The organism is Micromonospora sp. WMMD812 (genome assembly GCF_027497215.1).
Taxonomy (GTDB): Bacteria; Actinomycetota; Actinomycetes; order Mycobacteriales; family Micromonosporaceae; genus Micromonospora.
The window spans coordinates 3,788,679-3,902,792 of the sequence record NZ_CP114904.1 but is presented as its reverse complement, the minus strand read 5'-3'; the positions used below and the strand labels follow the sequence as shown (position 1 = coordinate 3,902,792).

General features: G+C 72.9%; 104 protein-coding genes and 1 pseudogene (2 of these 105 running past the window's edge). 57 read left to right on the top strand and 48 right to left on the bottom strand.

What is annotated here, in order from left to right:
- The 3 genes from O7603_RS17845 to O7603_RS17835 form a co-directional block, all read left to right on the top strand.
- Positions 1-457, top strand: the 3' portion of a protein-coding gene (locus tag O7603_RS17845; RefSeq protein WP_281570941.1) for an inositol monophosphatase family protein. It extends 374 nt beyond the left edge of the window; only the last 457 of its 831 coding nucleotides appear in the window; the start codon falls outside the window, past its left edge; its stop codon occupies positions 455-457.
- 75 nt (positions 458-532) lie between these two features.
- Positions 533-1,441, top strand: a complete 909-nt coding sequence (gene cysD / locus O7603_RS17840; protein WP_281570940.1) for a sulfate adenylyltransferase subunit CysD — start codon at positions 533-535, stop codon at positions 1,439-1,441.
- Positions 1,441-2,769, top strand: a complete 1,329-nt coding sequence (locus O7603_RS17835; RefSeq protein WP_281570939.1) for a GTP-binding protein — start codon at positions 1,441-1,443, stop codon at positions 2,767-2,769. The genes cysD and O7603_RS17835 overlap by 1 nt, the downstream gene beginning before the upstream one ends.
- Before the next feature lie 10 nt (positions 2,770-2,779).
- Here the strand turns inward: O7603_RS17835 and O7603_RS17830 are convergent, their stop codons facing one another.
- The 3 genes from O7603_RS17830 to galE all read right to left on the bottom strand — a co-directional run bounded on the left by O7603_RS17830 (position 2,780) and on the right by galE (position 6,129).
- Complete coding sequence (locus tag O7603_RS17830; protein ID WP_281570938.1) at positions 2,780-3,910, bottom strand: tetratricopeptide repeat protein; 1,131 nt, start codon at positions 3,908-3,910, stop codon at positions 2,780-2,782.
- A gap of 135 nt (positions 3,911-4,045) precedes the next feature.
- Positions 4,046-5,203 carry a galactokinase gene (galK, locus tag O7603_RS17825; RefSeq protein WP_281570937.1) on the bottom strand — a complete coding sequence of 386 codons (1,158 nt, stop codon included), beginning with the start codon at positions 5,201-5,203 and terminating at the stop codon, positions 4,046-4,048.
- Positions 5,200-6,129, bottom strand: coding sequence for a UDP-glucose 4-epimerase GalE (gene galE, locus O7603_RS17820; protein WP_281576725.1), 930 nt, complete (start codon positions 6,127-6,129; stop codon positions 5,200-5,202). Before galE ends, galK begins: the two co-directional genes overlap by 4 nt.
- A gap of 270 nt (positions 6,130-6,399) precedes the next feature.
- On the opposite strand from galE, the gene O7603_RS17815 reads away from it, so the two are divergent.
- From O7603_RS17815 to O7603_RS17785, 7 genes are all read left to right on the top strand, one after another.
- Complete coding sequence (locus O7603_RS17815; RefSeq protein WP_281570936.1) at positions 6,400-7,425, top strand: hemolysin family protein; 1,026 nt, start codon at positions 6,400-6,402, stop codon at positions 7,423-7,425.
- A gap of 33 nt (positions 7,426-7,458) precedes the next feature.
- Complete coding sequence (trpS, locus tag O7603_RS17810) at positions 7,459-8,484, top strand: tryptophan--tRNA ligase (protein ID WP_281570935.1); 1,026 nt, start codon at positions 7,459-7,461, stop codon at positions 8,482-8,484.
- 59 nt (positions 8,485-8,543) lie between these two features.
- Complete coding sequence (locus tag O7603_RS17805) at positions 8,544-9,095, top strand: 2'-5' RNA ligase family protein (RefSeq protein WP_281570934.1); 552 nt, start codon at positions 8,544-8,546, stop codon at positions 9,093-9,095.
- 66 nt (positions 9,096-9,161) lie between these two features.
- The gene (locus O7603_RS17800) at positions 9,162-10,085 is read left to right on the top strand and encodes a YhjD/YihY/BrkB family envelope integrity protein (protein ID WP_281570933.1); all 924 of its coding nucleotides are present in this window, start codon (positions 9,162-9,164) and stop codon (positions 10,083-10,085) included.
- A 16-nt stretch (positions 10,086-10,101) separates the two neighbouring features.
- Complete coding sequence (locus O7603_RS17795; RefSeq protein ID WP_281570932.1) at positions 10,102-10,470, top strand: GntR family transcriptional regulator; 369 nt, start codon at positions 10,102-10,104, stop codon at positions 10,468-10,470.
- Positions 10,471-10,502: 32 nt separating this feature from the next.
- Entirely contained in the window at positions 10,503-11,138 is a 636-nt protein-coding gene (locus O7603_RS17790) for an activator of HSP90 ATPase (RefSeq protein WP_281570931.1), read from the top strand.
- Positions 11,139-11,246: 108 nt separating this feature from the next.
- Entirely contained in the window at positions 11,247-11,690 is a 444-nt protein-coding gene (locus O7603_RS17785; protein ID WP_281570930.1) for a hypothetical protein, read from the top strand.
- A 3-nt stretch (positions 11,691-11,693) separates the two neighbouring features.
- Here O7603_RS17785 and O7603_RS17780 read toward each other — a convergent pair whose 3' ends face one another.
- The 3 genes from O7603_RS17780 to O7603_RS17770 all read right to left on the bottom strand — a co-directional run bounded on the left by O7603_RS17780 (position 11,694) and on the right by O7603_RS17770 (position 15,260).
- Positions 11,694-12,080: a VOC family protein gene (locus tag O7603_RS17780; RefSeq protein ID WP_281570929.1), complete on the bottom strand. Its 387-nt coding sequence runs from the start codon at positions 12,078-12,080 to the stop codon at positions 11,694-11,696.
- A 305-nt stretch (positions 12,081-12,385) separates the two neighbouring features.
- The gene (locus tag O7603_RS17775; RefSeq protein WP_281570928.1) at positions 12,386-14,020 is read right to left on the bottom strand and encodes a glycoside hydrolase family 13 protein; all 1,635 of its coding nucleotides are present in this window, start codon (positions 14,018-14,020) and stop codon (positions 12,386-12,388) included.
- Between the two features lie 151 nt (positions 14,021-14,171).
- On the bottom strand, positions 14,172-15,260 hold the full coding sequence (locus O7603_RS17770) for a LacI family DNA-binding transcriptional regulator (RefSeq protein WP_281570927.1): 1,089 nt from the start codon (positions 15,258-15,260) through the stop codon (positions 14,172-14,174).
- A gap of 197 nt (positions 15,261-15,457) precedes the next feature.
- Between O7603_RS17770 and O7603_RS17765 the strand changes: the two genes are divergently transcribed.
- From O7603_RS17765 to O7603_RS17750, 4 genes are all read left to right on the top strand, one after another.
- On the top strand, positions 15,458-16,705 hold the full coding sequence (locus O7603_RS17765; protein ID WP_281570926.1) for a maltose ABC transporter substrate-binding protein: 1,248 nt from the start codon (positions 15,458-15,460) through the stop codon (positions 16,703-16,705).
- Positions 16,705-18,339: an ABC transporter permease subunit gene (locus O7603_RS17760; RefSeq protein WP_281570925.1), complete on the top strand. Its 1,635-nt coding sequence runs from the start codon at positions 16,705-16,707 to the stop codon at positions 18,337-18,339. The genes O7603_RS17765 and O7603_RS17760 overlap by 1 nt, the downstream gene beginning before the upstream one ends.
- A 113-nt stretch (positions 18,340-18,452) precedes the next feature.
- Positions 18,453-19,265 (top strand): sugar ABC transporter permease, encoded by an 813-nt coding sequence (locus O7603_RS17755; protein ID WP_281576724.1) that lies wholly within the window; start codon positions 18,453-18,455, stop codon positions 19,263-19,265.
- Positions 19,266-19,335: 70 nt separating this feature from the next.
- Positions 19,336-21,198, top strand: coding sequence for a glycoside hydrolase family 13 protein (locus O7603_RS17750; protein WP_281570924.1), 1,863 nt, complete (start codon positions 19,336-19,338; stop codon positions 21,196-21,198).
- 73 nt (positions 21,199-21,271) lie between these two features.
- Here O7603_RS17750 and O7603_RS17745 read toward each other — a convergent pair whose 3' ends face one another.
- Positions 21,272-21,877, bottom strand: a complete 606-nt coding sequence (locus tag O7603_RS17745; protein WP_281570923.1) for a TetR/AcrR family transcriptional regulator — start codon at positions 21,875-21,877, stop codon at positions 21,272-21,274.
- A 97-nt stretch (positions 21,878-21,974) separates the two neighbouring features.
- Between O7603_RS17745 and O7603_RS17740 the strand changes: the two genes are divergently transcribed.
- The 9 genes from O7603_RS17740 (at position 21,975) to O7603_RS17700 (ending at position 32,188) form a co-directional block, all read left to right on the top strand.
- Positions 21,975-22,994 (top strand): hypothetical protein, encoded by a 1,020-nt coding sequence (locus tag O7603_RS17740; protein ID WP_281570922.1) that lies wholly within the window; start codon positions 21,975-21,977, stop codon positions 22,992-22,994.
- A gap of 68 nt (positions 22,995-23,062) precedes the next feature.
- Complete coding sequence (locus tag O7603_RS17735) at positions 23,063-23,404, top strand: hypothetical protein (RefSeq protein ID WP_281570921.1); 342 nt, start codon at positions 23,063-23,065, stop codon at positions 23,402-23,404.
- 276 nt (positions 23,405-23,680) lie between these two features.
- Positions 23,681-24,748, top strand: coding sequence for a BMP family ABC transporter substrate-binding protein (locus tag O7603_RS17730; RefSeq protein ID WP_281576723.1), 1,068 nt, complete (start codon positions 23,681-23,683; stop codon positions 24,746-24,748).
- A gap of 197 nt (positions 24,749-24,945) precedes the next feature.
- Positions 24,946-26,538, top strand: a complete 1,593-nt coding sequence (locus O7603_RS17725) for an ABC transporter ATP-binding protein (RefSeq protein WP_281576722.1) — start codon at positions 24,946-24,948, stop codon at positions 26,536-26,538.
- Entirely contained in the window at positions 26,535-27,911 is a 1,377-nt protein-coding gene (locus O7603_RS17720; RefSeq protein WP_281570920.1) for an ABC transporter permease, read from the top strand. The genes O7603_RS17725 and O7603_RS17720 overlap by 4 nt, the downstream gene beginning before the upstream one ends.
- Positions 27,912-27,914: 3 nt before the next feature.
- Positions 27,915-29,195, top strand: coding sequence for an ABC transporter permease (locus tag O7603_RS17715; protein ID WP_281570919.1), 1,281 nt, complete (start codon positions 27,915-27,917; stop codon positions 29,193-29,195).
- Positions 29,196-29,211: 16 nt separating this feature from the next.
- Positions 29,212-29,919, top strand: a complete 708-nt coding sequence (locus O7603_RS17710; RefSeq protein WP_281570918.1) for a cytidine deaminase — start codon at positions 29,212-29,214, stop codon at positions 29,917-29,919.
- Positions 29,920-30,123: 204 nt separating this feature from the next.
- A complete protein-coding gene (locus O7603_RS17705; RefSeq protein ID WP_281570917.1) occupies positions 30,124-31,404 on the top strand; it encodes a thymidine phosphorylase in 1,281 nt (426 codons plus the stop codon).
- Positions 31,405-31,507: 103 nt separating this feature from the next.
- Positions 31,508-32,188 carry a DUF4272 domain-containing protein gene (locus O7603_RS17700; protein ID WP_281570916.1) on the top strand — a complete coding sequence of 227 codons (681 nt, stop codon included), beginning with the start codon at positions 31,508-31,510 and terminating at the stop codon, positions 32,186-32,188.
- A 29-nt stretch (positions 32,189-32,217) separates the two neighbouring features.
- Here the strand turns inward: O7603_RS17700 and O7603_RS17695 are convergent, their stop codons facing one another.
- Both O7603_RS17695 and O7603_RS17690 read right to left on the bottom strand, forming a co-directional pair.
- The gene (locus O7603_RS17695) at positions 32,218-33,123 is read right to left on the bottom strand and encodes a putative RNA methyltransferase (RefSeq protein ID WP_281570915.1); all 906 of its coding nucleotides are present in this window, start codon (positions 33,121-33,123) and stop codon (positions 32,218-32,220) included.
- Positions 33,069-33,974 (bottom strand): sensor domain-containing protein, encoded by a 906-nt coding sequence (locus O7603_RS17690; RefSeq protein WP_281570914.1) that lies wholly within the window; start codon positions 33,972-33,974, stop codon positions 33,069-33,071. The genes O7603_RS17695 and O7603_RS17690 overlap by 55 nt, the downstream gene beginning before the upstream one ends.
- Positions 33,975-34,205: 231 nt before the next feature.
- Between O7603_RS17690 and O7603_RS17685 the strand changes: the two genes are divergently transcribed.
- Positions 34,206-35,288, top strand: a complete 1,083-nt coding sequence (locus tag O7603_RS17685) for an adenosine deaminase (protein ID WP_281570913.1) — start codon at positions 34,206-34,208, stop codon at positions 35,286-35,288.
- On the opposite strand, the gene O7603_RS17680 is transcribed toward O7603_RS17685, so the two are convergent.
- The gene (locus O7603_RS17680; RefSeq protein WP_281570912.1) at positions 35,264-35,584 is read right to left on the bottom strand and encodes a hypothetical protein; all 321 of its coding nucleotides are present in this window, start codon (positions 35,582-35,584) and stop codon (positions 35,264-35,266) included. The two genes, O7603_RS17685 and O7603_RS17680, sit on opposite strands and share 25 nt — an antisense overlap.
- A gap of 502 nt (positions 35,585-36,086) precedes the next feature.
- On the opposite strand from O7603_RS17680, the gene O7603_RS17675 reads away from it, so the two are divergent.
- The 4 genes from O7603_RS17675 to O7603_RS17660 all read left to right on the top strand — a co-directional run bounded on the left by O7603_RS17675 (position 36,087) and on the right by O7603_RS17660 (position 41,344).
- On the top strand, positions 36,087-39,878 hold the full coding sequence (locus O7603_RS17675; RefSeq protein WP_281570911.1) for a nitrate- and nitrite sensing domain-containing protein: 3,792 nt from the start codon (positions 36,087-36,089) through the stop codon (positions 39,876-39,878).
- Positions 39,875-40,279 carry a roadblock/LC7 domain-containing protein gene (locus tag O7603_RS17670; protein ID WP_007455462.1) on the top strand — a complete coding sequence of 135 codons (405 nt, stop codon included), beginning with the start codon at positions 39,875-39,877 and terminating at the stop codon, positions 40,277-40,279. The genes O7603_RS17675 and O7603_RS17670 overlap by 4 nt, the downstream gene beginning before the upstream one ends.
- Positions 40,280-40,371: 92 nt before the next feature.
- Positions 40,372-40,749, top strand: coding sequence for a DUF742 domain-containing protein (locus O7603_RS17665; protein ID WP_091592434.1), 378 nt, complete (start codon positions 40,372-40,374; stop codon positions 40,747-40,749).
- Between the two features lies 1 nt (position 40,750).
- A complete protein-coding gene (locus O7603_RS17660) occupies positions 40,751-41,344 on the top strand; it encodes an ATP/GTP-binding protein (protein ID WP_281570910.1) in 594 nt (197 codons plus the stop codon).
- 246 nt (positions 41,345-41,590) lie between these two features.
- Here O7603_RS17660 and O7603_RS17655 read toward each other — a convergent pair whose 3' ends face one another.
- Entirely contained in the window at positions 41,591-43,987 is a 2,397-nt protein-coding gene (locus tag O7603_RS17655; protein WP_281576721.1) for a transposase, read from the bottom strand.
- 41 nt (positions 43,988-44,028) lie between these two features.
- Positions 44,029-44,958, bottom strand: coding sequence for a DNA primase (locus tag O7603_RS17650; RefSeq protein WP_281570909.1), 930 nt, complete (start codon positions 44,956-44,958; stop codon positions 44,029-44,031).
- A 116-nt stretch (positions 44,959-45,074) separates the two neighbouring features.
- Between O7603_RS17650 and O7603_RS17645 the strand changes: the two genes are divergently transcribed.
- Positions 45,075-45,413, top strand: coding sequence for a helix-turn-helix transcriptional regulator (locus O7603_RS17645; RefSeq protein WP_281570908.1), 339 nt, complete (start codon positions 45,075-45,077; stop codon positions 45,411-45,413).
- Positions 45,414-45,429: 16 nt separating this feature from the next.
- Here O7603_RS17645 and O7603_RS17640 read toward each other — a convergent pair whose 3' ends face one another.
- From O7603_RS17640 to deoC, 10 genes are all read right to left on the bottom strand, one after another.
- Positions 45,430-46,134, bottom strand: coding sequence for a permease prefix domain 1-containing protein (locus tag O7603_RS17640; RefSeq protein ID WP_281570907.1), 705 nt, complete (start codon positions 46,132-46,134; stop codon positions 45,430-45,432).
- Positions 46,135-46,202: 68 nt separating this feature from the next.
- On the bottom strand, positions 46,203-48,080 hold the full coding sequence (cydC, locus tag O7603_RS17635) for a thiol reductant ABC exporter subunit CydC (protein ID WP_281570906.1): 1,878 nt from the start codon (positions 48,078-48,080) through the stop codon (positions 46,203-46,205).
- Positions 48,077-49,756 carry a thiol reductant ABC exporter subunit CydD gene (gene cydD, locus O7603_RS17630; RefSeq protein ID WP_281570905.1) on the bottom strand — a complete coding sequence of 560 codons (1,680 nt, stop codon included), beginning with the start codon at positions 49,754-49,756 and terminating at the stop codon, positions 48,077-48,079. The genes cydC and cydD overlap by 4 nt, the downstream gene beginning before the upstream one ends.
- Entirely contained in the window at positions 49,753-50,760 is a 1,008-nt protein-coding gene (locus tag O7603_RS17625) for a cytochrome d ubiquinol oxidase subunit II (protein ID WP_281570904.1), read from the bottom strand. The genes cydD and O7603_RS17625 overlap by 4 nt, the downstream gene beginning before the upstream one ends.
- Positions 50,761-50,771: 11 nt before the next feature.
- Entirely contained in the window at positions 50,772-52,022 is a 1,251-nt protein-coding gene (locus tag O7603_RS17620) for a cytochrome ubiquinol oxidase subunit I (protein ID WP_281570903.1), read from the bottom strand.
- Between the two features lie 149 nt (positions 52,023-52,171).
- A complete protein-coding gene (locus O7603_RS17615; protein WP_281570902.1) occupies positions 52,172-53,077 on the bottom strand; it encodes a M56 family metallopeptidase in 906 nt (301 codons plus the stop codon).
- Between the two features lie 10 nt (positions 53,078-53,087).
- Positions 53,088-53,561, bottom strand: a complete 474-nt coding sequence (locus tag O7603_RS17610; RefSeq protein WP_281570901.1) for a BlaI/MecI/CopY family transcriptional regulator — start codon at positions 53,559-53,561, stop codon at positions 53,088-53,090.
- A 232-nt stretch (positions 53,562-53,793) separates the two neighbouring features.
- Positions 53,794-54,633: an aldehyde dehydrogenase family protein gene (locus O7603_RS17605; RefSeq protein ID WP_281570900.1), complete on the bottom strand. Its 840-nt coding sequence runs from the start codon at positions 54,631-54,633 to the stop codon at positions 53,794-53,796.
- Entirely contained in the window at positions 54,626-56,056 is a 1,431-nt protein-coding gene (locus tag O7603_RS17600) for an aldehyde dehydrogenase family protein (RefSeq protein ID WP_281570899.1), read from the bottom strand. Before O7603_RS17600 ends, O7603_RS17605 begins: the two co-directional genes overlap by 8 nt.
- A gap of 5 nt (positions 56,057-56,061) precedes the next feature.
- Positions 56,062-57,021, bottom strand: coding sequence for a deoxyribose-phosphate aldolase (gene deoC, locus O7603_RS17595; protein ID WP_281570898.1), 960 nt, complete (start codon positions 57,019-57,021; stop codon positions 56,062-56,064).
- 146 nt (positions 57,022-57,167) lie between these two features.
- On the opposite strand from deoC, the gene upp reads away from it, so the two are divergent.
- Together upp and O7603_RS17585 are read left to right on the top strand one after the other, a co-directional pair.
- Entirely contained in the window at positions 57,168-57,800 is a 633-nt protein-coding gene (gene upp, locus O7603_RS17590) for a uracil phosphoribosyltransferase (protein ID WP_281570897.1), read from the top strand.
- 190 nt (positions 57,801-57,990) lie between these two features.
- Entirely contained in the window at positions 57,991-58,668 is a 678-nt protein-coding gene (locus tag O7603_RS17585; RefSeq protein WP_281570896.1) for a GPP34 family phosphoprotein, read from the top strand.
- Positions 58,669-58,772: 104 nt separating this feature from the next.
- Here O7603_RS17585 and O7603_RS17580 read toward each other — a convergent pair whose 3' ends face one another.
- Both O7603_RS17580 and O7603_RS17575 read right to left on the bottom strand, forming a co-directional pair.
- Complete coding sequence (locus O7603_RS17580; RefSeq protein ID WP_281570895.1) at positions 58,773-60,437, bottom strand: phospho-sugar mutase; 1,665 nt, start codon at positions 60,435-60,437, stop codon at positions 58,773-58,775.
- Between the two features lie 48 nt (positions 60,438-60,485).
- A complete protein-coding gene (locus tag O7603_RS17575; protein WP_281570894.1) occupies positions 60,486-62,507 on the bottom strand; it encodes a serine/threonine-protein kinase in 2,022 nt (673 codons plus the stop codon).
- A gap of 205 nt (positions 62,508-62,712) precedes the next feature.
- Between O7603_RS17575 and O7603_RS17570 the strand changes: the two genes are divergently transcribed.
- Entirely contained in the window at positions 62,713-64,296 is a 1,584-nt protein-coding gene (locus tag O7603_RS17570; RefSeq protein WP_281570893.1) for a methylmalonyl-CoA mutase family protein, read from the top strand.
- Positions 64,297-64,938: 642 nt separating this feature from the next.
- On the top strand, positions 64,939-66,198 hold the full coding sequence (locus O7603_RS17565; protein ID WP_281570892.1) for an amidohydrolase: 1,260 nt from the start codon (positions 64,939-64,941) through the stop codon (positions 66,196-66,198).
- On the opposite strand, the gene O7603_RS17560 is transcribed toward O7603_RS17565, so the two are convergent.
- Positions 66,155-67,123: a DUF4349 domain-containing protein gene (locus O7603_RS17560; RefSeq protein WP_281570891.1), complete on the bottom strand. Its 969-nt coding sequence runs from the start codon at positions 67,121-67,123 to the stop codon at positions 66,155-66,157. The two genes, O7603_RS17565 and O7603_RS17560, sit on opposite strands and share 44 nt — an antisense overlap.
- Positions 67,124-67,237: 114 nt before the next feature.
- Between O7603_RS17560 and O7603_RS17555 the strand changes: the two genes are divergently transcribed.
- The 4 genes from O7603_RS17555 (at position 67,238) to O7603_RS17540 (ending at position 70,798) form a co-directional block, all read left to right on the top strand.
- On the top strand, positions 67,238-67,864 hold the full coding sequence (locus O7603_RS17555; RefSeq protein WP_281570890.1) for an MBL fold metallo-hydrolase: 627 nt from the start codon (positions 67,238-67,240) through the stop codon (positions 67,862-67,864).
- Between the two features lie 4 nt (positions 67,865-67,868).
- Positions 67,869-68,855 (top strand): hypothetical protein, encoded by a 987-nt coding sequence (locus tag O7603_RS17550; RefSeq protein WP_281570889.1) that lies wholly within the window; start codon positions 67,869-67,871, stop codon positions 68,853-68,855.
- A gap of 64 nt (positions 68,856-68,919) precedes the next feature.
- Positions 68,920-69,681 (top strand): hypothetical protein, encoded by a 762-nt coding sequence (locus tag O7603_RS17545; RefSeq protein ID WP_281570888.1) that lies wholly within the window; start codon positions 68,920-68,922, stop codon positions 69,679-69,681.
- Between the two features lie 133 nt (positions 69,682-69,814).
- On the top strand, positions 69,815-70,798 hold the full coding sequence (locus tag O7603_RS17540) for a GNAT family N-acetyltransferase (RefSeq protein WP_281570887.1): 984 nt from the start codon (positions 69,815-69,817) through the stop codon (positions 70,796-70,798).
- 72 nt (positions 70,799-70,870) lie between these two features.
- Here the strand turns inward: O7603_RS17540 and O7603_RS17535 are convergent, their stop codons facing one another.
- Entirely contained in the window at positions 70,871-71,326 is a 456-nt protein-coding gene (locus O7603_RS17535) for a gamma-glutamylcyclotransferase (RefSeq protein WP_281570886.1), read from the bottom strand.
- A 106-nt stretch (positions 71,327-71,432) separates the two neighbouring features.
- Here O7603_RS17535 and O7603_RS17530 point away from each other — a divergent pair, with 106 nt between their 5' ends.
- Positions 71,433-72,836, top strand: a complete 1,404-nt coding sequence (locus tag O7603_RS17530; RefSeq protein ID WP_281570885.1) for an NAD(P)H-quinone dehydrogenase — start codon at positions 71,433-71,435, stop codon at positions 72,834-72,836.
- Here the strand turns inward: O7603_RS17530 and O7603_RS17525 are convergent.
- On the bottom strand, positions 72,814-73,551 hold the full coding sequence (locus tag O7603_RS17525) for a DUF998 domain-containing protein (RefSeq protein ID WP_281570884.1): 738 nt from the start codon (positions 73,549-73,551) through the stop codon (positions 72,814-72,816). The two genes, O7603_RS17530 and O7603_RS17525, sit on opposite strands and share 23 nt — an antisense overlap.
- Before the next feature lie 163 nt (positions 73,552-73,714).
- Positions 73,715-74,359 (bottom strand): DedA family protein, encoded by a 645-nt coding sequence (locus O7603_RS17520; protein WP_281570883.1) that lies wholly within the window; start codon positions 74,357-74,359, stop codon positions 73,715-73,717.
- 496 nt (positions 74,360-74,855) lie between these two features.
- On the opposite strand from O7603_RS17520, the gene thrS reads away from it, so the two are divergent.
- Complete coding sequence (thrS, locus tag O7603_RS17515) at positions 74,856-76,133, top strand: threonine--tRNA ligase (RefSeq protein WP_281570882.1); 1,278 nt, start codon at positions 74,856-74,858, stop codon at positions 76,131-76,133.
- A gap of 29 nt (positions 76,134-76,162) precedes the next feature.
- Here thrS and O7603_RS17510 read toward each other — a convergent pair whose 3' ends face one another.
- The 4 genes from O7603_RS17510 to O7603_RS17495 are packed head-to-tail and all read right to left on the bottom strand — an operon-like array spanning position 76,163 to position 80,902.
- Entirely contained in the window at positions 76,163-78,223 is a 2,061-nt protein-coding gene (locus O7603_RS17510; RefSeq protein WP_281570881.1) for an ABC transporter ATP-binding protein, read from the bottom strand.
- A complete protein-coding gene (locus O7603_RS17505; protein WP_281570880.1) occupies positions 78,220-79,953 on the bottom strand; it encodes an ABC transporter ATP-binding protein in 1,734 nt (577 codons plus the stop codon). Before O7603_RS17505 ends, O7603_RS17510 begins: the two co-directional genes overlap by 4 nt.
- Positions 79,947-80,429, bottom strand: a complete 483-nt coding sequence (locus O7603_RS17500) for a MarR family transcriptional regulator (RefSeq protein WP_281570879.1) — start codon at positions 80,427-80,429, stop codon at positions 79,947-79,949. The genes O7603_RS17505 and O7603_RS17500 overlap by 7 nt, the downstream gene beginning before the upstream one ends.
- A 26-nt stretch (positions 80,430-80,455) precedes the next feature.
- Complete coding sequence (locus O7603_RS17495) at positions 80,456-80,902, bottom strand: DoxX family membrane protein (RefSeq protein ID WP_281570878.1); 447 nt, start codon at positions 80,900-80,902, stop codon at positions 80,456-80,458.
- 82 nt (positions 80,903-80,984) lie between these two features.
- Between O7603_RS17495 and O7603_RS17490 the strand changes: the two genes are divergently transcribed.
- The gene (locus tag O7603_RS17490) at positions 80,985-81,548 is read left to right on the top strand and encodes a TetR/AcrR family transcriptional regulator (protein ID WP_281570877.1); all 564 of its coding nucleotides are present in this window, start codon (positions 80,985-80,987) and stop codon (positions 81,546-81,548) included.
- Between the two features lie 46 nt (positions 81,549-81,594).
- Here the strand turns inward: O7603_RS17490 and O7603_RS17485 are convergent, their stop codons facing one another.
- Both O7603_RS17485 and O7603_RS17480 read right to left on the bottom strand, forming a co-directional pair.
- Positions 81,595-83,034 carry a GuaB1 family IMP dehydrogenase-related protein gene (locus tag O7603_RS17485; RefSeq protein ID WP_281570876.1) on the bottom strand — a complete coding sequence of 480 codons (1,440 nt, stop codon included), beginning with the start codon at positions 83,032-83,034 and terminating at the stop codon, positions 81,595-81,597.
- Positions 83,035-83,103: 69 nt separating this feature from the next.
- Positions 83,104-83,700 (bottom strand): LysE/ArgO family amino acid transporter, encoded by a 597-nt coding sequence (locus O7603_RS17480; protein ID WP_281570875.1) that lies wholly within the window; start codon positions 83,698-83,700, stop codon positions 83,104-83,106.
- Positions 83,701-83,768: 68 nt separating this feature from the next.
- On the opposite strand from O7603_RS17480, the gene O7603_RS17475 reads away from it, so the two are divergent.
- Positions 83,769-84,665: a LysR family transcriptional regulator ArgP gene (locus O7603_RS17475; RefSeq protein ID WP_281570874.1), complete on the top strand. Its 897-nt coding sequence runs from the start codon at positions 83,769-83,771 to the stop codon at positions 84,663-84,665.
- 10 nt (positions 84,666-84,675) lie between these two features.
- Here O7603_RS17475 and O7603_RS17470 read toward each other — a convergent pair whose 3' ends face one another.
- Positions 84,676-86,427 carry a biotin carboxylase N-terminal domain-containing protein gene (locus O7603_RS17470; RefSeq protein ID WP_281570873.1) on the bottom strand — a complete coding sequence of 584 codons (1,752 nt, stop codon included), beginning with the start codon at positions 86,425-86,427 and terminating at the stop codon, positions 84,676-84,678.
- Positions 86,428-86,574: 147 nt separating this feature from the next.
- On the opposite strand from O7603_RS17470, the gene O7603_RS17465 reads away from it, so the two are divergent.
- From O7603_RS17465 to O7603_RS17450, 4 genes are all read left to right on the top strand, one after another.
- Positions 86,575-87,186, top strand: a complete 612-nt coding sequence (locus O7603_RS17465) for a PadR family transcriptional regulator (RefSeq protein WP_281576720.1) — start codon at positions 86,575-86,577, stop codon at positions 87,184-87,186.
- A gap of 126 nt (positions 87,187-87,312) precedes the next feature.
- Positions 87,313-88,272 carry an ATP-binding cassette domain-containing protein gene (locus tag O7603_RS17460; RefSeq protein ID WP_281570872.1) on the top strand — a complete coding sequence of 320 codons (960 nt, stop codon included), beginning with the start codon at positions 87,313-87,315 and terminating at the stop codon, positions 88,270-88,272.
- A 15-nt stretch (positions 88,273-88,287) separates the two neighbouring features.
- Positions 88,288-89,043: an ABC transporter permease gene (locus O7603_RS17455; RefSeq protein WP_281570871.1), complete on the top strand. Its 756-nt coding sequence runs from the start codon at positions 88,288-88,290 to the stop codon at positions 89,041-89,043.
- 60 nt (positions 89,044-89,103) lie between these two features.
- Entirely contained in the window at positions 89,104-90,555 is a 1,452-nt protein-coding gene (locus O7603_RS17450; RefSeq protein ID WP_281570870.1) for an MFS transporter, read from the top strand.
- A 223-nt stretch (positions 90,556-90,778) separates the two neighbouring features.
- On the opposite strand, the gene O7603_RS17445 is transcribed toward O7603_RS17450, so the two are convergent.
- The 6 genes and pseudogenes from O7603_RS17445 to O7603_RS17420 form a co-directional block, all read right to left on the bottom strand.
- Positions 90,779-91,432 (bottom strand): O-methyltransferase, encoded by a 654-nt coding sequence (locus tag O7603_RS17445; RefSeq protein WP_281570869.1) that lies wholly within the window; start codon positions 91,430-91,432, stop codon positions 90,779-90,781.
- 9 nt (positions 91,433-91,441) lie between these two features.
- Positions 91,442-92,098, bottom strand: a complete 657-nt coding sequence (locus O7603_RS17440) for a nucleoside triphosphate pyrophosphatase (protein WP_281570868.1) — start codon at positions 92,096-92,098, stop codon at positions 91,442-91,444.
- Positions 92,099-92,246: 148 nt separating this feature from the next.
- Positions 92,247-92,873, bottom strand: a pseudogene (locus tag O7603_RS17435) (S8 family serine peptidase); the annotation flags it as partial.
- 117 nt (positions 92,874-92,990) lie between these two features.
- Positions 92,991-94,385: a hypothetical protein gene (locus O7603_RS17430; RefSeq protein WP_281570867.1), complete on the bottom strand. Its 1,395-nt coding sequence runs from the start codon at positions 94,383-94,385 to the stop codon at positions 92,991-92,993.
- The gene (locus O7603_RS17425; RefSeq protein WP_281570866.1) at positions 94,382-94,837 is read right to left on the bottom strand and encodes a hypothetical protein; all 456 of its coding nucleotides are present in this window, start codon (positions 94,835-94,837) and stop codon (positions 94,382-94,384) included. Before O7603_RS17425 ends, O7603_RS17430 begins: the two co-directional genes overlap by 4 nt.
- Before the next feature lie 144 nt (positions 94,838-94,981).
- Positions 94,982-95,194, bottom strand: a complete 213-nt coding sequence (locus O7603_RS17420) for an acyl-CoA carboxylase subunit epsilon (protein ID WP_281570865.1) — start codon at positions 95,192-95,194, stop codon at positions 94,982-94,984.
- Positions 95,195-95,286: 92 nt separating this feature from the next.
- On the opposite strand from O7603_RS17420, the gene O7603_RS17415 reads away from it, so the two are divergent.
- Positions 95,287-97,329, top strand: a complete 2,043-nt coding sequence (locus O7603_RS17415) for a serine/threonine protein kinase (protein ID WP_281570864.1) — start codon at positions 95,287-95,289, stop codon at positions 97,327-97,329.
- A 166-nt stretch (positions 97,330-97,495) separates the two neighbouring features.
- Positions 97,496-97,738, top strand: coding sequence for a hypothetical protein (locus tag O7603_RS17410; protein WP_281570863.1), 243 nt, complete (start codon positions 97,496-97,498; stop codon positions 97,736-97,738).
- Between the two features lie 133 nt (positions 97,739-97,871).
- Here O7603_RS17410 and O7603_RS17405 read toward each other — a convergent pair whose 3' ends face one another.
- Complete coding sequence (locus tag O7603_RS17405; RefSeq protein ID WP_281570862.1) at positions 97,872-98,627, bottom strand: GH25 family lysozyme; 756 nt, start codon at positions 98,625-98,627, stop codon at positions 97,872-97,874.
- A 211-nt stretch (positions 98,628-98,838) separates the two neighbouring features.
- Here O7603_RS17405 and O7603_RS17400 point away from each other — a divergent pair, with 211 nt between their 5' ends.
- From O7603_RS17400 to O7603_RS17385, 4 genes are all read left to right on the top strand, one after another.
- Positions 98,839-99,582, top strand: coding sequence for a M50 family metallopeptidase (locus O7603_RS17400; protein ID WP_281570861.1), 744 nt, complete (start codon positions 98,839-98,841; stop codon positions 99,580-99,582).
- Between the two features lie 109 nt (positions 99,583-99,691).
- The gene (locus O7603_RS17395; protein WP_281570860.1) at positions 99,692-100,675 is read left to right on the top strand and encodes a 2-dehydropantoate 2-reductase N-terminal domain-containing protein; all 984 of its coding nucleotides are present in this window, start codon (positions 99,692-99,694) and stop codon (positions 100,673-100,675) included.
- A 63-nt stretch (positions 100,676-100,738) separates the two neighbouring features.
- Positions 100,739-101,239: a SigE family RNA polymerase sigma factor gene (locus O7603_RS17390; RefSeq protein ID WP_281570859.1), complete on the top strand. Its 501-nt coding sequence runs from the start codon at positions 100,739-100,741 to the stop codon at positions 101,237-101,239.
- Complete coding sequence (locus tag O7603_RS17385) at positions 101,232-102,092, top strand: hypothetical protein (RefSeq protein WP_281570858.1); 861 nt, start codon at positions 101,232-101,234, stop codon at positions 102,090-102,092. The genes O7603_RS17390 and O7603_RS17385 overlap by 8 nt, the downstream gene beginning before the upstream one ends.
- A gap of 135 nt (positions 102,093-102,227) precedes the next feature.
- Here O7603_RS17385 and O7603_RS17380 read toward each other — a convergent pair whose 3' ends face one another.
- Positions 102,228-103,811, bottom strand: coding sequence for an acyl-CoA carboxylase subunit beta (locus O7603_RS17380; protein ID WP_281570857.1), 1,584 nt, complete (start codon positions 103,809-103,811; stop codon positions 102,228-102,230).
- 115 nt (positions 103,812-103,926) lie between these two features.
- On the opposite strand from O7603_RS17380, the gene O7603_RS17375 reads away from it, so the two are divergent.
- Both O7603_RS17375 and O7603_RS17370 read left to right on the top strand, forming a co-directional pair.
- Entirely contained in the window at positions 103,927-104,802 is an 876-nt protein-coding gene (locus O7603_RS17375; RefSeq protein WP_281570856.1) for a biotin--[acetyl-CoA-carboxylase] ligase, read from the top strand.
- Between the two features lie 321 nt (positions 104,803-105,123).
- Positions 105,124-105,696, top strand: coding sequence for a PH domain-containing protein (locus O7603_RS17370; RefSeq protein ID WP_281570855.1), 573 nt, complete (start codon positions 105,124-105,126; stop codon positions 105,694-105,696).
- A gap of 137 nt (positions 105,697-105,833) precedes the next feature.
- On the opposite strand, the gene O7603_RS17365 is transcribed toward O7603_RS17370, so the two are convergent.
- The gene (locus tag O7603_RS17365; protein ID WP_281570854.1) at positions 105,834-106,556 is read right to left on the bottom strand and encodes a GtrA family protein; all 723 of its coding nucleotides are present in this window, start codon (positions 106,554-106,556) and stop codon (positions 105,834-105,836) included.
- Positions 106,557-106,619: 63 nt separating this feature from the next.
- Positions 106,620-107,156 (bottom strand): GtrA family protein, encoded by a 537-nt coding sequence (locus O7603_RS17360; protein ID WP_348651080.1) that lies wholly within the window; start codon positions 107,154-107,156, stop codon positions 106,620-106,622.
- Between the two features lie 451 nt (positions 107,157-107,607).
- Between O7603_RS17360 and O7603_RS17355 the strand changes: the two genes are divergently transcribed.
- The 4 genes from O7603_RS17355 (at position 107,608) to O7603_RS17340 (ending at position 112,506) form a co-directional block, all read left to right on the top strand.
- On the top strand, positions 107,608-109,452 hold the full coding sequence (locus O7603_RS17355; protein WP_281570852.1) for a phosphoenolpyruvate carboxykinase (GTP): 1,845 nt from the start codon (positions 107,608-107,610) through the stop codon (positions 109,450-109,452).
- 37 nt (positions 109,453-109,489) lie between these two features.
- Positions 109,490-110,347 carry a hypothetical protein gene (locus O7603_RS17350; RefSeq protein WP_281570851.1) on the top strand — a complete coding sequence of 286 codons (858 nt, stop codon included), beginning with the start codon at positions 109,490-109,492 and terminating at the stop codon, positions 110,345-110,347.
- A gap of 214 nt (positions 110,348-110,561) precedes the next feature.
- Positions 110,562-111,704, top strand: coding sequence for a geranylgeranyl reductase family protein (locus O7603_RS17345; protein WP_281570850.1), 1,143 nt, complete (start codon positions 110,562-110,564; stop codon positions 111,702-111,704).
- A 31-nt stretch (positions 111,705-111,735) separates the two neighbouring features.
- Entirely contained in the window at positions 111,736-112,506 is a 771-nt protein-coding gene (locus tag O7603_RS17340; protein WP_281570849.1) for an isoprenyl transferase, read from the top strand.
- 22 nt (positions 112,507-112,528) lie between these two features.
- On the opposite strand, the gene otsB is transcribed toward O7603_RS17340, so the two are convergent.
- From otsB to O7603_RS17325, 3 genes are all read right to left on the bottom strand, one after another.
- The gene (gene otsB, locus O7603_RS17335; protein WP_281570848.1) at positions 112,529-113,353 is read right to left on the bottom strand and encodes a trehalose-phosphatase; all 825 of its coding nucleotides are present in this window, start codon (positions 113,351-113,353) and stop codon (positions 112,529-112,531) included.
- A 71-nt stretch (positions 113,354-113,424) separates the two neighbouring features.
- On the bottom strand, positions 113,425-113,778 hold the full coding sequence (locus tag O7603_RS17330; RefSeq protein WP_281570847.1) for a hypothetical protein: 354 nt from the start codon (positions 113,776-113,778) through the stop codon (positions 113,425-113,427).
- Between the two features lie 162 nt (positions 113,779-113,940).
- Positions 113,941-114,114, bottom strand: the end of a protein-coding gene (locus tag O7603_RS17325; protein WP_281570846.1) for an XRE family transcriptional regulator. 270 nt of this gene lie beyond the right edge of the window; only the last 174 of its 444 coding nucleotides appear in the window; its start codon lies beyond the right edge, outside the window; it ends in the stop codon at positions 113,941-113,943.

Here is a 114,114-nt window from a genome sequence, read left to right as displayed (position 1 = left end):
CCCGCACGGGTTGGTCGCGGGGGCGGTGGGGCTGCCCGCGCAGCACCGGGTGCTCGCCACGGACTATCCGCCGGCGTATCCGCCGATGACGTTGGAGGCGGCCATGGCCGGTGGGCGGATCATCCGGCTCGCGGCGAGTAGGAGCCGGCCGCCGGTGTTCCTCACTGACCTGGCCGAGGACGTGGGGGCGCATCTGGTGCCGATGGGCTCGGCCGGCGCGAAGATCGCCGCGGTGGTGACCGGTGAGGTGGACGCGTACATCCACGCGGGTGGGCAGTACGAGTGGGATTCGGCGGCGCCGGTGGCTGTGGCGACGGCCACCGGGCTGCACGCTTCCCGGATCGACGGTTCTGCGCTGAAATACAACGAAGCGGATCCACGGCTGCCCGACCTGCTGGTCTGTCGCAAGGATCTCGCCCCCCGGTTGCTTGCGGCGTTGCAGAGACATTCCGGGTAGCCTGATCGCACGTTCTTGATATCTCCGACCGGGAAGGTCTGGAAATCGGATGCGCACGCGAATCGAGCCCGGGTCATGACCGCGCCCGCCTACCAGGTTTCGCACCTCGACGCCCTGGAAGCGGAGAGCATCTTCGTGATGCGCGAGGTGGTCGCCGAGATGGAGCGGCCGGTGCTGCTCTTCTCGGGTGGCAAGGACTCGATCGTGATGCTCCGGCTGGCCCAGAAGGCGTTCGCCCCGGCCAACATCCCCTTCCCGGTGATGCACGTCGACACCGGTCACAACTTCGCCGAGGTTCTGGAGTACCGCGACCAGCGGGTCGCCGAGCTGGGGTTGCAGTTGGTGGTGGCGAGCGTGCCGGAGGCCCTGGCCGCCGGGCTGGTGCGCGAGTCGGCCGACGGGATGCGCAACCGGATCCAGACCCCGGTGCTGCTCGACGCGGTGGAGAAGCACCGTTTCGACGCGCTCTTCGGCGGGGCCCGCCGCGACGAGGAGAAGGCCCGGGCCAAGGAGCGGGTGTTCAGCTTCCGTGACGAGTTCGGCCAGTGGGACCCGAAGAACCAGCGTCCGGAGCTGTGGGCGCTCTACAACGGGCGGCACCACCCGGGCGAGTCGATCCGGGTCTTCCCGCTGTCCAACTGGACCGAGCTGGACGTCTGGCACTACATCGCCCGGGAGCGGATCGCGCTGCCGTCGATCTACTACGCCCACGAGCGTGAGGTGATCGAGCGCGAAGGGATGCTGTACGCGGTCAACGAGTTCTTCCGCCCCCGGGCGGGTGAGGAGCGGTTCAAGGCGCGGGTGCGCTATCGCACGGTGGGCGACGCCTCGTGCACCGCCGCCGTGCGCTCCGACGCGGACACGGTGGAGAAGGTCATCGAGGAGGTCGCGGCGACCCGGATCACCGAGCGCGGGGCCACCCGTGGTGACGACCGGGTCAGCGAGGCCGCGATGGAGGACCGCAAGCGGGAGGGCTACTTCTGATGAGCGTCGAGACCGCCGCGCCGGCCGGCGCGGACGCCCGGGCCGCGTCCGGGGCCGGGCCGGAGCCCCGGCGGATGGACCTGCTGCGGTTCGCCACCGCGGGCAGTGTGGACGATGGCAAGTCGACGCTGATCGGCCGGCTGCTCTACGACACGAAGTCGCTGTTCACCGACCAGTTGGCCGCGGTGGAGGCGGTCAGTGCGGCACGCGGTGACGAGTACACCAACCTGGCGCTGCTCACCGACGGCCTGCGGGCGGAGCGGGAGCAGGGCATCACGATCGACGTGGCGTACCGCTACTTCGCCACGCCGCGGCGGAAGTTCATCATCGCGGACACCCCGGGGCACATCCAGTACACGCGGAACATGGTCACCGGCGCCTCGACCGCCGACCTGGCGCTGATCCTGGTGGACGCCCGCAAGGGCCTCGTCGAGCAGTCCCGTCGGCACGCGTTCCTCTGCTCGCTGTTGCGGGTGCCGCACCTGGTGCTCTGCGTCAACAAGATGGACCTGGTCGACTACTCCCAGGAGGTGTTCGAGCGGATCGCGGACGAGTTCACCGCGTTCGCCGCGAAGCTCGAGGTGCCCGACCTGACGGTGGTGCCGGTCTCCGCGCTGAAGGGCGACAACATCGTCGGCCGGTCGGAGAACATGCCCTGGTACGAGGGGTCGTCGTTGCTGCACCACCTGGAGCGGGTGCACATCGCCTCGGACCGCAACCTGGTCGACGTGCGCTTCCCGGTGCAGTACGTGATCCGTCCGCAGTCGACCACGGTCACCGACTATCGCGGCTACGCCGGTCAGGTGGCCTCGGGTGTGCTGAAGCCGGGCGACGAGGTGATGGTGCTGCCGTCGGGGTTCACCAGCCGGATCGCCGCGGTGGAGACCGCCGACGGGCCGGTCGCGGAGGCGTTCCCGCCGATGTCGGTGACGGTACGGCTGGCCGACGAGATCGACATCTCCCGGGGCGACCTGATCTGCCGGCCGAACAACGCTCCGGCGGTGGCCCAGGACATCGAGGCGATGGTCTGCTGGATGGACGAGACCCGCCCGTTGCAGGTCGGCGGCAAGTACGCGATCAAGCACACCACCCGGTCGGCCCGGGCGATCGTGCGCGGCCTGAACTACCGGCTGGACATCAACTCGCTGCACCGCGACGAGTCGGCGGGGGAGCTGCGGCTCAACGAGATCGGCCGGGTGCGGCTGCGCACGACGATCCCGCTGCTGGCCGACGAGTACCGCCGCAACCGCACCACCGGTGGCTTCGTCATCATCGACGAGACCACCAACCGCACGGTCGCCGCCGGGATGATCATCGAAGCGTCGTGACGCCTCTCGATCAGCGGGGCGGGGCGGGCGCGGAGGTGGTGGCGCGGGCGGCCAGGCGGGTCCAGATCGCGTAGCCGAGCCGGCGGATCGTCGGGGCGGCGCGGCGCTTCAGCTGCCGCCACAGCCGGACGGCCAGGATCACGGCGCCCGGGAGCAGCAGCAGGGCGCCCACCGCGCCGGCGGGGCTGTCCGTGCGGGGGGCCAGCCCGCCGCAGACCAGCCCGGCGGCCGTGACCAGGGTAAGCAGCTGGCACACCACCGCCGAGGTCGCGTTCAGGTGCCGGCGCAGCTGCCAGCGCACCGCCGTCGGCTGCCGTCGCCAGGACCGCAGCGCCCACGCCGCCGCGGCCACCAGGACGAGCAGCGCCGCGACCAGCCGTACGGGTCGACCCGTGCCCCCGACCGCCGCGAACAGCACCCAGTGGGCGACGGCCGCCAGCGCGACCACGTCGAACAGCCGCCAGCACAGGGCGAGGGAGACCGCGGCGAGCGACTCGCTGCTCCACCCGGCCTGCGGGTCGGCCGCCAGCGCGTCGCTGAACCCGCGCGCGGCGCGGCCGGCCCGGTCCTGCCCGGCGTCGAGCAGCGCGAGCTGGCTCAGCGCCGGCTCGTACGTCGGGTCGAGTGCCAGCGCCTGCCGGCAGGCGGCCCGGGCGGCCCGGAGCCGACCCATCCGCGCGTGCAGGCGGGCGTCGAGCAGGTGGACGTCCGGCACCTGCGGGGCGAGCTCCAGGGCGGTGTCGGCGTGCCGGCGGGCAGCCACCACCCGGTTGGGGTTGCCGAGGGCCAGGAGCGCCTCGGCCAGCAGCCCGTGCGCCTCCCAGGTGCGGGGCGCGCGTTCCAGGGCCTGCTGGGCGGCGGCGGCCGCGTGCGCGGGGTGCCCGGCCGCGAGCAGGATCCGGGCCTTCTCGACGAGCAGGTGCTGCTGGGCGGCGGCGAACCCCAGCGCACGGTCCACCAGCCGCATCGCCTCGGCGAGCTGGCCCAGTATCCGGTGGCAGCGGGCCAGCTGGAGCAGCACACCGGCGTGCTCCGGTTGGTCGGCGAGCAGGTCGCGGAGCAGCTTCGCCGCCTCGGCGTGCCGCCTCACCCGCATCAGCGCCACCGCCCGCTCCTGGGCGGCGATCCCGGCGTCGCTCATGTGGCCTCCCCCCGGTCCGATGTGATCCCGGTCGGCGGCCACCCTACCGACCGTCGCGTTCGGACCGTGCGCCCCGGGGCGGCGGGTGCGGCCACCACACGGCCCGCCCGCACCGCGTGGTGGCGGCGACGACGGTCAGTCGAGGCGGGTGGCGCCGGGGGCGGGGAGCACGGTGACGTGGGTGGGGGCCTGGAAACCCCGCTCGGCGTACGCGGCGGTGACCGCGTCCGCCACCGTGTCGGCCGCGTCCGCCTCGACGAGGGCGAGGACGCAGCCGCCGAAGCCGCCGCCGGTCATCCGGGCACCGAGCGCGCCCGCGGCGAGCGCCGCCTCGACCGCGGTGTCGATCTCCGGGACGGTGATCTCGAAGTCGTCGCGCATCGAGGCGTGCGACGCGGTCAGCAGCGGGCCGATCTCGCGGACCCGTCCGGCACGCAGCAGCGCCACCGTGTCGAGCACCCGCTGGTCCTCGGTCACCACATGGCGGACCCGGCGTCGCGTCTCGTCGTCGTCGAGTCGGGCGAGCGCGGTGTCGAGCTGGTCCACGCCGATGTCGCGCAGCGCCGGCACGCCGAGGCGCTCGGACGCGGCCTCGCAGGACTTGCGGCGGGCGGCGTACTCGCCGTCGGCGTGCCGGTGCGGTGCCCGACTGTCGACGACCAGCACGGCGAGCCCGGCGGCGTTCAGGTCGAACGGGATGTGCTCGACCTCCTCGGTGCGGCAGTCGAGGAAGAGCGCGTGCCCGTCCCGGCAGCGGATCGCCGCCGACTGGTCCATGATCCCGGTCGGCGCGCCGACGTAGGCGTTCTCGGCCCGCTGGGCGAGCCGGGGCTGCCGCGCTGCCGGCAGGTCCAGCCCACCGAGGTCGACCAGGGCGGTGAGCACCGCCGCCTCGATCGCGGCGGAGGAGGAGAGCCCGGCGCCGAGCGGCACGTCCGAGGCGATCGCGAGCCGGGCGCCGGGCACGTCGTGGCCGGCCTCGCGCAGCGCCCAGACCACGCCGGCGACGTACGCGCCCCAGCCGGTGACCCGGCCCGGCTCGTCGACGTCGTCGGCGCCGAAGCTGATCGTCTCGCCGGACAGCTCGGACCAGACCGTCCAGCGGGCGCCGTCCTGCCGGTCGGCGGCGGCCACCGCGCGCAGCGGCAGCGCGAAGGGCAGCACGAAGCCGTCGTTGTAGTCGGTGTGCTCACCGATCAGGTTGACCCGGCCGGGCGCCGCCCAGCGGCCGGCGGGTGGCGCGCCGTACTCGCGCTGGAAACCGGCGGCGGCGCGGTCGGCGACGTCGGTCACGCCTGCTCCAGGATGTGCGTGCGGTAGAAGGCCCAGGCGTCGCCGACCATGTCGTGCAGGGTCGGCTTCCGCGGCACCCAGCCCAACTCCTCGCGGGCCAGCCGGGAGGAGGCGACCAGCTCGGCCGGGTCGCCCTCGCGGCGGGGCGCGACCTCGACCGGCAGCGGGTGGCCGGTGACCTCCCGGACCACGTCGACGACCTGCCGGTTGGTGAACCCGTTGCCGTTGCCGAGGTTGTAGATCCGGTGCTGGCCCGGCGTGGCGGCGTCCAGCGCGAGCAGGTGGGCCCGGGCCAGGTCGGCGACGTGGATGTAGTCGCGGACGCAGGTGCCGTCGACGGTCGGGTAGTCGTCGCCGAAGAGCTGGAGCTTCTCCCGCCGGCCGGCGGCGACCTCCAGCGCGATCGGGATGAGGTGGGTCTCCGGGTCGTGCCGTTCGCCGAGGGCGACGTCGCCGTCGAGGTGTGCGCCGGCCACGTTGAAGTAGCGCAGGGAGACGGCGGCCAGATTGTGGGCGATCGCCTCGGAGGTGAGTGCCATGTCGACGGCGAGCTTGGTCGCGCCGTACGTGTTGGTCGGCGCCTTGACTGCGGTCTCCGGGATGGGCAGCTCGGTGGGGTTGCCGTAGACGGCGGCGGTGGAGGAGAAGACGAGGCGGGGGACCCCGGCGGCGCGGACCGCGTCGAGCAGCGCGAGCGTGCCGACCGTGTTGGTGTGCCAGTAGAGCTCCGGCTTGACCATCGACTCGCCGGCGGCGATGAGGGCGGCGAAATGCAGCACGCCGTCGAACCCGGCCTCGCGGGTGACCACCCGGGCGGCGTCGTGGACGGGCGCGTCGACGTGGGTGGCGTCCGGGGCGAGGGCCTCGCGGTGACCGGTGCGCAGGTCATCGAGGACGACCACCTCGTGGCCGGCGTCGAGCAGCATGCGGGTCACCACGCTGCCGATGAACCCGGCGCCGCCGGTGACGAGCAGTTTCACGTCGTTGCCTCCTGCCTGGCCGGCCCGGGACGCGGCCCTTCGGTGATCACCCTACGGTGGGGGCCGGGACGCGGCCCCGCCCGCTGTCTCCTGATTCCATCATAAACTCTCATGATTCAACAGAGTTGAACACTGAGCGGCGGGGCCACGGAAACGGCGAGGGCACTCCGGCGGAAGCCCCGGTGGCGGGAGTCCCCGGTGTCTACCATCTCTGGCATGCGGGAAGCGGGCGGTCCCGAGCACCGCCGACGCGCACGGCGGCGACCCCGCCGCGAACCGGGTCGGGCCGCCCGGGTCGTCGCCCGGGTGGTGGTCCGGGCCGCGGACGCCGCCACCCGCCTGGTCACCGACCTGCTCGGCGCGAGCCCGGCCGCCGGTCGGGAACGGATCAGCGAGGGCGAGCTGCGCGACCTGGTCGCGGCGAACACCCTGCTGCACCCGGACGAGCGGCGGATCATCGACGAGGTGCTGGTGGCCGGCGCGAGCCTGGTCCGCGAGGTGATGATGCCCCGCACCGAGGTGGTCTTCCTCCCCGCCGGGCTGCCCATCGTCGAGGCGGCCCGACTGGTCCGGGCCGAGCCGCACACCCGGTACCCGGTCACCGACGGCACCCACGACGACGTGGTCGGCTTCGTCCACCTGCACGACGTGCTGCTCCGCCCGGACGACGACCGGTGCACCACGGTCGGAGAGCTGACCCGCGAGGTCAAGCGGCTGCCCGGCAGCAAGCGGGTGCTGCCGGCGCTGACCGAGATGCGCCGGGAGGGGCACCACCTGGCGGTGGTGGTCGACGAGTACGGCGGCACCGCCGGCATCGTCACCCTCGAGGACCTGATCGAGGAGCTGCTCGGGGAGATCCACGACGTGCGCGCCGGCGCGCCCGGCCCGGCGCGCGCCGGACTGCCCGCCGTGGTCGACGGCCGGCTCAACCTGGCCGACTTCGCCGAGCGCACCGGAGTGCCGCTGCCCGCCGGGCCGTACGAGACGGTCGGCGGGTTCGTGATGGCGGCGCTGGGCCGGCTGCCGGTGGTCGGTGACGAGGTGGCGGTGGATCCCGGGCCGGCCGACGCCGGCGCCCCGGAACCGGACGACGCGTCGGGTGGCTGGATGCTGCGGGTCATGGCGCTGGAGGGGCGCCGGGTGGCCCGACTCGCCGTCTCCGTCGTCCGCCTGCCCGAGCAGCGGCGCGAGGTCACGGCGCCGACGGCGGCGGGCGGCGGCCGACCCGCCGGCCCGTCATGACGCGCCCCCGGGCTTGCTGACAGAATTGCCGGCATGTCCGACGTACCCGCCCGCCCACGCGTCTTCTCCGGCATCCAGCCGACGGCCGACTCGTTCCACCTCGGCAACTACCTGGGCGCGGTACGGCACTGGGTGGCGCTGCAGGAGACGCACGACGCGTTCTACTGCGTGGTCGACCTGCACGCGATCACCGCCGGGCACGACCCGGCGCTGCTGCGGCAGCGGTCCCGGGTGGCCGCCGCCCAGCTCTACGCGGTGGGCATCGACCCGGAGCGCAGCACCCTCTTCATCCAGTCGCAGGTGCCCGAGCACTCGCAGCTGGCCTGGGTGCTCGGCTGCATCACCGGGTTCGGCGAGGCCAGCCGGATGACCCAGTTCAAGGACAAGTCGCAGAAGCAGGGCAGCGACCGCTCCAGCGTCGGCCTCTTCACGTACCCGATCCTCCAGGCCGCCGACATCCTGCTCTACCAGGCCCACGCGGTGCCGGTCGGCGAGGACCAGCGGCAGCACCTGGAACTCTCCCGCGACCTGGCCCAGCGGTTCAACTCGCTGTTCGGCAAGACCTTCACCGTGCCCGCGCCGCACATCGTGAAGGACACCGCGAAGATCACCGACCTGCAGGAACCGACCGCGAAGATGTCGAAGTCGTCCTCGTCGCCGGCCGGCATCATCGACCTGCTGGAGGACCCGGCCCGTTCGGCCAAGAAGATCCGCTCCGCGGTCACCGACACCGGCCGGGACATCGTCTTCGACGCCGAGGGCAAGCCGGGCATCTCCAACCTGCTGACCATCCACTCCGCGCTCAGCGGCCGCGGCATCGACGAGCTGGTCGCCGCGTACGCCGGCAAGGGCTACGGCGACCTGAAGAAGGACCTGGCCGAGGTGGTGGCCGAGTTCGTCCGCCCGATCCAGGAACGCACCCGCGCCTACCTCGACGACCCGGCCCAGCTGGACAAGCTGCTCGCCGCCGGGGCGGAGAAGGCCCGCGCGGTGGCCGCGCCGACGCTGCGCGAGGCGTACGAGCGGGTCGGGTTCTTCCCGCCGGTGCGCGGCGAGTAGCGCCGCGGCGCGACGCGGTACGGGTGGACGGGCCGGTGGCCGGAGAGGTGGCGCGCAGCGTGGTTCGCAGGGACGGGGCGCTGCTGGGGGAGGACTGTCTCCAGATCGGCGTCGCGGTGGACATCCCCGAACCCTGGGGCTCCGAGCTCACGCGGCGGCGCGCGGAGGCCGGTGACCCACAGGCGGCGGACATCCCGGCGCACGTGACGCTGCTCGGGCCGACCGAGATCCCGGTGCAGACCCTGCCCGCCGTCGAGCGGCACCTGGCCGCCGTCGCCGCCGCCCACCTGCCGTTCACCCTGCACCTGCGGGGCACCGGGACGTTCCGGCCGGTGACCCAGGTGGTCTTCGTGGCGGTGGCCGCCGGGATCAGCGAGTGCGAGCTGCTCGCCGCCGCGATCAGCGCCGCGCCGGAACTGCACCGGGAGGCGCGTTTCCCGTACCACCCGCACGTGACGGTGGCGCAGGACGTCGCGCCGGAGGCACTGGACAAGGCGTACGAGGACCTGGCCGACTTCTCGGCGATGTTCGAGGTGGCGGCGTTCACCCTCTTCTCGCACAGCGGCCAGCCGCGCTGGCAGCCGCGCCGGGACTTCCGGCTCGGCGGCTGACCGGCCCGCGAGGCGCGCCCACCGATGGTTCCCCCACGGTGGGCCGACATCGGCGAGGATGACGGCGTGAACGTGATCGGCCGGGTCGAGGCGGCCATCGACCGCTGGGCGAGCGCCGGCCGCCGCCGGTCGCCCCTGTTCGACCACGTCTGGCGGGCCGGAGCGCTCTACGCCGAGGTGCTCGGCGGCCGGCTGGCCGCGGCGATCGCCTACTACGGGTTCTTCGCGGTGTTCGCGCTCGCGCTGGTCGCGTACGCCATCTTCGGCGCCATCCTGGAGGACAACGACGAGGTCAGCCGGGCTGCGGCGGAGTTCCTCCGGGACAATCTGCCGTTCCTGAATCCGGTGCAGATCGCCGAGAGCAGCGGCACGGTCGGCGTGGTCGGCCTGATCATTCTGACCTTCACCGGGATCGGCTGGATCGAGGCGATCCGTTCCTCGCAGCGGCTGATGTACGGGCTGAACCAGCAGCCGGGCAACCTGGTGATCCGCCGGCTGGTCGACATCGGCGTGATGGTCCTCGTCTTCGTGCTGCTCGGCCTCTCGGTGGCCGCCGTCGACGCACTGGAGTCGCTGCTGCGCTTCCTGCTGCGCAGCACCGGTTCGGTCGGCCTGACCACGCTCAGCGCGATCCTCAGCGTGCTGGTCAACGCGGTGCTCGCCACGCTGCTGCTGGTCGCGGTGCCCCGGCTGCGGATGAGCCGGTCGCGGCTGCGTCCGGTGGTCTGGCTGGTAGCGCTCGGCATCACCCTGCTCAACACGGTCGGCCGCTACTACGTGGTCCGGGCCGAGCGGAGCCCGGCGTACACCGTGGTGGCCGGCGCGGTGGGGCTGCTGCTCTACCTGTACCTGCTCAACCAGCTGGTGCTGTTCGGCGCGGCGCTCGCCGCGACCAGCTCCCGCGGCCGGGTGGTCGACCTGGCCGCGGGCCCGCCACCGGTCGACATCGACGAGGACACCGGTCCCGGCACCCCTGGCGGTGCCGGTTGAGTGAGGGGAGCAGGACGTGCTGATCTCGGTCGACCCGGGGTCGTCCGTGCCACCGTACGAGCAGGTGCGTGCCCAGCTCGCCGAGATGGTCGGGGACGGTCGGCTGCCGACGGGCGCCCGGCTGCCCACCGTCCGGCAGCTCGCCACCGACCTCAACCTGGCCGCGAACACGGTGGCCCGGGCCTACCGGGAGCTGGAGTCGGCCGGGCTGCTCGAGACCCGCGGCCGGCACGGCACTTTCGTCGCACCCGGCCGGGACGATGCGATGGACCGGTTGCAACGGGTGGCCGCGGACTACGCCGCCCAGGCCCGCCGCCTCGGCGTGCCGCCCGCGGCGGCGCTCGCCGTGGTCCGCGCCGCCCTGGACGCGTCCCGAGCGGGTTGACACCAGACGTCCGCACGACGAGGGGAGCACCGATGATCGAACCGGAGACGCTGACGGTCGAGGTCGCCGTGGCGGCGCCGATCGGGCGGGTCTGGTCGGCGTTGACCGAGCCCGGCGAGATCCGCCAGTGGTTCGGCTGGGAATACGACGGCCTGGCCGACGAGATCCGGGAGATCTTCGTCGAGCACGTCGAGCGGTTCCCGCCGGTCCGGCTGGCGATGGCGGACGGGTCCGAGCTGGTGCTCGCCGCCGACGGCGAGCGGACGCTGCTGCGGGTGGTCGTGCCCGGTGACGGCGACGGCGGCTTCAACCCGATCCTGGAGGGTTGGCGCGCCTTCACCGAGCAGCTGCGCTTCCTGCTCGAACGGCGGCCGGCGGGGCCGCGGCACACCGTCTACCTGACCGGCGCGGCCACCGGCGCCCAGCTGCTCGCCGCGCTGCCGCCGGTGGGTGAGGGGGAGCTGTGGCACGACAGCCGCTACCTGCGGATGGTGGTCGATCGCGGGGGCCGGCTGCTGACCGCCCTGGCCGAGCAGCCCCTGGCCGGCGACGAGGTGGCCCCGGTCAGCCTGACCGTCGCCAGCTACGGCCCGGACGACGCCGCGGCGGCCCACCTCCGTGACGAGTGGTCCACCCGATGGCACGCCGCCCTCCCACCCGCCCCCTGACCGTGCGGGTCGCTCAGCAGGGTTCGTGACCACCGACGGGAGCGGGAGGTGGACATGGATCGCGCGAATGACGCCCGGGTCTCCGGTGCGACGGACCATGATGGGCCGGTGGGCGCACTCGTGACGTTGGACCTGCCGAGCGACTCGCCGATGCTCGGCCTGCCGTGGATCATCACGTTCGGCCCGCTCGGCGACGACGACGAGTGGGAGCCGGTGGTCTGCGGCCCCTACGAGCGTCCGCACGCCTTGGCCCTGGCCGAGGCGGTCGTGGCCGAGGAGCAGCTGATGGCGGTGGTCGAGCCGTTGCTGCCGGCGCTCTCCGCGGAGGAGATCCGCAGCGAGATCGCCGCCGCGCAGATCGCGGCCGAGGACGAGCTGGCGCAGGTCGACCAGGCCGACCTCTACGGCGACTTCGAGGACACCATCGACGAGGAGCTGGACGCGGCGGCGGACGAGGCCGGCCGGGGTGAGCCGACCGTGCCGCCGACCGAGGCCGAGCTGCGCGACGGGTTCCGCCGGATCGCGGAGATCCTGACCGCCAAGGGCACGTGACGCTCAGGCCGCCTCGGGGAGCACACGCCGGGCCGGCGGGTGGTGCAGGAGGCAGAACTCGTTGCCCTCCGGGTCGGCGAGCACCACAAACCCCTCGTCACCGGTCTGCCCGACGTCGGCCGGCCGGGCGCCGAGGCCGATCAGCCGCCGCACCTCCGCCGCCGGGTCGCCGTCACTGACCAGGTCGAGGTGCAGCCGGTTCTTGCCCCGCTTCGGGGTGCCCGAGCCCTGCAACCACACGGTGGGGCCGGTCCCCTCCGGCGGCGGATAGAGCTTCGCGCTGCCGTCGCCGCCCTGCTCGACGGTGTAGCCGAGCGCCGCGGACCAGAACGCCACCATCAGGTCGACGTCCTCGACGTCGAGGGTGTACTGCGCCACCCGGGCCACCATGCGCCACCTCCACCACGACTGATCCTGTCGCGGTACCCCGGTGGGACGGCGTCGACACGTCCACCGACCGGCCACTGTGGCGTCCGGCCCGGAAGCGTCCGCGCCCGGCCGGGACGGAAACGCTCAGCGCCGGGGCCGCACGGACGCCGGGGCCGGACGGACGCCGGGCCGGACGGACGCCGGCGCCCCACGGCGTAGACCGTGAGGCGCCGGCGCCACCTCACCCCCCACCACAAGGGGCCGGTGCCCAGTCGCCCGTCGGCGCGGGGCACAACGGACGACCAGGTCGCAGAGGGGTTACCCGCTCAGCGGCGTTCGAACCAGGCGGCGGCGTCAACCGGCAGCAGGTGACCCGCGCCCTGCCCGGTGAGTGGGGCGCTGGCGACGACGGGCTCGCCGTACCCGGCGACCAGGGCCGGGCTGCCACTGAGGTTGACCACGCAGGTCAGCACGGCGTCGCCCGCGGCGCGGGCGAAGGCCAGCACGCCCGGCTCCGTCTCCAGCCAGGTCACCCCGCCGGCGTCGGCGGACAACGCCGGGTGCTCGCGCCGGATCCGCAGCGCGTCGCGGTACAGCTCCAGGGTCGAGCCGGGCACGCCGGTCTGGGCCGCGACCGAGAGGGCACGCCAGGTCGCCGGGGCGGGCAGCCAGCTCAGCTCGCTGCCGGCCGGGCCGAAGCCGTACGGGGCCAGCTCGCCGCTCCACGGGATCGGGACCCGGCAGCCGTCCCGGCTCTCGCCGGTGCGCAGGAACGCCGGGTCCTGACGCAGTTCGTCCGGCAGGTCCAGCACCTCCGGCAGGCCCAGCTCCTCGCCCTGGTAGAGGTACGCGCAGCCGGGCAGGGCGAGCATCAGCAGGGTCGCGGCGCGGGACCGGCGCAGCCCCTCCAGCCCGTCGCCGTAGCGGGTGACGTGCCGCTGCTTGTCGTGGTTCGAGAGCACCCAGGTGGTCGGCGCGCCGACGATGGTCGACTCGGCCAGCGCGGTGTCGATCACCTTGCGGAACGAGTCCGCCGACCACGTGGCGTCGAGGAAGTCGAAGCTGAAGGCCTGATGCAGCTCGTCCGGGCCGATGTAGCGGGCCAGCCGCTGGGGCGTCTCGGCCCACGCCTCGGCCACCGCCATGCGGCCGCCGGGGTAGCTGTCCAGGATCGGCCGCCAGGCGCGGTAGATGTCGTGCACCTCGTCCTGGTCGAAGTAGGGGAGGCGGCCCTTGCCGAGCAGTTCGACCTGGCGCCGGCCGGTGGTGAGCGTGCCGAACCCGACGTCCGGCAGCCCCTCGGCCTTGATCATGCCGTGCGCCACGTCGATCCGGAACCCGTCCACGCCCCGGCCCAGCCAGAAGCGCAGGATGTCCTCGAACTCGGCGCGGACCTCGGGGTGCCGCCAGTTCAGGTCCGGCTGGGCCGGGTCGAACAGGTGCAGGTACCACTGGCCGTCCGGCACCCGGGTCCAGGCGGGGCCGCCGAAGATGCTCTCCCAGTCGTTCGGCGGCAGGTCGCCGTGCGCGCCCCGCCCCTCGGCGAAGAGGTAGCGGGCCCGCTCCTTCGAGCCGGGCGCGGCGGCGAGCGCGGCGACGAACCAGGGGTGGGCGCTGGAGGTGTGGTTGGGCACCAGGTCGACGATGATCCGCAGCCCCAGGTCGTGGGCGTCGGCGATCATCGCGTCGAAGTCGGCCAGGGTGCCGAACATCGGGTCGACGTCGCGGTAGTCGGCCACGTCGTACCCGCCGTCCACCATCGGAGAGGTGTAGAAGGGGGTCAGCCAGAGCGCGTCCACCCCGAGATCACGCAGGTACGGCAGGCGCTCCCGGACGCCGCGTAGGTCACCGATGCCGTCGCCGTTCGCGTCGGCGAAGCTGCGGACGTAGACCTGGTACACGACCGCGGAGCGCCACCAGTCGTGGTCGGCGGTCGGCGGGGTCGGGTGGGTGGCGGTCATCGGTGGCGTTCCCCGTTCTCGGGCACGGTCGGGCGGCACCCGGCGTGACACGGGCGGACACGCTGGGTGTCTGAGCAGAATGCCGGCCGGTTGCTGCAAGAGTCAAGCAGTCCTTGCGCAAGGAATGCTCGCGATGGTGAACGGCGGCAGGTCAGGCGGGCACCGCGAGCGCGGGCGGCGTCGGGCGCCGCCCGGGCGACCCGCCGGGCCCCGGGCGACCCGGCGCCGCCGGGGCGACCGCGGTGGAGCCCCGGACCACCAGCTCGGGCCGGAACAGGTACTCCGAGTGCGGCGCGGCGTGCCCGTTGATCTCGTCGACCAGGGCCCGGACGGCGGCCACCGCCATGGCGATGACCGGCTGGCGCATGGTGGTCAGCGGCGGGTCGGTGAAGGCCATCAGCGGGGAGTCGTCGTAGCCGACCACGGAGAGGTCGGCGGGGACGGAGAGGCCGCGCTGCCGGGCCGCCCGGACCGCGCCAAGGGCCATCAGGTCCGAGCCGCACACCACGCCGGTGACGCCCCGGTCCAGCAGCCGACCAGCGGCGGCCTCGCCACCCTCGACGCCGAACAGGGTGAGCTCGGCGAGTTCGTCCAGGTCGGATCCGGCCTGTCCGGTCAGCCGGGTCATCGCGTTGCGCCAGCCGGCGACCTTGCGCCGGACCGGCACGAACCGGTCCGGGCCGGTGATCAGGCCGATCCGGCGGTGCCCGAGGGCGACCAGGTGGGCGACCGCGAGCTCGGCTGCCTCACCGTCGTCGCACGAGACGAAGGGCGCCGCCACGTCCGGCACGTAGCCGTTGATCATCACGATCGGCAGCGGCCGGGCGATCAGCGCACGGTAGCGGTCGTGGTTGGCCGCGGTGTCGGCGTGCAGGCCGGAGACGAAGACGATCCCGGAGACCTGCCGGTCCAGCAGCATCTCCACGTACTCGTCCTCGGTGACCCCGCCGGCCGTCTGGGTGCAGAGCACCGGGGTGAACCCGCTCTGCGCCAGAGTCGACTCGATGACCTGGGCGAAGGCGGGGAAGATCGGGTTGTCCAGCTCCGGCACCACCAGGCCCACGAGTCCGGCGCTGCGCTTGCGCAGCCGGGCCGGGCGCTCGTAGCCGAGCACGTCGAGGGCGGTGAGGACGGCCTGCCGGGTCTCCGGGGCCACACCGGGGCGGTCGTTGAGCACCCGCGACACCGTGGCCTCGCTGACTTCGGCCTGTTGGGCGATGTCGGACAGTCGAGCGCGCATGGCGGCACTTTAGCCCAAGGGCAAGTTCTTGCGTACAGCTCTGCAAGCCCTTCCATTCTCTGAAACCCCTTGCTAACGTCCCCGCAACACACGAGAGCTGCGGCGCACCTCCGTGCGCCGGTTGGCAAGAACTTCCAGAGGTTCCCCCTGGCGGGCGCCCGTCCCCCGGCGGACCCGCCATGACGACAGGAGTACCGATGCGCATCCGTACCGCGGGTGTGGTCGCCGTCTTCGCCCTGGCGCTCGCCGCCTCCGGCTGCGGCGGTGGCAGCGACGATCCGGCCACGAAGGAATCCCCCAAGGCCGCCGGTGGCAAGCTGGTGATCTGGGCCGACGACAAGCGGACCGCGGCCCTCAAGCCGTTCGCCGAGAAGTTCGGCCAGGAGAACGGCGTCACCGTCGAGGTGCAGGCCGTCTCCAAGGACCTGCAGACCAACTTCGTGACCGCGTCGCAGCAGGGCAGCGGCCCGGACGTGGTGGTCGGGGCGCACGACTGGATCGGCAACCTGGTGCAGAACGGCGCCATCGACCCGGTGCAGCTCGCCGCCGAGCAGAAGAGCGCGTTCAACGAGACCGCGGTCAAGGCGGTCACCTTCAACGGGCAGCTCTACGGCGTGCCGTACGCCATGGAGAACCTCGCGCTGATCCGCAACACCGAGCTGGCCCCCGAGGCGCCGAAGACCATCGAGGAGCTGGTCGCCACCGGCAAGAAGCTCAAGGCGGACAAGAAGGCGAGCGAGATCCTCTGCCTCCAGTCCGGCCAGAACGGCGACGCGTACCACGTCTACCCGCTCTACACCTCGGCCGGCGGCTACCTCTTCGGCACCGCCGCCAACGGCGACTACGACCCGAAGGACCTGGGCGTCGGCAAGCCGGAGTCGATCGAGGCGTTCAAGAAGATCGGCGCGCTCGGCGAGAAGGGTGAGGGCGCGTTGAAGCGCTCGATCACCGCCGAGAACTCGATCGCCACCTTCACCGGCAAGAAGTGCGCGTTCCTGGTGTCCGGCCCGTGGGCCATCGCGGACGCCAAGAAGGCCAACATCACGTACGACATCTCCCCGGTCCCCGGCTTCGCCGGCGGCAAGGAGGCCCAGCCGTTCGTCGGTGTCCAGGCGTTCTACGTCGCGTCGAAGGGCAGCAACAAGGCGCTGGCCCAGGAGTTCGTGGCCAACTACGTGACCAAGCCGGACCTCGCGGTGGCGCTCTACCAGGCCGAGCCCCGGCCGCCGGCGCTGACCGCGGCGCTGGACCAGGTCAAGGGCACCGACCCGGACCTGGCCAAGTTCACCGAGGCCGGCAAGAACGGGCAGGTGCTCCCGGCGATCCCCGCGATGGCCGCGATCTGGGACCCGTTCGGCAAGGCGGAGGCCGCCGTCATCGGCGGCGCCGACCCGGCCACGACGATCACCGCGGCCGGCAAGACGATCGCTGGTCAGATCAAGTAATGAACGTCCCGCCGTCCGGCCCGGGGTCTGCCACGCAGGCCCCGGGCCGGGAGCCCGTCGGCTCCCGGCCCGCGGGGCGCACCGCGCGTCAGCACGCGCCGATCACCGCGACCGGCCTCGCGGTCAAGGTGGTCCTGCTCGGCCTGGTGGCCGGGATCGCGATCTGGGCGGCCTTCCCGCTCATCGAGGCGGAGAAGTGGGTCGGGCTGGCCCTGCTGGCGGCCACCACCGCCGGGCTGTTCTACCTCTATCTCACCCGCCGGCACGTCCCGGCGAAGTACCTGGTCCCCGGCACGCTGTTCCTGATCGCCTTCCAGGTCTTCCCGGTGCTCTACACAGCGAGCACCGCCTTCACCAACTTCGGCGACGGACACCGGGGCAGCAAGGACGACGCGGTCGTCGCCATCCAGACCGCCTCGGTGAAGCAGGTGCCCGGCTCCACCGAGTACGCGCTCTCCATCGCCACCACCGGCGATCCCGCCACCGGCCGACTGGTCTTCCTGGTCACCGAGCCGGCGACCGGCACCGTCTCCGCCGGCGACGCTTCCGGGCTGCGCCAGCTCGACGCCGGCTCGGTCACCGTCGCCCCCGGCGGCAAGGTGACCGCGGCGGACGGCTACACCGTGCTCAACATCGGCCAGGCCAGCCTCCGCAGCCAGGAGATCACCGACCTGGTGGTGCCCACCGCCGGTGGCGCCATCCGGTCCACCGGTCTCTCCCGCGCCTACGAGGGCACGGCGGTCCGGGCGTACGACGCCGGGTGCGACTGCGTCCGGGACAGCGAGACCGGCCGGACCTGGACCGCCGACGAGGAGGCGGGCTCGTTCGTCGCCGCCGACGGCGAGCGGCTCGCCCAAGGCTGGAAGGTCGACGTCGGGTTCGCGAACTTCACCCGGGTGCTGACCGACCCGAACATCTCCGGGCCGTTCTTCGGCACGCTGGTCTGGAACTTCGCCTTCGCGATCGGCTCGACCGGGTTCACCTTCCTGCTCGGCATGGGCATCGCGCTGGCGCTGCACTCGCCCCGGATGCGCGGCACCAACCTCTACCGGGTGCTGCTGATCCTCCCGTACGCCATGCCGTCGTTCGCGATGCTGCTGGTCTGGCGGGACATGTTCAACACCGACTTCGGCCTGATCAACAACCTGTTCGGGCTCGGTGTGGACTGGTTCGGCCAGGACTGGTCGGCCCGGGCGGCGGTGCTGCTGGTGCAGCTCTGGCTCGGCTACCCGTACATGTTCCTGGTGACCACCGGCGCGCTCCAGGCCATCCCGTCCGAGCTGACTGAGGCGACCTCCGTCGACGGCGCGTCGCCCTGGCAGTCGTTCCGCGCGGTCACGCTGCCGCTGCTGCTGGTCGCGCTCTCGCCGCTGCTGATCGCGTCGTTCGCGTACAACTTCAACAACATCAACGCGATCTGGTTCACCACCGAGGGCGGGCCGTTCCCGGCGGACAACCCGCGCAACGGCGCGACCGACCTGCTGATCACCTACACCTACCGGCTGGCCTTCGGCGCGCAGGGCGCGGAGTTCGGCACGGCGGCCACCGTCTCGATCTTCATCTTCGCGATCGTCGCGACGGTCTCGGCGATCAGCTTCCGACGCACCCGCAAGCAGGAGGAGGTGTACGCGTGACCACCCTCAGCGGCGTCCGGGCCGCGGGCGACACCGCCGGCACGCCGGTCGCCAACCGCAACGCCCGTGGCGGACGGGGAACCCGCTGGCTCCGCCAGGTCGGTTGGCGGCACCTGGTCGGGGTGCTGGCCGTGGCGTTCAGCCTCTTCCCGATCCTGTTCGTGCTCTCGGCCGCGCTCAACCCACTCGGCACGCTCTCCTCCACCAGCCTGCTGCCCACCGAAGGGGTGTCGTTCGAGAACTTCGGCAACCTCTTCTCGCAGTTCGCCTTCGCCCGCTGGTTCCTCAACAGCCTGCTCATCGCCGGCCTGGCCGCCGCCGTGTCGATCTTCCTGTCCGCGTTGGCCGCGTACGCGTTCTCCCGCATGCGGTTCGCCGGGCGCCGGATCGGGCTGCTCACGCTGCTGTTGATCCAGATGTTCCCGCAGTTCCTGGCCGTCGTGGCGATCTTCCTGATCTTCACGACGGTCACCGACCTGTGGCCGGCCATCGGGTTCAACACGCCCTGGGGCCTGTTCCTGCTCTACATGGGCGGCGCGCTCGGCGTGAACACCTGGCTCATGAAGGGCTTCTTCGACACCCTGCCGCGGGAGCTGGACGAATCGGCCACCATGGACGGCGCCAGCCACGCCCAGGTCTTCTTCCGGATCATGCTGCCGCTGGTGGCACCGATCCTGGCGGTGACCGCGCTGCTCTCCTTCATCGGCACGATCAACGAGTTCATGCTCGCCAACGTGTTCCTCACCGACACCGAGTCGAAGACGCTCGCGGTCGGCATGTGGGGCATGGTCGCCGGCGAGCGGAACAACCACTTCGGGATGTTCGCCGCGGGCACCCTGCTCACCGCGATCCCCACCGTGCTGGTCTTCCAACTCCTGCAGCGCTACATCGTCTCGGGCCTCACCTCCGGAGCGGTCAAGGGATGAATCGGAGGGGTGGCCGCTCGCCGTCGCGGGCGAGGCGAGTGGTGCCACTCCGCACGCGAAAGGGCTCCCCATGACTCTCCATGCGCACCACGACGGATCCGCCTTGTACGTCCCCGAGCAGGCGCCCTCGCTCGGGGACACCGTCGACGTGTTCGTCCGCGTGCCGACCGGCGCCGACGTCGGGCAGGTGCACGTGCGCACCACCGGCGACGGCGAGCCCCGGTTCACCGAGGCGGTCGTGGACCGGGTCGACGGTGCCGAGGTCTGGTGGCGGGCCCCGGTCGAGGTCCGCAACCCGGTCAGCAACTACCGGTTCCTGCTCACCGGGCGCCACGGCTACCGCTGGCTGAACGCCACCGGGCCGGTCGACCACGACGTGCCGGATCACGGCGACTTCAAACTGGTCAGCCACGCCCCGCCACCGGCCTGGGCCCGGGACGCGGTGATCTACCAGATCTTCCCGGACCGGTTCGCCCGCTCGGCGGCGGCGGACGACCGGGCGCTGCCGGACTGGGCCGTCCCGTGCGACTGGGACACCCCGGTGATCGGGCGCGGCCCGCAGACGCCCCACCAGTTCTACGGCGGCGACCTGGACGGGATCACCGAGCGGCTGAACCACCTGGACCGGCTCGGGGTGAACACCGTCTACCTGACGCCGATCTTCCCGGCCCGCTCCAACCACCGGTACGACGCGGCCAGCTTCGACACCGTCGACCCGCTGCTCGGCGGGGATGCCGCGCTGGCCCGGCTCGCCGACGCGGTGCACGCCCGTGGCTGGCGGCTGCTGGGCGACATCACCAGCAACCACACCGGGGACGCGCACCGGTGGTTCACCGCGGCGGCCTCGGACGTGCACGCGCCGGAGCGGGAGCTGTACTACTTCGACGAGGTGACCGGCTGCGACAACTCCAGCTCGCCGCGTCTGACGCCGCGCCGCGACCTGAAGCCGTCGTACGAGTCCTGGAACGGGGTCACGTCGCTGCCGAAGCTGAACTGGGGCAGCGCCGAGCTGCGCCGTCGCTTCGCCACCGCCCCCGACTCACTGCTGCGTCGCTGGCTGCGCGAGCCGTACGGGTTGGACGGGTGGCGGGTGGACGTGGCCAACATGACCGGCCGGCGCGGCGCGGACGCGTACACGCACGAGGTGGCGGCGCTGCTGCGGGCCGTGGTCGCCGAGACCCGGGCCGACGGCCTGCTGATGGCCGAGCACGGCCACGACCACACCGGCGACCTGGACCGCGGGGGCTGGCACGGGACCATGAACTACGTCGGCTTCACCGATCCGGTCTGGTCCTGGCTGCGGCACGGCGAGCAGCCGGTGCCGAACTTCCTGGGCACGCCGGGCGGGGTCCGCCGCCGGGACGCCGCGTCGATGCTGGCCACCCTGGACGCCTACCGCTCGCTGGTCTCGTGGCGGTCGTACACCCACTCGTGGCAGCTGCTCGGCTCGCACGACTCGGCCCGGATCCGGACCGTCGTGGGGGACGCCGCCCGCCAGGAGGTGGCCGCCGGCCTGCTCGCCACCATGCCCGGCACTCCGATGATCTTCGCTGGGGACGAGCTCGGCCTCACCGGCACCAACGGCGAGGGGTCCCGGACGCCGATGCCGTGGCACCGCCCGGAGAGCTGGGACCAGGGGACCTTCGCCGCGTACCGGGCACTGGTCGCGTTGCGGCGCGACGAGCCCGCGCTGCGCCACGGCGGGCTGCGCTGGGTGCACCACGACCCGGACACCCTGGTCTTCCTGCGTGAGTCGCCGGCCGGCGACGTGCTCGTCCTGGCCCGCCGGTCGGCCGCCCGACCGGTCCGGCTGGCCGGGCTCCGGCCGGCGGAGAACGTGTACGGCGGCGCGCCGGCGCTGCGGCCGGACGCCGACGGCGCGGTCACGCTGCTCGGCGACGGACCCACCTTCCAGGTCTGGCGGCTGAGCTGACCACGGGCCCGCGCGCCTGCTGGCCGGTGCGAACACGCGCCTGCCGGCCGGTGCGGACGACCGGCGCCGGCGGTCAGACCGGCCGCGGGGTCGCGCGGAGCAGGGCGGCCACCCCGGTCAGGTAGGTCGCGCGGTCCGGGACGCCGGTCAGCAGGCGCTGGATGAACCAGCCCGGGACCAGGCCGAACAGCGCCGCTCCGGTGGCCTCCGGGTCGGCGTCGGCGGGCAGATCGCCGGACCGCTGGGCCCGCCGGACCAGGCCCGTGAAGTGCTCGCGGAAGCCGGCGTACGTCTCGGCGACGAAGGCGGCCAGCGCCGGGTCGCGCTGTGCCTCCCCCCAGACCTGGATCGCGATGCGCAGCGCGCCGTCGTCGGCGAGCTGGGTCTCGACGTACGCCAGCACCCGGTCTAGCACCGCCAGCAGCGGCACCGGCGGGTCCTGCCGGGTCAGCTCGGTGAGCACCCGGCCCGCGCCGCCGATCGCCTGCTCGGCGATCGCGTTGATCAGGTCGGTCTTGCTCGGGAAGTAGCGGTAGACCGCGCCCACCGAGAGCCCGGCCTCGGCGATCACGTCCTGCATCGACGTCCGATGGAAGCCCTCCCGCAGGAAGCACCGGCGGGCGGCCTCGACGATCTGCTGGCGGCGGGCGGCGCGGTGTTCCTCGGAGACTCGTGGCACGCCCCACATTCTAAAGCGAACGTTCGTTCTTGACAGGCGGGGTGGGTCGGCTCAGTCTTGTTTTCAAGAGAACGAGCGTTCGTTTTAGGAGCCCGCGATGTCCGCGACACCCGTCCGCCACCGCCCGCCGATGCAGCTCGCCCTCCTGGTCGCCGTCCTCGCGGTAGCGGCGCAGGCGCTGCTCGTACCCCTCTTCGCCGCTCCGGCTGTCCACCTGGCCCCGCGCGACCTGCCGATCGCGGTCGCCGGGCCCGCGCCCGCCGCCGCCGAGCTGGCCGGCCGGCTCGCGGCGGCCCGGCCCGGCGCGTTCGCGGTGACCACGCTCCCCGACGCCGCGGCGGCCGACCGGGCGCTGCGCGACCGCGACGTGTACGCGGCGTTCGTCGCCGGCCCGGGCGGCGTCGCCCTGCACACCGCACCGGCCGCCAGCCCGACGGTGGCCGCCCTGCTCGGCGAGGCCGCCGCGCAGCTCTCCCCGGGACGGCCGGTCCCGGTGGTGGCCGTGGTCCCCGCCGACCCGGACGACCCCCGGGGCGGCGGGTTCGCCGCCGGCTTCCTGCCGTTCGCGATGACCAGCCTGCTGGCCGGAACGCTGCTGGCCCTGCTGGTGCGGGGGCGGATCGCCCGGCTGGCCGGGCTGCTGGCGTACGCGGTGCTCGCCGGGGTCGCCGGCGCCGTCGTGCTGCACGACTGGCTCGGCGTGATCGGCGGTAACCGGTTGGCGGAGGCGGCAGCGGTCGGACTCTTCGCGCTGGCCGCGGCCGCCGTCGTGGCCGGGCTGGGCGCGCTGCTCGGCCGCCCGGGGATCGGGCTCGGCGCGCTGCTGGTCTTCCTGGTGGGCAACCCGCTGTCGGCCGTCGCCGCCGCTCCCGAGCTGCTGCCCCAGCCGTGGGGCGCGCTCGGGCAGTGGCTGCCGGTCGGCGCGGGCGGCACCGCCCTGCGGTCGGTCGCCTTCTTCGACGGCGCGGGGGCGGGCCACGCCCTCGCGGTCCTGAGCGGCTACGCCGTGGCCGGGCTGGTGCTGGTCCTGCTCGCGCGCCGAGCGGCGGCGGAGGGGCCCGCGCCGGTCGCCGACGATCCGGTCGCCGCCGAGCGCTCCGCGGTGTCCCCGCGCTGAGCGGTCGCCGGGACGCCACGCCCGACCCCTCTACTACAAAGTGTCGTTGATAGGGGAGGATGGTGCGCGTGGAAGCTCTGAGGCTGATCCTTCTCTACGTCCATCTGATCGGGTTCGCGATGCTCCTGGGTGGCGCAATCGCCCAGTACGTCAGCGGCCGGCTGCGCATCAACGCGGCCATGCTCTGGGGGGCGGTGATCCAGCTGCTGACCGGCATCGGACTCGCCGCGCCGCTGCGCGACGGGGACGAGCCGGCGCCGGCGAAGCTTGTTACCAAGGGGGTTATCGCGCTGCTGATCTTCGTAATGGTCTTCTTCTCCCGGAAGCGGGACGCGGTGAACCGGGGGCACTTCCTCGCGATCATCGGGTTGACGCTGGTCAACGCGGCGGTGGCGGTCTTCTGGCGGTAACGTCGGAACTGCGGAGAACAGCCGTGGAAACGGACGTTCCCGACGGCGGCACGCGCCTCTACCGGCACGAAGAGTGATTTGCCCCACCCAAGGGTTACGTCGGGGTAACAGGCGTTCAACAGTCGTGCACGATTGTCGGCCGGTGGGTGGGCGCGGGCGTACGCTCCCGTCCGTAACGTGGGACGCCGGCGGCACAGCGCAGGCCGGCTCAAGGGCTGCCACCGCACAAAGCGCGGTGTGCAATGGGAAGGAGACGTCTTGCGCTCGGTGCGTGGGATGCGGATCGCCTCGATCGTGGCGGCGGGTGGGCTCGTGCTGAGCGCCGCCGCGTGTGGCGAGGCGCCGGATGAGAACAACGGCGCCGGTGACGGTGGCAAGAAGTTCAGCGCCTGCATGGTGACCGACGTCGGCGGCATCGACGACAAGTCGTTCAACACCTCGGCGTGGAAGGGCCTCAAGGAGGCCAAGGCCGCGAACAGCAACATCGACATCAAGTACGTCGCGTCCAAGGCCGAGGCGGACTACGAGCCGAACCTGACGCAGTACGTCAACCAGAAGTGCGACTTCATCCTCGCGGTCGGCGGCCTCATGGCCAACGCGACCTCGAAGATCGCCAAGGCGAACCCGAACCAGCAGTTCGGGATCGTCGACGCCAACCCGGGTGACGCCAACGTCTACCCGATGCAGTTCGACACCGCCCAGGCCGCGTTCCAGGCCGGCTACCTGGCCGCCGGGATGAGCAAGAGCGGCAAGGTCGGCACCTACGGCGGTCTGCCGATCCCGCCGGTGACCATCTTCATGGACGGCTTCGTCGACGGCGTGGCGTACTACAACCAGGCCAAGGGCAAGAACGTCCAGGCGCTGGGCTGGGACAAGGCGACCCAGAAGGGTTCCTTCACCAACGACTTCGCCAAGCAGGACGAGGGCAAGAAGGTCTCCGACACCCTGGTCGCCCAGGGCGCGGACATCATCATGCCGGTCGCCGGCGGCTCCGGCCTCGGCACCACCGCGGCCGCCAAGGCCTCGGGCGGCAAGTACAACACCATCTGGGTGGACGTCGACGGCTGCGAGAGCACCCCGGACTGCTCGGCGATCCTGACCACCGTGGTCAAGAACATCCCGGACGCCGTCAAGGAGGCCGTGCTGAAGGCCGCCGGTGGCGAGAAGCTGCAGTCCAGCCCGGGCTTCGTCGGCACGCTGGCCAACAACGGCGTCTCGATCGCCCCGTACCACGACTTCGACAGCAAGGTTCCGGCCGAGCTGAAGGCCGAGGTCGACAAGATCAAGGCGGACATCTCCGCCGGCACCATCACCGTCACCTCGAAGGCTCAGCCGACCAAGTGACGACCGGCCGGCCCCACCGGTGAGATCATCGGGGGGCCGGCGGGCAACAGGTACGACCGATCCGGCCGCTCCGGCCCGGTGGGGCAGCACCCCGTCGGGCCGGAGCGGCCGATCGCGCGCCACGGCGACCGGCCGGGCCTGCGGTCGGGACGACCGGCAGCTACGCTGCACCATCGCTCGCACTCCAGGAGGTTGCGCTGAGACTCGAACTGCGCGGCATCACCAAGCGGTTCGGTGAACTGGTCGCCAACGACCACATCGACCTGACGGTGGAGCCTGGAGAGATCCACGCCCTGCTCGGCGAGAACGGCGCGGGCAAGTCGACCCTGATGAACGTGCTCTACGGGCTCTATCAGCCCGACGAGGGCGAGATCCTGGTCGACGGCAAGGCGCTGAAGCTGCGGGGCCCGTCCGACGCGATCGCCGCCGGGATCGGCATGGTGCACCAGCACTTCATGCTGGTGCCGGTCTTCACGGTGGCCGAGAACATCATGCTCGGTGCCGAGCAGGTCCGAGGCGGCATCGCCGGATTCCTGGACCGCCGGCGCGCACGCCGCGAGGTCACCGAGGTCTCCGAGCGGTACAACCTGCGGGTCGACCCGGACGCGGTGGTCGAGGACCTGCCGGTCGGTGTCCAGCAGCGGGTGGAGATCGTCAAGGCGCTGACCCGCGACGTCGACCTGCTCATCCTGGACGAGCCGACCGCGGTGCTCACCCCACAGGAGACCGAGGAACTGCTCGCCGTCATGCGGTCGCTCAAGGCCGCCGGCAAGTCGATCGTCTTCATCACCCACAAGCTCGGCGAGGTCAAGGCCATCGCCGACCGGATCACCGTCATCCGGCGCGGGAAGACCGTCGGCACCGCCTCCCCCGAGGCCAGCCGCGACGAGCTGGCCGCGCTGATGGTGGGACGCAGCGTCCGGCTCACCGTGGAGAAGGCTCCCGCCAAGCCCGACCGTCCGGTGCTCGAGGTCGCCGGGCTGGTCGTCGACGACGACCGGCAGATCCGCGCGGTCGACGGCGTCGACCTGACCGTGCACGCCGGCGAGGTGCTCGGCGTGGCGGGCGTGCAGGGCAACGGTCAGACCGAGCTGATCGAGGCGGTCATGGGCCTGCGCCCGGTGCTCGCCGGTTCGGTCACCCTCGACGGCGACCAGATCGACGGTTGGTCGACCAAGAAGGTGCTCCGGGCCGGCGTCGGCTACGTGCCGGAGGACCGCAGCGTCGACGGGTTGGTCAAGGAGTTCAGCGTCGCCGAGAACCTGGTGCTGGACATCTACGACCGGCCACCGTTCGGCAAGGGACTCGCGCTCAAGCCGGACGCCATCGCCGCCTCGGCGAAGGAGCGGATCGCGCAGTTCGACGTCCGCACCTCGTCGGCCGACGCGCCGGTGGGCACCCTCTCCGGCGGTAACCAGCAGAAGGTGATCGTGGCCCGGGAGCTGTCCCGGCCGCTGAAGCTCTTCATCGCCGCCCAGCCGACCCGCGGCGTGGACGTCGGGTCGATCGAGTTCATCCACAGCCGGGTCATCCACGAGCGCGACATCGGCACCGCCGTCCTGGTCGTCTCCAGCGAACTGGACGAGGTGATCGGGTTGGCCGACCGGATCGCGGTCATGTACCGCGGCCGGATCATCGGCATCGTGGGCCCGGACACCCCCCGCGAGGAGATCGGCCTGCTGATGGCCGGCATCAGCCCGGAGGCGGCGGCCGAGCAGGCCGGCCGTACGACGGCGACGGAGGGTGGTACACCGGACGCCGAGGGCCCTGGCAGCGAGGAAGAGGCATGAGCGACAACCCGCAGTCGGGCTCCCCGGACAAGGACCCGGCGACCGAGGCGCAGGCGGCGCACGACGCGCTCGGGAACACCGAGCGGGCCGAGCCGGCGACCACCCCGCAGGCCGAGCCGGCCACCCGGCCCCAGGGCGGCGCCCCGGAGGCCAAGCCCACGCTGGGCCGGCTGTTCCTGGACAACCTCTGGGCGGCGAACACCTTCACGGTCACCCTGCTGTCGCTGGTGCTCGCGATCGTGGTCGGCGGGATCCTGATGATCATCTCGGATCCGGACGTCCTGTCCACCTACTCGTACATCACCGCCCGCCCGCGCGACGCCCTCGACTCCAGCTGGACCCTGGTCAGCGAGGCGTACGCGAACCTGTTCAAGGGCGCGGTCTTCGACCCGGAGACATTCTCCGGCTGGCTGAACGGCAACAACGGCTGGGAGGCGGTGCTCGCGCCGATCTCCGAGACGCTCACCTACACCGCGCCGCTGGTCTTCACCGGCCTGTCGGTGGCGCTGGCCTTCCGCGGCGGCCTGTTCAACATCGGCGCCCAGGGACAGGCCACCATCGGCGTGATCCTGGCCGCCCTCGCCGGCTTCCTGCTGCCGCTCCCGCCCGGCCTGCACCTGCTCGTCGCGGTGCTCGCCGGCGCGCTCGGCGGCGCGATCTGGGGCTTCGTGCCCGGCATCCTCAAGGCGCGTACCGGCGCCCACGAGGTGATCATCACGATCATGCTCAACTACGTCGCCACGTACTTCCTGACCTGGCTCATCGTGCAGAACGGCGTGCAGGACCCGACCCGTACCGACGCGATCAGCAAGGCCGTGGACTCCTCGGCCCAGCTGCCCCGGCTACTCGGCGACAACCTCCGGGTGCACGCCGGCATCCTGCTCGCCGTGCTGGCCACCTGGGCGGTGGCGTGGCTGCTCAACCGCTCCACCCTCGGCTTCGAGCTGCGGGCCGTGGGCGCCAACCCGGACGCCGCCCGCACCGCCGGCATCAGCGTCACCCGGACGTTCGTCCTGATCATGGTGTTCGCCGGGATCCTGGCCGGCCTGGGTGGCTCGAACATGGTGCTCGGCTCGACCGCCAGCGCGCTCACGCCGCTGGTGGTGGCGCAGATCGGCTTCGACGGAATCCTGGTCGCGCTGCTCGGCCGCCTGAAGCCGTGGGGTGTCGCGATCGCCGCGCTGCTCTTCGGCGCGCTCCAGGCCGGCGGCAACCGGATGCAGTCGTACTCCGGGATCTCGCTGGAGCTGGTCACCGTGCTCCAGGCGCTGATCGTCATCTTCATCGCCGCGCCGGCCCTGGTGAAGGCGATCTTCCAGCTCCGGGCCGCACGGGCCGCCCGGTTGCAGACGAGCCTGGCGAAGGGCTGGTAACTCATGTCCACCATGGCTGTCCCCGACGTCGCGGTCGCCCCGGTCGACGAGGGCTTCTGGACCCGCAGCCGCAAGGCCGGCCTCGTGCTGCTGGCGCTCGGCCTGCTGGCCACGGTGCTGTTCGGCGCGCTCGCCACCGACCAGCAGGCCCGTTTCACGCTCAGCGAGGACGCCGCCGGCGCCGCCCTGGAGATCAACGGCACGGTCGGCGCGATCCTCTTCGGGGCGATCGCGGCCGCCGCCGGCGCGGCGCTGCTCGCCGGGCTGCCGAAGCGCTGGTTCCTCACCGTGCTCGGCGTCGGGCTGGTCGGCTTCGTGCTCTCGTTCCTCTGCTGGCAGGTCTCCGCGGCCCCGACCGGGCAAAACTTCATGCCGCTGGTCAACATCATCCGGGGCACGTTCATCCTGGCCCTGCCGCTGATCTTCGGCGCGCTCGCGGGCGTCCTCTGTGAACGGTCCGGTGTGGTCAACGTGGCCATCGAGGGGCAGCTGCTGATGGGCGCGTTCAGCGGCGCACTCTTCGGCAGCATCTCCGGCAGCGTCTGGGTCGGCCTGGTCGCCGCGGCGATCGGCGGCGCGGTCATCTCGCTGCTGCTGGCCGTCTTCTCCATCCGCTACCTGGTCGACCAGACCGTCATGGGGATCGTGCTGAACCTGCTCGCGGTGGGCGTCACCGGCTTCCTCTACGAGCGGCTGATGCAGACCGACGCGGAGAAGTACAACAGCGCGCCGCGGTTCAGCAACTGGGAAATCCCGCTGCTCAAGGACATCCCGGTGCTCGGGCCGGCGCTGTTCCGGGGGAACATTTTCCTCTACCTCGGCCTGCTCCTGGTGCTGGTGATCCATCTCGGGCTGTTCCGCACCCGGTGGGGTCTGCGGACTCGCTCGGTCGGTGAGCACCCGATCGCCGCCGACACCCTCGGCGTCCGGGTGCTCGGGCTGCGCTACCGCAACGTGCTGCTGGCCGGAGTCGTCGCGGGCATCGGTGGCGCCTCCTACACGCTGGCGCTCTACTCGTTCACCAAGAACATGATCGGCGGCAAGGGCTTCATCGCGCTGGCCGCGCTGATCTTCGGCCGGTGGAACCCGACGGGTGCGCTGCTCGCCGCGCTCTTCTTCGGCTTCGCCGACCAGCTCGCCACGTACCTCGGCGCCATCAACAGTGTGATCCCCAGCCAGTTCCTGGCCATGCTGCCCTACCTGGCGACCATTCTCGCGGTGGCCGGCCTGGTCGGTAGGGTCCGGGCACCGGCCGCGGACGGCAAGCCGTACATCAAGGGCTGACCCGGGGGAGCACCACATGGAGATCGACTGGACCCGCCTGCGGGCCGCCGCCACCGAGGTGATGCGGCACGCGTACGCCCCCTACTCGAAGTTTCCGGTCGGCGCGGCCGCGCTGGTCGACGACGGCCGGGTGGTGGTCGGCTGCAACGTGGAGAACGCCGCGTATGGCGTGGTGCTCTGCGCGGAGTGCGGCGTGGTTTCCTCGCTGCACGCCACCGGCGGTGGCCGGCTGGTCGCGCTCTCCTGCGTCGACGCGACCGGTGAGCCGCTGATGCCCTGCGGCCGGTGCCGTCAGCTGCTCTGGGAGAACGGCGGCCCGGAGTGCCTGATCGAGACCAAGGGCCGCCCCCTGCGGATGGCCGAGCTGCTGCCGCACGCGTTCGGCGTGGAGGACCTGGACGCCGTGGTCGGCGAGACCCCACTGCCGGTGGTGCCGGAGCGGCTGGCCGCCTGGCGGGGGCGCGGCACCGTCTTCGTGCATCCGGACCTCTCCGCCGGCCAGCAGGTCTGGACGGCGTACTGGGAACGGTCCGCCGGGGACGACGCGGACGCCGAGACCGGTGTGCTGGAGGAGGGGCCGAGCTGGGACGACCCGGCGGAGGCGATCACCTGGGGACTGGCCCGGACGCCCCGGGTGGTCGTGGTCGACGCGTCGGGCACCATCTTCTGGGCCGGCGAGGGTGAGCCACCGATGGAGATCCCGGTTCGCTGGTCCGGCTCTTGAGGACGGCTGAGCTTCCGAGTGGCTGGGCTTCAGGCCGGGGGCCGACCGCGCCCGGCTCCGGGCGGTCAGGCTTGATCCCTCCGCCGGGCGGTCGGCCCCGGCCGTTCCGGGCGGGGACCGCGGGTCGGTCACGGTCGGCGGGAGTCAGGTGTTGGGCGCGGTCCGAGAGCAGCTGTTGCCATACGACGAGGAAATGATCTTCTGATGAGTTCTTTTACCGCGGTTGACGTCATTCGGACCAAGCGGGACGGCGGCGTGCTGTCGGACGCGCAGATCGACTGGGTGGTGGACGCGTACACCCGGGGGGCGGTCGCCGACGAGCAGATGTCGGCGCTGGCCATGGCGATCCTGCTGAACGGCATGACCGGTCCGGAGATCGCCCGGTGGACCGCCGCGATGATCGCCAGCGGCGAGCGGCTGGACCTGTCGGCTGTCGACCGGCCGACGGTCGACAAGCACTCCACCGGCGGGGTCGGTGACAAGATCACGTTGCCGCTCACGCCGCTGGTGGCCGCCTGCGGCGCCGCCGTGCCGCAGCTGAGCGGTCGCGGTCTCGGGCACACCGGGGGCACGCTGGACAAGCTCGAGTCGATCCCCGGCTGGCGGGCCGCGCTCAGCAACGACGAGTTCATCGGCCAACTCCGCGATGTCGGCGCGGTGATCTGCGCCGCCGGCACCGGCCTCGCCCCCGCCGACCGCAAGCTGTACGCGCTGCGCGACGTGACCGGCACCGTCGAGGCGATCCCGCTGATCGCCAGCTCGATCATGAGCAAGAAGATCGCCGAGGGCACCGGGGCGCTGGTGCTCGACGTGAAGGTCGGCTCGGGCGCGTTCATGAAGTCCGTCGAGCACGCCCGGGAGCTGGCCCGCACCATGGTCGAGCTGGGCGGGGCGCACGGTGTGCGGACGGTCGCCCTGCTCACCGACATGTCCACCCCGCTCGGCCGGGCCATCGGCAACGGGGTGGAGGTCACCGAGTCGGTCGAGGTGCTGGCCGGCGGCGGCCCCGCCGACGTGGTCGAGCTGACCCTCGCCCTGGCCCGCGAGATGCTCGACGCGGCCGGCCTTCCGGACGCCGACCCGGAGGCGGCGCTCCGCGACGGCCGGGCGATGGACAGCTGGCGCGCGATGATCCGCGCCCAGGGCGGCGACCCGGACGCGCCGATGCCGACCGCCGCCGAGGTCGAGGTGGTGACCGCGCCGGTCGACGGCTTCGTGGAGTCGATCGACGCGTACGCGATGGGGGTGGCCGCCTGGCGGCTCGGCGCCGGTCGGGCCCGCAAGGAGGACCCGGTCAGCGTTCCGGCCGGGGTGCTGCTGCACAAGCGACCGGGTGACCCGGTGCGGGCCGGCGAGCCCCTCTACGAGCTGCGTGCCGAGCAGGCCGACCGGCTGCCGGCGGCGCTGGCCGAGGCCGCGAGCGCGGTAAGCGTCTCGTCGACCGCCCCGGCCACCCCTCCGCTGGTGATCGAGCGGATCGGCTGATCCGGTGCGGGCGGGGCGGCGTGGTGCCCGTCACCTCGGGCGGCTATCCTCCCTGGCCAGGGGGGACAACCGGCGCTGAGCCGTCGTGAGCAAGGGAATCGCCGTGACCGTACCTGCCCCCGACCCACGTGAGGTGCGTGAGGCGAGCCTGGACGAGCTGTCCCGGCTGGGCCTGCCGCTGCCGCCGCCGCAGTTCCCGCTGGTCTGGGAGCCTGGCGACCAGATCGAGTTGCGTCCCAGGACGGAGATCGAGGCACGGATCGCCGTGCTGCACCTCATCCTGGCGCGCTGCTTCGGGATGCCGCCGCAGGCCGCGATGAGCTGGCTGCTCACCTCACACCTCGTCGACATGGTGACCCCACCGGAGTGGCAGTTCGTCACCGGCAGCAAGGGCGACCACCGCTCCTTCGTGCTGCACCACGACGCGCTCTTCTCGCTCGCCTGGGTGCTCGGCCTGACCAAGGTGCTCGACCCGACGCTGCCCGTCGACGAGCGGCTGGTGGAGCGGATGCCGCACATCGCCAGCGGGGAGACCTTCGGCCAGTGGCGGTCCCGGATCCTCGCCGCGCCGCAGCACCCCGCCGACGCGGCCGCCCTGCTCGACCTGCACTACTGCCTCGACTGGGCGTACCTGGAGACGGAGCGGCACGGCCACATTCCGCCCGGCCTGGTCGACGCGAACGCGATCGGCCAGCGGCGGTGGGCGCTGGAGTGGGCGGTGATCCTGCGCGGGCCGTACCACGACGAGCCCCCCGGCTGGGAAGAGGTCGACCTCTCGACCTGAGCCACGGACCCGGCCGCGCCGGCCGGCGCTCAGCGCGGGCTGGGCCGCCAGACGGCGAGCCGGACCGCCGCCGTGACCCGGACCGGCTCGGCCAGCGCGGCGATGCGGGTCGCCAGCCCGGCCGGGTCTGTGTGCCAGGCGCTCGGACCCATGCCGACCAGCGTGGCCACCTCCGGCCCGGTGAGCGCCAGCTGGCGCCGGTGCACCGCGACGTCCGCCCGGGTGAAGTACGCGCCCAGGCTGCCGGCCACGCGGTCCTCCTTGGCCGGATCGACCCGGAGCAGCCCGAGCGGGCCGACCAGCTCGGCGAGGTGGTCCTCGGCGGGGGTGACCACGAGCAGCGCGCCGGCCGGCTGCAGCACCCGGTGGAACTCCGGGCCGTTGCGCGGCGCGAAGACGTTCAGCAGCAGGTCCGCCGCGCCGTCGGCGAGCGGCAGCCGCTGCCAGGTGTCGGCCAGCGCCGCCGCCGCCCGCGGGTGGGCCCGGGCGGCCCGGCGCAGCGCCGGCTTCGACACGTCCAGCGCCAGACCGGCGGCGTCCGGCAGCGCCGCCAGCACCGCGGCGAGGTGCCGGCCCGTCCCGGCTCCGGCGTCCACCACCAGGGGGTACGCCCCGCCGAGCGGCGCACCCACGGCCACCGCGCCGGCGAGCGGTGCGCCGACCGGCGGCGTCACGGTCGCCGCCACGTCGGCCAGCGCGTCCGAGATCAGGTCGTAGTGCCCGGCGGCCAGGAAGTCGGCCCGTGCGGCCACCATCTCGGCGGTGTCGCCGACGTGCGGCGCGCGGCCGGCGAGCAGGTTGACGTAGCCCTGGCGGGCCACGTCGAAGCTGTGCCGGCGCGGGCAGCGCAGCGCGAGAGCCGTGCCGGCGCTCGCCTCGGTCAGCGGCTCGCCACAGACCGGGCAGCGCAGCCGGTCGAGGATGCGGGCGTCCATGTCAGGCGTCCAGACAGGTCAGCACCGCGGGTCGCGCGGTGGTCGGCACGGTCGATGCGGGTCGGGCCCGGGTCGAGAAGTGGCAGCGTGCCCTCGACGACAACCGTCCGTACCGCCGCCCCATCCGCACCACCGTAGGCCACGGCGCGAGCCGGCCGGTCCGTACCCGCCCGCGCGCGGCCAGGCTCGAGCGGGTGCCCGTCCGTTGCGCGGGCGTCGCGGCCGAGCAGCGCCCGGGTCAACCGGTCGTCCAGCCGGACCAGCCCGCGGGGCAGCACGCACGCGCTCGCCGCGAGTGGCAGCGCGGCGAGGGCGACCAGCCAGGCCGTCCCGGGAGTGGCGATCGGGATGCCGAGGTACGCGCCGACCAGGCCGGGCCGGATCCCGTGCAGCGCCGGCTGGGCGAGCCCCGGCAGCGCGACGAGCCAGCACGCGGCGGGCAGCAGCAACCCGGCCACCGTGAGCGGGAGGTAGGTGAGCTGGAAGACGAGGTCCCGGTAGGTCGCCGGGTCGGCCAGCCGGACCGGCAACCGGGCCAGGAGCAGACCGGTCGCGGGTCGGTACGGCGAGGGCACCGGGTCGCCCGGCACCCGGCGGCGTTGCCGGTCCAGCACCTCCCGGGACCGGGCCAGCGCCCGGTCGAGCAGCGGCAGGCCGATGCCGACCACGCTCAGCGCGGCGGCGGCGAGGGTGGCGACGGCGAGCAGCAGGCCGGTGGACGCGACCGGCACCCCGGCCGCCAGGTGCCCGAGGTCCCGTGCCGCCTGGACCGCGATGCTCGCCGGCTCGTCGTCCCCACCGGCGTCGGCCGGGCCGGGCCGCCGGTGCCCCCTCGCCACCGTGGTCTCCATGGCCGCCTCCGCCTCGTCACCCCGTCACCTCGACGGTAGGCGGATCACGGTGGCGCTTCGATGGTGCGCACACGACGGTTGATGGTGGTGCTGGCACCACCTCCGCGGGGTGGCCGGGCCTCGGCGGAGAGGCGGTCGACGATCCGATGGGTGATGACAGGGAGCGGGTGTACGGGTGGCGCCGGTGACGTCCCCGGCGCGGTGTCGGCGCTCGCTGACTAGGGTCTGAGCATGGTCGCGACTATCCGGTACGAGGACATCGTCAAGGTCCCGAAGGCGCTGCTGCACGATCACCTGGACGGTGGCCTGCGGCCGGCGACGATCGTCGAGCTCGCCGCGGCGGTGGGGCACGAGCTGCCGACGACGGATCCCGACGCGCTCGGGCGCTGGTTCGTCGAGGCGGCCGACTCGGGTTCCCTGGAGCGTTACCTGGAGACGTTCGCGCACACCGTCGCCGTGATGCAGACCGCGCCCGCGCTGCGCCGGGTCGCCGCGGAGTGCGCGCTCGACCTGGCCGCCGACGGGGTGGTCTACGCCGAGGTGCGGTTCGCCCCGGAGCAGCACCTGGAGCAGGACCTGAGCCTCGACGAGGTGGTCGAGGCGGTGCTCGCCGGGTTCGCCGAGGGCAGTGCCCTGGCCGCCGCGGCCGGCGCTCCGATCCGGGTCGGCACGCTGCTCACCGCGATGCGGCACGCCGCGCGTTCCCAGGAGATCGCCGAGCTGGCCGTCCGGCACCGGGACGCGGGCGTGGTCGGCTTCGACATCGCCGGCGCGGAGGCGGGCTTCCCGCCGACCCGGCATTTGGACGCCTTCGAGTACCTGCAGCGGGAGAACTTCCACTTCACCATTCACGCCGGCGAGGCCTTCGGGCTCCCGTCGATCTGGCAGGCGATCCAGTGGTGTGGCGCGGACCGGCTCGGCCACGGGGTGCGGATCGTGGACGACATCACGACCGGGCCCGAGCCGGTGCTCGGCCGGCTGGCCGCGTACGTGCGGGACAAGCGGATCCCGCTGGAGCTCTGCCCGTCGTCGAACGTGCAGACCGGCGCCGCCTCGTCGATCGCCGACCACCCGATCGGGCTGCTGCGGGACCTGCGCTTCCGGGTGACGGTGAACACCGACAACCGGCTGATGAGCGGCACGTCCATGTCCCGGGAGATGGCGCTCCTGGTGGACGCGTTCGGCTACGGCTGGGCCGAGCTGCGATGGCTCACGATCAACGCGATGAAGAGCGCCTTCATCCCGTTCGACGAGCGGCTGCGGATCATCGACGAGGTGATCAAGCCGGCCTACGCCGAGCTGTTGCTCGACTGATCGGTGTGGTGCGGGTGGCCGGCGAGCAGGCCGGCCACCCGGCGCAGCACCTCCCGACCCCGGGCCGCCTCCGCGCCCAGCCCGGTCTGTCGGCGCAGCACCGTCGGCTCGGCGCGGAGCAGCATGAGCCCGCGCCGGACCAGCACCCGCGGCCCCTTGCGCTGCTCGGACAGGTCGCGGGCGAGCCGGCGGACGAAGGTCGCACCGCGCGGCCGGCGCAGGGCGTACGCCCCGGCGAGCAGCCCTCGTCGCCGGCACTCCGCGACGATCTCGGCGGCGAAGATCCCTTCGGCCACAAAAAGTGGCGAACCGGCTATGTCAAATGGCCGGGTGGACACCCGGCGGTCCGCGCCCATCGCATAAACCGGCACTTCGGCCCGACCCTCGCGAGCCAGCCGCGCAATGGTTTCGACGGCCGACTCCGCGTCCCAGGACAGGGGTGATTCCCAGTCGACCTGGCCGTTTCGTCGCGGCAACGTAGGGTCATCACCGTCCTTGTAGAAGTCGTCCAGACAGAGCACCGGAAGACCGGTTCGCTCCGCTATATACGACTTTCCGGAGCCGGACGGGCCGGCGAGCAGGACGACACGGTGCGGATGATTCATTACTTTTAGTGACTCCGGCCAGACGGACTGCTATCAAATCGCATCAACATCTCATCACACCATCGGCGGTGACCAACCTGGGCTTTCTCTTTGAGGAGCGGCGTGATGGAATCTCGGGGGTCCGACCCGCCGGGTCGGTCGCTGGGCGTTGCCCGGGGCAACGCGCGGAAGCTGTAATCGCGAGGGCGGTGACGTGAGCAAACGGCCAATGACGGCGGGCTCCTTCCTGTCGCGGCTGCGCCGGCCGGCCAGCCGGCTCCGGGACATGCCGATCTGGTCCAAGCTCGGTCTCATCATGATCGTGCCGACCATTGCCACGGTCGTGGTGGGCACCAGCGGTCTGGTGAGCCACCTGGAGACGCTCAACAATGCCAACCGGGCCGGCAACCTGGCCAACCTCTCCGGCTATGCGGGTGATCTGATCGACACCCTGCAGGACGAGCGGACGACGGCCGTGCTGTTGCTCAGCGCGCAGGAGGTGCAGACCAGAGCGCAGTACCAGGAGGCGTACCGGCGGGTCAACTCCCGGGTTGACCAGTCGAAGGCCCCCTATCTCCAGCAGCGGGCGGACCTTGAAGACCTGCCGGACAGCATGGAGACGCTGCTCGACAAGATCGACGCCAGCCTGACCGACCTGCCCGGCTTCCGCAGCCAGGTCTACAACGGCAAGCCGCGGCCGACGGACGCGACACAGTCGTACGAGGGTCTGATCAGCGACCTGCTCGCCATCCGCGACTCGTCCACCCAGCTCGCCGGCGACAACGACCTGAGCGACCGGATGCGCGCCGCGGCCGCGGTGGCCCGGGAGAAGGAGTTCCTCTCCCTGCGCCGGGTCGTCGTGCACCGGGCGCTGGCGCAGAAGCAGCTCACCCCGGCCCTGCGCACCGAGTACATCGCCAGCGGCACCGGCCAGGACCAGGCTGTGCAGAGCTTCAAGGCGGTGGCCAACGACGAAGAGGCCCGCTTCCACGACCAGACTGTCGCCGGCGGCGACCGCCGTGAGGCCGAGACCTACATCGGCTGGATGAACGGCAACACCAGCGGCAGCATGGCGAACGCGCCGTTCGGGCCTGACCAGTGGGACTCGGCGATGGTCGCGAACGCCAAGCTGATCCGTACGGTGGAGTCGAAGCTCGACCGCGACGTGGTCCGGCAGGCCGACGACCTCCGGTCCGGCGTGCAGACGCAGGTGTTCCTGGAGACCGGCCTGCTGCTCAGCATGCTGCTGCTGGCCATCCTCTTCGCCTACCTGGTCGCCCGCTCGATGGCCCGCTCGCTGCGCGACCTGCGTCAGGGCGCGCTCTCCGTGGCGCAGTACGGCCTGCCGCAGGCCGTGGCCCGGCTGCGTGACCCGCAGGTCACCGGCCAGCTCTCCCCGGCGCAGCTCGCCAACCAGATCGCCGAGCCGCTGCCGGTGCGCAGCAAGGACGAGTTCGGCCAGGTGACCGAGGCGTTCAACGCGGTCCACCTGGAGGCCGTCCGCACGGCCGCCGAGCAGGCCGCCCTGCGCGCCTCCGTCGCGACAATGTTCGTCAACCTGGCCCGCCGCTCGCAGATCCTGGTCGACCGCCTGATCGGGCACCTCGACCGGCTGGAGCGCGGCGAAGAGGACCCGGACCGCCTGGCCGAGCTGTTCCAGCTCGACCACCTGGCCACCCGGATGCGACGCAACGACGAGAACCTGCTGGTGCTCGCCGGCGCCGACTCCACCCGCGTCCAGCGGGAGCCGGCCGCGCTGATCGACGTGCTGCGTGCCGCCCAGTCCGAGGTCGAGCACTACACCCGCATCGAGTTCGGCATCATCGACCGGGACATCGAGATCGCCGCGCACGCGGTCAACGACTTGGTGCACCTGGTCGCCGAGCTGTTCGACAACGCCACCGCGTTCTCGCCGCCGGACTCCCAGGTGATGGTCGAGGCCCGCCGGGTCGGCGACCGCGCCTCCCTCTACGTCGAGGACCGCGGCATCGGGATCAGCGTCGACCAGCTTCACGAGCTCAACGAGCGGCTGGCAACGCCACCGCAGGTGGACGTGGCCGTTTCCCGGATGATGGGCCTGGTCGTGGTGGCCCGCCTTGCCGCCCGGCACGGCGTCCGCGTCGAGCTGCGTCCCGGCGCCGATCGCGGGACCGTGGCGGACGTCACGCTCCCCACGTCGGTCCTCGTGCCCCGGGCGCTCGCCGGTCGGGTGCAGCAGCCGCCGGCGCTGCCCGCCGGGGCCGGCGCCCCGCCCTCGACCGGGCCCGCGCCGGCCTTCGGCGCGCTGCCCGCGCTCGGCGCCCGCCAGAGCGAGTCCGGTAACCAGGTGACCCTGGGCGGCCGACCGTTCGACCCGGCGTCGCGCAACGGCGCGGGCACCCCGGCGTCCGCCGGTGCCGTGCGAGGCATGCCGGCCTGGTCGGACCTGACCGGCGCCAGCGCGGCAGCCAACGGCGCTGGTCCGTTCGCCCCGCGCACCAACGGCCAGTCGACCGACCCGCTGCCGCAGCGGCGGGCCGGCGACGCCGACCCGGGCACCGGCCAGCAGCCGGCGATTCCGCGGCAGCTGCCGAGCAGCCCGGAGGCGGGCCCGTACTCGCCGCCGGTCTCGGGCGGCCCGGTCTCGGGCTCGCCGATCTCCGCGCAGCCGTTCTCCGGCCCGCCCGTGTCCGCGTCGCCGTACGGCGCGCCGACGTCGGCCGCCCCGTACGCTGGCCCGCCGACGTCGGCCTCCCCGTACGGCGCGCCGACCTCAGCCTCGCCGTACGCCGGACCGCCGACTTCGGCCTCGCCGTACGCCGGACCGCCGACTTCGGCCTCGCCGTACGCCGGCCCGCCGGTCTCGGCGCAGCCCTACTCGGCGCCGCCCGTCTCCGGGACGCCGTACTCGGGGACGCCGTACTCGGCGCCGCCGGCGGGTCAGCCGTACTCGGCGCCGCCGGCGGGTCAGCCGTACTCGGCGCCGCCCGCCGGTCAGCCGTACGCGGAGCCGGTAAACCCGGCGCAGTCCCGGCCGGCGTCGAGTGCCGCCGCGCCGCCGGCCTGGCCGCCGGTCGCCGGCGCCGACCGGGACACGGCGACGCCGCCGGTGCCCGAGCGCCTCGCCGCGGCCCTGGACATGACGACCGAGTTGCCGCGGGTGCAGCGGCCCGGTGCGGAGGGCCAGCCGTCCGCCGCGCCGATGCCGGCCCCCGCGCCGACCCCGGCCGCGCCGCAGGCGCAGAGCCGGCCGACGCCGCCGCAGCAGGCCCAGAAGCAGCGGTACGCGGACGAGACGATGGAGCTGCCGATCTTCCGGGAGCTCGAGTCGGCCTGGTTCCGCACCCGGCGGCCCGGGCCCGAAGAGGCGGCCAACGCCGCGCCGCAGTCGGCCAACGCCCCGCAGCAGGCGGCGACCGCCGCACCGCAGGCGGCAGCCGCCGCACAGCGAGCGGCGACCGCCGCGCAGCAGGCGGCGGCCAACGGTGCACCGACGCAGCAGTTCGCCGCTGTCGACGCCACCGGTCGGGCCGTCCAGAAGACACCACCCGGGACGACAGGTAACGCACCGATGGCAGAAACTCCGACAACCGGAGGGACGCCGCGGGAGAACGGGTCGACCGTGAACGGGGGCAACCGCCCCACGATCGCGGAGAGTTTGCCCACCCGCAGGCCTCAGCAGCAGACCAACGGCTGGCAGACCGTTGCCGACGACGGGTGGCGGGCCGCCTCGGCGGCCAGCGAGGTGTCGGTGCAGGGGACCACCTCGACGGGTCTGCCGAAGCGCACCCCGATGGCGCAGCTCGTGCCGGGTGCGGTGGAGAAGCCCACCGCGTCCGTCCAGCGGCGTACGCCGGAGGGCGTCCGTGGCCTGCTCTCGGCCTACCATCGGGGCGTGCAACGGGGGCGTACCAACCCCTCGGAGAGCAACCCGACCAGCCCGGAGGCGACTCCGGGAGGGAAGCAATCCTCGCAGTCTGACTCAGGCCCGGTGGCCGGGAGCGGGCAGAAGGAGCAAGAAGGATGACTACTACGCAGGATCTCGGTTGGCTGCTCGCCAACTTCGCCGACCGGGTGCCCGGTGTCGCGCACGCGGTTGCCGTCTCGGCGGACGGCCTGCTGCTCGCGTCGTCACGGGACCTCCCGCGTGACCGGGCCGACCAGTTGGCAGCGATCGCGTCCGGCCTGGTCAGCCTGACCCAGGGCGCGGCCCGCTGCTTCGAGGGAGGCGCGGTGTTGCAGACGGTCGTGGAGATGGACAATGGCTTCCTGTTCCTGATGTCCATCTCGGACGGCTCGTCGTTCGCGGTGCTGGCCGCCCGCAGCTCCGACGTCGGGCAGGTCGGCTACGAGATGGCGCTGCTCGTGGACCGGGTGGGCGACGCGTTGACCCCGCAGCCGCGCGCAGCCGCGGGAATGCTGGGTTGACACCCTGCTGACCACGGTCAACGGGGCAGCAACGACGACACGATGGGCTCCACCACGTGGAGCCGGTGCCGGGTACGAAGGAGGTGAGCGGCATGGCCGATCGTGACGAACCGACGGGAGCGTTGGTCCGTCCATACGCCGTGACCCGTGGTCGTACCCGCCCCCGACTCGACATCGCGCTGGAGGCGCTCGTCGAGACGACGGTGCGCGGCCGGGCCGCTGCCAATGGCAACGGCGGCCAGGGCCGCGAGCACCAGTACATCGCCGCGCTGTGTGACGGACGCGTGCAGTCGCTTGCCGAGATCGCGGCGCGGATGCAGCTCCCGCTAGGTGTGGCCCGGGTGCTCATCGCCGACATGGCGACGGACGGCCTGGTCGCGGTCCACGAGCCGACCATCCTGGACGACTCGAACGACGCGGTGGGCACTGAACTGCTGGAGAGGGTGCTGAGTGGACTTCGCAGGCTCTGACATGTCGCACCGCCCGCCGAACCCGAGCGGGCGCGTGACGTCGGCGAAGATCGTTATCGCGGGTGGATTCGGCGTCGGCAAGACGACGCTGGTCGGCTCGGTCTCGGAGATCACGCCGCTGACCACCGAGGCCATCATGACCTCCGCCGGCGTGGGCGTCGACGATACCCGGCAGGTGCCGGGCAAGGCGACGACCACGGTGGCCATGGACTTCGGTCGTATCACGATCGACCGTGACCTGATCCTGTACCTGTTCGGTACGCCGGGTCAGACCCGGTTCTGGTTCATGTGGGACGAGCTGGTGCGGGGCGCCATCGGCGCGGTCGTTCTGGTGGACACCCGCCGGCTGGCCGACTGCTTCGCGGCGATCGACTTCTTCGAGCATCGGCGGCTGCCGTACCTGGTGGCCATCAACTGCTTCGACGGGATGCAGTACCACGACCCGCAGGACGTCCGGGACGCGCTGGCGATCTCGAGCGACGTGCCGGTGGTGGCCTGCGACGCCCGGAACCGGGAGTCGACCAAGCACGTGCTGATCTCGCTCGTCGAGTACGTGCTGACCATGCGTCGCTCCCGCGCGGTCGCGCCGGCCTGACCGACGCCGTCGACACGCCCGGTGCGGCTTCGGCCGCCACCGGGCGTTCGTCGCTGCCCGGGTGCCGCTGACCCCGTCCAGGACGGCCTGCCGCGGTCATGGTCCGCACCCGGGCATCACGCGACCCTTCGTCCACCGTCCACGGTGACCCTCGGCGCCCGGAAAGCCGCACAACACTGAGCCCCCTGCCCCACCCGGTTCACCGGGTCGGGGCAGGGGGCTCAGATGACTGTCGCGTGTCGCCGGTCAGGACCGGTAGCCGGCCGAGCGGTACTCGTACTCCCGGTCGTCGTCCCGTTCGCCGTGGTCGCGGCTGAAGTCCCAGCCGCCCGCGGCCTCCCGCCCGGGGCGACCACCCACCGCAAAACCGCCGATCTCCTGTCCACGGCGCCAGCCGCGGAAGTAGCCGGTGGTGTTCTCGGCGAGGCTCGCCGCGTCCCGCACTATCCGCAGTGGACGCTCCTCACGCAGTGGTGAACCCGGAACCAGGTTGGCCTGCGGCACCCGCTTGGGCAGCCCGGCCGAGGTCTCCGCGCCCACCGCCGGGCGGGCAGCCTGCTCGGCCGCCTGCCATCCGGTGTCGGCCGTGGTCGACCAGTCCAGGTCCACCTCGTCGTTGTGCCCGACGAACCACGCGGACTTCGCCTGAGCGAAGATCAGCAGGTCGCCGTCGCCGCCCTCGTCCGCGACCGGCGGCGGTCGGTGCTCGACCGGGGGTGGCGGCCGGTGCTCGGCGGCCGGCCGCTCGGAGCGGGCAGACCTGCCGTTGCGGCCGGCCTCGGGACGGTCCACCAGCCGGCCGGCGTCGGGACGGTCCACCAGCCGCAGCGGTGGCGTCTCCAACTGTGGGTCGCTCGGCGGGGTGACGCTGTCGCGCAGCGCCCGGTCGGCCAGCGGCGGCGGCTCGACCAGCCGCAGCATCGGCGGCTCCTGGGGCAGGTCGTCGGCGAGCCACGGCGGGGTGACCCGACCCTCTCCCGTACCCGGGTCGGTGGGTGCGTCGATGCCGCGACCGCCGCCGTAGGGGTAGGCGACCGGGTTGTTCGCTGAGCTGTCGCCCGGGTCCTCGGGGTTGTTGACCAGCGGCCAGTTGGCCCGGGAGCCGGGCGCGGCGGATTCCTGGTCGGGTCGGGGAGCGGGCACCGGAATGCTCAGGTCGGTGGCGCTGAACCCGCCGGTGGGAGTGTCCCCGTTGGTCTTGGGCCGGGGCGGGATCACCGTGCGCTGGCGCTCGGCGCGGGCGCTGTTGATGGCGGCGGTGGTCAGCGTGGGCCGGAACGGCTCGCCCGCCTCGGCGGGCGGCACGGTGCCGCGCTGCGCCGGTGCGATCGGGGTGATCCCCGGCGGCGGGGGCGGCGGGGCGGAGACCGGCCGGTTGGTGAGCGCGTCGACCCGGGTCGGCGTCGGCTCGGCCCACCCGGGCGGAGCGGACACCGGCGGGCCGGCCATCGCTGCCGGAGTCATCGGCGCGGGCGCGACCGGCGGTGGGGTGACCGGCGCGGGCGCGACCGGCGGCGGGCCGAGCGGTCGCGGGGCGGGCGGCGGGCTGCCGGCGGAGACGGGCTCTGGCCGGCTGCGGCGGCCACCGGAGGTCGGGGCCGGCGCGGCGGACGTGGGCCGGACGGCGCGCAGGCCGGTGCCGGTGCTCGACAGGCCGGGCACATCGCCGACCGGCTCGCCCCGGCGGGCGGCGGCCCGACGGCCCGGCGCCGGGGCGGCGGCGGGCACGGGTGTGGTGACCCGGGCCCTGAGCGCGCCCACCAGCGCGTCGCAGCCCGCGTCGCAGGCCCGCACCGATGCGACGGCCTGCCGCACGGTCTCGGCGACGGCGGACGTGAGCGCCCGGTTCACAGTGGCGCGGCGGGGGGTCTCGGAGATGGCGACCCGCAGGGCGGTGACCGCCTCGTCGATCTCCTCGGCGTCGGCGAGGCCGTCAGCGGTGAGGTGCGCGGCGATGGCGTCCGCGGCGACCGCGACCTCCCGCCCGCGGGCGGTGGTGCCGGCGAGCATGCCCGGCTCGGGCAGCGCGTCGAGCACGGCCAGCGGGATCGGCTCGGCCGGGTCCGGGTATGCGCGCAGGGCGGCCGGGTAGAGCTCGCGGAGCACCTCGCGCAGCGCCACGGCGGCGGAGTGCCGGCCGCTGGCGAGCGCGGCGTGCGCGGCGAGGACCTGCTTGTAGCCGGCGAGATCCCGGGGGGCGGGCAGGGTGACCGCGGAGAGCGCACCGGCCTGCAGCGCTCGGGCCAGGCCGACGGCGCGCCGCTCGGCCGGCGGCGACTGCATCTCCTCCAGCGAGTCGTCGTCGGCGAACCGCTCGGCGAAGTCGTCGACCGAGTCGTCGTCGGCGATGGCCAGCGGACGCCCGGCCGCGCTGAGCAGTGACGTGACCGTGTGGTCGTCACTGTCGGCGGCGATTGCCGCACCGCTCGGCCCGCCCGACCGCTCCACGAGCAGCGCGACCAGCCGGGCGTAGCCGGCCGGCTCGTCGCCGATCTCGCAGACATGCAGCAGACGGCCTGCGTCGTCGACCACAGCTGACGTCAGCGTCGAGCCGGCCGAGGCCGGTCGGTCCGCCGGATCCGCCGAGGCCAGACCGCAGTACACGCGCACGAGCGCCACGGCGTCGTCCTCCTCCCGGGACAGGTCTTTCCTCTGTGCCAGAGACTGATGCTCCCCGGTACGGGTCAGTCGCGCCAGTCCACGACCGCAGAGATCTTGCCGACAATGGTGCGCCAACCGAGACTTGCGGTTTGTGCCCCGATTTTCTTCAGCCGCCGTCGGCCCATGAAACCGCTGATCCCGCCGTTGACGGTGGCCCGCAGCGCCTCGTCCAGGTCGTCCAGGCTGGACCCGGCGGAGAGCATGTCGAGCACGGCGGGTAGCCGCAGGGCGTACGAGATGTCACGAGCGACCTCGCCAGCCTCGATCAGCAGCGTGGGATCCCACGTGTCGTGACCGCCGCGGAGGTTCTCCACCACCAGGTCGAGCTCGTAGGTGTCCTCGTCCAGCGGGGCGATGTCGGCCGGTTCCACCCGTTCGGACAGTTCCCGCCAACCGTCCAGTTGAGACAGGTCGTTGGGCGCACCGGATCGGATGAAACTGACCAGCGACTCCGGGGTCTTGAAGAGCAGCAGCCGGCCGCGGTGGCTGAGGAAGGCGGGCACCTCCTCGTCGTCGGCCTCCTCGGCGGCCTCCTCCTCGTCGGTGTCGGCGTCCGCGCGGCGGCGCTCCTTCTCCTCGTCGCTCTCGGCGAACTCCTCGGCCACGTCCTCGTCGAGGATCACGACGGTCTCGTCGTCCTCCTCCTCGATGACCTGGCGGCGGGCGAGGAACGGGTCGTCCTGGTCGCGCTCGGTGACGTCGGTCGGCGTGAGCTCCCGAGCCGGCCGGTACGCCCGCAGGGTGAAGCCGGTGCCCGAGGGCAGGGCGATCTCCACCGGGTCGATCCCGACCTCCTCCCAGAGCGAGCGGTCGGCGGCCACCGACTCCTGGTCGGTGTCGGCGTCCTCCGGCTCGACCGGGTCGGCGGTGTCGTCGAGCTCGGGCTCGTCGGCGTCGGGCCGTTGAGGCGACTGGCGGGCCACGCTGACCTCCGTGTGCTTCGGGTTGCCCACCCGCCGGCGTCGGGCCGGCAAGTGACTCTGGGCACATACCCTAGTGGGCCCCTCCGGAACGCCGATGCCCGCACCCCGCTGGCGGTCCGGTCGGTGGACAAGTAGCGTTGCTACGTATGAAGGCTCAGGCGTTGCACGGTCACCTCGACGCCCTGCTCCTCGCGGTCCTGGAGGGCGAAGCGCTGCACGGCTACGCGATCATCGAGGCGCTGCGGGCCCGCAGCGACGGCAACCTCGACCTGCCGACCGGCACCATCTACCCCGCCCTGCGCCGGCTGGAGCGGGCCGGGCACGTGGTCAGCACGTGGAGCACGGTCAGCGGCCGCGAGCGACGGACGTACGAGCTCACCGACGCCGGGCGCCGGGCGCTGGCCGGGGAGCGGGCCGGGTGGCGCGAGTTCAGCTCGACCGTCGGTCGGTTCCTCGACCCCGGCGCCCCGCCCGCCACCGCCTGAGCCCGACGCCGGCCCGTCAACGCCCGGCCGGTACCGGCCTGCCGGGGGTCAGGGTCGCGAGCAGCCAGGCACGGGCGGCCCTGCCGACCCACGCGTAGCCGGCGCCGACCACGACCATGCCGACGATCATCGGTGGCCAGGTGAGCGCGGCGTCCCAGAGCCCGATCGACCAGCCGAAGAGCGCGGCGCCGGCCAGCACGCCGAGCGCGAGCAGACCGGTCAGCGCGGCGCCGACCAGCCGGGCGAGCACGGCGCCGGCCGGGTGGGCCGACCGGGCGGCCAGCGTGACCAGCAGCAGCCCGGCGACGGACAGCGCGAGCGCGCCGAGCCAGATGCCGTTCACCGACTGCGAGAGCAGGTGGTAGCCGGCCGGCGGGTGCGGACCGTCGCTGCTCCAGCTGGACCCCCGCCAGGTGAGGTCGCCGGCGACGGTCAGGAACGCGGCGAGCGCGAGCACCCGCACCGACAACCCGCGCAGCGCCCCCACCGCGAGCTCGGCCTGCCAGGCCGGCAGCAGCTGCGCCGGGCTGCCGAACTCGGCCACCGCGCGCCGCTCGGCCTCCGCCGCCGGCAACCCGCTCGCGCGGTACGCCTCGACGGCGTCGAGCAGCCCGTGCCGGGCCTCGGTGAGCAGGTCGGACTTCAACCGGGCGGGCCCGCGAAGCCGCACGCTCAGCTCCCGCAGGCGGTCCTCGACCAACACGTCGTCGCAGCGCGGCATGGCCCCACCCTGCCACGCCGGTGGGCCGCGCGTCGTCCGGGAGAACCCTGGGCCGCCCCGGAGACCGGTCAGGGGGCGAGGGCCAGGTACCCGCGTTCGGCCGCCTCCTGGAGCAGCCACTGGTCCCGGTACCAGCCGGGGACGGCGACCAGCTCGTCGTGCCGGCCCCGTTGCGTCACCCGCCCCGCGTCGAGGACGACGATCTCGTCGAGCCCGGCGAGCCCGCTCAGCCGGTGGCTGATCAGCAGAACGGAGTGACCGGCCGGCGTCGCGGCCAGCACCGAGGCCAGCACGGCGTCGGCGGCGGCCGGGTCCAGCCCCTCGGTGGGTTCGTCGAGCACCAGAACGGGCGGCGCGGCCAGCAGCGCCCGGGCCAGCGCCAGCCGCTGCCGCTGCCCGCCGGAGAGCTGCCCGCCCTCCTCACCGACCACGGTGTCCCACCCGGCGGGCTGGGCGCGTACCCAGTCCAGCAGCCCGGCCGTGGCGGTCGCGGCGGTCAGCTCGCCCTCGCCGGCGGTGGGGCGGCCGAGCAGCAGGTTCTCCCGGACCGTGGCGTGGAAGACGTACGCCTCGGCGAGCAGCCCGCCGACCGCCCGGGGCAGTTCGTCCTCGGCGTACGTCGTGAGGTCCCGCCCGTCCACCGTGACCCGCCCGGTCGACGGGCGCACCGCGCCGGTCAGGACGCCGGCCAGCGTGCTCTTGCCCGCGCCGCTCGGGCCGACCACCGCGACCCGCCGGCCCGCCGGCAGGTCGAGGCTGACCCGGTCGAGGGCCGGCGCGGCACCCGCCCGGTACCGGACGGTCACCTCGTCGAAGCGCACGTCCCGCAGTCCCGCCGGCGTGACCCCGGGCTCCGCCCGCTTGGCCCCGGCCAGCGCCGTGAGTGCCGCCGGCTCCGGCTCCTGCGCGGGTGGCCCGCCCGCGGGCTCGGCCGGCCCGGCACCGGGCGCCGGCTGACCGGCCTCCGGCGTCGTCGGTCGGGAGGGCGCCGCGGCCGCGTCCCCGAGCAGGGCGGCCACCCGGTCGAGGCCGGCCCGGAGCTGGGTCCACTGCCGGGCCGCGCCGACCACCGCCAGCGCGATCTCGACCGCGGCCAGGGTGCCGACCGCCAGCACGCCGACCAGCACCCCGCGCACGTCCGCCGCCAGCGCGACCAGCACCACCGCGCCGGCCGTGAGGCCGGCGACGAGGGTGCCGGCCGCGTCGACCGCGAAGCCCGCGGCGGCGAGCCGCCGTTCCAGGCGGGCCAGTCGCTGGGCGCGCCCGGTCGTGGCGCGCAGCGCCGACCCGGTCGCCCCGAACGCGGCGAGGTCGGCGGCGCCGTGGGTCAGGTCGATCGCGTCGGCGGCCAGCGCTCCGCGCAGGGGCGCCAGCTCGGCGGCGCTGCGCCGGGTCAGCGCCGTGGCCAGCGCCGGCAGCGCCAGCCCGGCGACCAGCAGCCCGACGGCGAGCGCGCCGGCGGCCGGCGGCGAGATCAGGGCGGCGCCCCCCACCGCGACCACGCTGACGAGCAGCGCCGCCGATGCCGGCACGAGCACCCGCAGCAGCAGGTCCTGGACCGCCTCGACGTCGGAGACCAGGCGGCTCAACGCGTCCCCGGAACGAGGCGGCGCGGCCCGCCGGGCGGCGAGGGTGGCGAAGACCCGGGCCCGCACGTCGGTGATCATCCGAAGGACGGCGTCGTGCCCGGCCAGCCGTTCGCTGTAGCGGAACACGCCGCGGCCGATCGCCAGCGCCCGGACGGCGACGATGGCCACGGTGAGCCGGTCCAGCGGCGGCTGCCCGGCGGCGCTCATCAGCAGCCAGGTCGCGGTCGCCATGAGGGCCAGCCCGGCGAACTCGGTGGCGGCGGCGAGCAACCCGGCGCCGGCCAGCCGGCCGAGGTACGGCCGGGCCAGCCGCAGCACGGCGCGCTCGGCCGCGGTGACGCGTGGCGTGGCGCTCATCGGGCCGCCTTCCCGGTCGGCGCCGGGGTCAGTTCGGTGACCCGGCCGTCCTCGATCCGCAGGATCCGGTCGGCGTCCTCCAGGAGCGCCGGCCGGTGCGCGACGAGCAGCGCGGTCCGACCGGCCACCAGACGCCGGGTCGAGGCCAGCACCATCGCCTCGGACGCGCTGTCCAGCCGGGCGGTCGGCTCGTCCAGCAGCACCACCGGGGCGTCCCGGAGGAACGCCCGGGCCAGCGCGACCCGCTGCCGCTGCCCGCTGGACAGACCGTGCCCGCGTTCGCCGAGGACGGTGGCCAGCCCGTCGGGCAGCCCGGCGACCACCTCATCCAGGGCGGCGTCACGCGTCGCGGCGGCGAGCGCGACGTCCGGGGTGTCCGGGGCGCCGAGCCGGATGTTGTCGGCCAGTGAGGCGGCGAAGAGGTGCGCGCGCTGCGGCACCCAGGCGAGCTGCCGGCGCCACGCGTCCAGGTCGGCGTCGGCCAGGTCGACGCCGTCCACGGTCACCCGGCCGCCGGTCGGGGTCACGAAGCCGAGGAGCAGACCGAGCAGGGTGCTCTTGCCGGCGCCGCTCGGCCCGATGATCGCGATCCGCTCGCCCGGCCGGACGGTCAGCGTCACGTCGCGCAGGGCCGTCGTGCGGTCGTACGCCACGGTCACCGACTCGAACCGGATCTCGCCCCGCCCGTCGGGCACCGGGCCGGCCTCTCGTTCAGCCGGGCGGGTGGGCGCACCGGCCTCCACCTCGAACGCGTCGTTGAGCGCGGTGAGGCCCTCCATGCTGGCGTGGAACCGGCTTCCGGCCGCCCGCAGCGGCAGGTACGCCTCCGGGGTGAGCAGGAGCACCAGCAGCGCCGTGGAGAGGGTGAGGCCGCCGCCGAGCAGCCGGATGCCGACCGGCACCGCCACCAGCGCCACCGAGAGGGTGGCGACCAGCTCCAGCACCAGGGCGGAGAGGAACGCGATGCGCAGCGTCCGCATGGTGGCGACCCGGTGCCCGTCGGCCATCCGGCGGACCACCTCGACCTGCGCCCGGGCGCGGCCGAAGGCCCGCAGTGTGGGCAGCCCGGCGACCATGTCCACGAAGTGGCCGCCGAGCAGGGACAGCCGTCGCCACTGACGCTCGGTCGCGGCCTGCGCCTGCCAGCCGAGCAGCGCTCCGAAGATCGGGATCAGCGGCAGGGTCAGCGCGATGATCACCGCCGAGCTCCAGTCGGCGAGGCCGATGCGGGCCAGCACGGCCAGCGGGACGGTGACGCTGAGCACCAGCTGCGGCAGGTAGCCGGTGAAGTAGGCGTCCAGCGCGTCCAATCCGCGCCCGGCCAGCGTGGCAAGCTGACCGGCCCGCTGACCGGCGACCCAGCCCGGCCCGTGCCGGCCGACCGCGGCGAGCAGGTCAGCGCGCAGCGCGGCCTTGACGGTCGCGGCGATCCGGGCGGACACCGTGCCCTGCGCCCAGACGAGCAGGGCCCGGGCGCCCACCGTGGCCACGAAGCCGGCCAGGGCGGGCCGGTCCAGCCGACCGTCGATCGCGATGGCGAGCAGCGTGGCGAGCGCGGTGGCCTGCGCGACGACCAGCGCCGCGGCGACCACCCCGAGGATCGCGAGCACGGCGAGGTCGCGGCGGGCCGCGGGGACCCGACGCAGCAGACGCGGGTCGAACGGGCGTCGGTTCACCAGTACACCGGTGCCCTGCCGTCGGTCCGTCCCCGGAACACCCACCAGCACATCAGCTGAAAGCCTAGTAGGGCCGGAAGGAGCGGCAGCGCGAGCCAGCCCAGCAGGCGCAGAGTGGGCTCGCTGGCCGCGGCGTCGGCCACGGTGAGGGACGCGCCGGCGTCGACGGTGGAGACCAGCACGTAGGGCCAGAGGGTCGCGCCGACCAGCGCCACCGGAAGGGCCAGGGCCACGCCGGTGGCGGCGAAGGCCAAACCCGGCCGCCGCCGGGCGAGCGCCGCGCGGGCCGCCAGCAGCGCCACCACCAGCGCCACCGGCAGCAGTACGCCGGCCACCGGCCGGTGCGCGGCGGCGCGTACCCGATCGGAGAGCAGGCCCGCGACGGTGACCACGGCGACGGCGGCGAGCGCCACCGGGAGCAGCCGACGGGCCACCCGGCCGACCGCGGCGGCGTCGGCGGCCGGCAGCCGGAGGGTGAGGAAGGTCGCCCCGTGCACCGCCACCAGGGCCAGCATGGCCAGTCCGGAGGCGGCCACGAACGGGGTGAACAGGTGGGTCAGCCCGGTGACGTGCCCGTCGGCGTGCAGCGGCAGGCCCTGGAGCAGCCCGCCGAGCAGGGCGCCCCAGCCGAGTGCGGCGAGCGCGCTGCCGACGACCACCACCCGGTCCCACCGGGCCCGGACCCGCTCGGCGCCGGGGCGGCTGCGTAGCTGCACCCCGGCGGTCACCAGGACCACTCCGGCGAGCGCGCCGAGCACGGCCGGGTAGAACCCGGAGAGCAGTTCGCCCTCCAGGAGTGGAAAGGCGCCGAACAGGATGCCGACGGCCGCCACCAGCCAGACCTCGTTGCCGAGGAAGAAGGGGCCGACGGCGTTGAGTGTCGCGCGGCGGCGGCCGGGCTCGGAGTTGCGGGCCAGCAGCAGGCCGACGCCGTAGTCGTAGCCGCCGAGCACCAGGTAGGTGGCGAAGAAGAGGCCGAGCAGGGCGTACCAGGCGAGTTCCACGTCTCGGCTCCTCAGGCGAAGGCGGGTGCGGCGGGGTGGGGGTCGGCGGCCCGGCCCGGCGGCCGGCCGAGGGCCGGGTCCTGCGCGCCCCGGGCGGCGTGCCGGGCGAGCAGCACCCAGTTGGTGACGGCGAGGGTGCCGAGCAGCAGACTGAAGCCGATCAGTGAGGCGAGCATCACCGGCGCGCCGACGGGGGAGACCGCCTGGTCGACCGGGAGCAGGCCGTACGCGACCCAGGGCTGCCGCCCGACCTCCCGGGAGATCCAGCCGAGGATGACCGCGACGAACGGCAGCGGCAGGGCCAGCAGGAGCAGCCAGAGCGGGAACCGCAGCCGGATCATCCAGTCTCGCCAGAGCAGCGGAAGCAGCAGCCAGAGCAGGCCCAGGCCGGTGCCGATCAGGATCATGAAGCCGAGCCCGACGTTGGCGAGCACCGGCGGCGTGTAGTCGCCGGGACCGAACCGGGTGGTCCACTCGGCGATCACCGCCTGGGCGTCGTCACCGTTGCCGAACTTGGTGGGCTGCACGGCGCCGACCGGGCCGAACTGGGCGTAGCCGAAGCCCTGCACCAGGGTGATCGCCAGTGTGGCCGTGACCACGCCGATCCGCAGCGAGGTGCGGTGCAGCGCGTGGTCGGGGGTGCGCCGGATCAGGTGACCGGCGCTGACCGCGGCCATCAGCATGCCGCCGACCAGCAGCGCCGCCGAGACCACGTGGCCGAAGGCCATGCCGAGGCTGGGGTTGGTGAGCAGCGCCGGGAAGTCGGTGAGGTGGGCGACGCCGTCGCGTACCTCGTAGCCGACCGGGTTCTGCAGCCAGGAGTTGGCCACCATGATCCAGAAGGCCGACGCGTACGCGGTGAGGGCCACACCCCAGAGCAGCGCGAGGTGCACACCGCGCCGCAGTCGGTGCCAACCGAAGATCCACATGCCGAGGAAGGTGGACTCCAGGAAGAAGGCCACCAGCGTCTCGATCGCGAGGGGCGCCCCGAAGACGTTGCCGACGTAGCGGGACAGGCCGCTCCAGTTCAGCCCGAACTGGAACTCCATCACGATGCCGGTGGCGATGCCGAGCACGTAGTTGATCACGTAGAGCTGGCCCCAGAACCGGGTCAGCCGCTCGTACTTCGGGTTGCCGGTGAGCACCCACGCGGTCTGGAGCCCGACCAGCAGGGTGACCAGGCCGAGCGTGACGACCACGAAGAGGAAGTGGATCGAGGTGGTGGTGGCGAACTGAAGTCGGGCGAGGAGCAGGGTGTCCATGGCCGGCTCTCCAACGGTTGGCTCGCTTTTCGTAGCAAGCCTACACGTAGGTTATCTACGCATAGCTACTACGCCGCGTCGTAGTAAATGTTACGACGAAACGTAGTAGTTGTGGGGGTGCTGCGCCGGCGCGGGCGGTGCGCGTCAGGTCAGCTCAGGAAGAGCGAGACCGGGAGCGTGACCAGCATGGACGCGACGGCCAACGCGGTGGCGCCGATCAGCCGCGGCGGCCGGTCGGCGACCATCAGCCGCTGCACCCGGACGTCCAGGTCGCGGTCGCCGATGCCGAGGGCGCCCGCCGGCGTGATCCGGTTGCCGGCGGCGGCGAAGCGGCGCAGCGCACCCGCCAGCGGGGCCTCGGCGTGCAACTCGCGAGCCTTGTCGTCGGCGCGCATCTCGACCAGGAGAGCGACGCGCTCGTGCGCCCGCCGGACCCAGCGGACCCAGGGCAGCGCCCGGCACAGCGCGGTGAAGGGCAGCAGCACCAGGTCGTGCCGCTCCTGCGCGTGCGCCCGCTCGTGGGTGAGCACCGCGGCCAGCTCGGCCCGGTCCAGCAGGCTCAGCGTGCCCGCGCTGACCACCACGCGCGGCTTCACCCCGGGCAGGCAGTACGCGGCCGCGCTCGGGTGGTCGAGCACCAGCGCGCCGGGGGCGGCGGGGTCGTCCCGGGCCACCAGCGCGAGCAGGTCGCGGTGGCGACGCTGGGCACGGAGCGCGCCGTGGATGCTGCGTACGGTCGTGGTCAGCAGCACCGCGCCGATGCCGAACCCAATGCCGACCCCGGCCAGGTGCAGCACGCCCAGCCAGGTGGGGAGCGCGTCGTCCAGCAGGTCGGCGGAGAGGGCGACGATCGCGCTGCCGGTCGGCAGGCCGTAACCGTTGAGCCCGAGCGCGATCGGCAGGCCCATCGCGGAGAGGCCGAGCGCGAGCCCGACCGCCTGCCAGCAGACGATGGCGACGCGTGGGCTGCGCCACGTCCAGGTCGACCGGGCAAGCACCTTGGCGGTGAGCCAGCAGGCCAGGATCGTCAGGGCGAAGTGCAGGGCGTACGCCATGGCCGCGGCCCTACCGGTCCGCTGCCTCGTCGGCGGCGGTCGGGCGCGCGACCTGGTCGGTCGCCGGCGCCTCGATCCGGCCGGTCAACGAGTCGCCGCCGCGGTCGGCCGGCTCGCCGCCGGCCGCCTCGGACGCGAGGGCGGCGCGGAGCACGTCGGCCTCGGTGCCGGTGACCGAGCGGGCGAAGCGCACCAGCGCGGCGTCCCGGCTGCCGCCGAGGTCGAGCGCGTCGAGCATGAGCTGGGCGATGTGCGCCTCGCGGCTCCCCGCGGCCCGGTAGCGCCAGGCCCGCCCCTCCCGCTCGCGCTGCACCATGCCCTTGCCGGCCAGCCGGTCCAGCACCGTCATCACCGTGGTGTAGGCCAGCTCCCGGCCGGCGAGCGCGTCGGCCACCTCGCGCACGGTGACGCCGTCCGACGTGGCCGGGACCGAGTCCCACAGCACGTCCATCACCGCACGTTCGAGATCACCAAGCCGAGTCACGGCTCAATCCTACCCCCGGTAGTAGATCAGCCACGACGCCCGGCCCGCCCGCCCGCCGGCACCCCCGAGGCCCGCCGGCCCACCGGCGCCCCGCCCCAGCCCCAAGATCCGCGCAACTTCAGGGATGTAGTGGCCTCCGCGCCCCGGGAGGCCACTACATCAGGGATGTTGCGCGGACCTTGACCGACGGAGGGGCGGGGCTCCCCGGAAACCCGGAGGCCGGGACGACGACTCACACCCCCTTGGGATGCCAGACCGTCTTCGTCTCCAGGAGCGTGGTCATCCGGCCGAGACCCGGGTCGGCGAACCAGTCGTGGTCCGCCGGGGCGGGGCGGAGCACCCGCTTGAGGTTCTCCGCGGCCTTGACCTCCAGGTCCGTCGCCAGGTCGGCGTCGGTCACCCCGGTCAGGTCGATGGCGTTGACGTCCATGTGGCTGGCCAGGGTCGGCGCCGTCTCGGTGATCCGGCCGGTGAGGACGTTGACCACCCCGCCCGGCAGGTCGGAGGTGGCCAGCACCTCGGTCAGGGTGATCGCCGCCAGGGGCTGCGACGGCGAGGCGGCCACCACCACCGTGTTGCCGGTGACGATCGCCGGGGCGATCACGCTGACCAGGCCCAGCAGCGCCGGCGCCTCGGGAGCCACCACCGCCACCACACCGGTCGGTTCCGGCGACGAGAGGTTGAAGTACGGGCCCGCGACCGGGTTGGCGCCGCCGTACACCTGCGGGAGCTTGTCCGACCAGCCGGCGTACCAGACCCAGCGGTCGATCGCCGCGTCGACCTCGTCTGCCGGGACGCCGAGCGCGATGAACTGCTCGCGGCGGCCCTCCAGCATCTCCGCGACCCGGTAGAGGATCTGACCCCGGTTGTACGCGGTCGCCCCGGCCCACCCCTTCACTGCGGCGCGGGCGGCGACGACGGCGTCGCGCGCGTCCTTGCGTGAAGCGAGTGCCACGTTGGCGGTTTCTTCCCCACCGGACTGCACGATGTACGACCGTCCCGACTCACTGCGCGGGAACTTCCCGCCGATGAAGAGCTTGTACGTCTTGCGTACCGCGACCCGCTCAGACATTGAGGTACGCCTCCAGCCCGTGCCGGCCGCCCTCGCGACCGTAGCCCGACTCCTTGTAGCCGCCGAACGGCGAGGTGGGGTCGAACTTGTTGAACGTGTTGGCCCAGACCACGCCGGCGCGCAGCCGGTCGGCCATCCACAGGATCCGGGAACCCTTGTCGGTCCAGATCCCGGCCGACAGCCCGTACGGCGTGTTGTTCGCCTTCTCCACCGCCTCGGCGGGGGTGCGGAAGGTGAGCACCGAGAGCACCGGTCCGAAGATCTCCTCCCGGGCGATCCGGTGCGCCTGGGTGACGCCGGTGAAGATGGTCGGCGCAAACCAGAAGCCGCGGTCGGGCAGCTCGCACGGGGGCGACCAGCGCTCGGCGCCCTCGGCGGCGCCGGCGTCGGAGAGCTCGCGGATCCGCGCCAGCTGGGCGGCCGAGTTGATCGCGCCGATGTCGGTGTTCTTGTCCAGCGGGTCGCCGACCCGCAGCTGCGCCATCCGCCGCTTCAGCGACTCCAGCACCCGGTCGGCGACCGACTCCTGGATCAGCAGGCGCGAACCGGCGCAGCAGACGTGCCCCTGGTTGAAGAAGATGCCGTTGACGATGCCCTCGACCGCCTGGTCGATCGGCGCGTCGTCGAAGACGATGTTGGCGGCCTTGCCGCCCAGCTCCAGGGTGAGCTTCTTGCGACTGCCGGCGACCGAGCGGGCGATGGCCCGGCCCACCTCGGTCGACCCGGTGAAGGCGACCTTGTCCACGCCCGGGTGCTCGACCAGCGAGCGGCCGGTCTCCCCGGCGCCGGTGACGATGTTGACCACACCGGCCGGCAGGTCGGCCTGCTGGCAGATCTCGGCGAAGAGCAGCGCGGTGAGCGGGGTGGTCTCGGCCGGCTTCAGCACCACCGTGTTGCCGGCCGCCAGCGCGGGGGCGATCTTCCAGGCCAGCATCAGCAGCGGGAAGTTCCACGGGATGACCTGCGCGGCCACGCCGAGCGGCCGGGGGCTGGCGCCGAACCCGGCGTGCTCCAGCTTGTCCGCCCAGCCGGCGTAGTAGAAGAAGTGCGCCGCGACCAGGGGGATGTCGACGTCCCGGGACTCCTTGATCGGCTTGCCGTTGTCCAGCGACTCCAGCACGGCCAGCTCGCGGGAGCGCTCCTGGATGATCCGGGCGATCCGGAACAGGTACTTGGCCCGGTCCCGGCCCGGCATCGGGCCCCACACCTTCTCGTACGCGGCCCGGGCGGCCTTGACCGCGCGGTCCACGTCCTGCGCGCCACCCTCGGCGACCTCGGCCAGCACCTCCTCGGACGCGGGATTGATCGACTTGAAGCTGCCGCCGTCGAGCGGGTCGACAAACGCTCCGTCGATGAACAGGCCGTACGCGGGCTTGATGTCCACCACCGAGCGGGACTCGGGGGCGGGGGCGTATTCGAACATCACGCTCAGTCCAGGGTGAAGTAGTCGGGACCGGCGTAGACGCCGGTCGTCAGCTTGGTGCGCTGCATGAGCAGGTCGTTCAGGAGGCTGGACGCGCCGAAGCGGAACCAGTCCGGGTCCAGCCAGTCGGCGCCGACGGTCTCGTTGACCATCACCAGGTACTTGATCGCGTCCTTGGTGGTCTTGATGCCGCCGGCCGGCTTCACGCCCACCTGACGGCCGGTCGCGACACGGAAGTCCCGGACGGCCTCCAGCATCACCAGCGTCACCGGCGGGGTGGCCGCGACCGGCACCTTTCCGGTGGAGGTCTTGATGAAGTCGCCGCCGGCCAGCATGGCCAGCCAGGAGGCCCGCCGCACGTTGTCGTACGTGGCCAGCTCGCCGGTCTCCAGGATCACCTTGAGGTGGGCGTCCCCGCAGGCCTCCTTGGTGGCCACGATCTCGTCGTAGACCTCCTTGTAGCGGCCGGCCAGGAAGGCGCCCCGGTTGATCACCATGTCGATCTCGTCGGCCCCGGCCGCGACGGCCGCCCGGGTGTCGGCGAGCTTGATCTCCAGCGGCGCCTGCCCGGACGGGAAGGCGGTCGCCACGCTGGCCAGGTGCACGCCGCTTCCGCGCAGCACCTCCGCGACGTACGGGACCATCGCCGGGTAGACGCAGACGGCGCCCACGTGCGGGCAGGACGGGTCCGCCGGGTCGGGGCGCAGGGCCTTGGTGGCCAGCGCCCGGACCTTGCCGGGGGTGTCCGCGCCCTCGAGCGTGGTCAGGTCGACCATCCGGATCGCCAGGTCGATCGCCTGTGCCTTGGCCGTGGTCTTGATGCTGCGGGTGCCGAGCTGTGCCGCCCGCTGCTCCGCGCCGACCTGGTCCACGCCCGGCAGGCCGTGCAGGAAGGTCCGCAGAGCGGTCTCGGATCGTCCCAGCTCGGAGAGGTCCGACCGGGCCGACGTCGTTGTCGCCGTCATGCCGGAAAGTCTACGCATCCACCGGCGCCGTGATCTTGGTCACGGCGTCCGGGGCAGGGTGACCGCGGCCACCGGTCGGGTGAGCGACGTCGCGGGAACGGCTGCGGCGCACGGGCGGGCCGGTCGGTTCGGTAGGTTGAGCGATCGTGGACGTACACGTCATTGACCACCCGCTGGCCCAGTCCCGGCTGACCGCCATGCGGGACGAGCGCACCGACTCCTCCTCGTTCCGGGCGGCGCTGCACGAACTGACCACCATGCTGGTGTACGAGGCGGCGCGTTCCTTCCCCGTCGAGCGCTTCCCGATCCGGACCCCGGTCACCGGCACCGAGGGCACCCGGCTGGCCAACCCGCCGCTGCTGGTGCCGGTGCTGCGGGCCGGCCTGGGCATGGCCGACGCCGCGCTCGGCCTGCTGCCGGAGTCCTCGATGGGCTTCGTCGGTCTGGCCCGCGACGAGAAGACCTTCGAGCCGCGCGCCTACATGGAGTCGCTGCCCCGGGACCTGACCGGCCGGCCGGTGCTGGTGCTCGACCCGATGCTCGCCACCGGCGGCTCGCTGGAGCACTGCTGCCGGCTGCTCGCCGACCGCGGCTGCACCGACATGACCGTGCTCTGCGTGCTCGCCGCGCCGGTCGGGATCGAGCGGCTGGAGCGCTCGGGCCTGCCGATGCGCCTGGTCACCGCCTCGATCGACGACCGGCTCAACGACAAGATGTTCATCGTGCCCGGCCTCGGTGACGCCGGCGACCGCCAGTTCGGCGGCATGCCCCGCTTCTGAGCACCCGCCGGCAGCTCGCCACGCGCCACATCGCGCCGTAGCCCGGCCGGGTCACGCGTTCACGGAAAGAGGGCCCATTCCACCCGGAATGGGCCCTCTTTCCGTGAATCGGGCCCCATCGGTCCGGTCGGCCGCCGCGCGTCGGCGAGTCCGTGCGCGGGGGTGCGCGCAGCGGCTACCGTTCCGGGCCATGACTGGTGTTGCGCTGGCCGAAGAGCTGCTGCTCCTCGCGTACGACGACGAAACCGGCAAGGCGACCATGCCGCGGATCAGCCTCGACCTGGGGATGGCCGCCGCGGTGCTGATCGAGCTGGCGCTGGCCGGCCGGATCGCGTACACCGAGGGGACCCTGGCGGCCGTCGACCCCGCGCCGACCGGTGAGCCCATCGCCGACGCGGTGCTCGCGAAGATCGCCGCCGACACCCCGCACACCCCGTCCTCCTGGGTGCAGCGGCTGCGGCACGGCCTGCGCGACCGGATCCTGGGCGACCTGTGCAGCCAGGGCGTCGTCCGGGACGTGGACGAGACCGAGCTGGGCTTCATCCACGTGCACCGCTACCCCGTGGTGGACACCTCGGTGGAGGCGGACACCCGGCGCCGGCTGGCCGACGCGCTCACCAGTGGCGTGGCCCCCGACGAGCGGACCGCGGCGCTGGCGACCCTGGTCGCCGTGCTGCGGATGGAGTCCGCGCTCGGGGTGAGCGGTGCGGCCGCCGAGGACGCCCGGCAACGGCTGGCCGAGATCGCCAGCGGCGCCGGCTTCTCCGGCGACGTGAGCCTCGACGACTCGGTCGTCCGCCCGTCGGTCGGCCTGGTCGTCGCCGCCCTGGCCCAAGCCGTGGACGCCGCCCTGGGCCCCCGCCGCTAACCCCACCCCGCCCATTTCCCCCGCGATCTTGCAGTTTCCGCCCCGGCAAACGGTGTAGAAGCCGCAAAACAGGGGCACAAAGTGCAAGATCGCGGGGGAAAGGGTCAGAGGTTGAGGGCGGTGGCGATCTCGGCGCGGAGCGCCGCGATCGCGACCTCGGCGCGCTGCCGCGCCGCGGCGACGTCGCCGTCCGCGACCGGCTCCACCACCTCGAGGTACGCCTTGAGCTTCGGCTCGGTGCCGGACGGGCGGATGACCACCCGGGCGGTCTCGCTGCGAAGGATCACCACGTCCGCGTCGGGCAGCAGGTCCTCGGTCGCGGTGACCGGGTGCCCGAGCAGGGCGGTCGGGGTGGCCGCCCGGATCCGGGCCATCGCGTCGACGATCAGCCGCAGGTCGTCCACCCGTGCCGACAGCTGGTCGGTGTGGTGCACCCCGAACTCGGCGGCCAGCTCGTCCAGCCGGTCGGTGAGGGTGCGCCCCTGCGCCTTGAGGCCGGCGGCCAGCTCGGCCACGGTCACGGCGGCGGTGATGCCGTCCTTGTCCCGCACCAGGTCCGGCGCGACGCAGTAGCCGAGCGCCTCCTCGTACCCGAACACCAGCGGCACGGACCCGTCGCCGGCCCGGACGATCCACTTGAACCCGGTCAGCGTCTCGCCGTAGGGCAGGCCCCGGGCGGCGCACATCGCGCGGAGCAGCGACGACGACACGATGGTGGTGGCATACAGGCCGGTCACCCCGCGGCGCATCAGGTGGTCGGCGAGGAGCACCCCCACCTCGTCACCGCGCAGCATCCGCCAGCCGGCGCCGGTCCGGACGGCGACGGCGCAGCGGTCCGCGTCCGGGTCGTTGGCGACGGCCACGTCCGCCGCGGTGGTGTCGGCGAGCGCGATCAGCCGGTCCATCGCGCCCGGCTCCTCCGGGTTGGGGAAGGAGACGGTGGGGAAGGCGGGGTCCGGCTCGGCCTGATCCGGCACCACTCCCGGCACCGGAAAGCCGGCCCGGGCGAAGGTGGCGGCGAGCACCGCCGCGCCCACCCCGTGCAGTGGCGTGTACGCCACGGCCAGCTCCCGCGATCCGTCCGGCGCGATCACGGCGGCGGCCCGCTCCACGTACGAGGCGACCAGGTCGTCGCCGAGCACCAGGCCGGGCGGGCCGAGCGGCACCGCGGTCAGCGGGCCGACCGCCCGGATCGCGGCCTCGATGCCGGCGTCGGCCGGGGGAACGATCTGCGCGCCGGCGCCGGTGTCACCGCCCAGCCCCGCGCCGAGGTAGACCTTGTAGCCGTTGTCCTGGGGCGGGTTGTGGCTGGCGGTGACCATCACGCCGGCCACCGCGCCGAGGTGCCGGACGGCGTACGCGAGCACGGGCGTCGGCAGGGGCCGGGGCAGCAGCATCGCCGGCCGTCCGGCCCCGGTCGCGACCTGGGCGGTCCGCTCGGCGAACTCCAGGGAGCCGTGCCGGGCGTCGTACCCGATCACCAGCGGGCCGGTGCCGCCCTGGGCGGCGAGCCAGGCGACCAGCCCGGCGGCCGCCTGCGTGACCACCGCCAGGTTCATCCCGTTCGGGCCGGCGCGCAGCGGGCCGCGCAGCCCGGCGGTGCCGAAGGTCAGCGGGCCGGCGAACCGGTCGGCCAGCTCCGGGGCGCTCGCCGGCAGCCGGTCGAGCACCGCCTGCAGCTCCGCCCGGGTGGCCGGGTCCGGGTCGTCGTCGAGCCAGCGTCGGGCTTGCTCGCGAATGTCGTCGATGTCAGTGGTTTCCGCCGGCATGCCTCTTGATAGCACGCCGGCGGATCATCGCTGACGGTTCCCTCCGGCTCAGCCGGCGGCGGTCAGCTTGAACGTCCGGACCATCTCGTCGAAGATCGGCTTGCTCTCGGCGAACTTCGCCTCGGTCGAGCTGAGATAGAACGAGTAGATCTTTCCGCCGCTGACCACGCCCCGCCAGACGCCGTGTCGCATCGTGTCGCCCTCGCCGCAGGTGTATTCGAACTCGGCGGCCGCCTTGCCGGCCAGTTCCTGTTCGGTCATCGAGACCTGGGCGTACGGCTTGGGGCAGGACTTCGCCTTCTTCAGACCACCCTCGGCGATCTCGGCCCAGCGCATCGAGCTGCTGCCGCCGAAGTTCTCGGTGAGGATCCGCACCTTGCGACCCGAGTCGTCCGGGTCGACGTAGTCGTAGTAGAGACCGCCGGTCGCCCGCTCCCAGCCCTTCGGCACCATCACCTGGATGCCCCGGGCCGAGTGCTCCTGCATCTCGATCCCGGGCCCGGCCGGCGTGGTGGCGGTTGGTTGGGCCTGTGGGGTCGCGGGCGGCTCGTCACCGCCGCCGAACAGGACGACCGCGCCGATCAGCAGCACCACGGCGAGGCCGCCGGCTGCGGCGAGCTGCACCTTTCGCGGCCAGCCCTTGACGGTGCGGACCAGCTCTCCGCCGACCCGGCGGGCCCGGTCGGCGGGGCTGTTGCCGCCCGCCGGCGCCGCCCAGGGCTGCCCGTTGCCCGGCACCGACCACTGGCCGCCGCCGTAGGTGCCGCCCACGCGCTGGGTGGCGCCGGGCGAGCCCGGGTAGGGGACCGCCTGGGTGGCGTCGGGGCGGACACCCCAGGTGACCCGTTGGGTCGCGTCCCGCTGGGCGCCGGCGTCCACCCGCTGGGTCGCGTCGGCGCCGCCGTAGGTCCGGCCCGGAGCCGACATCGCGCCGGTGGGGGTGTGCAGGGGGCCGGCCAGCGCGTCGGCGCTGGTCTCGTCTAGGGCGTCGGCGCCGGCGGGCTGCGACCGCTCGCCGCGGCGCAGCGCCGCCAGCCGGTCGGTCAGCGACTCGCCGGGTGCGAGCATCGCCCGCCCGCCGATCTGCCCGCCGGGCTTCGGCTCCGGCTGGGCCGGCGGCGGCGGAGCGACCGGCCGCTGCACCGGGACCACCGCGTAGGGGTCGGTCACCGAGTGCACGGCGGTGGCGGTGCTGCCCAGCGGCCCGGCCAGCAGCTCGCGGAGCATGGCTCGCGAGGTGTGCACGTCCAGCCGGCGGGCCGGGTCCTTCTCCAGCAGGCCCATCAGGACCCGGGTCAGGGGGCCGCTGCGCTGCGGCGGGGCGGGCGGGTCCTCCACCACCGCGTGCATGGTCTCGATCGGGTCGCCCTTGTCGAACGGGGGGCGCCCCTCGACCGCGGTGTAGAGCGTCACGCCGAGCGAGAACAGGTCGCTCGGCGGGCCGAAGTCCTGACCCATGGCCCGCTCGGGGGAGATGAAGTGCGGTGAGCCGAGCACCATCCCGGGCGTGGTGAGCTGCACGTCGGTGGGCATCCGGGCCACCCCGAAGTCGGTCAGCACGCAGCGCCCGTCGGAGCAGATCAGCACGTTGGCCGGCTTGACGTCGCGGTGCAGCACGCCGATCGCGTGCGCCACCTCGAGCGCGCCGAGCAGGGCGATACCGATCTTGGCCACGGCGCGGGGCGCGACCGGCCCGTCCTCGATCACCATGTCGGCGAGGCTGCGGGCGTCCAGCAGCTCCATCACGATCCACGGGCGGCCGGCCTCGGTGACCACGTCGTACACCTGCACCACGGCCGGGTGCTGGATCGCCGCGGCGGCGCGGGCCTCGCGGAGGGTGCGCTCGTACATCGCGTCGCGGTCGCTGGGGGCCAGCCCCGGCGGGAGGACGACCTCCTTCACCGCCACGTCTCGTCGCAGCAGCGTGTCCGCCGCGCGCCAGACCGTACCCATGCCGCCGTTGCCCACCGCGGAGCGCAGCGAGTAGCGCCCACCGATGGTGGTGCCGGGTGCCGCACGCCCGTTGGGAGGACTGACGGGTCCGCCGCTCCAGGTCGGGATCTGAGTCACAGAAAAGCCACCGGGGGATATCGAGGGGGCTGGGACACAACCCCCCTATCTTGCTGGTTCCGACGCCGGATGCGAAAGCCGACGCGTCGGACGTTTACCGAAGTCGACTTTCCGTACCCGGGCGTTCACCTGGTGTCGACCTTCGCGGACGGAGTGTGCGGTATCCCTCACCCGTCCCGGTCGCGCCGCGTCCTACCATCCGGTGATGAGCGAACGGCGGTCAAGCGAGTCCGGTTTTCCGATCAAGGACGTCTACACGACGGCCGATCTTCCGGCGGACCTGGACTCCCGGCTGGGCGGCCCGGGCGAGTTCCCGTACACCCGCGGGGTCTACCCCACCATGTACACGTCCCGCCCGTGGACCATGCGCCAGTACGCCGGCTTCGGCACCGCCACCGAGTCCAACGCCCGCTACCACCAGCTGTTGCGGGCCGGCACGATGGGCCTATCGGTCGCCTTCGACCTGCCGACGCAGATGGGGTACGACTCCGACGACCCGATCGCGCACGGCGAGGTGGGCAAGGTCGGGGTGGCCATCGACTCCATCGAGGACATGCGGCTGCTGTTCGACGGCATCCCGCTCGACAAGGTCTCCACCTCGATGACCATCAACGCGCCCGGTTCGGTGCTGCTCCTGCTCTACCAGCTGGTCGCCGAGGAGAACGGCGTCCCCGGCTCGGCCCTGAACGGGACCATCCAGAACGACATCCTCAAGGAGTACATCGCCCGGGGCACCTACATCTTCCCGCCGAAGCCCTCGCTGCGGCTGGTCGCCGACACGTTCGGCTACTGCCGTGCGGAGGTGCCGAAGTGGAACACCATCTCCATCTCCGGTTACCACATGGCCGAGGCCGGGGCGTCCCCCGCGCAGGAGATCGCGTTCACCCTGGCCAACGGCGTGGAGTACGTCCGTGCCGCGCTCGCCGCCGGGCTGGCGGTGGACGACTTCGCCCCCCGGCTGTCGTTCTTCTTCGTGGCCCGGACGACCCTGCTGGAGGAGGTCGCCAAGTTCCGGGCGGCCCGGCGGATCTGGTCCCGGCTCATGCGTGACGACTTCGGCGCCAAGAACCCGAAGTCGATGATGCTGCGCTTCCACACCCAGACCGCGGGGGTGCAGCTCACCGCGCAGCAGCCCGAGGTGAACCTGGTCCGGGTCGCGGTGCAGGGGCTCGCCGCGGTGCTCGGCGGCACCCAGTCGCTGCACACCAACAGCTTCGACGAGGCGATCGCGCTGCCCACCGAGAAGGCGGCCCGGCTCGCGCTGCGGACCCAGCAGGTGCTCGCGTACGAGACGGACCTGACCGCCACCGTGGACCCGTTCGCCGGCTCGTACGTGGTCGAGGCGATGACGGCCGAGCTGGAGGCGGCGGCGACGGAGCTGATGGACCGGGTCTTCGACCACGGTTCGGCGGTGGACGCGATCGAGGCCGGCTTCCAGAAGCGGGAGATCGAGCAGTCCGCGTACGGGATCGCCCAGGAGATCGACTCGGGCGAGCGGGTGGTGGTCGGGCTGAACCGGTTCCGGATCGACGAGGAAGAGCCGTACGAGCCGCTGCGGGTCGACCCGGCGATCGAGGCGGCGCAGGCGCAGCGCCTGGTCGAGCTGCGGCGCACCCGGGACGCGGGCGCGGTCGAGCGGGCCCTGGCCGAGCTGCGCGACGCCGCCTCCGGCACCGGGAATGTCCTCTATCCGATGCGGGAGGCGCTGCGCGCCCGGGCCACCGTGGGCGAGGTGTGCGGGACGCTGCGCGAGGTGTGGGGCCTCTACCGGCCCAGCGACCGCTTCTGATCGGCCCGCTCTCGGCAGCTTTCCCACGACGGTCGCCCGGTGTCGGGCGACCGTCGTATTTCGGCTGGTCAGCTGCTCGATCGGCGGTCCGTCGAGCGCTACAGTCGGAAACAGTTCCCCGGCCGGCGCGGTGCCGGATCACTCGCGGGACGGTACCGGCGGCGCCGCCCGGTACCGCCGCGGGTCGCCCGGGGCGGCGTGGCCCCGACCGGCGTGGTGTGTGCCCGCGAGGTTTGCGGGTACCCCGACCGGGTGAACGGGGACGGACACCATGTGCGGTCATCCCGTACGTGTGCGTGTGAGCGTCTGTACCCGGTTCGTTGCGGAGAGTGGTCGGCTAATTGGCGGAGTGCCAGTTCATTAGACCGACTAATGCGACAATTCGTAACGAGGAGCCCGTGCGGGCGCTCGATTCGTGACCGCTGAATCGGTTACGCGTTGTAGGAGGTGAGACGGCAGATGACGGCGTTCGATCGCGATCTACCTGCTGTCCCGCTGATTCCAGAGCGCTCCCAGCAGGGCATTCGTGACGCTGCGCGGTCCGATCACTACCGTAACGACGTTGCGCAGCGTCACCGGCGGAGGTCTAGGCTGTCTGCTGTTCCCGAAGATCCATCCATCTCTAGTGATCGAGAATTCGACGTGACGAGTGCGTTGACGCTGCCGACCGGCAGCCAGCTGGCGTCGTCCTGGCCGGAGGCGCCTACCGGGTCCCACCCCCTGCCCTTCGAGCTGGACCACCTGCTCGCCCTCCGCGTACCCGGGCTCATCGCCACCCGTCGCCACCTCCACGCGCACCCGGAGCTGTCCGGCAACGAGTTCGAGACGGCCGCCCTGGTCGCCCGCGAACTCGCCCTGGCCGGGCTGAACCCGCGGATGCTGCCCAAGGGCAACGGCGTGCTCTGCGACATCAACGGCCGCCCGGACGGCCCGGTGATCGCCCTGCGAGCCGACATCGACGCGCTGCCGCTCACCGACGTCAAGGACGTGCCGTACCGCTCCACGGTGGACGGCGTCTGCCACGCCTGCGGCCACGACGTGCACACCACCGTCATGCTCGGCGTCGCGATGCTGCTCGCCCAGCTCGCCGACCTGGGCGAGCTGGACGGCCGGGTCCGGCTGATCTTCCAGCCGGCGGAGGAGATCCTGCCCTGCGGCTCGCTGGAAGTCATCGAGGCCGGCGGCCTGGACGACGTGGTGCAGATCTTCGCGCTGCACTGCGACCCCAACCTGCCGGTCGGCCAGGTCGGCCTGCGGGTCGGGCCGATCACCGCGGCCGCGGACAACGTCACCGTCCGGCTGACCGGCCCCGGCGGGCACACCGCCCGTCCGCACCTCACCGTCGACCTGGTCGACGCGCTCGGTCGACTGGTCACCGAGGTGCCCGCGCTGGTGAGCCGGCGGGTGCCGGCCAACAGCGGGCTGCTGCTGGTCTTCGGCCACGCCTCGGCCGGCACCCGCTACAACGTCATCCCGTCCGAGGCGTGCGCGGCCGGCACGCTGCGGGTGATGGACCGCGACACCTGGGAGCTGGCGCCGAAGATCGTCGCTCAGGTGGTGCGCGACGTGATCGCCCCGACCGGCGCCACCGTCGACCTGGAGTACCTGCGCGGCCGGCCCCCGGTCAGCAACGACTCGCGGGCCATCCAGGTGCTCACCGCGGCCACGACCGCCGCGCTCGGCCCGCAGGGCGTCGCCGAGACCCCGCAGAGCATGGGCGGCGAGGACTTCTCCTGGTACCTCGAGTACGTCCCCGGCGCGCTGGCCCGGCTCGGCGTCGGCCGGTCCGGGCCCAACGTCGACCTGCACCGGGCCTCGTTCGACGTGGACGAGCGCGCCATTCCGGCCGGGGTGCGGGTCATGGTGCAGACCGCGCTGCGGGCACTGGCGGCGGCGCGCTGACCGGCGGCGCGGTCCGGCGGTTCCGCCGCCGGCGCAGCGCCACGATCAGCACCGTCACCGGTACGCCGAACACGATCAGCCAGGGCAGCACCGCGCCCAGGACGGTCAGCATGATGGTCATCGAGACCAGGAAGACCTTCCAGCCGCCGTGCAGCCCGACCAGGAAGCCGAGTTCGGTCTCCTCGTCCGCCGTGCTCACATCCGACCCGACCAGGGTGAGCGTGATGGTGGAGAGCGCGGTCAGGTCGGCCAGCCGACGCTTCTTCGCCTCCAGCGACGCCAGGTCGGCCTCCCGCTTGGCCAGCTCGCCCTCCAGCGACACCAGATCGCCGATCGTGGTGGCCCGCGCGAGCAGCCGCCGGCCGCTCTCCACCCGGGCACGCTGGGTGGCGATCCGCGCGTCCAGATCGATCGTCTCCTCGGTGACGTCCTCGGTCTGGATCTCCCGGCGTTCCTGCCGGCCCAGCCCCGCCAGCTCCTCGATCACGCCGGTGAACCGCGCCGCCGGCACCCGCAGCTGCAACTCGGCGCGCGCGTCCGCGTCCGAGCTGCTGCGCTGGTCGCCGCCGACGAAGCCGCCCGCGCCGGTGACCACGGTGACCGCGCGGCGCGCGGCCGCGTCCACATCGTCCACCCGCACGAGCATCGTTCCGGTGTAGATGATCGACCGCTGGTCCACACGCAGGTCCGCCGACGCCGAGCCGGCCTCGGCCGGCGCACCGGCACCGGGCGCGCCAGCGCCTGGCGCGCCTGGCGCGCCGCCCTCCGCCGCGTCGCGGTCCGCCGCCCCGGCGGCCGGCGCCTCGTTCGAGGTCCCACTGTCCGACTGCCCGGCCACTCCGCCGCATCCGCCGACCGCCAGCACCGCCACCAGTCCGAGCGCCGCCAGCGGTACGCCGCGGCGCCGTCCTCGCCGTCCGTCCATCCCCGCTCCCATCTCCACGCCCCGGGTGGGCGATACCTCGGACGCGGCGCGCCAGCACGCCGGTTCCGGCAGACTGCGCTGAGGACGTCACGATTCGATAATCGAGGAGTCACGATGCAGCTCACCAAGTACGCCCACTCCTGCGTCCGGGTGGACCACGACGGGGGAGTGCTGGTCATCGACCCCGGAGTGTTCAGCGACCCGGCGGCGCTGGACGGGGCGGACGCGGTGCTGATCACGCACGAGCATCCGGACCACCTGAACGCCGAGGCGGTCACCCGGCAGCTCGACCGGCGGCCGTTCACGGTGCACGGGCCGGCGTCGCTCGCCGCCGCCCTGGGCGACGCGGCGGAGGTGTTGCAGCCGGTGCAGGCGGGCGAGTCGTTCACCGCGGCCGGGGTGGCGATTCGCGCGTACGGCGGGCGGCACGCGGTGATCCACCCGGACATCCCAGTGGTGGAGAACCTCGGCTACCTGATCAACGACGTGGTCTACCACCCGGGGGACTCGCTGGTCGTGCCGGACGTCCCGGTCGACACGCTCTTCGCGCCCATCCACGCCCCCTGGTCGAAGTTCTCCGAGGTGGTCGACTTCATCCGGGCGGTCGCGCCGCGGCGCGCGTACGCGCTGCACGACGCGCTGCTCAACACCAACGGGTACGCCGTCCTGGACCGCCAGTACACGGCGTTGTCGCACACCGACTACCACCGGCTGGAGCCCGGCACCCGGCTGGACGCCTGAGGCTATGCCCGACCCCTCCCCGGAGCTGGTACAGCAGCTCTACAGCACGCCACCGGACCGGTTCGTCGCCGCCCGGGACGAGGCGGTCGCCGAGGCCCGCCGGGCCGGCGACCCCGCGACCGCCCGGCAGATCGCCCGGCTGCGCCGCCCGACCGTGGCCGCCTGGCTGGTGAACCTGCTGGCCATCCGCCGGCCCGAGCTGGTCGCCGACCTGGTACAGCTCGCCGAGGCGATGCGGTCGGCCCAGCGGGAGCTGCGTGGCCCGCGGCTGCGGGAGCTCTCCGCGCAACGGCGTGCGGTGGTCGGCGCGCTGGTCGCCGAGGCACGCAAACTGGCCGCCGGGGAGGCCGGCGCCCCGTCGGCCGGGAAGCTGCCGCTGGCCGAGGTCGAGGCGACCCTCAACGCGGCGCTGTCCGACACCGAGGTGGCCGAGCAGGTCCGGGCCGGGCGACTGCTCCGGGCGGCCAGCTACGCCGGGTTCGGCGAGGTGCCCCGCCCGCAGCTGCGTCTGGTCACCGGAGGTGAGGACGAGGAGGAGGCGGCGGAGCGGCCGGCACGGCGGGACCGGGCGCCGGCTCAGCGGGCCCCGGACGGCCGCGCGGCGGACCGGGCCGCGGATCGGGCCGCCCAGGCCGAGCGGGCCGCCGAACAGGCGGCCCGGGCCGAGCGGGCGCGGCAGCGCCGGGCGTTGGAGCGGGAGCTGACGAAGGCGCGTACCGACCAGCAGCGGGCCGAGTCGGAGCTGGCGGACGCGGCGGCGGCCGAGCGCGACGGCGCCGGCACACTCGACGAGATCGAGACCGAGTTGGCCGAGCTGGAGCGGCGGCGCGCGGTCGCCGAGCAGGAGCTGAGCCGGGCGAAGCTGGCCCGCCGCGGGGCGGAACGGGCGCTCACCGCGGCCCGACGGCGCACCGGCGAGGTCGAGGCGGCCGTGGAGGCGCTGGAGGCCGAGGAGGGGGCTGCCGGGACGGACGGCGACGAGGCAGACTGACGTCGATGGACGGACGTGGGATGCGGGAGCGGCCGGCCTCGTCCGGCACGCGCGGGCGGCGCCGATGACGCCGGAGCAGGTCGCCGCGGCCAGCAAACCCCTGGTGCTCGACCTCGGCGACGCCTACAGCCGCTGCCCGATCACCCTGCGCCGGGCCCGGCTCCTCGGCATCTCCGGCTGGGCCTTCTACGTGAGCGGCCGCGCGGGCGCGCTCGGCGACGTCCGAGCCGAGACGGCCGCCGCCGCGCTCGGTTTCATCGCGCCGGACGCCGTGGCGGACGGATGGGACGGCGCGGCCCGCACCGTCCGGCCGTTCGAGGTGGCCGCAGCGACGCTCGCCGAATGCTGCCGGTGGGGCTCGCAGCACCTCGACGGGGTGCCCGGGGTCGACCGACTCGCCGGGCTGCTGGAACGCGCGGTGGCCGCGGCCGACGCGAGCGGCATGCCGCTCTTCGCCGCCTGGCGGGCGATGCCGGTGCCGGGCCGCACTCCGGGTGCCCGCGCCGCGGCGGCGCTGCGGCGGCTCCGGGAGCATTTCACCGGCGCCTACCTGCTCGCCGTCCGGTCCAGTGGGATGACGCCCCTGGAGGCGGTGCTGGCCGGGCCGGAGGGGGAGGCCGGCGCGATGGCCTGCGGCTGGCCGCCGCCCTACCCACCGGTCGGCCCGCTGGTCCGGCGCCGGCTCTGGGCCGAGGCGGTCACCGACCGGCTGGCGGCGCCCGCGTACGCGGCGCTCGGCCCGGTCGACGGCGCGGACCTGCTGGACCTGCTGACCGCGACCCGCGCACACGTGGGCCCGACCGTCCGCTCCGGCCCAGCCGCCTGACCGGCGGGCCTCCTTCGCGTCCCCCCGGGCCGAGCAGGGGCGTCCCTCCGCACACAGTGGCCGTCGGCGGGCGGTGCGACGTGCCGGGGGAAAATCGGCGGCGTGGCCGCCCGTCCCCTGCCAGGATCGGCGGGTGACCTTCCCCGCCGGCTGGAGCGCGCGCCGCCCCACCCTCGACGACGTCCCGGCGATCCTCGCGGTGGTGCACGCCGCGGACACCTTCGCCGTGGGTTACCCCGACTTCGACGCCGAGGACGTCGAGGCCGCGCTGACCGGCCCGTACGTCGACCCGGCCCGGGACTCCTGGCTGGCCCTCGACCCGGACGGGGACGTGGTCGGCTGGGCCGTCGTCGACAACCCCACGGGCGTCGGCCGGGAGTTCGTGGAGGTGTACGTCGACCCCGAACGCGGCCACCAGGTGCGTGAGCCGCTGTTGGCCCGCCAGCTCGACCGGGTCGCCGAGCGGGCCGCCGAACGCGAACTGCCCGCGCTCACCGTGCGCTGCGCCGTGTTCGAGCCGGAGCGTGACTGGCAGCGCAGCCTGGACGACGCGGGCTTCACCCTGGCCAAGCGCTACGTCCGGATGGACCGCTCGCTGGCCGACCTGCCCGCCGAGCCGCCTCCGCCGCCCGGGGTGACGGTCCGCCCGGTTCGCCCCGACGACGAGGTGGACCTGCGGGAGTTCCACCGCATCTTCGACACCGCGTTCCGGGACACTCCGGACTACGAGCCGCTGGGCTTCGCCGAGTGGCGTAAGAAGATCACCCAGCACGGCACCACCTGGGACGAATGGTTCGTCGCCGAGGTGGACGGGGTCGCAGCCGGCGCGCTGCAATCCTCCGACCAGGCGCTGGATCAGAACGAGGGCTTCGTCCGCAGCCTGTCCGTGCTGCCCGCGTTCCGCCGGCGGGGGGTGGGCGCCGCGCTGCTGCGCCGAGCCTTCAGCCGCTACGCCGAGAAGGGGCGGACGTCGGCCGGGCTGGGCGTCGACCTCACCAACCCGACCACCCCGCTCTCGCTCTACCGCTCGGTGGGGCTGCAGGAGACCCGCTGGACCGACATGTACGAGCTGGTCGTGCCCGCCGCGTCGCTGACCGTGCCGCCGGCCGGTGTGTGATTGACGACCCTGGCCCGGGCCGGCCGGCGGCCCACCCGGCGGCGGTAGCAGACTGGACGGGTGCGATACGCGCTACGCCGACGCGGTGCCGGTGGGGCGGGACCGCAGCTCGGTGACGTAGTCGTCCGGCGCGCCCGCCTTCTCGGCGGCGTTCACGATCTCGGAGAGGTACCACGACGTCGGCAGCCCGCCCTCGTACCCGTCGAAGACATAGACCCACGCGGTCACGTCCCCGTCGAGGGTGGAGACCCGGACGGTGAGCCGGCGGTAGGTCCCGGCGGTCACCCCCTCGATCTCGTCGAGCTGGGCGGCGTCGTAGGGGTGGATGTCGTAGAGCGCCACGAAGACCCGGTCGCCGGGAGACTCGACCACGGTGCTCACCGCGCCCTCCCAGCCGATCACGTCCTCACCCGCGAAGGTCAGCCGCCAGCCCTCCAGCCAGCCGGTGCCCACCATCGGCGAATGCGGACAGTAGGCGCGCATCCGGGCGGGATCCAGGTTTGAGCCGTACGCGGCGTGATGACGCACGGCGATGACGATAGCCCGGCGGACGGGTGGGGGAGAATACGACGGTGCGTGTCGGACGCGTTCGGGATAAGAAAGTCACTGTGAGCATCGACGAAGGGCGAACGCTGTGAGCCGGATCGTGATCATCGGCGGGGGGCCGGCCGGCTACGAGGCGGCTCTGGTCGCCGCGCAGCTGGACGCTGATGTCACCGTCGTGGAGGCCGAGGGGGCCGGCGGGGCGTGCGTGCTGTCCGACTGCGTGCCGTCCAAGACCTTCATCGCCAGCTCCGAGGTGGTGACCGGCTACCGGGACACCGAGGAGTTCGGGGTGCACTCCGACGGGCTGGAGGCGGTCACCGTCGACGCCCGGGCGGTGAACGAGCGGGTGAAGCGGCTGGCGCTCGCCCAGTCGACCGACATCCACGCCAAGCTGCTCAAGGCCGGAGTCACCTTCGTGGCCGGCAGCGCGCGGCTGGGCGAGGACACCCTCGGTCACACCCACCGGGTCGTGGTCACCCCGGCCGGCGGCGGGGCGGAATACACCATCGACGCGTCCACCGTGCTGGTCGCCACCGGCGCCACCCCACGCCAGCTGCCCACCGCGCTGCCGGACGGCGAGCGCATCCTCACCTGGCGCCAGGTCTACAACCTGCCGGAGCTTCCCGAGCACCTGATCGTGGTCGGCTCCGGTGTGACCGGCGCCGAGTTCGCCAGCGCGTACCTGGCGATGGGGATCGAGGTCACCCTGGTCTCCAGCCGTGACCGGGTCATGCCGCACGAGGACGCCGACGCGGCGTCGGCGATCGAGCGGGTGTTCCGCGCGCGGGGCATGAGCATCCTCAACAACTGCCGCGCGGACGCGGTCCGCCGCAGCGGGTCGGGCGTCGAGGTCCAGCTCTCCGACGGCCGGGTCGTGCACGGCTCGCACGCCCTGATCGCGGTCGGTTCCATCCCCAACACGGCCAACCTCGGGCTGGCCGAGTACGGCGTCGAGCTGGCCCGCGGCGGCTACGTCACCGTCGACCGGGTGTCCCGGACCAACGTGCCCGGCATCTACGCCGCCGGTGACTGCACCGGGGTGCTGCCGCTGGCCAGCGTCGCTGCCATGCAGGGCCGGATCGCGATGTGGCACGCGCTCGGCGAGGCGGTCCGCCCGCTGCGGCTGCGGACCGTCGCCGCGAACGTGTTCACCGACCCGGAGCTGGCCACGGTCGGCGTCTCACAGGACGAGGTGGACGCCGGCAAGGTCCCGGCCCGGCAGGTGATGCTGCCGCTCGCCGGCAACGCCCGGGCGAAGATGGACGACCTCGCCGACGGCTTCGTGAAGCTGTTCTGCCGGCCGGCCAGCGGCCAGGTGATCGGCGGCGTGGTGGTCGCCCCGAAGGCCAGCGAGCTGATCCTGCCGATCACCATGGCGGTGGAGAACAACCTCACCGTCAACGAGCTGGCCCAGACGATCACGATCTACCCGAGCCTGTCCGGCTCGATCACCGAGGCCGCCCGGCAGCTCATGCTCCACGAGCTGGAGTGACCTTCCCCAGGTTCACGTCGATCATGCAGTTGTGGTGGGCGGTACGTGACACTTCGCCCCTTACGTCAGGCACCACAACTGCATGATCGGCCTCTTCGGCGGGGCGGCGGGACCACGCGACCGTGCCGGCCACGACGGCGATCAGCGCCACCTCGGTGAGGATGAGTACGCGCTCGATCAGGCCGATCAGCATCCGGTCGCCGGGATAGGCCGACCACACCATCACCGCCGCCAGCACCAGGCTGGACAGCGCCAGGCCGCGTAGCCCGCGGGCGACCCGGGCCAGGTCGCCCCGGCGGGCGAGCAGCCAGCCGGCGACCGGGAGCGCCAGGAAGGCGACCACCGACGCGTACCGGTGCACGTACGCGGCGGTCGTCATCGGCGTACCGGGCTCGTTGGTGGGCACGACCGCGGCCAGCATTAGGCCCGCCACCCACGTCCCGAGCAGCAGGTCGGCCAGTCGGCCGCCGATTCCGACAGCCGGCCCGGGCAGGCCGGTACGGCGCAGACCGCGGAGCAGGACCGCGGTGGCGAGTGCGAGCACCACCATCGCGACGTCGATGACGCCGCCGCGGTCGGAGACGGCGAAGTCGCTGACCGTCAGCGACCAGGGGGACAGGTTCTCGTTCACCTCGACATGGCCGATCATCGTGAGCAGCGCCGCGAGGGCGATGCCTCCGAGGGCCAGCAGGCCGGCGTTCCGGGTTCCAGGCATGCCTCAGCCTGTCGCCGGAGCCACCCGAAACGGATCGGGGCGAGCCACCGAAATCGATCCCCGGGACCACCCCTAGGAACTGGGCTCGTCCCCCCGCGGGTGCGGCCGTCGCCGGCGGGTGGCGACCGGTGCGCGCGCCCGCCCGTTCCGCCGGCGCGGACGGTCAGTCGACCGGCACCTCGCGGCCGGCCAGCGCGACCTCCCCGGCCTCCTCGCCGCTGCGCGCGTGCCGGGCGCTGATCAGGGTCATCGTCCAGCCGGCCGCGGCGAAGCCGACCGCCGCCACACTGGCGATCAGCGCGAGCCGCCAGGCCGACTCGGTCAGCGCGGTCCCGCCGAGGTGCCCGACCAGCGCCCCGTAGGTCGCCCAGCCCAGCGCGGCGACCGTTTCGTAGAGGAGGAAGAGCCGGTACGGGTAGCGGCTGCGGCCGGCCGAGAAGCAGGCCGCCATCCGGCCGCCGGGCACGAAGCGGCAGAGCAGGATGACCAGCGGACCGGGCCGGCGCAGACCCTGGGTGACGCGGCCGGCGACCCGCCGGGTCCGGCTCGGTGTGGCGTGACGGGGCGCCCGTCGGTCGGGCGCGACCCGGCCGAGCAGGTAGCAGGCGAGATCCCCGCCGAGGACGCCGAGCGTGCCGACGGCGATGGTCACCGGCAGGTCCAGCCCGCCGTACACGGTGAGGGCGCCACTGGTGATCATGATGACCTGGGTGGGGATCACCGGGATGAAGGCGTCCGCCACGAGCAGGCCGAGCAGCGCGAGGTAGGCCCACGTCGGTGACCCGACGTCAGTCAGTAGTTCGGGCACGCCTGCCACCTCGCCGGATCCGGCTGATCGTGTGTACCGAGCCTGACGGCGTGTCCGGCGTCACCGTCGACAGCCCCGGCCGGTGGTGACCGCCGACACGGCAGGGCCACCCAGGTGCAACGACGCTTCCCCGTCCCCGGTTACGGGGTGTCACTGCGGTCGGCGGATCGGCGTCCGTCGGCGTACCGTTGTCGGCGCGCGGCCCCACGACCGTCGGATCCCCCGTTTCCGACGACCGGGCCGCCGAGGGCCGCCGGCAGGTCCCGTGCCGGCGGCCCACCCTCTCTCCACCGCCCGGAAATCCGGGTGCGGGCGCGCGTGCCGCGCGCGTACGGTCGCCGCATGAACAGCGCGGCCCTGACCACGACGCCGGGAGACCCCGGCGCGCCGCACTGACACTTCCGTCGACGAGGCCCCGGGGCGATCCGCCCCCGAGGGCCGCGCGGCGTTCGGAGACCAGATCGCCTCCGGGTCGTACCCGATCAAGGAGAGCGACATGATCGACCACCGCAAGCTCGGCCGGGAGCTGGACCTGTTCGTCTCCGACCCGCTGGCCGGCGCCGGGCTGCCGATCTGGCTGCCGGCGGGCGCCGCCGCCCGGCACGCGGTCGAGGAGTACGTCCGGGAGCTGGAGCGCCGCGCCGGCTACCAGCACGTCTACTCGCCGCCGCTCGGCAAGCGGGAGCTGTTCGAGCGCTCCGGGCACCTCGGCTACTTCGCCGACGACATGTTCCCGCCGATGCGGCTCAGCGCCGATGACGAGTTCGTGCTCCGCCCGGCGCTCTGCCCGCACCACGCCCTTGTCTACCGCGCCCGCGGCCGCTCCTACCGCGAGCTGCCGCTGCGCATCGCGGAGCTGGGTGGGATGTACCGTGCGGAGCGCTCCGGGGTGCTCGGCGGGCTGTCCCGGGTGCGGGCCATCTCGCTCAACGACGCGCACAACTTCTGCGCGCTGGACCAGGTCGGCGACGAGGTCGCCGAGATCCTCCGGCTGATCCGCGAGGCGCACGCCGCGCTCGGCGTCCGCCCGGCCGGTTTCCGGCTGTCGCTGCGGGGGCCGGGACAGAAGTACGTGGGCGACGACGACCAGTGGGCCCGGGCCGAGGAGCTGCTGCGCGGCGCACTGGCCGGGGTGGAGTACGTCGAGGCGCCCGGGGACGCGGCCTTCTACGGCCCGAAGATCGACATCCAGATCGTCGACGCCGGCGGCCGGGAGTCGACCCTCGCCACCGTCCAGCTCGACTTCGACAAACCGGAGCGGTTCGACCTGTCGTACACCGACCGGGACGGGTCGCGGCGGCGGCCGGTGATGGTGCACCGCAGCCTGGTCGGCAGCATGGAACGCCTCTTCGCGTACCTCATCGAGGTGCACCAGGGCGCCTTCCCGGCCTGGTACGCGCCGGTCCAGCTGGTGGTGCTGCCGGTGGACGACGGGCAGGCCGCCGCCGCGGCCGACCTCGCCCGGCGGGGCGAGGCGGCCGGGCTGCGGGTCGAGGTGGACGCGGCCGGCTCGCTGGGCGCCCGGGTCCGGGACGCGGCCCGGCGCCGGGTGCCGTACGCCGCGGTGATCGGGCCCCGAGAGGCGGCCGACGGGCGGGTCGCCCTGCGGCTGCGCGACGGCCGCGGGTTGGACCCGATTCCCGTCGACGCCGCGCTCGGGTTGGTCACCGGCGTGGTTGCCGCCCGCTCCGCCGACCTGCTGCCGGACGCGCCCGACCGAGGCGGCCCGGCGCTGCCGGAACTCGGACCGGCCGCGGGCGCCCACGGCGGCTGATCCGCGGGCGCCCGGGGCGGCTGACCCGGTCACGACGACAGCGCTCCCTGGGCCGGTGCGGGCCGCCGGGGGGCGTTGTCGTCGGGCTCCTCGGTGTCGGTGAGCGCCTGACTGAACTGCGACCGGTACAGCCGGTGGTACGCGCCGTGCGCGGCGAGCAGTTGCTCGTGCGTGCCCTGCTCGACGATCCGGCCGTTCTCCATCATCAGGATCAGGTCGGCGTCCCGGATGGTGGAGAGCCGGTGCGCGATGACGAAGCTGGTCCGGTCCGAGCGCAGCGCGGCCATGGCCCGCTGGAGCAGCACCTCGGTACGGGTGTCCACCGAGCTGGTCGCCTCGTCCAGGATCAGCAGCGACGGCTCGGCGAGGAACGCCCGGGCGATCGTGATGAGCTGCTTCTCACCCGCGCTGACGTTGCTGCCCTCCTCGTCGATGACCGTGTCGTAACCGTCCGGCAGACTGCGCACGAACCGGTCCACGAAGGTGGCCCGAGCGGCGGCGAGGATCTCCTCCTCGGTCGCGTCCGGCCGCCCGTACGCGATGTTGTCCCGGATGGTGCCGCCGAACAGCCAGGTGTCCTGCAGCACCATCCCGATCCGGCCGCGCAGGTCGTCGCGGCGCATCGTGGTGATGTCCACGCCGTCGAGCGTGATCCGGCCGGCGTCCAGCTCGTAGAACCGCATGATCAGGTTGACCAGGGTGGTCTTGCCGGCGCCGGTCGGGCCGACGATCGCCACGGTGTGACCCGGCTCGGCGACGAGGGACAGGTCGTCGATCAGGGGCTTGTCCGGGTCGTACCGGAACGAGACGTGGTCGAACTCGACCCGACCGTGCGGGTCGGTCACGCGGGCCGGCACCGCCGGGTCGGGGCTCTGCTCGTCGGCGTCGAGCACCGCGAAGACCCGCTCCGCCGAGGCCACCCCGGACTGGAGCAGATTGGCCATCGAGGCGACCTGGGTCAGCGGCTGGGTGAACTGCCGGGAGTACTGGATGAACGCCTGCACGTCACCGAGGCTCATCGAGCCGGAGGCGACCCGCAGGCCGCCGACCACGGCGATCGCCACGTAGCTGAGGTTTCCGATGAACATCATCGACGGCATGATGATTCCGGAGATGAACTGGGCCCCGAAGCTGGCCTGGAACAGCTGCTCGTTCTTCGCGGTGAAGGCCGCCTCCACCTCGCGCTGCCGGCCGAAGACCTTGACCAGCTCGTGGCCGGTGAACGCCTCCTCGATCTGCCCGTTCAGCTCGCCGGTGTGCGTCCACTGGGCGATGAACTGCTTCTGCGAGCGCTTGGCGATGCGCTGGGTGACCACCACCGACAGCGGCACGGCCACCAGCGCCACCACGGCCAGCAGCGGCGAGATCCAGAACATCGCGCCGAGCACGCCGACCACGGTGAGCAGCGAGGTGAGCAGCTGACTCAGCGTCTGCTGGAGGCTGGTCGAGATGTTGTCGATGTCGTTGGTGACCCGGCTGAGCAGCTCACCCCGGGGCTGCCGGTCGAAGTAGGGCAGCGGCAGCCGGTTGAGCTTCTCCTCCACGTCCGCCCGGAGCGTCAGCACGGTGCGCTGCACCACGCCGTTGAGCAGCCAGCCCTGCCACCACATCAACACGCTGGCGGCCAGGTAGAGGGCGAGGGCCAGCATCAGCACCCGCCCCAGCGCGGTGAAGTCGATGCCCGCCCCGGGCACCGGGTCCATCCGGGCCAGCATGTCGGCGAAGGCGTCGTTGCCCGACGCCCGGGCCGCCGCGACGGCCTGCTCGGTGGTGGTCCCGGCCGGGAGCTGCCGGCCGATGACGCCCGTGAAGATCAGGTCGGTGGCGTGGCCGAGGATCTTCGGCCCGGCAACGCTGAAGCCGACGCTCACCACCGCCAACGCGATGATCAGCACCAGCTGGAGCCGGTGCGGACTCAGCCTGCGGAGCAGCCGCCGGGCCGACGGGCCGAAGTCCATCGACCGCTCGGCGGGCATCCCGGCGCCCATCCACGGCGGACCGCCGCGCTGGCCACCGCCGGGCAGCCGCTTCGGCGTCCGCCCGTCGCCGGCCGGCTTCTGCTCAGGTACGGGAGCCGTCCGCTCGCTCATGCCGGCACCTCCGCCGTCTGCTGCGACGCGACGATCTCGGCGTACGTCGGGCAGCTCTCGATCAGTTCCTCGTGCCGTCCCACCCCGACGACCCCTCCGTCCTCGAGCACGATGATCTGGTCCGCGTCGACGATCGTGGAGACCCGCTGGGCCACGATCACCACGGCGGCGTCCGCGGTGACCGGCCGCAGCGCCGCCCGCAACCGCGCGTCGGTGCCCAGGTCGAGCGCGGAGAACGAGTCGTCGAACAGGTAGATCTCCGGCTCGCGGACCAGGGCCCGCGCGATCGCCAACCGCTGTCGCTGGCCGCCGGACACGTTGGTGCCGCCCTGCGCGATCGGCGCGTCCAGCCCGCCGGGCATCTGGGCGACGAAGTCGGCGGCCTGGGCGATCTCGAGCGCCGACCAGAGGTCGGTGTCGGTCGCGTCCGGGTTGCCGTAGCGCAGGTTGCTCGCGATCGTGCCGGTGAACAGGTACGGGCGCTGCGGCACCAGGCCGATGCGGCGCCACAGTTCGTCCGGCGCGAGGTCCCGTACGTCCACCTGGTCGACCAGGACGGCGCCGGCGGTGACGTCGACCAGCCGGGGGATCAGCGACAGCAGGGTGGTCTTGCCGGCGCCGGTGCTGCCGATGATGGCGGTGGTCGTCCCCGGCGCGACCCGGAAGGAGATGTCCCGGAGCACCGGTTCCGCGGCGCCCGGGTACTGGAAGCGCACCCCGCGCAGCTCCAGGTCGGCCCGGGCCGGCACCTGGCTGACCGCGCCCGCCGCCGGCACCACCGACGAGTCGGTGTCCAGCACCTCGACGATCCGCTCGGCGCAGACCGCCGCCCGCGGCACCATCATCAGCATGAAGGTGGCCATCATCACGGCCATCAGGATCTGCATCAGGTACTGCAGGAAGGCGGTGAGCGCGCCGACCTGGATCGCACCGGAGTCGACGCGTTGCGCGCCGAACCAGAGCACCGCGACGCTGGAGACGTTGAGCACCAGCATCACCAGCGGGAAGATCAGCGCCAGCAGTCGCCCGGTGCGCAGCGCGGTGGCGGTCAGGTCGGCGTTGGCGACGCCGAAGCGGTTCGTCTCGTACGGCTCACGGACGAACGCCCGGACCACCCGGATACCGGTGATCTGCTCGCGCAGCACCCGGTTGACGATGTCGATGCGGGTCTGCATGAGCCGGAAGCCCGGCACCATCCGCCGGATGACGAGGCTCAGCGCCAACGCCAGCACCGGTACGCAGACCAGCATCAGCCAGGAGAGCCCGAGGTCCTCGCGGAGCGCCATCACCACCCCGCCGACGCTCATGATCGGGGCGGCGACCAGCATGGTGCAGCTCATCAGCACGAGCATCTGCACCTGCTGCACGTCGTTGGTGCTGCGGGTGATCAACGAGGGGGCGCCGAACCGGGCGACCTCCCGGGCGGAGAACCGGTTGACGTGCGCGAAGATCCTCGCCCGGGCGTCCCGGCCGAAGCCCATCGCGGTCCGCGCGCCGAGGTAGACCGCCGCGATCGAGCAGACGATCTGGACCAGGCTGACCAGGAGCATCCAGCCACCGGTCCGGACGATGTAGTCGGTGTCGCCGCGGGCCACGCCCTGGTCGATGATGTCGGCGTTCAGGCTGGGCAGGTAGAGCGACGCCATCGTGCCCACGAACTGGAGCGCCACCACCGCGGCCAGCGGTCGCGAGTAGGGGTGCAGGTGGTGTCGGAGCAGTCGGATCAGCATGCCGGGTCTCCCGGCTCGTGGTGGGGTTCGGTCATGCGTGGGTCCTCTCCACTACCGATGACCTCCAGCAGGAACTCCCGGATCACGGCGGCCTTCGCGGGGTCGGCGTCGACCGAGGTGAGTGGCCGGCCGGAACGGATCAGGGCGCTGAGCGCCGACAGCCGCTCCCGGCCGGCCGGGGTGATGGCGAGCCGGACGCTACGCCGGTCGTTCTCGTCGCGCTGTCGCTCGACCAGCCCGTCGCGTTCGAGGGTGTCGACGATGCCGGTCAGCGTCGCCGGCCGGACGTAGCAGCGTTGGGCCACCTCGCGGTGCGGCAGGGTGCCGTGGTGGGCGAGGGTCATGAGGGTGACCATGCCGGCCTGGGTGAGGTTGAACTTCTCCGCGAGGATGCGGTTCCACCGTTGGCTGACGAGGTGACCGGCGGTCACCAGCAGCCGGCCCATGGGCACGTCGTCGAGGGTGAACAGGCTCACGAGGGCTTAGGTTAGCCCCCTGATAGTCAGGGGCCAAACGAAATAGCGGCGGCTGCGGCGACGAAGACGATCTGCAGCGCCGTACGCGGCCACAGTGGGGTCACCGGGCGCCCGGCCAGGGTGAGCCGGCGTCGGGCCGCCGAGACGTTCGCCGGGAACATGGCGAGCATCAGCAGGCCCAGCCCCGCCGCCGCCCAGCGTGCGGTCGTCGGGACGAGCAGCGCGGCCGCGCCGGCCAGCTCCAGCACGCCGGTGGCGGCGACCAGCAGGTCGGGCCGGGGCAGGCCGGGCGGCACCATAGCGATCAGCCCGCGGCGTCGGGGTTCGGTGAAATGCGCGACGCCGGTCAGCACGAACATCAGGGCCAGCCCGACGCGCAGCGCGGGGAGCCAGCCGTCGAGGGCGTCGACGCCGGCCATGCCGGCCAGCCGGGCGAGCGCGGTGCCGACGATCAGTGCGATCAAGGGAGCCACGGTTTCCTCCTCGAGCCGGACTTGTCGCTGACAAGATTGCCCACCGGGTGGCATCTTGTCAATGACAAGATAGGATCGGGCCATGACCGGAACGCGTGGCTACCATCACGGCGACCTCCGCCGTGCCCTGCTCGACGCCGCCGTGGAGGTGATCGGCGAGTCCGGGCCGGCCGCCGTCAGCCTGCGGGACCTCGCCCGGCGGGCAGGCGTCTCGCACGCCGCCCCCGCGCACCACTTCGGGGACAAGGCCGGCCTGCTCACCGTCCTCGCGGCGCAGGGCTTCGACCTGCTCGCCGAGACGCTGCGCGGCGCGGACGGCGACCTGCTCGCCTCCGGCGTGGCGTACGTCGACTTCGCCGTCCGGCACCGCGCGCACTTCGAGGTGATGTTCCGGCCCGAGCTCTACCGGCCGGACGCGCCGGAGGTGCAGGCGGCCCGGGACCGCGCCGGCGACGTGCTGCGGGCCGGGGTGGTCGGCCTCGCCAACCGCGACGGCAGCCCGGCCGACCCCGGACGGGACGCCCTCGCGGCCTGGTCGATCGTGCACGGATTCGCCACGCTCTGGCTCGCCGGCGCGCTACCGCCCCGCGTCGGGGACGATCCCCGGGAGGCGGCCAGAGTGGTCATCAGCCGCCTGCTCGAGTAACCACCGCACCGTTTAGCGAAGCGGCGGCCAGCCGGCCCGGCCCCGGTCACCAACTGGTCGGCAGCGGCATCCCCTCGGTGTAGCCGGCCGCGCTCTGCACGCCGACCAGGGCCCGCTCGTGGAACTCCGGCAGGTCGCGCGCGCCGGCGTACGTGAAGGCGCTCCGCACCCCGGCGATGATCTCGTCGATCAGGTCCTCCACCCCCGGGCGGTTGGGGTCGAGGTACATCCGGGCGGAGGAGATGCCCTCCTCGAAGACCGCCTTGCGGGCCCGGTCGTACGGGCTGTCGTCGGCGGTACGGGCGCTGACCGCGCGAGCCGAGGCCATGCCGAAGCTCTCCTTGTAGCGCCGGCCGTCGGGGTCGGTGTAGAGGTCACCGGGGGACTCGTAGGTGCCGGCGAACCAGGAACCGATCATGACGTTCGAGGCGCCCGCGGCGAGGGCCAGCGCCACGTCCCGCGGGTGCCGCACCCCGCCGTCGGCCCACACGTGCCGGCCGAGTTCCCGGGCCGCCGCCGCGCAGTCGAGGACGGCGGAGAACTGTGGCCGCCCCACGCCGGTCATCATCCGCGTGGTGCACATCGCGCCGGGGCCGACCCCGACCTTGATGATGTCGGCCCCCGCCTCGACGAGGTCGCGTACCCCCTCGGCGGTGACCACGTTGCCGGCCGCCACCGGGACGCCCGGGTCGAGCTTGCGGACGGCCCGCAGCGCGGTGATCATCCGCTCCTGGTGGCCGTGCGCGGTGTCCACCACCAGCGTGTCGACCCCGGCTTCCAGCAGCGCCGCGGCCTTGCCCGTGACGTCGCCGTTGATGCCGATCGCGGCCGCGATCCGCAGCCGGCCCGCGTCGTCCACCGCCGGGCGATAGAGGGTGGCCCGCAGCGCGCCCTGCCGGGTGAGCAGGCCGACCAGCCGCCCGTCCGGGTCGACCACCGGGGCGAGCCGGCGGCGGCCCGCCGAGAGCCGGTCGAAGCCGGTACGCGGGTCGGCGTCCGCCGGCACCGTGTGCAGCTCGGTCGACATCACGTGGCGCAGCTGGGCGAAGCGGTCCACGCCCACGGTGTCCGCCTCGGTGACCACACCCATCGGCCGGCCGGACGCGTCCACCACGATCACCGCGGCGTGTGCCCGCTTCGGCAGCAGGTGGATGGCATCGCCGACGGTGTCGGTCGGGCCGAGGGTGATCGGCGTGTCGTAGACCAGGTGCCGCTGCTTGACCCAGGCGACGACGTTCGCCACCACCTCGATCGGGATGTCCTGCGGGATGACCGCTATCGCCCCGCGGCGGGCCACCGTCTCGGCCATCCGCCGGCCGGCGACCGCGGTCATGTTCGACACCACCAGCGGGATCGTGGTGCCGGTGCCGTCGCCGGTGGACAGGTCGACATCGAGGCGTGAGCCGAGGTCGGAGCGGGCCGGCGCCATGAAGACGTCGTTGTAGGTCAGGTCGTGCGCGGGGACCGCGCCGTGAAGGAACCGCACCCGGCCATCATTCCTGCCCGCAGGCCGCATTGCCGCCGGTGGTTGCGGAAAACACCACCACCGCGCCGCTCAACCCGCCAGCAGCGCCACGGCGAGCCCGGTCATCAGCACGGCGATCGCGCCGTCCAGCCATCGCCAGGCGGCGGTACGCGCGAGCAGCGGCGCGAGCCGGTGCGCCCCGGCGCCGAGCGCGGCGAACCAGGCGACGCTGGCCAGGGCGGCGCCGATGCCGAACGCCCACCGGTGCGGGTGCTGCTGCGCGATGCCTCCGAGCAGCAGCACGGTGTCGAGGTAGACGTGCGGGTTCAGGTACGTGAAGGCGAGACAGGCCAGGACCGTCGCGCGCAGGGTGGTGGGCGGCCGGTCGGTCGGCACCAGCGCCCCGGGTCGCAGGGCCCGGCGGGCGGCGAGGGCGGCGTAACAGAGCAGGAAGGCGGCGCCGGCCCAGCGGACCGTGGCCAACAGCGCCGGGCGGCCGGTCACCAGCGAACCGACCCCGGCGATGCCGGCGGTGATGAGCGCGGCGTCGGACGCGGCGCAGGTGAGTACGACCGGAAGCACATGCTCGCGGCGCAGCCCCTGGCGCAGGACGAAGGCGTTCTGCGCGCCGATCGCGACGATCAGGGCGATGGAGACGGAGAAGCCGGCGAGGGCGGAGCTGAGCACGTCCCGACGGTAGGCCGATGCCTCCCATGAGTCGAACTAAAGATTTTCAGGCTGATTAAGCTGTGCTGATGGACGGCCTCGACTCGACCCAGCTGCGGACCCTCGCCGCGGTGGTCTCGGAGGGCAGCTTCGAGGCGGCCGCCCGCCTGATGCACATCACGCCCTCGGCGGTCAGCCAGCGGATCAAGGCCCTGGAGGAGTCGGTCGGCCAGGTGCTCGTCCGGCGAGCCCGTCCCTGCGTGGCCACGACGGCGGGCGCGCCGTTGCTGCGCCTCGCCGGCCAGCTCGTGCTGCTGGAGCGGGAGGCGTTGGCGGACGCCCGGGGCGCGGTGACCGCCGAGCCCACCCGGACCCGGTTGGCCGTGGTGGTGAACGCCGACTCGCTCGCCACCTGGTTCCCCGCCGTTCTGGCCCGGGTGCCCGAGCGGCTCGGGATCTCGTTCGACATCCGGCAGGACGACCAGGACCACACCGCCGACCTGCTCCGCGAGGGCTCGGTGACGGCGGCGGTGACCGCTCAGCGGGAGCCCGTCCAGGGCTGTCGGGTGCGCCCGCTCGGCGCGATGCGCTACCGGGCCCTCGCCGCGCCGGCGCTGGTCGAGGCCCACTTCGCCGATGGGCTCACGACAGCCGCGCTGGGCGTCGCGCCGGTGGTCGTCTTCGACCGCAAGGACCGGTCGCAGCACCGCTTCCTGCGTTCGGTGACCGGGCGGGCGCTCGACCCGCCGGTGCACTACGTGCCGTCCGTGCCGGCCTTCAGCGCCGCGGTCCGCCTGGGCCTCGGCTGGGGCCTCGTGCCCGAGCAGATCGCCGAGGACGACCTGAGGGCCGGGCACTGCGTCGACATCGCCCCGGGGCGGCATCTGGACATCCCGCTGTACTGGCAGCACTGGCGGCTCGAGTCCGAGGTGCTGACCGCCGTGACCGCGGCCGTCCGCGCGGTGGCCGCCGAGCTGCTCCGCTGAGCGCCGGCCGTCAGGAGATGGTGCAGATCGGCGCGCCCGCGGTGATCACCGCGCCGACCTCGGCGCTCAGCCCGCTGACCGTGCCGGCCTTGTGCGCGTGCAGCGGCTGCTCCATCTTCATCGCCTCGAGCACCACGACCAGATCCCCCTCGGCGACGGTGTCCCCGTCCGCGACAGCGATCTTGACGATCGTGCCCTGCATCGGCGAGGTGAGCGCGTCACCGCTGACCTGGGCGCCGGCCTTCGCGCCACCGCCTCGGCGGGCGGGCTTCCGCGCGGCCGGCGTGGCGGTGGCCGTACCCGCGCCGAGGCCGGCCGGGAGGCTGACCTCCAGGCGCTTGCCGCCCACCTCGACCACGACGGTCTCCCGCTCGGCCGGTTCGCCGGCGGGACCGGCGGCGGCGGTGAACGGCGGCACCGTGTTGTCGAACTCGGTCTCGATCCACCGGGTGTGCACGGTGAACGGCTCGGCGGTGAACGCCGGGTCCCGCACCACCAGGCGGTGGAACGGCAGGGCGGTGGCCATACCGTCGACCACCATCTCGTCCAGCGCCCGGCGGGCCCGCTCCAGCGCCTCGGTCCGGGTCTCCCCGATGATGATCACCTTGGCCAGCAGCGAGTCGAAGTTCCCGCCGATGACGTCGCCGGCCGAGATGCCGGTGTCGACCCGTACGCCGGGGCCGGTGGGCAGCCGCAGCGCGGTGACCGTGCCCGGCGCCGGGAGGAAGCTGCGGCCCGGGTCCTCACCGTTGATCCGGAACTCGATGGCGTGCCCGCGCGGAGTCGGGTCCTCGGTGATCCGGAGCTTCTCGCCGTCGGCGATGCGGAACTGCTCGCGGACCAGGTCGATGCCGGCGGTCTCCTCGGTCACCGGGTGCTCGACCTGAAGCCGGGTGTTGACCTCCAGGAAGGAGATGGTGCCGTCGACGCCGACCAGGTACTCGACCGTGCCGGCGCCGTGATAGCCGGCCTCGCGGCAGATCGCCTTCGCGCTGTCGTGGATCTGCGCCCGCTGGGCGTCGGTGAGGAACGGCGCGGGGGCCTCCTCGACCAGCTTCTGGTGCCGCCGCTGGAGCGAGCAGTCCCGGGTGCCGACCACGATGACGTTGCCGTGCTGGTCCGCCAGCACCTGCGCCTCGACGTGGCGGGGCTTGTCCAGGTAGCGCTCGACGAAGCACTCGCCGCGCCCGAACGCGGCGACCGCCTCCCGGGTGGCCGACTCGAACAGCTGCGGGATCTCCTCCATCGTGCGGGCCACCTTGAGCCCGCGCCCGCCACCACCGAAGGCCGCCTTGATCGCGACCGGGAGGCCGTGGTCGACCGCGAAGGCCATCACCTCGTCGGCGCTGCCGACCGGGTCCGGGGTGCCGGGCACCAGGGGAGCGCCGGCCCGCTGCGCGATGTGCCGGGCGGTGACCTTGTCGCCGAGGTCGCGGATCGCCTGCGGGGTGGGGCCGATCCAGGTCAGCCCGGCGTCGATGACGGCCTGGGCGAAGTCGGCGTTCTCGGAGAGGAAGCCGTAGCCGGGGTGCACCGCGTCGGCGTCGGCCTTCGCGGCGATGTCGATCAGCTTGTCGATGCGCAGGTAGCTGTCCGCCGCGGTGTCGCCGCCCAGGGCGTACGCCTCGTCGGCGAGGGTGGCGTGCAGGGCCTTCCGGTCCGAGTCCGCGTAGACCGCGACGCTGCCCAGCCCGGCGTCGCGGCAGGCGCGGATGACGCGGACGGCGATCTCGCCGCGGTTGGCGATGAGTACCTTGCGCACCGTGGGGGCTCCTCCCGGGAGGTCGTTGACCGGGAGTGTATCGGCCACCCTGCGGGCCCTAACGATCGCTCAGTGTGGGATGCCGCACTGTCACATCCGGCCATAGTCAAACTTGCTTATTACGCTTGTCCGGTGTCTGCCACTCGCATGATGATTCTCGGACTGGTCAAGTGGATGCAGCCGGTGCACGGCTACGACGTACGACGTGAGCTGCTGAGCTGGAACGCCGACAAGTGGGCCAACGTGCAGCCCGGCTCGATCTACCACGCGCTGCGCAAGCTGACCGAGGAGGGGCTGCTGCGGGCGGTCGCCACCGAGCAGGTCGGCGGCCGGCCGGCCCGGACCACGTACGAGGTCACGCCGAAGGGCGACGACGAGTTCGAGACGCTGCTGCGCGGCTTCTGGTGGAAGGTGCAGGAGGTGCCGGACCCGTTCGTGGCCGCCTTCTCCTTCCTGCCGGCGATGCCGCGCGAGGAGGCGGCCGCCGCCCTGCGCAACCGGGCCACCCAGCTCGGCGCCGGGGTCGAGTGGCTGCGGGCCTCGCTGGAGTCGGACTGGGTGCGCGACACCAAGCCGGTGCACGTGGCCTGGATGTTCGAGCTGTGGTCGGCCCGCGCCGAGGCGGAGATCGCCTGGTGCGCGCGGATCGCCGAGCGGATCGAGTCCGGAGTGTCGTACCTGCCTGCTGGGCTGGACCGCGCGGAGGGTTGGTCGGGGTGGCAGGAGCGGCTGCCGGAGCGACCGGCCGACGCGGAATAATCAACGTTGACCACAGAAGTTATATCGCGTTAGCCTGCTCCCGGCACAACGGGGGGAGTGCGCCGTGTGGCGTCCCCGGGGCAGGCGGCGGCCGGCACGGCCCGGCCCGGACGACCAGGAGCAGAGATGATCGAGACCAGAGGGCTGCGGAAATCGTTCCGCTCCCGCGCGGGGCGGGAGACGAAGACCGTCGACGCCGTACGGGGGGTGAACCTGGAGGTCGCCGAGGGGGAGATCTTCGGTTTCCTCGGCCCGAACGGCGCCGGCAAGACCACCACCCTGCGGATGCTCGCCACGCTCATCGAGCCGGACGGCGGCGAGGCCACCATCGCCGGCGCCGACCTGCGGAAGGACCCGGCAGAGGTGCGTCGCCGGATCGGCTACGTGGCCCAGGGCGGCAGCACCTGGGACGAGTCCACCGCCCGCGAGGAACTGGTGCTCCAGGCCCGGCTCTACGGCATCAGCAAGGCCGAGGCGCACCGGCGGGCCACCCACGCGCTGGAGGCCTTCCAGCTCAGCGAGTTCGCCGACCGCAAGTCCAAGACCTACTCCGGCGGCCAGCGCCGCCGGGTCGAGATCGCGCTCGGCATCATCCACGAGCCGAAGATCGTCTTTCTGGACGAGCCCACCACCGGCCTCGACCCGCAGAGCCGCGCGCACATGTGGGACGAGATCCGTCGGCTGCGCTCCGAGGGGATGACCGTCTTCATCACCACGCACTACCTCGACGAGGCCGACGCGCTCTGCGACCGGATCGCGATCATGGATCACGGCGAGGTGGTCGCCGAGGGCACCCCGGCCGAGCTGAAGCGGGAGATCTCCGGCGACGTGGTGCAGGTCGGCCTCGACCTGGCCGCCACCCCGCAGGCCGCGCAGGCGCTCGACGGCGAGCCGTACGTCAACAAGCTGGAGACCGCCGACGAGGGCGGGCTGCGGCTCTACGTCGACGAGGGCGCGACCGCGATCCCGCAGATCCTCCGCCGGCTCGACCAGGCCGGCCTCGCGCTGCACTCGATCGAGCTGCACCGACCCAGCCTCGACGACGTGTTCCTCACCAAGACCGGCCGCTCGCTGCGCGAGTCCTGACCCCAGGAGACCACCATGAAGCTCGCCCGCGACACCTGGCTCATCTTCCAGCGCCAGATCCAACTGCTGCTCCGCAACCCGGTCTGGGTCTTCGTCGGCGTCTTCCAGCCGGTGATGTACCTGCTGCTCTTCGCCCCGCTGCTCAAGCCGGCGCTGAACGCGCCGACCCAGGCAGAGGCGTACAAGATCTTCGTACCCGGCCTGCTGGTGCTGCTGGCCATCTTCGGCGGCCTGTTCCAGGGCTTCGGCCTGATCGCCGAGCTGCGCGCCGGCGTCATCGAGCGGTCCCGGGTCACCCCGGTCAGCCGCCTCGCCCTGCTGCTCGGCCGTTCGCTGCGGGACGTCGTCTCGCTGATCGTGCAGGCCGTCATCATCACCCTGCTGGCGCTGCTGTTCGACCTGCGGGTGTTCCTCGGCGACCTGCTGCTGGCGTACCTCATGCTCGCCCTGATCGCGCTGATGACCTCGGCCGTCTCGTACGGCGTCGCGCTGAAGGTCAAGAGCGAGGACGCGCTCGCCCCGCTGATGAACACCGTCGCCCAGCCGGTGCTGCTGCTCTCCGGCATCCTGCTGCCGCTCACCTTCGCGCCCGGATGGCTGCAGGGCATCGCCGACTGGAACCCGTTCTCCTGGGCCGTCGACGGCACCCGCGCGCTCTTCGCCGGCGACCTGGGCAACGACAAGGTGTGGCAGGGGCTGACCATCACCGCGGTGCTCGCGGTCCTCGGCGTCGTCTGGGCGGCGCGCCAGTTCGCCCGCAGCGTCCGCTGACGGGAGAGCTGCCTCTCACTCGGGGCGGGGCACCGGGCCGGCGCTTGTAGCGTAAGGTCCGTGCCCCGCCTCACCCATGACAGGATCACCCGGCTCGCGTACGCCCAGCTGGGCCTGTGGGGCTTCTTCCTCTACGGCTTCGGGCCGGTCGTGCCGCTGCTGCGGGACGAGCAGGGCACCTCGGCCGCCGTCGCCGGTCTGCACAGCACCGCCATCGCGGTCGGCTCGCTGGTCGGCGGGGCTCTCTTCGCTCCGGTCGCCGGACGGATCGGCCGCAACCCGGCCATCTGGGCCGGCCTGGCCGGGGTGGCCGCCGGCGTCGCCGCGTTCGGCGTCCTCCGCCCGCTGCCCGCGACCCTCGCCGCGGTCGCCGTGATCGCCACCTTCGGCATGATGGTGATCAGCGGCGTCTCCGTCGTGCTCACCACGCGACACGGCGCCGCCGCGCCCGCCGCGTTGACCGAGGCCAACGCCGCCTGCGCCGGCATGGGCATCCTCGCCCCGCTGGTGATCGGCGCCTCCGTCGACGCGGGGCTCGGCTGGCGGCCGGTGATGGCCGTCGAGGTCGGGCTGATCACGCTCGTCGCGCTCGCCGCGCTGACCTTGCGGGTACGCCCGCCGAAGGGCGCCCCCGCTCCCGCGGCTGCCGCCGACCCCGCCGGAGTGTCCGCCCCGGTTGCCGCCGATCAAGTCGCGGCGACCGCCGTGCGCGGCGACGGCGTGGCCACGGCGAGTGCGACCGGCGGCGCCGCCGATCGGGCCGTGGTGGCGGCACTGAGCGGCGATGGTCTGGCCTCGGCGAACGCCGGACCTGCATCGGCGGGGGCCTCCGCCACTGCCGATCTCGCCGGGGGCACGCGCTCCTCGGCCGGCGCCGGCGGCGTCGCCGGCCGCCGGGGCGACTCGCGGGCGGTGGGGCGGTTGCCACGGGCGTACTGGATCGCCTGGACCCTGATGGCGGTGACCGGCTCGATCGAGGTCTGCCTGTCGCTCTGGACCGCCGACGTGCTCCGCTCGCATGCGGGGTTGAGCGCCGGCACCGCGAGCGCGGCCGTCGCCGCGATCGTCTGCGGGATGTTCCTCGGCCGGCTGGCCGGCGGCCGGATCGCGCTGCGGCTGCCGCCGATCCCGCTGCTGCTCGGCGCGCTGGGCGTGTCGCTGGCCGGGTTCGCCCTGTTCTGGTCCGCGTCGGTCGGCTGGCTCGCCGTCACCGGGCTGGTCGTGCTGGGCCTGGGGAACGCGCTCCACTACCCGCTGGCCATCTCGATCGCGCTCGCCGTCGCCGGTCGGGCCGCCGATCGGGCGGCCGGCTGGGCGTCGTACTCGATGGGGATCGGTTTCGGGATCGCGCCGGTCGTGCTCGGCCGGGTGGCCGACGGGGTCGGCCCGCACCTGGCGTTCCTGCTGCTGCCGGGGTTCATCGCGGTCGCCGCGCTGCTCGCCGTCCGCCTCGGCCGGTCGCTGCGCGCCAACCGACCGGCGCCGGAACCGCTCGCGGTCCCGGTCGCTTGATCGACACCAGGTCAGGCCACGTGGCCTTGTCTGGAGCCGCTGCGGTCGCTTGAGGGGGTCGCGGGGCGCCGCAGCGGGCCGCTCGCGGTCGCGCTCGCTTGATCAACACCGTGTCAGCGACATGGCGCAGTCCTGCCGAGCAGGATGGCGCCATGTCGCCGACATGGAGTGGATCACGCCGCGAGGCGCGGCGATCATCCCGCGCGACGCGGTGGGGCCACCGTCAGCGAACCCGGGCCAGCGTGAGCCCGTCGGCGATCGGCAGCATCACCGCGTCCACCCGGACGTCGGCCAGCACCTCGTCGTTGAACGCGGCGATCGCCCGGTCGCCGACGTCCTGCGGCGCGATCACGCGCCCACCCCGCAAAACGTTGTCGACCGCGATCACACCGCCGGGGCGCATCCGGGGCACCAGCTCGGCCCAGTAGATCGGGTAGCCCGTCTTGTCCGCGTCGATGAACGCGAAGTCGAGGTACCGGTCGTGCGGTAGCTCGCGCAGCGTGTCCCCGGCCGGACCGATGCGCAGCTCGATCCGGTCGGCCACTCCCGCCCGTGCCCAGTAGCGCCGGGCGATGCCGGTGTACTCCTCCGAGATGTCGAAGCAGGTCAGCCGGCCGTCCTCGGGCAGGCCCCGGGCGATCGCCAGGGAGGAGAGCCCGGTGAACGTGCCCACCTCCACCGCCTGCCGCGCGCCGAGCAGCCGGGTGAGGAACGTCAGGAACGCGGCCTGCTCGGGCGCGACCTGCATGGTCGCCTCGTCCGGCAGCACGGCGCGGGTCTCCTCGGCGAGGTCACGGATGATCTCGTCGGGTGGGGAGCCGTGCCCGACCAGGTACGCGTGCAGCTCGTCGGTGAGTGGGATCGACTTGGTGGTCATGCGTGGACGCTAACCGAGCGGCTCCGTCGACTGGCCGCCCGGCGCGACCTTCGTCCAGAGATCCGTGATCCGCAGGTCCAGTTCGGCGAGGAGGCGGCGCAGCAGCGGCAGGGAGAGCCCGATGACCGTGCTCGGATCGCCTTCGATCCGCTCCACGAACGGGCCGCCCAGCCCGTCGATGGTGAACGCGCCGGCCACCGCCAGCGGCTCACCGGTGGCGACGTACGTGTCGATCTCGTGGTCAGTGACGTCGGCGAAGTGCACGATGGTCGAGGCGACCGCCTCGGCGCGCCGCCCGGCCGTGGCGTCGACCAGGCTGTGTCCGCTGTGCAGCACCCCGCTGCGCCCGCGCATCCGTTGCCACCGCCGCCTGGCGTCCGCCGCGTCGGCCGGCTTGCCCAGGATCTCGCCGTCGAAGGCGAGCACCGAGTCGCAGCCGATCACCAGCAAGCGCTCGTCGGCGGCCGGGCGGAGCCGGGTGAGCACCGCCTGCGCTTTCAGGCGGGCCAGTTCCAGGCAGAGTTCTTCGGCACGGTCGGTGACGACCAGGGACTCATCCACGCCGCTGACCAGCACGTCCGGCTCGATACCGGCGGCCTGGAGGATCTTGCGACGGGCGGGGCTCGCCGAGGCGAGCACGAGGCGGAGCGGCAGCTGATCGGGCACCCCGCCGACGTTACCGGCTGACCCGCGGCGGTGCGTCGCGTCGACCGCGCCCCGCGAGTCCGCGACGCATCGCCCATGACCGCCCCAGCCGAAGCCAGCACCTGCCCGGCCTACATGCTGACGGGCCGGTGCGTCTGCCCTGCCTCGTTCAGCGACTGATGCGTGGCGGCGGATCGTCGCCGCGCCGACGCCGCCGAGCGATGACCGCCCAGGTCGCGCCGGCGGCCACGATCACCCCGAGAGTCACCAGCCCGCGGACTGTCGCGCGATCGTCGCCGCCCGGAGCCGCCGTCGCGGTCGGGCCGCCGCCGACCGGCGCACTCGCCGTCGCCGATTCGAACCCCAGCGGCGGTACGTCCGCCGTCAGCGCCGCCACAATGTCGATGACCCCGTAGCCGTACTCGTCGTCGCGCCCGGGCGGCCCCTTGTCGACGGCCGTGGCGGTCAGCCGATGCGCGACTTCACGCGCCGGCAGGTCCGGGTACTTGGACCGGATGAGCGCCGCCGCCCCCGCCACGATCGCAGTAGCGTCAGACGTGCCCGTGCCTTTGCGGTACTTCCCGTCGATGCTAGTGCTGTAGATGTCCACAGCCGGTGCCACCAGGTCGACCTCTGGTCCAGAAGTCGACACGAGGGCGTGCTTCCCATTTCGGTCTACGCCGCCAACTGCAATGACGCCATTTACAGAAGCCGGAAAAGCCACCTCAATATCCTCGGGCCTATTTCCCGCAGCAGCAACTACAACGATGTTCGACGCTATTGCCGTGTCCAGTGCCTGACCGCCCCATCCGGCTGTGAAGCGATGCTTCCGCCACCGTTCCCCTGGAGGCATGGCGCTACGGTGGCGGTTACTACGAGCAGCGCGGCGAGCGCGTTTGGTAGGGAGATGGCTTCACCGGCCAAGACCGATTGCGGGCCCTGGGTCAAGGGGTTCGTCGTCGTCTGGCGGGCGGACTACCGGCGTTACACCCTTATCGGTCTCCCACGGGTTATCCGGGTCCCAATAGTGCGGCTCGACGTCCTCAGGCTTCCATGGGCCACGCCTTCCCGGTGTCCTAACAAGACCGTTTGTGACATTGCCGCCGAAGCCAGGCGTGCCGCCGACAGGAAAAGTCCCTTGGCTGCCGGGAAAGTTGCGGCCGCCGCCAGGGCGGGAGCCGGCGCCACCGCTCGGAGCAGTACCGGCCGCACCGCCGCCGATTACTCCACCGACGGGATTAATTCGACGGGATGGTGAGGTTCCCCCTCCGGTCGGGCTAGGGCTAGTGTTTTGAACACCGCCGATGAGTCCGCCGAAAGGAGCGGGGCGATGCGGGGGTGCACTTCCTGTCGGTCCGTTATTGGTCCCGCTGGCCGGCCGGCTCTCCATTCCAGATGGACGGCGCGCCGATCCGGACGCGTTGCGCCCCTGAGAAACGGTTGGAGGCAAGTTCGGCGGAAGGCCGGCGTGCGGGGCAGGGCTAGGGGGCGCAGTCGGCACTGGCCCCGGCAGGCCGGCATGTGATGGGCCGGAGGCTACCCCGGTACCGACACCACCCAGTATCGGCCCAATCCCAGGTGCGCTCGTCGTAGGCGCTGGCACAGGGGTAGCTAGCGATCGTTGATTTGTCCGTGTGCTACTAGCTGCGGCGAGGGGCACGGGGATGATCGGCGCAATCACTGGCGCGTTGCCGGAACTGTCGTAGATATCCGGGTCTCCCGGGTCCCGCCGGGGCCGAGCGGATGGCGGCCTCTGCAGCATTACTTGGGCGTGTTGGAGTTCGCCGCTGAGGCCGTACATGATGCCGCGCGCCTGGACGTTCAGCAGTTCCAGGTCGGCGTCGGTCACCGGTTGGTCCGGGACGCGGCTGCCCATGGCTGCCTTCGGGTCGGCGGCTGTCGCCTCGTACGCGCGCTTCTGCTGGAGTTTGGCCGCGTACTCCTCATGGATCTTCTGCAGTGTGGCGCGGGTGCCGCTGATGGCCTGGGTGGCGGCAGCGAGCGCGGTGTAGTTGGTGGCGGCGGCGTCGTGGGTGCGCCGCACCTTGTCGATGAGCTCGTCCAGTTCGCCGAGGTAGGCGCGGGCGGCCGGGTTGGTCTCCGGTGGCCACGCGTCGGCGAGGCCGCGCCGGTATTCCTGGAGCCGGCTCAGGTGGGTCTGCGCCAGGTCGCACACCTTGCGCCAGCCGGCGACCTGCCGCCAGTGGTTGGCGGTGTCGTGGTCCTGCAGGCAGGCCCACATGCTGTTGACGTCCATGAGGTGCCAGTCGGTGAGGCCGGACGCGCGGCCGCCGCCCCTTTCGATCACGGCAGCACCACCGGCCCGTCGCCCGGCCCGGTCGGGTCTCGTAGCACCACCGACGGGCCGGCCGGCGTCACCGTGCGCGGGTCGGCGAGGGCGTGCTCGACGTCGACCACCCGGGCCGCGGAGAAGGCGTCGCTGCCGGCGTACCGGTCGGCGACGGTGCCCGCGGCGGCGGCCAGGTGGCCGGTCGCGCCCCGGACACCCCAGACCATCTCGACGGCGGCCTGCTGGGTCTCGTGGTGCGCCCGCAGGAAGTGGACCAGCTCGATGAAGGCATCGCACGGGTTGGGCAGGGGGGCCGTCATGTCCTCGGCGATATAGGACAGGTGCGGCGCGTAGTTGCGCTCGACCTCGGAGGCGAGCCGGTCGGCGAACTCGCGTAGCTGTCGGATGTCTGCCTCGATGCCGCCGTGGCCGTTCAGCCAGGCCGCTGGGCCGTCCTCCTCGGGGATCACCGATCCTCCCTCACCGTCACGGCACCATTTCCCTGAGTGAGGTTAACGGCTGGGAGCGACGCTGGCAGCCCCCGCGCGCCGTCGGATCGACCCCGGGCGGCCGCGGACCACAGGATCAGACGCGGGCGCCCGGGCGGGTGTGGATCAGCGGGGCAGGCCGGACGTACGCCAGGCGCCGGAGCCGGCGACGGGCGCCGCGCCGGACGGCCGCCCGCTGCGCGCCCAGGTGGACACGGCCACCGGCGCGGTCGCGCCGGACGGCCGCGACCGGACGACGATCGCGCCCACCAGCGCGGCCAGTTCCTCGGCGGTCGGGACGCCGCGGACGACCCGGAACAGGGGCTCTTCGGCAGACATGACGCCAGCGTACGCGCCGAAGGACTTGACCTTCACCGCACAGTGGCGTGCCGGCGGTGTGGTGGTCGGTGCCGCCGGGTACCGTCTCTGCGATGTCGAACGCGCTTCCCCAACTTGTCGCCGACCGGTACCGGCTCATCTCGCCGCTCGGTCAGGGCGGCATGGGTCGGGTGTGGAAGGCGCGCGACGAGGTTCTGCACCGCGACGTGGCGATCAAGGAACTGGTCCCGCCGCCGAGCCTCACCGACGACGAGCGTCGTGAGATGCGGGAACGGTCGCTTCGGGAGGCGCGGGCGATCGCCCGGCTGAACAACATCAACGTCGTCCGCATCTTCGACGTGCTGCGCACCGACGGCGATCCGTGGATCGTCATGGAGTACGTCCCGTCGAAGTCGTTGCAGGACACCCTCGCCGAGTCGGGTCCGGTGACGCCGGCGCGGGCGATCGAAATCGGTCTCGGGGTGCTCGGCGCTCTGAAGGCCGCGCACAAGGCCGGGGTGATGCACCGGGACGTCAAGCCGGGCAACGTCCTGCTCGGCGACGACGGCCGGGTGGTGCTGACCGACTTCGGCCTCGCCACCATCCCGGGCGACCCGAACGTCACCCGCACCGGCATGGTGCTCGGCTCGCCCGCGTACATCGCGCCGGAGCGGGCCCGGGACGGCACCGCCGGGCCGGAGGCCGACCTCTGGTCGTTGGGCGCCACCCTCTACGCGGCGGTCGAGGGCAAGTCGCCGTACGCGCGCCCGTCGGCGATCGCCACCCTCGCGGCGCTCGCCACCGAGCCGATGCCGCCGCCGAAGAACGCCGGCCCGCTCAAGGCGGTGCTCCAAGGACTGCTGCGCAAAGACCCGAGCGAGCGCATCAACGCGGAGGTGGCCGAGCGGCTGCTGCGCCGCGCCAACGGCAAGCGCTCGCGGGGCATCTCGCTGCTCGACGGCGTACGCCGGCCAGGGCCGAATGGTCCGCGTGAGCCGCGTCCGACCGTGGTGCCGGCCCCGCGTCCGGCCGAGCGGACCGTCCCGCCGGCCACTCCGCCGGCACCCCGCACGCCCCCGGCTGCCGCGGCGGCTGCCGGTGCGATCACGGCGGGTGCGGCGAGCGCCGAGGACGCGACCGCGAAGGTCCCGGCCGGCGCCGACGCGGACCCCACCACGAAGGTTGATGCGCCGTCCACTGCGGACGCCGGCCCGACCAGCAAGGTCGCCGATCTGACCGGCACGGACGCCGACCCGACGCGCAAGGTCGCCGACCCGACGCGCAAGGTCGCCGACCCGACCAGCGCGGTCGCGGACGGCGCGCCGGCGGCCGAGGCGCCGACGACGGTGACGCCGGTCGAGCCGGTCTCCCCGGCGCCGGCGACCCGCGAGCCGGCCAAGCCGACGTCCGTGCTGCCGGTGAGCCCGCCGGCGGCGCCGGCCGGGCGTGCGCCCATCCCGCCACCGACCGGTACGCCGGCCGACCGTAAGCGACGCAACCTGCTGATCGGCGCGCTGGTGGCCGTCCTGCTCCTCGGACTGGCCATCGCCGTGCCGCTGTTGGCCGACGGAGACGACCCCAAGGGCGCGGGGCAGCAGGCTGGTGCGACCAGCGGCCCTCCGACGCCGTCCACTCCGCCCAGCTCCGCGCCGCCGACCAGCGTGGCGCCCAGCCCGACCCCGTCGGCGACTCCGTCCACCGACTCGAACGCGCTGCCGGCGGGCTGGAAGCTGCACCGGGACCCGGCCGGCTTCGCGCTGCCGCTGCCGGACGGCTGGGTCCGCCGCAACGCCGGCCAGGACACGATCGTCTTCGACGAGGTCAACGGGGTGGGCGAGCTGCTCGTCCAGTGGACGGACACGCCGAAGTCGGACGCGTACGCGGACTGGAAGCGGATCGAGCCGGCCCGGAAGAACATCGTCGACAACTACCAGTACCTCGACATCAGGCGCTGCGACTTCTGGAAGACCTGCGCCGATTGGGAGTGGCTGGAGACCCGCGACGGGACGCGGATCCACGTCCGCAACCGAGGCTTCGTCACGGCCAGCAACCGGGGCTACGCCCTGCGCTGGGAGGTCGCCGACAAGGACTGGCAGGCCAAGCTGGCCGACTTCGACCGGATCGCCAAGGGCTTCGTGCCCGACCGCCAGGACTGACCCGCCGGGATTCGCCGCCGGCCCTGACCCGCGGGACTCGCGCCGGCCCTGACCCGCGGGATTCGCGCCGACGTAGGCCTGCGGGATTCGCGCCGGCGCAAAACTGACCCGCATGGCCTCCCGTCGTCCGGGGTACCTGACCTTCGACGACGGAAGGAGGTACGACATGGGTTACCGACGGAGGGACGCCCGACCTCGGGTGGCACTGTGGATGCTCGTCGCGCTCGGCGACGCGGTCCTGCTCCTGGCGACCATCGGCGTTCCGGCGCTCATCGCGTTGCTCAGCGTCGTGGCCGTCACCGTCGCCGGGGTGGGTGCCTGGCGGGTGACCCGGCGGAGCGCCCTGGTCCGCGAGGACGCGATGACCGCCCGGGTCGCGGTGCCGATGGGACACCGGCGCCGGGCCTGACCCGGCAGGTGACGGCGGGCGTGTGGCCGCGGAGATGGCGGCCCGCTACCGCTGGCGTGGCGGCAGCCGGACCAGTTGTCGACCGTACGGTCACAGCCGATCCCGCTGCCGCCAAGCGCCTCGCCGGATGAGATCAGGGCGTGTTGTTCGCCAGCGCAATCAGGCGGGAGCGGTCGCCGTTCCAGTAGTTGCGGTCGACGTTGCCGCTGATCCCGGAGACGGCGCCGGTGCTCGTGTACTGCCAGAAGCTCCAGACCGGCGCGCCGGCCGGCAGGGTGCCCGGGGTGCTGGCCCAACGGGCCAGCCAGAGCGGGTGGTTGGCCCACGGCCCGCTCCAGCTGCCGGTGCACTGGTTCCAGAAGCTGGTCGTGGTGTAGATGACGGCGTAGCGGCCGGTGCGCGAGCGGTAGGTGTTGAGGAAGTCCTGGACCCAGTTGCGCATGCCGGTCGTGCTGAGGCCGTAGCAGTAGCCGCCGCTGTACGGGTTGGCCTCCAGGTCCAGCGCCGCGGGAAGGGTGCGGCTGTCCGCCGACCAGGCGCCGCCGTTGGAAGCCAGGTAGTTGGCCTGGGCCGCGCCGGAGGAGATGTTGGGCCGGGCGAAGTGGTACGCCCCGCGGATCACCCCGGCGTTGTACGCGTTGACGTAGTTGGCGTTGAAGTTCGGGTCCTTGTAGCTCGTGCCCTCCGTGGCCTTGATGAAGGCGAACTGGATGCCGGCGTTGCGGACGCTCGTCCAGTTGATGCTGCCCTGGTAGCGCGACACGTCGATGCCGGGCGTGGTGGCCGCGGCGGCCGGACCGGCGGTGGCGACCAGGGCCGCGGCGGCGGTGGCGAGGACGGTGAGGCCGGCCGCGAGGAGCCGGCGCAGGGGGGATCGGGTGGGGAGCATGGGTACCTCCAAGAGGGCCATCGATTGATGCACATCTTTGGAGGTAATCACCCTAGATCGCAAGGGGGGCTAAAGAAACTTTCATCGACGGCGTCGTGGCCACCGGATACCTGTACGCGCCGTACCCGCGTCGGTGCACCCTGTGACGGGCGTGTCGTCGCCGTCGGACGGGTCGTACCGGCGGGCCGACGGGCCGGTAGGCTCGCGCCCCATGGTGTCGTTCGACGGGCTGACCGATCTCTGGGACCGGCTGTTCAGCGCGCAGCCCGACCCGCCTCCGCTGCTGGTCCTGCTGACCGCGCTCGGAGCGCTCGTCGTCGTCTCCACCCGCCTGCCGTGGCGGATCGCCCGCAACGCGATCACCATCGCCCACGAGGGTGGCCACGCGCTCGTCGCCCTGCTCACCGGTCGCAAGCTGCGCGGCATCCGGCTGCACTCGGACACCTCGGGGCTGACCCTCTCCGCGGGTCGACCCAGCGGGCCGGGCATGATCCTCACCCTGCTCGCCGGCTACATCGCCCCGCCGCTGGTCGGGCTGGGCGGCGCGTGGCTGCTCGGCGGCAACCGGATCACGCTGCTGCTCTGGGTGGCCGTGGTGCTGCTGCTCGCCATGCTGGTGATGATCCGCAACGCGTTCGGCGTGATCTCGTTGTTGGTCACCGGCGGCGTGGTGCTCGCCGTGTCCTGGTACGCGTCACCGCAGGTGCAGGCGGCGTTCGCGTACGCCGGCGTGTGGTTCCTGCTGCTCGGCGGCGTACGGCCGGTGGTAGAGCTGCAACGGCTGCGCTCCCGGGGTCGGATGCCCGCCTCCGACGCCGACCAGTTGGCCGGGCTCACCCCGTTCCCGGCGTTCTTCTGGGTCACCGTCTTCGCCCTGGTCAACCTCGCGGTCCTGCTGGCGGGCGCGCTCCTCCTGACCGGCCCCATCCTGACCGACGCCGGCCTGACCCTGTGACGGCTTCCGTCGATCATGCAATTGTGGTGCCTCATAAAAGCCGCGAATCGGCCCGATCCAGGCACCACAAGTCCATGATCGACGGTGTGGTTGAAGGGAGAGTGTGGGCATGAGGTACGTGGTGATCGGGGCGGGGGCTGTCGGGGGCACCATCGGGGTGCGGTTGGCGTCCGCCGGGTACGGCGTCACGTTGGTGGCTCGGGGGGCGCATCTGGCGGCGATCCGGGAGCGTGGACTGACCCTGCGCCAGCCCGAGCAGGAGCACATCGCCCGGCTCCCCGCCCTGGACCGCCCGGAGGGTCGCCCACTGCCCGCCGACACCGTGCTGGTGCTCACCGTGAAGTCGCAGGACACCGAGGCGGCGCTGGCCAGCTGGGTGGACGCCCCGGTGGAGGGCGGCGGCACGGCCGGCGAGCGGCTGCCACTGCTCACCGCGCAGAACGGCGTCGCGAACGAGCCGGCCGCGCTGCGGTTCTTCGCGCGGGTGCACGGCGTCTGCGTGTGGCTGCCGGCGACCCACCTCGAACCGGGTGTGGTCGTGGCCAACGGTCACCCGCACCCCGGGATCCTGCACGTCGGCCGCTATCCGTCCGGATCGGACGACACCGACCGTACGGTCGCCGCCGAGCTGGCCGCCGCCGGCTTCGTCGCGCCCGTCCGGCCGGACGTGATGCGTTGGAAGTACGGCAAGCTGCTGGGCAACCTGGGCAACGCCCTCCAGGCGCTGTTCGGCCGGGACGCCCCGGACGGCCTGGCCGACCGGATCCGGGCCGAGGGCGAGGCGGTGCTGGCCGCGGCCGGGATCGCGCACACCGATCGGGCCGAGGAGGCGACGGCGCGGGGCGATCTCGTGCAGCACCGGCCCGTCGGCGGCGAGCAGCGGGCCGGCGGCTCCACCTGGCAGAGCCTGGCCCGGGGCGCCGGCTCGGCCGAGACCGACCAGCTCAACGGCGAGATCGTGCTGCTCGGTCGCCTGCACGGCGTACCGACGCCGGCCAACGCCGCAGTGCAGCAGGCGGTACGCCGGGCGGTGCGGGAGCGGATCCCGGCCGGCGAGTTTCCCCGCGCCGAGCTGGCGAAATTGCTCGGCTGAGCAGGCAACCGCCGGCACCGGCCGGCGCGTGTCCCCTGCGACCGTCACGGGGGAGGTAACCAGGTGCCGGACGTCGAGGGATTCGACGAGTTCTACCGGGGCAGCCGGCAACGGCTGCTCGGCTTCGTCTACGTACTCACCGGCGACCTCGCCGAGGCGCAGGACGCGGTCCAGGAGGCGTACATCCGGGTCTGGCAGCGCTGGTCGACGGTGAGCGGCTACGACGACCCGGAGGCGTGGACACGGGTGGTCGCCACCCGGATCGCGGTGAGCCGGTGGCGCAGCCTGCGCAGCCGAGCCCGCGCCTACCTGCGGCACGGCGCCGTCGAGACGACTCCCGGCCCGGGCACCGAGACGGTCGAGGTGGTGGCGGCGCTGCGCCGGCTCCCGGAGGAGCAACGGACCGCGATCGCCCTCTACTACCTGCTCGGGATGCCGGTCGCCGAGGTGGCCCGCGAGACCGAGGCGCCGGTGGGCACCGTCAAGGCCCGCCTCTCTCGGGGGCGTGCCGCGCTCGCCGGGCTGCTCGCCGTCTCTGATCTGGAGGAGGCCGCCGATGCGTGACGACCTGGCGTTCGTCGAGAAGGTGCAGCGGGACCTGCGGGACGTGCGCTGGCCCGGTCCGGAGGAGATCCGCGCCCGCGCCCGGCGGCGCAACTGGCGCAACGTCGCCGCGGCGGCCGCCGCGCTGGCGCTCGCCGGCGTCTCCGCCATCGCGGTCGTCGCACCGGGCCGGTCCTCGACACCTCCGACCGCCTCGGTCGGTCCGAGCGTGCCCGTCCGTGCGGAGATCACCACCGAGGCGCTGCTCCGGCCGACCGATCTCGGGCTGGCGTCGGCGGACACCCAGCTCACCGACTCGGGGCTGGCGGAGCCGATCCGGATAGACGACATGCTCGGCGCCTGCCGGACGAGCCAGGGGCTGTCGCAGACCTGGCCGTCCCGCTGGTCGCGATCGCAGACCCTCCTGACCGCGCGGCCGGACGGCGTCGACCTCGCGCCCAGCGACGTGGTGGCGATGCAGGACGTCTACCGGCTCACGCCGGGGGGAGCCGAGACGTTCCTCGCCGATTTGGACCAGATCATCGCCCCGTGCGTGCAGTGGCGCAGCGTCGGGCCGTACGAGTGGAAGGGGCGGGCCGGCACGGCGGAGGCGGTGCACCAGTGGCGGATCGTCCGGCGGGACTTCGCGGGGGACGACGCCGCCATGGTGCAACACCTCGTGTCCCCGGCCCGCGACATGAAGACCGGCGAGACGTTCGGCGACGTGACCCCGCCGACCTACAAGGCGATCATTCGGGTCGGCGACCTCGTCGCGGTGCTCGGCCTCGGGCGGCACGGCACCGAGTCCGAACTGCTCCAGCTCGCCACGGTGGCGGCCAGCCGGATGTGTCAGGCGGCGAATCCGGGCTGCTGAGTCCGCCGTTGATCCGTGCAACTTCGCGGAAACTGCGGCCTCCCGCAACCCGGAGGCGACACTTTCCCCGAAGTTGCACGGATCTTGGCGCCGCCGACGACAACGGCGGCGCCGCCGGCGCCGACCGGCGTCAGCTCACAGCGGGATGTTGCCGTGCTTCTTCGGCGGCAGCGTCTCGCGCTTGGTCCGCAGGACCCGCAGCGCCCGCACGATCTGGGTGCGGGTCTCGTGCGGCGGGATGACCGAGTCGACGTACCCGCGCTCCGCGGCGACGTACGGGTTGGCCAGGGTGTCCTCGTACTCGGCGATCTTCTCCGCCCGCAGCGCGGCCGGGTCGTCCGCACCCGCCAGCTCGGAGCGGTAGAGGATGTTCACCGCCCCCTGCGCGCCCATCACCGCGATCTGCGCGGTCGGCCAGGCGAAGTTCAGGTCCGCCCCGAGGTGCTTGGAGCCCATCACGTCGTACGCCCCGCCGTACGCCTTGCGGGTGATGACGGTGACCTTCGGGACGGTGGCCTCGGCGTACGCGTAGATCAGCTTGGCGCCCCGGCGGATGATGCCGTCCCACTCCTGCCCGGTGCCGGGGAGGAAACCTGGCACGTCCACGAAGGTCAGCACGGGGATGTTGAACGCGTCGCAGGTCCGCACGAACCGGGCCGCCTTCTCCGACGCCGCGATGTCCAGCGTGCCGGCGAAGTGCATCGGCTGGTTCGCCACGACGCCGACCGGTCGCCCCTCGACCCGGCCGTAACCGACCACCATGTTCTGCGCGTACAGCGGCTGGACCTCCAGGAACTCCCCGTCGTCCAGCACGTGCTCGATGACCCGGTGCATGTCGTACGGCTGGTTGGCCGAGTCCGGGATCAGGGTGTCCAGCTCCCGGTCCTCGTCGGTCACGGCCAGCTCGGCCGGGGCGTCGTAGACCACCGGCTCGTCCAGGTTGTTCGACGGCAGGTACGACAGCAGCGCCTTGACGTACTCGATCGCGTCCTCCTCGTCGGTGGCGAGGTAGTGCGCGTTGCCGCTGCGGGTGTTGTGGGTGCGGGCGCCGCCCAGCTCCTCCATCGCCACGTCCTCGCCGGTGACCGTCTTGATGACGTCCGGGCCGGTGATGAACATGTGCGAGGTCTGGTCGACCATCACGGTGAAGTCGGTGACCGCCGGGGAGTAGACGGCGCCGCCGGCGCAGGGGCCCATGACCAGCGAGATCTGCGGGATCACGCCGGAGGCGCGGACGTTGCGGAAGAAGATCTCGCCGTAGAGGCCGAGGCTGACCACGCCCTCCTGGATCCGGGCGCCGCCGGAGTCGTTGATGCCGACCACCGGGCAGCCGATCTTCATGGCGAGGTCCATCACCTTGACGATCTTCTCGCCGAAGACCTCGCCGAGCGAACCGCCGAAGACCGTGAAGTCCTGGGCGAAGACGCAGACCTGCCGGCCGTCCACGGTGCCGTAGCCGGTCACCACCCCGTCGCCGTACGGGCGGGTCTTCTCCAGCCCGAACGTGGTGGACCGGTGCCGGGCCAGCTCGTCCAGTTCGACGAAGGAGCCCTCGTCGAGCAGCAGCTCGATCCGCTCCCGGGCGGTCTTCTTGCCCCGGGCGTGCTGCTTCTCGACCGCGCGCGCCGACCCGGCGTGCACCGCCTCGTCGACACGGCGCTCCAGGTCCGCCAGCTTGCCGGCGGTGCTGTGGATGTTGGTCCCGGTCTCGGTAGTCACCCAGGGAATATAACGATGGTTCAGGACGCCGCCGTTGTGCAGTTCGCCTCAGCTTCCACCGGCGCGTTCCTGGAGGCCCGGCAGGTGGCTGCGGGGTGGGCCGTAGGCTGGCGGGATGCCGGGCTCGCCGTACACCGATCTGGACCGCCCGCCGCTGTCGGCGGCGCGGCTTCGGCGCGCGCTGGTCACCCCGTACGGCCCCTGGAACCGGCTGGAGCTGCGGGCCGAGACCGGCTCGACCAACGCCGACGCGGCCGAGGCGGCCCTGACCGGTGAGCCGGAGGGCCTGGTGGTGGTCGCCGAGCGGCAGACCGCCGGGCGCGGTCGCCGCGGTCGGGTCTGGCAGTCGCCGCCGCGGGCGGGCATCGCGACCAGCGTGCTGCTCCGGCCCGGCGAGGCCGCCCCGGAGCGCGGCTGGCCGGCGGCGCCACCCACCGGGTACGGCTGGCTGCCGCTGCTGGCCGGCGTCGCGCTGGTCGAGGCGGTGGCCCGGCTCGCGGAGCTGGACGCGGCGCTGAAGTGGCCGAACGACCTGCTGATCGGGGATGCCAAGTGCGCCGGGGTGCTCGCCGAGGCGGTGCCGGGGGGGTCCGCCGCCCAGCCCTCGGCTGTCGTGCTCGGCATCGGGCTCAACGTCACGCTTCGCGCCGACGAGCTGCCGGAGAACCCGACCGGGCTGCCGGCCACCTCGTTGCAACTGGCCGGCGCCGCGGCGACCGACCGGGACCCCCTGCTGCGGGCGTTGCTGCGCGGGCTCGCCGACTGGTACGACCGCTGGCGCACGGCCGGTGGCGACGCGGTGACCAGCGGCCTGCGGGAGGCGTACCTCGCCGCCTGCGCCACGGTCGGCAGGCCGGTGCGGGTGCTCCTGCCCGGCGGCGACGAGCTGACCGGTACCGCCGTCGGCGTGGACGCCGACGGGCAGCTGCTGGTCGACACCCCCGACGGCCAACGCCACCTGGCCGCCGGCGACGTCCTCCACCTCCGCTGAGGACCTCCGCCACCTCCGCCGCCTTCGCGCGCTCACCCGGATCCCTCGGTCCCGGTAGGTGATCGCGGCTTCCGCCGCCTCCGCTGCCGGCCCCGTCGACCGCCGCCGACTTCTGCGCCGCCCGGGCTCCTCGACCGCCCGCGCCGCCCGGCGGTCTCGGCCGCGGTCTTGCCCGGGTGTCCCGGCGAATGGGAGGACGGCGCGAACCAGGGACGAAAAGTGCAAGATCGCGAAGGCTGCCCGGGGCCGCCCGCGCGGCTGATGCCCGGACGTGCGGTGACCGGTTACGGTCAGCCCGTCCGTTCCTGCGAGGAGGTTTCCGTGGCGTTCCCCGAAGACGTGCTCACCGAGGACGAGCATGTCGTTCTGCACCTGCACCCGCACTGGAAGGCGCTGATCCGGCCGGTCGTCGTGCTGGTGCTCGCCGTCGCCGCGGTGGTGGCCGGCGTGCTCCTGCTCCCCTCGGGCGGCGGTGGCTCCGTCGCCCTGGCCGTGATCGGCGTCGTCGCGCTGGTCGCGGTGCTGTGGTTCGGTCTCTGGCCGTTCCTGGTCTGGCGCACCACGCACTACCTCTTCACCAACGAGCGGGTGCTGCTCCAGCACGGCGTGTTCTCCCGGGATCGGCGGGACATCCCGCTCACTCGGGTCAACGACCATGCGATGAACCAGCGGTTCGTCGAGCGGCTCCTCGGCTGCGGCACGCTCACCATCGAGTCGGCCGGCGAGCGCGGCCAGTCCGTCCTGGCCGACGTGCCCCGGGTGGGCCAGGTGCAGACCAAGCTGTACGAGCTGGTGGAGGCACAGCACGACAAGCACTCGCTCGGCGACGGCGAGATGCGCGAGATCCTCGCCGACATGAGCGAGGGCAAGCCCCTGCGCGACCCCTCGGCCTGATCCTGCCGCGGCGAACGCGGTCTACAGGTTGATCATGAAGTTGTTGCCCCGACATGCCGTGCTCGGCGGCAACAACTTCATGATCAACCAGGGTGGTGTCAGACCGGGGTTCGGGGCCGGAGCGGTGGGGTGGGGGTTTAGCGGCGGGGTGCTCGGCGCGTGGCGGCCTGGAACTCGGCGGCGAACTCGGCGTCCAGGTCCGTCGCCAGTCGAGCGTCCAGTGCGCCGGGACGCCCCTGGGCCGGCGTGCCGGACTGGCCGGCGGCCGGCGCCGCGCTCGCCCGGCCCGGCTTGTCGCCGGCCGGCGGCGGCTGGGACTCCTCCAACTCGGTGACCGACTCGGCCAGCTCGGCCACCGGGTCCATCTCCGCCATCGTGTCCCACTCGTCCCGGGGAAGGCGGTGCCAGTTCTTCTCGTCCGGGACGGGGGCGGGCTGGAAGACAAACGTCCGGTAGGACCAGAACCGGAACATCGTGCCCAGCAGGACGCCGGCGGTCTTGGCCACGTTCAGCGCCAGCAGGCTGGTCACCCCGAGGCCGTACTTCGCCGCGGCGAGTACGCCCAGCTCGATGAGCAGGCCGGTGGCGTTGAAAAGGAAGAACAGGACGTACTCGCGCCGGAGCGCAGACTTGGGTCGATCCCGGTACGTCCAGTGACGGTTCATCAGGTACGACGTGATCGTGGCCACCACGGTGGCGATCACGGTGGCCTTCAGTTGGCCGTCGACGAAAACGGTCAGTGCCAGCGCATTGAACACCGCGTAATTGATGACGGTGTTGATGCCGCCGACGATGCCGAATTTGAGCGCCTCGTGGATGAACTTCTGCCAGCGCTCAGGCAGCAGGCGGACAAGACGCATGCGGAACACCTTAGGGCAGTGGGTTGGGCCGACCGGCTCCGGCCGGTCGGGATGGGCGGTAGGTCACGCCCCGTGGCCTCGGTGAGGCTTCGCTTCCGGAACGGCTGGGGTTCCCGCCTCGACGAAGACGAATCGTCGGTAGGACCAGAATCGGAACAGCGTCCCCAGCCCGGTGCCGACCACGAAGCTGGCGATGTTGTCGGCGAGCGGGGTCTGGAACACGTCCGGCCAGATGCTGCCCAGCCCGTAGCGGCTGAGGGCGAGACAGGCCACGGCGATGCCGAGGCCGACACCGTTGAAGAAGAAGAACAGCGCGTACTCGCGGGCCGGGTTGTTGCGCTGGCGGTGTCGCCAGGTCCAGAACCGGTTGCCCAGGAAGGCGACGGTCGCGGCGATCACGGTGGAGATGGTCTTCGCGGTGACCTGCTCCAGGCCCTGTGCCGTGGTCAGGTAGTTGAACAGCGCGAAGTCGATGAGGAAGGCGATCCCGCCCACGGTGGCGAACTTGCTCAGCTCGTGGACGAGGTGGCCGAACCGGTCCAGCAGCGCGCGGACGAGACCTCGGCGGGTCGGTGGAGAGCCCGATCGCTCCCGGGTCATCGTGGCGGCCACGCGCAGACTCTACCGGCTGCTGACACGTCGCACGGGTAGCAACAGCGAGCGGGGGCGGCCGGCATCGGCAGGCCCTCCGGCGTCCGCGGTGGACATGAACGGAGCGTAACCGGAGGGACAGCGGATCCGGACCGGATCGGCGGAGCCGGGTGGTTTCCGGGTGACCGCGATCGGGCGTCCGACGGTCACCTCACGATCGAGGGGCGCCGAAGGTTCACCGCAGGATTTGCGTGAAACTGCGCGCAAAAACGGGTATCAGATCGTGATGCCGCAGCGTGGCCGTACCTTGTGCAGTTCTTCACAACCAGTCCCACTGACTCGGGGGGCTGCCCGGTTTACGCTGAGCGCAATCCCAGGTTTTCACGAAGGCGACGCGGTTCGCGCGCCGAGACTCGTGCATCCCATAGATCGGTCAGCGTCGACCACAAGGAGATGTGTCATGGTTGCTCCGGCTACTGTTCGGGGTATCGATCAGGCCCCGACGTCCCATCCCAAACTGCTCGCCTGGGTCCGTGAGGTCGCGGAACTGACCACCCCCGAGCGGGTGGTCTGGGTTGACGGGTCCGACGAGGAGTGGCGTCGTCTCACCGACGAGCTGGTGGACGCGGGCACCCTCGTCCGCCTGAACCCCGAGAAGAAGCCGAACTCGTTCTACGCGCGGACCGACCCGTCGGACGTCGCCCGGGTCGAGGAGCGCACCTACATCTGTTCGGTGGACGAGGCGGACGCCGGCCCCACCAACAACTGGATGGCGCCGGCCGAGATGAAGCGCGTCATGACGGACCTCTACCGCGGGTCGATGCGTGGCCGCACCATGTACGTCATTCCGTTCGTCATGGGCCCGGTCGAGGCGAAGAACCCCATGTTCGGCGTCGAGATCACCGACAGCCCCTACGTGGTCGCCTCCATGCGCATCATGACCCGGATGGGCGCGAAGATCCTCGAGGCGATGGGTGACGACGCCGACTTCGTGCACGCCCTGCACTCGATCGGTGCCCCGCTCGCCCCCGGCCAGCAGGACGTCGCCTGGCCCTGCAACGAGACCAAGTACATCTCGCACTTCCCGGAGACCCGGGAGATCTGGTCGTACGGGTCCGGTTACGGCGGCAACTCGCTGCTCGGCAAGAAGTGCTACTCGCTGCGGATCGCCAGTGTGATGGGGCGTGACGAGGGCTGGCTCGCCGAGCACATGCTGATCCTGAAGATCACCTCGCCGGAGGGCCGGGTCTACCACATCGCCGGCGCCTTCCCGTCGGCCTGCGGCAAGACCAACCTCGCCATGCTCGAACCGACCATCCCCGGTTGGAAGGTCGAGACCATCGGCGACGACATCGCCTGGATGCGCTTCGGCCCGGACGGCCGCCTCTACGCCGTCAACCCGGAGTACGGCCTCTTCGGCGTCGCGCCCGGCACCGACTGGAAGACCAACGCCAACGCGATGCGGACGCTGGACCGCGGCAACTCCATCTTCACCAACGTCGCCCTGACCGACGACGGGGACATCTGGTGGGAGGGCATGGGTGAGCCGCCGGCGCACCTGATCGACTGGAAGGGCAACGACTGGACGCCGGAGAGCGACAACCTCTCTTCGCACGCCAACAGCCGGTTCTGCACCCCGATCACCCAGTGCCCGATCCTCGCCGAGGACTACTACGACCCGAACGGCGTGCCGATCGACGCGATCCTCTTCGGGGGCCGCCGGCGCGACACCGTCCCGCTGGTGACCGAGGCGCGCGACTGGGTCCACGGTGTCTACATGGGCGCCACGCTCTCCTCGGAGACCACGGCCGCCGCGTCCGGCGCCGTCGGCGTGGTGCGCCGTGACCCGATGGCCATGCTGCCGTTCATCGGCTACAACGGCGGCGACTACTTCCGGCACTGGATCGAGATGGGCAAGGGCGCGGACGGCGACGAGTCCAAGCTGCCGCGCATTTACTACGTCAACTGGTTCCGCAAGGACCCGGAGGGCAACTTCCTCTGGCCCGGCTTCGGCGAGAACTCCCGCGTGCTGAAGTGGGTCATCGAGCGGATCGAGGGTAGCGCCGAGGCGGTGGAGACCCCGATCGGCATGGTGCCGGCACCCGACGCGCTCGACGTCGACGGGCTGGACATGACCCCGGAGGACGTCCGGATCGCGCTGAAGGTCGACCCGGAGGAGTGGCGCGACGAGTTGCCGCTGGTCACCGAGTGGTTCGAGAAGTTCGGTGACAAGCTGCCCGGCGTGCTCTGGGCGGAGCTGGACGCGCTGCGGGCACGGCTCGACGCGGAGCAGCCGCAGCGCTAGGTGTACCGCGCCCCCGGGTGGGGCATCATCGGATCCCATGAGGACGGCCGCCGAGACCGAGGTCCGGCGGCCGTCCGCCGTCCGCGCACTGACCTCGCTGCTCGCGGTGACCGCGGCGGCCACCGTCGTGGTCGAGCTGCTCAACTGGTGGTACGCCCCGGAGCAGGGCTTCGGGCTCGCGGTCCGGACCGGCTGGGCGATGCTGCGCTCGCTGGGCTTCCTGGTGCTGATCGGGCACGTCCGTCGAGGTCGGACGGTTGCCCGACCGTTCGGGCTGATCCTCGCGGTGACCACGGTCTTCGCCGTCGGCCGGCTCATCGTGCCGCGCCAGGGTCTGCCACCAGCGCCCGGGGTGCTCGGCTTCGCGTTGCTCACCGGGCTGTGCGCCGCGGTGGTCTGGCTGCTCTACCGCTCGCCCGCCCTCGCCGGGCACCTGGTCCGGCATCGCCCCCGGCTGGTCATCGACCGGTCCGGCATCTCCTGGCGGGAGGTGCCACCGCGCCGCCCCGAGGCCAGTGGCTGGTTGCTCACCAGCCGGGTGGCGGCGTTCACCTACAGCCCGCTGATGCTGGTGCCCGCCCTCGTCGCCGGGGGCGCGGTGCTGGACGGCCGGCTGGTCGCCGTGCCCGCCGTGCTGATCTGGTTCGGCGCCGGGGTGGTCACCAGCTACGCGGTACTCCTGTGCACCGCCTTCCTCATGCGCGGGCGACGCTGGGCCCGGGGCCTGCTGGTCGCCGTCACCGTGGTGGTGCTCGCCGTCGACCTGCCGCTCTGCCGCTGGCTGCTCGGCGTGGACGGCCTGGTCCGGGACGGCGGACCGCTCGTCGCCGCCGCCGGCGTCGCGTTGTACGGCCTGTGGCGCGCCGCCCGCGCGGAACAAACCACCCCAGCCTGATCCCCCGGGGTTCCTCGAACCGTTGATCATGAGGTTCGCGACGCCTCCGGAGATCGAAACCGCCACGAACCTCATGATCAACGGTGTCGGCAGGTGGGAACCGTCGGGCGGGTTGCCGGTGCGGTATCGGTGATTGTGAGCGCACACCGGGCAGGATGGGCCTACGGGCCAGCCGACCCGGTGCGCCGGGCGACCGCCGGAGGAGGGCGACGCGGTGAGCGACGAGTTCGACGTGGCGGTGGTCGGGGCCGGCCCGGCGGGGTCGGCGGCCGCGCTGGCGGCGAGGCGGGCCGGTGCCCGGGTGCTGCTGCTGGACCGAGCGGACTTCCCCCGCGACAAGGCGTGCGGCGACGGGATCGCGGCCCACGCGCTGGACGTCCTCGACGAGTTGGGCGTACGGGACGCCGTCGCCGGTTACCCGCCGCTCCCGGCGCTGCGGCTGGTGGGCCCAGGCGGCGGCACGGTCGCCAAGGTGCTGCCCCGGCCGGCGTACACGGTGCCCCGGGAGGTCTTCGACGCCCGGCTGGTCGCCGCCGCGGTGGCGGCCGGCGCCGAACTGCGCCGGCACACCGTTCGCCGGATCGAGCAGCGCGCCGACCGGGTGGTGCTGAACGGGGAGCTGACCGCGCGGGCGGTGGTCGGCGCGGACGGGGCGGGGTCGGTGGTCCGCCGGGCGCTCGGCCACCCGGTGAACCCGGACCGGCACCTGGCGCTGGCCATGCGGGGATACGCGCCGGCGCTGCCCGGGCCGCCCGAGCAGCTCATCGTCACGTCCGGGGCGCGCTGGCCGGCGTACGCCTGGTCGTTCCCGATCGGTGACGGCCGGGCGAACGTCGGGTACGGCGAGGTGCTCCGGGGTGAGGGGCTGACCAGGGCGTACCTGCTCGACCGGCTCGCGGCGCTGCTGCCCGACACCGACCCGGCGACCGTCGACGGTCTCCGCGCCCATCACCTGCCGCTCTCGACGCACCGCCCGGCACCCGGACGGGGGAGGGTCGTGCTGGCCGGCGACGCGCTCTCGTTGATCAGCCCGTTCACCGGCGAGGGGATCTTCTACGCCCTGCTCTCCGGGGCCCTGGCCGGCGCCGCGGCGGCCGGTTCGCCGGCGCGGGCCGCGGCGCGGTACGCCGACACGCTGCGCAGTCGGCTCGGCACCCATCTGCGACACAGCTCGATGGCGGCCTGGTTGGCCCGCCGTCGCCGGGTGGTCGACTCGGCGGTGCGTGCGGCCCGGCGGGACGACCGGGTCTACCGCACGATCGTGGAGCTTGGCCTGGGCGACGGACGGCTGGACGCCCGTACCCTCGCGATGATCGGCATTGGTCTTCCGGCGCGGGATCGGCCTCCCCAGCGGTGATCCGCCCCGCCGGTCGCTACGCTGCTAGGTGATGTCTCTGCGGAACCTTCTCTACTCCGTGTACGAGCGGCGCCTCACGGCGAAGCTCGCAGGCAAGCCGGTGCCCCGACACGTCGGCGTGATGTGCGACGGCAACCGGCGGTGGGCCAGGGAGATGGGGTACGTCGACCCGAACGACGGGCACCGGGTCGGCGCCGCCAAGATCAAGCATGTGCTGGGCTGGTGCGACCAGGCCGGTATCGCCCACGTCACCCTCTACCTGCTGGCCACCGACAACCTCCGGCGGCCGGCGAGCGAGCTCGACCCGCTGCTCCAGATCATCGAGGACCTGGTGGTGGAGCTGGCCGAGGAGGGCAATCCCTGGCGGCTGCGGATGGTCGGCGCGCTCGACCTGCTGCCGGCGCAGACCGCGACCGCGCTCAAGGCGGCCGAGGAGCGCACCCGGGAGCGTAGCGGCGGGGCCGAGGTGAACATCGCGGTCGGCTACGGCGGTCGGCGGGAGATCACCGATGCGGTCCGCTCGCTGCTGCTCGAGCACGCGGCCGCCGGTGGCACCATCGAGGAGTTGGCGGAGGTGCTGGACGTCGAGCACATCGCCGAGCACCTCTACACCCGCGGCCAGCCGGACCCGGATCTGGTCATCCGGACCAGCGGTGAGCAGCGCCTCTCCGGGTTCATGCTCTGGCAGTCGGCGCACTCCGAGTTCTACTTCTGCGAACTCAACTGGCCCGACTTCCGGCACATCGACTTCCTGCGGGCGCTGCGCTCGTACGCCAACCGCCAACGCCGCTACGGCGCCTGACCGGCGGCCCTCGCCCGGGCCGTCAGGTCAGGTGGTGGGCGGCTTCGGTGAGGAAGTCGCCGAGGGCGGCGGGGGAGTCGATGGTGAGATCGGCGGCGTCGGCCACCTCCTGACCGGTCTCCGGGTTGGCCACGGCGACGCAGACGCCGAAGAAGTCCGGGTCCGCGGCGGCCCGGGCACGCAGCGCGGCGAACGCCTTGATGTCGGAGACGTCGTCGCCGAAGTACCAGGCCGCCTCGGCGTCGCGGATCACCTCGCCGATCACCATGCCCTTGTCCCGGTCGACCGGTGGCTTGAGTTCGAGCACCATCCGGCCCGCCTGCACCCGCAGCCCGAGCCGGTCGGCCTGGGCGCGACCCCACTCCTGCACCGCATCGCCCAACTGCCGAGCGGTACGCCAGTGCAGCGCCACCGACAGCCGCTTGTACTCGACGAGCGTGCCCGCGGGGAGTTCGGCGCGGGCGAGGTCGGCGAGCTCGGCCATGGTGGGCACCCAGGGCAGCGCGGCCGGCTCGGTCACCGTCTCCCCGCCGGAGTGACTGTGTTCGAGGCCGTAGAGGCCGTAGAGATCCACCCCGTCGAGGCCGCCGAGATGCGCGCGGAGGAACTCCACCGGCCGGGCCGACACGATCGCGATCCGTCGGACCATCGGGGCGAGCGCCTCGATCGCCGCCAGCACCTTCGGCGCGGGCTGGACCGCGGTCGGGTCGTCGTCGACCGGCGCGAGCGTGCCGTCGAAGTCGAAGAAGAGCACGGTCCCGCCGGCTCGACCGGCGGTCGTGCGCCAGGCCTCATCGGCGTCCAACGGAGTCCTCGGCTGCTGGTTGCCCACATTCAACGGCGGCACGCGCGTCAGCGTACCCCGGCTCCGGCGGCTCATTCGTGGCCGATAAAAGCCCCTCGGCGAGGGCGGAATGATCAGCGTTCAGCGGCTCCCCGACCCCGGCGCCCGAAGGGCACGACCGCCGCCTCCTGCCCGTGGCTGAGCAGGTAGCCCTCCACGAAACCGGTGTTGCGGTCGCCGGTGTGCGACTCGATTTCGTTCAGCCGGGCGACCAGGAACTCGGTGAGCGCGCTGATCCGGTCGTTCAGTCGCTCGTGCAGCTCCGCCAGCACGGCCAGGACGACCGAGGTGCCGGCGATGGTGAGAGCGAAGAGGTTCACGAGCATGGGAAGCTGCCCGCCGTTGACCACGAGGGTCACCGCGTTCCCGGTGACGCACAGCGTCAACGACACCGTGGCCACCACGACTGCCAACCATTTCAGGGTCATGGACAGACCCCTCCTTCTGTCCCGCAGGGCTGGGTTCGGCCTTGTCCCGTCCCCCCGCCGACGACGAGCCCAAGCAGTACGAATAGGGACGCTAGCGTGCCCGTTCCAGCCCCGGAGCGAAACGAATGAGTCTGACCTGCTGTTCTTTCGCCATCTGAGGAACTAACCGGCCTGCTGTCCTCGCTTTCGGACATCGACCGGGAGAGTCGGGCGATAAGCGAGGTAGCGAATGGTTTCGCGGATGTGGAACTTCTCCGCGTCCGAGACGTTCGGATCGACCAGCCGGCGCAGCAGCGCCTCCACGTCGGGATCCATCGGTGGAGGAGGCTGGTTCCC

Coding starts and splice junctions, on each gene's coding strand:
- cysD (WP_281570940.1), top strand. CDS start 533: ATGACCGCGCCCGCCTACCAGGTTTCGCACCTCGACGCCCTGGAAGCG.
- O7603_RS17835 (WP_281570939.1), top strand. CDS start 1,441: ATGAGCGTCGAGACCGCCGCGCCGGCCGGCGCGGACGCCCGGGCCGCG.
- O7603_RS17830 (WP_281570938.1), bottom strand. CDS start 3,910: ATGAGCGACGCCGGGATCGCCGCCCAGGAGCGGGCGGTGGCGCTGATG.
- galE (WP_281576725.1), bottom strand. CDS start 6,129: ATGCTGCTCGACGCCGGCCACGAGGTGGTCGTCCTCGATGACCTGCGC.
- O7603_RS17815 (WP_281570936.1), top strand. CDS start 6,400: ATGCGGGAAGCGGGCGGTCCCGAGCACCGCCGACGCGCACGGCGGCGA.
- trpS (WP_281570935.1), top strand. CDS start 7,459: ATGTCCGACGTACCCGCCCGCCCACGCGTCTTCTCCGGCATCCAGCCG.
- O7603_RS17790 (WP_281570931.1), top strand. CDS start 10,503: ATGATCGAACCGGAGACGCTGACGGTCGAGGTCGCCGTGGCGGCGCCG.
- O7603_RS17780 (WP_281570929.1), bottom strand. CDS start 12,080: ATGGTGGCCCGGGTGGCGCAGTACACCCTCGACGTCGAGGACGTCGAC.
- O7603_RS17775 (WP_281570928.1), bottom strand. CDS start 14,020: ATGACCGCCACCCACCCGACCCCGCCGACCGCCGACCACGACTGGTGG.
- O7603_RS17770 (WP_281570927.1), bottom strand. CDS start 15,260: ATGCGCGCTCGACTGTCCGACATCGCCCAACAGGCCGAAGTCAGCGAG.
- O7603_RS17765 (WP_281570926.1), top strand. CDS start 15,458: ATGCGCATCCGTACCGCGGGTGTGGTCGCCGTCTTCGCCCTGGCGCTC.
- O7603_RS17760 (WP_281570925.1), top strand. CDS start 16,705: ATGAACGTCCCGCCGTCCGGCCCGGGGTCTGCCACGCAGGCCCCGGGC.
- O7603_RS17750 (WP_281570924.1), top strand. CDS start 19,336: ATGACTCTCCATGCGCACCACGACGGATCCGCCTTGTACGTCCCCGAG.
- O7603_RS17740 (WP_281570922.1), top strand. CDS start 21,975: ATGTCCGCGACACCCGTCCGCCACCGCCCGCCGATGCAGCTCGCCCTC.
- O7603_RS17730 (WP_281576723.1), top strand. CDS start 23,681: ATGCGGATCGCCTCGATCGTGGCGGCGGGTGGGCTCGTGCTGAGCGCC.
- O7603_RS17720 (WP_281570920.1), top strand. CDS start 26,535: ATGAGCGACAACCCGCAGTCGGGCTCCCCGGACAAGGACCCGGCGACC.
- O7603_RS17715 (WP_281570919.1), top strand. CDS start 27,915: ATGTCCACCATGGCTGTCCCCGACGTCGCGGTCGCCCCGGTCGACGAG.
- O7603_RS17710 (WP_281570918.1), top strand. CDS start 29,212: ATGGAGATCGACTGGACCCGCCTGCGGGCCGCCGCCACCGAGGTGATG.
- O7603_RS17705 (WP_281570917.1), top strand. CDS start 30,124: ATGAGTTCTTTTACCGCGGTTGACGTCATTCGGACCAAGCGGGACGGC.
- O7603_RS17695 (WP_281570915.1), bottom strand. CDS start 33,123: ATGGACGCCCGCATCCTCGACCGGCTGCGCTGCCCGGTCTGTGGCGAG.
- O7603_RS17690 (WP_281570914.1), bottom strand. CDS start 33,974: ATGGAGACCACGGTGGCGAGGGGGCACCGGCGGCCCGGCCCGGCCGAC.
- O7603_RS17685 (WP_281570913.1), top strand. CDS start 34,206: ATGGTCGCGACTATCCGGTACGAGGACATCGTCAAGGTCCCGAAGGCG.
- O7603_RS17670 (WP_007455462.1), top strand. CDS start 39,875: ATGACTACTACGCAGGATCTCGGTTGGCTGCTCGCCAACTTCGCCGAC.
- O7603_RS17665 (WP_091592434.1), top strand. CDS start 40,372: ATGGCCGATCGTGACGAACCGACGGGAGCGTTGGTCCGTCCATACGCC.
- O7603_RS17660 (WP_281570910.1), top strand. CDS start 40,751: ATGTCGCACCGCCCGCCGAACCCGAGCGGGCGCGTGACGTCGGCGAAG.
- O7603_RS17645 (WP_281570908.1), top strand. CDS start 45,075: ATGAAGGCTCAGGCGTTGCACGGTCACCTCGACGCCCTGCTCCTCGCG.
- O7603_RS17640 (WP_281570907.1), bottom strand. CDS start 46,134: ATGCCGCGCTGCGACGACGTGTTGGTCGAGGACCGCCTGCGGGAGCTG.
- cydC (WP_281570906.1), bottom strand. CDS start 48,080: ATGAGCGCCACGCCACGCGTCACCGCGGCCGAGCGCGCCGTGCTGCGG.
- O7603_RS17620 (WP_281570903.1), bottom strand. CDS start 52,022: ATGGACACCCTGCTCCTCGCCCGACTTCAGTTCGCCACCACCACCTCG.
- O7603_RS17615 (WP_281570902.1), bottom strand. CDS start 53,077: ATGGCGTACGCCCTGCACTTCGCCCTGACGATCCTGGCCTGCTGGCTC.
- O7603_RS17605 (WP_281570900.1), bottom strand. CDS start 54,633: ATGTCTGAGCGGGTCGCGGTACGCAAGACGTACAAGCTCTTCATCGGC.
- O7603_RS17600 (WP_281570899.1), bottom strand. CDS start 56,056: ATGTTCGAATACGCCCCCGCCCCCGAGTCCCGCTCGGTGGTGGACATC.
- deoC (WP_281570898.1), bottom strand. CDS start 57,021: ATGACGGCGACAACGACGTCGGCCCGGTCGGACCTCTCCGAGCTGGGA.
- O7603_RS17585 (WP_281570896.1), top strand. CDS start 57,991: ATGACTGGTGTTGCGCTGGCCGAAGAGCTGCTGCTCCTCGCGTACGAC.
- O7603_RS17580 (WP_281570895.1), bottom strand. CDS start 60,437: ATGCCGGCGGAAACCACTGACATCGACGACATTCGCGAGCAAGCCCGA.
- O7603_RS17570 (WP_281570893.1), top strand. CDS start 62,713: ATGAGCGAACGGCGGTCAAGCGAGTCCGGTTTTCCGATCAAGGACGTC.
- O7603_RS17560 (WP_281570891.1), bottom strand. CDS start 67,123: ATGGACGGACGGCGAGGACGGCGCCGCGGCGTACCGCTGGCGGCGCTC.
- O7603_RS17555 (WP_281570890.1), top strand. CDS start 67,238: ATGCAGCTCACCAAGTACGCCCACTCCTGCGTCCGGGTGGACCACGAC.
- O7603_RS17550 (WP_281570889.1), top strand. CDS start 67,869: ATGCCCGACCCCTCCCCGGAGCTGGTACAGCAGCTCTACAGCACGCCA.
- O7603_RS17545 (WP_281570888.1), top strand. CDS start 68,920: ATGACGCCGGAGCAGGTCGCCGCGGCCAGCAAACCCCTGGTGCTCGAC.
- O7603_RS17525 (WP_281570884.1), bottom strand. CDS start 73,551: ATGCCTGGAACCCGGAACGCCGGCCTGCTGGCCCTCGGAGGCATCGCC.
- thrS (WP_281570882.1), top strand. CDS start 74,856: ATGATCGACCACCGCAAGCTCGGCCGGGAGCTGGACCTGTTCGTCTCC.
- O7603_RS17510 (WP_281570881.1), bottom strand. CDS start 78,223: ATGAGCGAGCGGACGGCTCCCGTACCTGAGCAGAAGCCGGCCGGCGAC.
- O7603_RS17505 (WP_281570880.1), bottom strand. CDS start 79,953: ATGCTGATCCGACTGCTCCGACACCACCTGCACCCCTACTCGCGACCG.
- O7603_RS17490 (WP_281570877.1), top strand. CDS start 80,985: ATGACCGGAACGCGTGGCTACCATCACGGCGACCTCCGCCGTGCCCTG.
- O7603_RS17475 (WP_281570874.1), top strand. CDS start 83,769: ATGGACGGCCTCGACTCGACCCAGCTGCGGACCCTCGCCGCGGTGGTC.
- O7603_RS17465 (WP_281576720.1), top strand. CDS start 86,575: ATGATGATTCTCGGACTGGTCAAGTGGATGCAGCCGGTGCACGGCTAC.
- O7603_RS17460 (WP_281570872.1), top strand. CDS start 87,313: ATGATCGAGACCAGAGGGCTGCGGAAATCGTTCCGCTCCCGCGCGGGG.
- O7603_RS17455 (WP_281570871.1), top strand. CDS start 88,288: ATGAAGCTCGCCCGCGACACCTGGCTCATCTTCCAGCGCCAGATCCAA.
- O7603_RS17445 (WP_281570869.1), bottom strand. CDS start 91,432: ATGACCACCAAGTCGATCCCACTCACCGACGAGCTGCACGCGTACCTG.
- O7603_RS17420 (WP_281570865.1), bottom strand. CDS start 95,194: ATGTCTGCCGAAGAGCCCCTGTTCCGGGTCGTCCGCGGCGTCCCGACC.
- O7603_RS17415 (WP_281570864.1), top strand. CDS start 95,287: ATGTCGAACGCGCTTCCCCAACTTGTCGCCGACCGGTACCGGCTCATC.
- O7603_RS17410 (WP_281570863.1), top strand. CDS start 97,496: ATGGGTTACCGACGGAGGGACGCCCGACCTCGGGTGGCACTGTGGATG.
- O7603_RS17405 (WP_281570862.1), bottom strand. CDS start 98,627: ATGCTCCCCACCCGATCCCCCCTGCGCCGGCTCCTCGCGGCCGGCCTC.
- O7603_RS17400 (WP_281570861.1), top strand. CDS start 98,839: ATGGTGTCGTTCGACGGGCTGACCGATCTCTGGGACCGGCTGTTCAGC.
- O7603_RS17395 (WP_281570860.1), top strand. CDS start 99,692: ATGAGGTACGTGGTGATCGGGGCGGGGGCTGTCGGGGGCACCATCGGG.
- O7603_RS17385 (WP_281570858.1), top strand. CDS start 101,232: ATGCGTGACGACCTGGCGTTCGTCGAGAAGGTGCAGCGGGACCTGCGG.
- O7603_RS17375 (WP_281570856.1), top strand. CDS start 103,927: ATGCCGGGCTCGCCGTACACCGATCTGGACCGCCCGCCGCTGTCGGCG.
- O7603_RS17365 (WP_281570854.1), bottom strand. CDS start 106,556: ATGCGTCTTGTCCGCCTGCTGCCTGAGCGCTGGCAGAAGTTCATCCAC.
- O7603_RS17360 (WP_348651080.1), bottom strand. CDS start 107,156: ATGACCCGGGAGCGATCGGGCTCTCCACCGACCCGCCGAGGTCTCGTC.
- O7603_RS17355 (WP_281570852.1), top strand. CDS start 107,608: ATGGTTGCTCCGGCTACTGTTCGGGGTATCGATCAGGCCCCGACGTCC.
- O7603_RS17350 (WP_281570851.1), top strand. CDS start 109,490: ATGAGGACGGCCGCCGAGACCGAGGTCCGGCGGCCGTCCGCCGTCCGC.
- O7603_RS17340 (WP_281570849.1), top strand. CDS start 111,736: ATGTCTCTGCGGAACCTTCTCTACTCCGTGTACGAGCGGCGCCTCACG.
- O7603_RS17330 (WP_281570847.1), bottom strand. CDS start 113,778: ATGACCCTGAAATGGTTGGCAGTCGTGGTGGCCACGGTGTCGTTGACG.